The sequence below is a fragment of the Sphingomonas sp. Marseille-Q8236 genome (assembly GCF_965112005.1).
The window spans coordinates 1,715,047-1,828,727 of the sequence record NZ_CBCOPO010000001.1 but is presented as its reverse complement, the minus strand read 5'-3'; the positions used below and the strand labels follow the sequence as shown (position 1 = coordinate 1,828,727).

Here is a 113,681-nt window from a genome sequence, read left to right as displayed (position 1 = left end):
ATCGCCCGCCGATCCGCGAAACCGCACAGTGCGAGGCCGACCTTCGGCGCGAAGGGGTCGATTATCGCCGCCTGCCCGACAAGGAGCTGGGTCCCGGCTGCGGCTTGTACGGCGCGGTACAGCTGACCGATATCGGCGTCCCTGTGACCGGCGTCACGGCGATGCGATGCGGCAATGCCCGCGCCTTTGCCGGATGGGTGCGCAACGCCGTCGCGCCCGCCGCCTGGCAGATCCTGGGCTCGCCGCTCGTCAAGGTGGAAGGCATGGGCACCTATGCCTGTCGCAACATCGTCGGATCCACCCGTATCGGCGACCGGCGTTCGGGGCATGCGCTAGCCAATGCGGTGGATGTCGGCGGCTTCGTATTGAAGGACGGGCGGCGGATCACGCTGCTGAACGACTGGTATTCGACCGATCCGCAGATTCGGCAATTCTGGACCACCATCCGCGCCTCGGCCTGTCGGCGCTTCGGCACGGTGTTGAGCCCCGATTACAACGCAGCCCACCGTAACCACCTGCATCTTGAAGACGATAGAGCGCATTTTTGCCGGTAGCGCACGCCGGATCGATACCCTACATCACCCAAAATGACCGATAAGACCCAAGTACCGAACCGCGTCTTCCCCAATGCCAGCCAAGACGCCGAAAGCGCCAAGACGATCGTCTCGACGCCGCAGACCGAAAGCCCGGCCTACACGCTGGCCTTTCAGGACATGGACTTCCTGCTGCGCGAAGACCTTCGCCCCGTCCGTTTCCAGCTGGAATTGCTGAAGGCGCAGCTGCTGCTCGAAGAGGCCAAGATCGCCTCGACTTTCGTCTTCTACGGCTCGGCGCGCATTCCGGAGCCCGCCAAGGCCAAGGCGATGCTCGATCTGGCGCATGACGACAAGTCGCGCAAGATCGCCGAGAATCTCGTCGCCAAGAGCAAATATTACGACATCGCACGCGAGCTGGCACAGATCACCAGCCGCCTGCCCCGCGACGACCGTGGCATGCGGCAATTCGTGGTCTGCTCGGGCGGTGGTCCCTCGATCATGGAGGCCGCCAATCGCGGCGCGCATGACGTCGGCGCCGAGTCGGTGGGCCTGAACATCGTCCTGCCGCACGAGCAGGCGCCCAACCCCTATGTCACGCCGTCGCTGTCGCTTCAGTTCCACTATTTCGCGCTGCGCAAGATGCACTTCCTGCTGCACGCCCGCGCGCTGGCGGCGTTCCCGGGCGGCTTCGGCACGTTCGACGAGCTGTTCGAGCTACTGACCCTGATCCAGACGGGCAAGATTCAACCCATCCCCGTGCTGCTGTTCGGCCGCGCCTTTTGGGAGCGCGTCGTCAATTTCGAGGCGCTGGTCGAAGAAGGCGTGGTGTCCGAGCGCGACCTGGGCATCTTCACCTATGTCGAAACCGCCGAAGAAGCTTGGGACGTCGTGCGCAACTTCTATGAGGAACGCGCCCGCAAGGAAGCCGAGCGGGGGTAATTCGCTCCGTCGTTTAAGGCGTTTGCAAAGCCCGTCTCCCGTCGGAGGCGGGCTTTGTTTTTGGATATCTCAGTAAATATGCGGCGGGGCGACGGCTTTTGCCCAAAAGTAGATATCAAGCGGCGAAGGAGCCACTCCTCACGACGAAATGCTCATGACAGTTTATCTGCACGCCCTGTCCACATCGCACATCGCCGGGATCTGCAATTCACGGCTTTCTTATTTCGGTATTTCGAATCCTACACTCTGCGTTCGCACAACCCTGTGAGCGACCCCGTTTGGGTCACGCGCTGGAGCAAATGTATAACGCCCAGGCATCGCACGGCACGCTGCAGCGTCAAGCGATGGCACCCCGCTAGTAATATCCACTTCGCATTGAACGATCTTGCCTGCTTCATCCACAATGTAACGCAGGCGTACGCCGGCCGACCTTAGTCCGTTCGGAAGGCGGGCAACTTCAAGGGTGACGTCAGGGGGGAGAGGAGAGGAGCGGCGCTCCTGCAGACGCCATTGGGCTCGGAAGCTGTAGATGCCTGGCATGGAGCGTCCGTCCGAAGATCGTGCCGCCACAAACTTCCCCTTCTGCATCGCTGCTGCGCACGTTTGACTGTCCAAAAGGTCAGAACCGCTGCTCACAACAATGTAGCACGCCCTCTGCTTACCAAGCTCGTCGACGTAGATGTCAGCTTGAACGAGCCCCTGTTCTTCGAGGGCAAGAGATCGGGCCAAGTAGTTGTTCGAATTCAACCAGTCATTAACGTTGAGTGCCTCGACAGGCGTAAAGCTTCCCGCCGTTGCCGTCGCGAGAGCCAAAACGATAGTTGCAAACAGCATTCCTCTCCCTCGCCCCTGCCCCTATTATTTGACACTAACACGATCGTCGGCAGCGGAGATACCCCCGTCGCGACCAACCGGAGCATCCCGTTTCACTGATGGCGATACCGGTTGTGGTGGTAACGATACCCACGTCAGCTTCCGCCGGAGCAAAGTCGAAGGCCACGGACGCACCCCAAAGAAAAAGGGCCGGACGTTTCCGCCCGGCCCCTTTCCGATAGGCTAGCCTGATTACGCCGCCTTCGACCGCGCGGCGCGCTTGCGCTCGTTGGGATCGAGGAAGCGCTTGCGCAGACGGATCGACTTCGGGGTCACTTCGACCATCTCGTCGTCGTCGATATAGGCGATGGCCTGTTCCAGCGTCATCTTCTTCGGCGGGGTCAGGCGGATGGCGTCATCCTTGCCGCCCGACGCGCGGAAGTTGGTCAGCTGCTTCGCCTTCATCGGGTTGACCTCGAGGTCATCCGTCTTGGCGTTCTCGCCGATGATCATGCCTTCGTACAGCGCTTCGCCGTGCCCGACGAACAGGATGCCGCGCTCTTCGAGCGGACCCAGTGCATAGCCCTGCGCTTCGCCCGCGCCGTTCGAGATCAGGACGCCGTTCTTGCGGCCCTCGATCTTGCCCTTGTGGGGGCCGTACTTCTCGAACAGGCGGTTCATGATGCCGGTGCCGCGCGTGTCCGACAGGAACTCGCCGTGATAACCGATCATGCCGCGCGACGGCGCGGAGAAGGTGATGCGGGTCTTGCCGCCGCCCGAGGGACGCATGTCGGTCATCTCGGCCTTGCGCAGATTCATCTTCTCGACGACCGTGCCCGAATATTCCTCGTCCACGTCGATGATGACGGTTTCGTACGGCTCGGTCTTCTTGCCGTCCTCGTCCTCGCCGAACAGCACGCGCGGGCGGCTGATGCCCAGCTCGAAGCCTTCGCGGCGCATCGTCTCGATCAGAACGCCCAGCTGGAGTTCGCCGCGACCGGCAACCTCGAAGCTGTCACGATCGTCGCTCTCGGTGACCTTCACCGCGACGTTCGATTCCGCTTCGCGCATCAGGCGGTCGCGGATCATGCGGCTGGTGACCTTGGTGCCCTCACGGCCTGCCATCGGCGAGTCGTTGACCGCGAAGCGCATCGACAGCGTCGGCGGATCGATCGGCTGCGCCTGAAGCGGCTCGGACACGCTGGTGTCGGCGATGGTGTTCGCCACGGTGGCGACGGCCAGACCGGCCAGCGAGATGATGTCGCCCGCCTTGGCTTCGTCCACCGGCACGCGGTCCAGGCCGCGGAACGACAGGATCTTCGATGCGCGGCCCGTTTCGATCACATTGCCCTCGGCGTCGAGCGCGTGGATCGCCTGGTTCAGCTTGACCGTGCCCGAGTTGACGCGGCCGGTCAGGATGCGACCCAGGAAGTTGTCGCGGTCGAGCAGCGTCACCAGGAAGGTGAAGGGCACGTCCTCGACTTCCACCTTCGGGGCGGGGACGTGGTTCACGATCGTCTCGAACATCGGGATCAGCGTGCCTTCGCGCGCGTCCATGTCGGTCGAGGCATAGCCGTTGCGGCCCGAGGCGTAGAGCACGGGGAAGTCCAGCTGTTCGTCATTCGCGTCGAGCGAGACGAACAGGTCGAACACTTCGTCCAGCACTTCCTGGATACGCGCGTCGGCGCGGTCGACCTTGTTGACGACGACGATCGGCTTCAGGCCGAGCGCCAGCGCCTTGCCGGTCACGAACTTCGTCTGCGGCATCGCGCCTTCCGACGAGTCGACCAAGAGGACGACGCCGTCGACCATCGACAGGATGCGCTCCACCTCGCCGCCGAAGTCGGCATGGCCGGGGGTGTCGACGATGTTGATGCGGATCGACTCGTCGCTGCCCGGCGGAGTCCAGTCGACCGAGGTCGGCTTGGCGAGAATCGTGATCCCGCGCTCCTTTTCCAGGTCGTTGGAGTCCATCGCGCGCTCTTCGACGCGCTGGTTGTCGCGGAAGGTGCCCGACTGGCGGAACAGCTGATCGACCAGGGTCGTCTTGCCATGGTCGACGTGCGCGATGATCGCCACGTTGCGGAGGCTCATGCAAATTTCTCTTGTTCGGAGGGTATGTCGCCGCGGCCCATAGCCGAAAGCGGGGCAAAGCGAAAGGGCGGCGCGGATATTGCGGCGCACAAAGCTGGTTGGCGCAAAAAACGTGCGAGCCAATCCCTTGTTCCTCTCCCGCAAGGGAAGGGGGACCAGCGAAGCTGGTGGAGGGGTAACCCCGTTAGTGGTGACACCCCTCCGTCAGCCCTTCGGGCTGCCACCTCCCCCTCTAAGGGGAGGAGATTACTTGGCCCTTGGCACCACCTTCAGCGTCCAGTCGGTGTCCGGCCGCAGATATTTGGCCGCCACCGCCTGAATATCGGCGGGCCCGATCGAGACGAAATCCTGCGCCAGGCGCTGGGTCGCCTCGACACGTTGCGGGTCATAGGCCGCCCCCGCCAGGCGCTGCATCCAGAACTGATTGCCCGACGCCATGCGCGCCAAGCGTTGCGCCATGGGCCGCTTGATCCGTTGCAACTCGTCCGCGCCGACAGGATGGGCGGCCAGATCGGCGGCGATGGCACGGGCGGTCGTCAGGAAGAAATCGACCTTGTCGGGCGCGACCATGCCGATCGCGATCATCCGCCCGCCGCCGGGCAGCCCGACGGGCCATTGGCTGGCGACCTGAGGACTATAGCTTGCCCCCGCCTTGGAGCGGAGTTGGTCCATCAGCCGGTCCGAAAAGACCTGCGCCAGCACGTCCAGACGGTTGCGGACGCGGTCGTCCGCCGATCCGCCGCCGGTCGGCCAGACGATCACCGCCGCCGCCTGGTCGGCGGGGCCGGTATGCGTCCGCACGACCGGGGTCGCGACATGGGCGGGAAAGCGAACCGGCGGCACCGGGCCCGTCGCCGTGGGCCGCGCCGGGATCGCACCAAAGCTGTTCGCCACCGCCGCGATCGCCTCGTCCGCCTTTACGTCGCCGAAGATCGAGACTTCGATCGGCCCGCTGGCGAGCAGCGGCGCCCAGAGCGCCTTGAAGGATTCGGGTGTGGTCGCCTGGATCGCCTCGCGTGGGGGCGTGCCCCAACGTGGGTCGCCGTCGCGCAACAGCCGCTCCAGATCATGGCCCAGCACCCCGTCGGGCGAGGAATCGAACCCGTCATAGCCCGCGAGCATCGCCGCCTTGGCACGATTGACCGGCGCGGGGTCCCAGCGCGGCGCGACCAGCTTGGTCGCCATCAGCCGCAGATTGTCGGCATAGTCGCTGGGGGCACTCAGTGCGTTGAAGGCAAAGGCATCGTCGTCGATGTCGAAGTCCATCCCCATGCGACGCCCGGCGGTCAGCCGGTCCAGATCGCCCTGGTCGAACTTGCCGATGCCGCCCGCAACCAGGGCGAGGTCCGCCGGCCAGGCCGCGCTCTCCCGGTCGGCGGGCAAGGCATCATAGCCACGCCCGAACCGCACCCGCAGATAGACGCGCGCCGTCTCGCCGTCATTGGCGAGCAGCAGCAACCGGGTGCCATTGGCAAAGGTGACCTTCTCCAGCCCCAGTTCGGCGATCTTTTCACGCGAGACGACCTTGCCCGGCGGGCCCAGCCGGGGAAGCTGCGCGAAGGTCACCTCCCCCTGGCGACGGCGATGCTCGGCCAGCGGGCGGACATCGGCCTTCAGCGCAGTGGTCAGGCGCGCGACCGCATCGGGCTTCGCCGTGCGGGTATTGACCAGCGCGCGGGTCGCGGTGCCCTGGAATATCCTGCGGGTGGAGGCGAGGATCGTGTCCGGCGTGAACATCTTCTTGTCGATCGCCTGACGCAGGATCTGATAGCTCGTCTCGGGCGCGGTCACGGTTTCGCGAATGTCGAGCGCGCCGACCATGTCGTCGGCCTGCTTCGCCCCGGCCTCCACCCGCGCGGTTTCGACCTGGGTACGCAGGATCGCGTCGTAATCGGCCAGTTCGCGATCGATCTCGCCTTGTGTCGGCTTGCTCGCCATGGCGGAGGCGATGACGGCACGCACGTCCTTCAGCGCGGCCTCCCAATTGTCACCGATCGGGACGACATTGACCGTGGTGACATTGGCCGAGCGCGAGACATCGTCGAGCGCGACGCTGGATTGCAGGAAGCTGCCCCCCGCCCGCGCACGGTTTTCCAGGCGACGGCTGATCAGCCGGGCGGCGACCATGTCGACCATCCGCTTCTGGTTGAAGATCGCCGTATCGTCCTGATAATGCCAAGGGCGCAGCACCGCCATCGCGACGACCGGCGGCATGGCCGGTTCGACCAGCGCACCCGCCACCGGCGCATCCGCCCTGGGGCTGCCGAAATCGGGCGCGGGCGGCTTGGGGCCGACGCCTTGCCACGCCCCGAAATTCTTGGCGACCAGACGCGCGAACAGCAGCGGGTCGAGATCGCCCGAAATGATCACCACGGTATTTTCGGGACGATACCAGCGGTCGTGAAAGGCGCGCACCGTATCGGGCGTCGCGGCCTCCAGGGTCTTGAGCTGACCGATCGGGGAACGCTCGGCCAGTGGCTGTCCGGCGAAGAAGGTTTCGCGCAGCTTGTCCGAATAGCGGACCTGCGGCCCCGGCTGTTCGCGCCGTTCTGCCAGCACCACCGGGCGTTCGGCATTGAGCGCTTCCGCCGTCAGCGACGGAGCGGCCATCATGCCCGCCAGAATCTTCAGGCTTTCGTCCAGCCCCTGCTCGGTCGCGCCGGGCAGGTCGAGCTGATAGACGGTCTGGGTCGGGGTAGTGGACGCGTTGGAATCCGAGCCGAAGGTCGCGCCCAGCCGCTGCCAGATGCGTTTGGCCTCGCCATCGGGCACATGCTGCGATCCGCGAAAGGACAGATGCTCGATCAGATGGGCAAAGCCGCGCTCCGAATCGCGTTCGTTGAGCGACCCGGCATCGATCCGCACGCGAACCGCCACCTGCCCCGGCGGCACGCCGTTGCGCCGGACGGCATAGCGGAGACCATTGGGCAAGGTGCCGAACTTCCACGCCTTGTCCTGCGGCAGATCGGAGTCCTTGTAGAGCCATGCGCTCTGGTCCACGCCTGGAATTGGCGGCAGCGGGGCGAGCGGATCGCGGACCGCCTCCTGCGGCGCGGTCGCCACGGTGGCGGGGACCGGCATCCCCTGCGGGACCGATCGGTCGTCCGGCCTGTTGGTCTGGGGGGGCGTCCCCCCGGGGGCCTGGCCGATGACAGGAAGCGCCAGCCCGAGAAGGACCGACAGGGCAAGACAGCGCATTGCGCGGGACGGAAACGCCATCCCCCCTCTTACCCTGCGACCCGCCGCTTCGCCAGTCGCCCCTAAATCGCCCCAAATCGCCTTGATCGCGCCGCGCCGCCGGACCGAGCGCCATCATTTGGGCGCACTATGCGACTAGGCCGAGATCACCGATCCAGCGTGACAAGGGCCGCCAAATGCCCGGACGCGGGAGACGGGCCGGGGATGTGCAAAGCGTGATGACCAAGTCGATGAATGCCGGTGCCCGGCGGCGGGCGTCGAACACAATATGGCCGGAATCGGTCAAGCCGGATCATAGCGTGCCATCGCCTGCCCCCATGGCTATCCGGAGCGATTCGAGGCGAGACGGACAGGTGGCCATGCTGGTTCCCCCGCCCGCCGCCTCGCAGATTCCCGCCGCCGACACAGGCCATAGCCCCCTGCTCCACCGATTCACCCGCCTGTTCGACCCGCTGATCGCCACCCAGTCGCTGGCGTCCAACGATCCGGTGCTCGACGTTCGCGATTTCACCTGGACCGCCGCGCTGCGTCGCGAGTGGGCGGCGATCGCCCGGGAAGCGTTGGCGATTTCGCCCTTCGCCCTGATCCCGCTCTGGCAGCATGGCGAAGCGGTGGAAGAGCATCTGGGGCGATGTCCGCGTACCGCCGCGAGCCTTGGCGCGATTCCCGGCCTGTACGATGCGGCCTTCGCCACGCTGACGCCCGGAGCGCATCTGGGCGCACGGCGCGGGGCGACCAAGGGGCTGATCACCTGTCACCTCGGGCTGGCCGTGCCGCGCGACGGCGGGGCGCGGATTCGGATTCGCGATCGCATCCTTCGCTGGGCCGAGGGCGAGACGCTGATCTTCGACGACAGCTTCGATCATGAAATCTGGAACGAGGCCGGCGGGCAGCGAATCGTCCTGCGCATCCGCTTCGCCCGCCCGCTCAAGCGGCCGGGGCAGTGGGTGGCGGGCACGGTGCTGCGGCTGTTGCGCGGGCGGATCTAGGGTCAGGACTCGTTGATCACAGCCAGAAGATGACGGTGGCAGCGAGGGTGACGGCGGCAAAGAAGGCAGTGGGGCAGCGATCGTAGCGGGTAGCGACCCGACGCCAGTCTTTGAGGCGGCCGAACATGATCTCGATGCGGCTGCGGCGCCGGTAGCGGCGCTTGTCGTATTTGACCGGCTCGTTGCGTGATCGCCGGCCCGGGATGCAGGGCTGGATGCCTTTGGCCTGGAGGGCGTCCCTGAACCAGTCGGCGTCGTAGCCGCGGTCGCCGAGCAGCCACTGCGCCTTCGGCATGTCATCCAGCAGCGCTGCCGCGCCGGTGTAGTCGCTGACCTGGCCCGCGGTCATGAAAAAGCTTAAGGGGCGCCCGTTTGCATCGGCGACGGCATGTAGCTTGGTATTCATACCGCCTTTGGTGCGGCCGATCAGGCGGCCAAGATCCCCTTTTTTACCCGCAGGCTTGATGCCGTGCGGTGCGCCTTCAGATAGGTTGCGTCGATCATGACCGTCTGCGGCTCGGCGCCAGCTGCAGCCAGACCTTCCATCATTCGCGTGAACACGCCGGCCTCGCCCCAACGCTTCCACCGATTGTACAGCGTCTTGTGGGGGCCATACTCGCTAGGCGCATCTCGCCAGCGAAGCCCGTTGCGATTGACGAATACGATGCCGCTCAGCACCCGCCGGTCGTCCACCCTCGGCTTGCCATGGCTCTTGGGAAAGAAGGGCCGCAGCCGCTCCATCTGCTCGTCCGTCAGCCAAAACAGGTCACTCATCTCGGTCTCCTTGCGGAGCCTGAATCAGATCGCGACGCTCACATCAATGGGTCCTGACCCTAGGCGAGGCATCATGCCGAGAGGGATTTGCGCGCTCGCGGCCATCCCCGCAAAGGCACAGGTTGCGGCGGGGAAACGCATCCTTTCCCCGCTCGCGCTTGATCCCCGCCGCCGCCCGCGCCACATGAGGGCCATGCTGATCGAGACCGAACTGACGCCCAACCCGGCGACGCTGAAATTCCTGCCCGGCCGCAAGGTGATGGACAGCGGCACCCGCGACTTCGCCTCGCCCGAGGAAGCCGCCGCCAGCCCGCTGGCCGAGGCGATCTTCAACTTGGGCGATGTGACGGGCGTGTTCTTCGGCCGCGACTTCGTCTCGGTGACGATCGCACCGGGCACCGAATGGTCGGATGTGAAGCCCGATGTGCTGGGTATCCTGCTCGATCATTTCTCGGCGCAGATGCCGCTGTTCAAACAGGGCGCGGCCGATTTCGCGGTGCCGGGCGAGGAAGAGGCGTTTGCCGACGATCCCGAGGATGCCGACATCGTCGCGCAGATTCGCGAACTGATCGACACGCGCGTTCGGCCCGCAGTGGCGAATGACGGTGGCGACATCGTCTATCGCGGTTTCGACAAGGGCAAGGTGTTCCTCAAGATGCAGGGCGCGTGCGCCGGCTGCCCCTCCTCGACTGCGACGTTGAAGAATGGCATCGAGCAGTTGCTGCGCCATTATGTCCCTGAAGTCACCGAAGTGAGAGCCGTCTGATGGATCCGATCGACGACGCCAGCCTGGACCGGCTGTTCCGCGAGGGCCGGACCTTCAACCATTATCTCGACAAGCCGGTCGGCGAGGACGAGATCCGGGCGCTCTGGGATCTGATGAAGATGCCCCCGACTTCGACCAACCAGAGCCCCGCGCGGATGGTCTGGTGCCTGAGCCAGGAGGCGAAGGACAGGCTGGCCGATTGCGCCACCGGCAGCAATCCGGACAAGATCCGCGCCGCGCCCGCCGCCGTGGTCATCGGCATGGACGTAAATTTCCACGAAAACCTGCCGCAGCTTTTCCCGCATGTCGATGCCAAGAGCTGGTTCGACGGCAATACCGAGTTGCGCGAGGCCTCGGCCTTCCGCAACAGCTCGCTTCAGGGCGCCTATCTGATCCTGGCCGCGCGCGCGCTGGGGCTGGACACCGGCGCGATGTCGGGCTTCGATCAGGGCGCGGTGGACAAGGCGTTCTTCGCCGATCAGCCGGGCGTGCGGTCCAACTTCATCGCCACCCTGGGCTATGGCGACCGCGAGACCCTGCACCCGCGCAATCCACGCCTGGCGTTCGAACAAGCCAACCGCATCGTCTGATCCCCATCTTGCGCACGCTGGTCATCGACACCGCCACCGCCGCCTGCTCGGTCGCCCTTCTGGACGGCGCGCGGGTGATCGCCCGCGCGCATGACGTGGTCGGGCGCGGCCATGCCGAAAAGCTGGTGCCGATGATCGCCGGCCTGCCGGACGGCGGGCGGGCGGAACGCATATTGGTCGATTGCGGGCCGGGCAGCTTCACCGGCATTCGCGTCGGCATTGCCGCTGCGCGCGGGTTGGCGCTGGGATGGGGCGTCAAAGCATCGGGCTATCATTCGCTGGCGCTGGTCGCGGCGGCCTTCTTCGCGACCGCCGACGACGATGGCGTCTCGGTCGTGCTGGAAGGTGGACATGGCGAGGTGTTCGTACAGGCCTTTGCGCGCGACCTGACGCCCCTCACCCCCTTCGCGTCGATGAAGCCCGATGCGGCGCTGGCGTCGCTCGATGGGCGGGCCGCCGTCGGCAACGGCGTTCGCTGGCTGACCGCATTGCAACCCGATCTGCGAGTGACAGAGATGTTGCCCGATGCGGCGGAGGCGTGGCGTTTGCCCGATTCGCTGATCGATCTGCCCCCCCGCCCCGTCTATGGCCGTGCGCCCGACGCCAAGCTGCCCGGCGGGATCACCCCGCCGGGCCTTGCCGCCTGATGGCAAGCATCAGCCTGACACTGCGCGACGGCGATGCGCGCGATGCCGGGGTGATCGAACAGGTCATGGCCGCCGCCTTCGACCCGATCTGGGGAGAGGCCTGGACCCGCGCGCAATTGCTGGGCGTGATGACGATGCCGGGCATCCATCTGCTGATCGCGGAGGCGGGCGGCGAGGCGGCCGGTTTCGCATTGACCCGGTCGGTGATGGACGAGGCGGAGTTGCTGCTGCTCGGGGTCGCACCCGATTATCGCCGCAACGGAATCGCCAGCGCCCTGGTCGAGATGGTCGTCGCCGACTGCGCCGCGCGCGGGGTCGTCACCCTGCATCTGGAGGTCCGCGCGAACAATCCCGCCGTGCTGTTCTACACCGCGCACGGCTTTGCCAAGTGCGGGGAACGGCGCAATTATTACAAGGGCGCAGACGGGCGGCACTATGACGCCCATACCTATACCCGCGCCATCGGCTGACCCGATTACAGTTTCCGGGTTATTGCGAGTCGCTATCCCCTTTTCGCAACAAGGCTTTGCGCGTACATAGGGGACGAACACCCGGAGTTGAACGTTACCATGGCCCGCAAAATCGATCTCGAAGCGCTGTGCGCACAAAAGGGACTGCGCATCACCGAACAGCGCCGCGTGATCGCCCGCGTCCTGTCGGAGGCAGAGGACCATCCCGATGTGGAAAAGGTCTATGAGCGCGCCGCCAAGATCGATCCAGGCATTTCGATCGCGACCGTCTATCGCACCGTCCGCCTGTTCGAAGAGGCAGGCATCCTCGACCGTCACGATTTCGGCGACGGCCGTGCGCGCTACGAACCCTCGCCCGAGGCGCATCACGACCATCTGATCGATGTCGAGACGGGCCGGGTGATCGAGTTCGTCGACCCGGAACTGGAGTTGCTGCAAAAGGCGATCGCGGAGAAGCTGGGCTTCCGCCTGGTCGATCACCGGATGGAGCTTTACGGCGTCAGCCTCGACCGCAAGGGATGATGGCGGCGATCGCCTCGTCCGACGAAGTCGACAGCAAAGGCGGCCTGCGTGCAGCGGGCCGCCTTTCGTGCATTATCGGCGCGCTGCTGGTCGCACTGACATTGCACGGAATATGGCGCGCGGTCGGGCGCCGCTCGCCATGGCCGCGCCGGTTCCTGCGGCGGGTGGCGATCATCCTGGGCGCGGATATTCGGATCGTCGGCCGCCCGCTGACCCGCGATGCGGTGATCGTGGCCAACCATCTCAGCTGGTTCGACATCCTCCTGCTCGCCGGTACGGCGGGCGCGCGCTTCGTCGCGAAGGCGGAAGTGGCGGCGCTGCCGCTGATCGGCTGGCTGGCGGGGCTGAACCGCACCCTGTTCGTCGAGCGCGGCGACCGGCTGGGCGTCAGCGATCAGGTGGCGACGATCCGCGCGGCACTGGCCGAGGGACAGCCGCTGGCGATCTTTCCCGAAGGCACGACAGGGGACGACCTTAGCCTCCTGCCCTTCAAGCCCGCATTGTTCGCCGCGCTGGTTCCTCCGATCCCCGGCATCCGGGTGCAACCGGTCAGGATCGACTATGGCGCGGCGTCCGGCGATCTGGCGTGGCTCGGCACCGACCCAGGCGATGCCCATGCCAAGCGCGTGCTGCGTCGGGCGGGGCGGTTCAGGGTGACGCTCCACTATCTCGATCCGTTCGATCCCGCCGACTTTCCCGATCGCAAGGCCATGGCAGCCGAGGCGCGGGCGCGGATCGCCGCGTCCTGACATCGCTCCCCTGAATTTGGCCGTCGGCACGAATAGGATGCCGCGATAGGATCGGGTCATTCCTTCGGGGGGTGGACCATGTTCAGGACGATCGTCGTTGCCGCCAGCCTGTTCGCCGCGAGCGCGGCCGTTGCACAGACGGGCAATCCCTGCCCCGACGGCACACAACCCGCGACGATCCGCCACAGCAAGATCAAGCCCGGCCAATGGGCGACCTTCGCCAAGGCGGTCGCGGCACACAATGGCTGGTATGCCAGCCATAACGAACCGACCCGCACGGCCCTGGTCCGCGTCCTGACCAAGGGGGCCAGCGGCCCGGTGGCCAGCGATGCGGAAGCGGTGACCATCACCCGCTATGGCGCGACCAAATCCACCGCGACACGCGACGCGGCCTATTCGGCCTTTACCGATCTCTATCGCCAGAGCAGCGACATGGCGGACGAAACCCGCGTCTGCCTGCCCGCCTCCCCGTGATCCGTCATCCCGGCGAATGCGGGGATCTCTGACGAACTGGCCGGTCGCCGGAGGCCCAGAGCTTCGCCGGAGCGATGGCGTGGGGCGACAGCCGACGCTGGCGAGGGCGTGTGATTTGCGATAAGGGGCGCGTCATGCCCGCATCCCCCAAGACCTTTCACGTCAAGTCCTTCGGCTGCCAGATGAACGTCTATGATGGCGAACGCATGGCCGAGTTGATGGCCGCGCAGGGCCTATCCGCGACCGACGATGCCGCCGCCGCCGATCTGGTGGTGCTGAATACCTGCCACATCCGCGAAAAGGCGACCGAGAAAGTCTATTCGGATATCGGCCGCCTGCGAAAGGATGCGGGCGAACAGGGCCGCAAGCCGATGATCGCGGTGGCCGGTTGCGTCGCACAGGCCGAGGGGGCGGAAATCGTTCGTCGCGCCAAGGTGGACGTGGTGGTGGGCCCGCAAGCCTATCACAATCTGCCCGAACTGGTCGCCAAGGCGGCGGCGGGCGAGGCCGCGCTCGACACCGACATGCCGTTCGAGTCGAAATTCGTCCATTTGCCCGGCCGCCGCAAGGTCGGCCCATCCGCCTTTCTGACCGTGCAGGAAGGATGCGACAAATTCTGCACCTATTGCGTGGTGCCCTATACGCGCGGGGCGGAGGTCAGCCGCTCCTATTCGGCGATCATGGACGAGGCGCGCGCGCTGGTCGATGCGGGTGCGCGCGAGATCACGCTGCTGGGCCAGAACGTCAATGCCTGGAACGACGCCTACGATCGCGGCCTGCACGGCCTGATCCGCGAGATGGACCGGATTCCGGGGCTGCACCGCATCCGCTACACGACCAGCCATCCCAATGACATGACGCAGGGGCTGATCGACGCGCATCGCGACGTCGAGAGCCTGATGCCCTTCCTCCACCTGCCGGTCCAGTCGGGCAGCGACCGCATCCTGAAGGCGATGAACCGCCAGCATACGCGCGACAGCTATATGCGGGTGATCGACCGCGTGCGCGCGGCGCGGCCCGACATTGCGCTGTCCGGCGATTTCATCGTCGGCTTCCCCGGCGAGACCGAGGCCGAATTCGCCGACACGCTGAGCTTGGTCGATGCGATGGGCCATGCCCAGGCGTTCAGCTTCAAATATTCGCCCCGACCCGGCACCCCCGCCGCGACCATGGCCGATCAGGTGCCCGCCGAGGTGATGGACGACCGGCTCCAGCGTCTCCAGGCCGCGCTCAACCGCGACCAGCACGCCTTCAATGCGAATTCGGTCGGCCGCGCTTGCACCGTCCTGATCGAGCGGCGCGGCAAGCTGCCCGGCCAGATGCTGGGCAAGTCGCCCTGGCTGCAGTCGGTCCACCTGATCGGCGACCATCAGATTGGCGATCTGGTCGAGGTCGAACTGGTCGCGGCGGGCCCGAACTCCCTGACCGGACAGGCGAAGGTCAAGGCGGCGGCGTAAGCCGTCCCCCTACCTCCGTTCGGGCTGAGCGAAGTCGAAGCCCAAGATGATTGTTCGCGCGGAGGCGCGGAGATGTCTCGCCCGCTGATGCTTCACTCTGCCCTCGCGACCGGAAGACCTTTTCCACGGCGAATGGCTAACAGGCCGAGATCGCGGCTGGATGCGCACTCTCCGCGCCTCCGCGTCTCCGCGCGAACCAAATCTTCCTGATCGCGCAGAGGCGCAGAGAGCGCGGAGGAAGAAGAGGGTCTGCCGATCGCGAGGGAGCGCCCTTCTTCTCTGTGTCCTCCGCGCCTTTGCGCGCGAAAAACCGTCCCGCCGTCACACCTATGTCATGCAATTTCGCTGGCGTTCCGTGCCCCGCCATCCCATCTTGGTAGGACAACAGACGGTGAAAGGACCGCATGAGCCGCAAGCCCCTCCCCGCCCAGGCCGGTGAACGTAGCCGGGCGGAACTCAGCTTCGACAAGCCGCAAGTGCTGGCGCAGCTGTTCGGCCAATATGACCGCAATCTGGTCGCATTGGAAAATCGATTGGGCGTCTACATCACCGCGCGCGGCAACCGCGTCGGGCTGGAGGGGACCGCCGAGCAGGTCGGCTTGGCCCGCGACGTGCTGAACGACCTTTATGCCCGTATCCAGCGCGGCGAAGAGGTGGACACCGGCCTGGTCGACGCCTCGATCGCGATGGCGTCCGAGCCGACGCTCGACGGCATCCTCAGCGCCGAGCGGACGTCCGCCCCGCCGATCATGATCCGCACGCGCAAGAAGACGATCGTCCCGCGCACGCCCGCCCAGGCGCATTATATGAAGCAGCTCGTGTCCCACGACATGATCTTCGCGCTCGGCCCGGCGGGCACCGGCAAGACCTATGTCGCGGTCGCGCAGGCGGTGGCGCAGCTCATCACCGGCTCCGTCCAGCGGCTGATCCTGTCGCGCCCGGCGGTCGAGGCGGGCGAGCGGCTGGGCTTCCTGCCCGGCGACATGAAGGAGAAGGTCGATCCCTATCTCCGTCCGCTCTACGACGCGCTCTACGACTGCCTGCCCGCCGAGCAGGTGGAGCGGCGGATCGCCAGCGGCGAGATCGAGATCGCGCCCATCGCCTTCATGCGCGGCCGGACGCTGGCCGATGCCTTCGTCATCCTCGACGAGGCGCAGAACACCACTCCTGCGCAGATGAAGATGTTTCTGACCCGCTTCGGCCAGAACAGCCGGATGGTGATCTGCGGCGATCCCAATCAGGTCGACTTGCCCGGCGGCGTCGCGGCCTCGGGGCTGGCGGATGCGGTGCGGCGCCTGGAGGGCGTGGAGGGGATCGCCATGAGCCGCTTCACCGCCGCCGACGTGGTGCGCCATCCCATCGTCGGGCGGATCGTCGATGCCTATGAAGGGCCGAATGCCTAACGGCCTCGTTCCTTTCGTTGGCGTAACGCCGGAACTGTTGATAGGGGGCGGCGATTTACCGTCCGACCGCCCCCGCCGCCCCGAAAGGCCCCGATGATCGAGATTGCGCTGATCCATGAAGAGCCTTGGTCCGGCGACGAAGACCAGTGGACCGCACTCGCCACCCGCGCCGCCCGCGCCGCGATCGAGCGGACTCCGCACGGCCCCCTGCTGACCACGCCCGCGATCATCGAGATTTCGGTCCGGCTGACCAGCGATGACGAGGTCCATTCGCTGAATCGCCAGTATCGGCAAAAGGACAAGCCGACCAACGTCCTGTCCTTTCCGATGGTCCAGCCCGACCTGATCGAGACGGTTACGCAGAATTCGGACGATGGCGAGGTGCTGCTGGGCGACATCGTGCTGGCGTACGGCGTCTGCGTTGCGGAAGCCGAGGAGCGTGGCATTTCACCCGAAACGCATGCGACTCATCTTCTGGTGCATGGCGTGCTGCATCTGCTAGGCTATGACCATATGAACGATGACGATGCAGAGGCGATGGAGGCGATCGAACGCGACGCGCTGTCCAGCCTCGGCATCGACGACCCCTATCTAGTGCGCGAGGACTGACACCCCCCGATGGCCGACGGCCCCAGTAGCAGCACCGGCAACGGTGACTCCAACGAGAACAGTATCTGGCAGGGTCTCAAGACCCTGATTTTCGGCGGCGATCAGGAAGAATCGCTGCGCGACCAGTTGGAAGATGCGATCGACCGGCATGAAGGCGATCCCGGCCCCGATGCCAAGGGCGATCTGACCCCGCTGGAACGGCAGATGGTGCGCAACCTGCTCCATTTCGGTGAGCGCGATGCCGGCGATGTGGGCGTCCCCCGCGCCGACATCACCGCGATCGAGGAGCGGACGACCTTCGACCACCTTGTCCAGATCTTCGCCGAGGCGGGGCATAGCCGCCTGCCCGTCTATCGCGAGACGCTCGACCAGATCATCGGCATGGTTCACATCAAGGATGTGTTCAACATCCTGGCGACCGGTGCCGAGCATCCTGCGAGCATCGACGGGCTGATCCGCGATCCGCTCTATGTGCCCATGTCGCGCGGTGCGCTCGATCTGCTGGCCGATATGCGGCAGAAGCGGGTCCATCTGGCGGTGGTACTCGACGAATATTCCGGGACCGAGGGCTTGGTCACGATCGAGGATCTGATCGAGGAGATCGTCGGAGAGATCGAGGACGAGCATGACGACGCGCCGCAGGCGCTGCTCGTACCGCTCGACGGCGGTGCCTGGGACGCCGATGCGCGCGTCAGCCTGGAGGAAGTCGGCCGCGCGGTCGATCCGGCGCTGGAAGAGGCGGAGGACGATGTCGACACGCTGGGCGGCCTGACCGCCGTACTGGCGGGCCAGGTGCCCGAGGTCGGCACCTGCATCGACCATCCCAGCGGCTGGCGGATCGAGGTGACCGAGGCGGACGAGCGCCGCATTCACCGGCTGAGGCTGCATCCGGCGATGGCGGCGGAAGTCGAGTGACCGGAACTCAGGCGGGATGACGTCGTCCGCGCCTATGCGGCGGTGAACCAGGAGGCTGCCTCACATAGGCCCCCGCCGCCCGACTGCTCGCAATGATGAAGCGGGGGACGGTCGGCGATGGTGTGCCGATCCGACGATTGCCCGATAGGGGTGGAGGTGGCTGGCCTTATGCGGACCACCTCCAGCGAGTTTGGATCAGTCGCCCGAACCCTCGCGCCGAAAGGCCGTCATCCCGGAAAATCCGGTATAGCCCGAACCGGCGCAACGTAATGCCGTCTCTTCCTGGACGCATTCCTCATAGCTGGAATGCCGCGTATCGAGCCGAGGACGGCCCTGCACGTCATAGCCAGAGCAGCGGATTCGGATTTCCTGCTCGCAGGTCGGCATCGCCTGGGCGGGCTGCGGCGCCGTCAGCACACCAAGGACGGCGATCGTTCCGAACACGGGAATGAATGTCGGTAGCTTCCTCGTGCCATGTCTCCTTCCTGACCCGAATAGGCGAGACGCAGGATGCGCCAGCGAAGCAGGCACCAGCAATGAGGGATGGCTCCGTTTCGACACTATCGCGCCTGTGCCAAATCACGCAATCGATCACACTGGCCATCCTAATGCATTAGCGCGGCACAACGAGGCACGATATCGGCGAACGCAGGGCATGGAAGCCGCCCCGGAGCATCGCGAAGCTTTCCGGAGTGTTCCTCGCCTACAGAATTGCCAGTTTCCCGTATCGATGGCGCGAATAAACTCCCTGACATTCGCGCCATTGAAGGCCGCCGGTGCGCTCCCCTGTGGCACCGGCGGCCGCCATATTCAGGCGGCGGGAAGCAGAGAATCCACGCCGCGCACCGCCACGACCCAGCGATAAAAGGCGTCCGTCAGCGCATAACGAAAATAGAGCGGCTCGACATTGATCCGCTCGGGATTGCCCAGGCAATGTTTGGCCCGGTCGAGGATGCGATAGACATATTGGGTCTGTAGCGCCGCATCGCCGTGTGCATGGACCATCCGCGTGGTTTCGTCCGGCTCCGCACGAACCAGACATTGCGTGGCCTGCGCCCGGATTTTCTCGTCGGAATAAGCAAAGAGCAACCGCGCCTTCTCGCGTGCCTCCATACGGGCGATCGCCGCCGGATCATCGACCTCCGGCGCGGTCAGGGCCGCGTCGGGTGCGAATCGCGCAATGGCTGCCTCCAACAGCGCGCCCCGGTCATAATTGCTGCGGCACACGGGCAGGCCCGTGACGGTATAGACCTGCCAGCAGCTCGCCAGACTGGGTGGTGGCGGCAAGGGCGGTGACGGCATGTCGGGCCAGCAGGCCTGATTGGCCCGAATGAAGCTGTCCATGGCCAACAGAGTCGTCGGCCTGTTGAGCGGGCCGTCTATCGCTCGGCGCAGGATTTTTGGCGGGAAGAAAGGGGCACAGCGGATGAACATCTGCGCCTTTTCATCAAGCGTGCGGTTGACGATCCGGTCGCTCTCCACCGTGATACCCGGCGGCGGCGGTGCCTTGATGCTCGGCAGCCTATCGCCCTGGACGACGACATCCCGTCCCAGCGATCCCTTGGACGTGTCACGATCCTGTGCCTCTGCCGGATTTGTCGACGCCACCAACGAGATGATCGCGATCCGCCAGCCCCATCGGCCCGCCGTCTTCCTCATGCGCATGTCATGCCCTCCCAAGCCTTCCCAACGCACGTCGTAGAATGACGGAAATATCGTTTCGGTGCCAGAGCGGGATTTGGGCAGCCCCCCCTTCCCCCGTCGCCGCGATCCGCCTAGTTTCGCCCCATGCGCAAACATGTCCTGATCCTGCTCGGCATCTTCATCCTGGTCGGCGTGGCCGTCTTCGCCTGGCTCGCCTGGCCCGATACCGCGCGGTTGAGCGTCGATCAGGTCGCGGGCCGCCAGCCGACGATCCAGGCTCCGCGTGAGCAGGTCATCCCGACCGTCAACATCGCCAAGCCGGTGGGCTGGGCGAACGGGGCGAAGCCGACGGTGGCGCAGGGGCTGACCATCCGGTCCTTCGCCACCGGGCTCGATCATCCGCGCTGGCTGTACGAGCTGCCCAATGGCGATGTGCTGGTGGCCGAGACCAACTCGCCGCCCCGCCCCAATGCCGGGATCGTGCAACGGGTGATGAACTTCTTCCTCGGTCGGGCGGGCGCGGCGGTGCCGTCGGCCAACCGGATCACGCTGCTGCGCGACACCAATGGCGACGGGGTCGCGGATCTGAAGACCCCGTTCATGACCGGGCTCAATTCGCCGTTCGGCATGGTGTTGTTCGACGGGCAACTATACGTCGCCGATACCGATGCTCTGGTCCGTGTCCCCTATCGCGACGGCGAGACGAAGATTTCCGTGAAGCCCGAGAAGGTCGTACCGCTCAATCCGGCGGGCAATCACTGGGCGCGCAACGTCATCGCATCGGGCGATGGGCGGACGCTGTTCGTCTCGGTCGGCTCATCGAGCAATGTCGCCGAGAACGGCATGGACGCGGAGAAATACCGCGCCGCCATCCTGCAGGTCTGGCCCAAGGACAAGAATTGGCGCATCTATGCGGCGGGTCTCCGCAACCCGACCGGCATGGCGATCAATCCCGGCAACGACCGCTTGTGGACCGTCGTCAACGAGCGGGACATGCTCGGCTCCGATCTGGCGCCCGACTATCTGACCCAGGTGGAGTTCGGCGATCACTTCGGCTGGCCCTGGTACTATTGGGGCGGCTATCCCGACACGCGGGTCGAGCCTTCCAATCCCCCGCTTCAGCAATATGTGAAGCGCCCCGATTATGCGCTGGGACCGCATGTCGCGGCGCTGGGCCTGACCTTCTCGAAGGGCGCCAGGCTGGGCGACCGGTTCGCCAAGGGTGCGTTCATCGGCGAGCATGGCTCGTGGAACCGCAAGCCTGCCTCGGGCTACAAGGTGGTATTCGTGCCGTTCGGTGCGAACAACTTCCCCGTGGCCAATGCCAAGCCGGTCGAGGTGGTCGGCGGCTTTCTCAACGCCAAGGGCGAGGCGCAGGGCCGGCCGGTCGGCGTGATCGTCGACAAGACCGGCGGCCTGCTGGTCGCGGACGATGTCGGCAATGTCGTGTGGAAGGTCAGCGCGGCACGGTAATTGGGGGGCGGCCCTGCCCCCCTCTTCACCGGGTCAGGCCGGCTTGACCTTCAGAAGAGCCAGACCGAAACCCACGAAGATCGCGCCCGTCATGCGGTTGAACGCCCGCTTCACCGCCGGCTTGTTCAGATAGCGCGACAGCGAATGACCGCCGAGCGCATAGACGGCGTACCAAAAGGCCTCGATCACCGCGAAGGTGCCGACCAGGATCGCGAATTGCGGCATCTGGGCTTTGGCGGGATTGACGAACTGCGGCAGGAAAGCGACCGCGAACAGGATCAGCTTGGGATTGCTGATCCCGATCAGGAAACCGCCACGAAGGACGGCGAGGTGCGAGAGGCCGGGCGCGATCGATCCGTCACCGACATCGACCGGCGCGACATCCGCCCGCCAAGCCTTCACCCCCAGGAACAGCAGATAGGCAACGCCCGCATAGCGGATCACCTCGAACGCGCCGGGTAGCGCCAGCAGCAATGTCGTCAGACCGGCGGCGGACGCGGCAAGGACGATCACCACCGCACTCAGGCATCCGGCCATGGCGGCCATACTGCGCCGGAACCCCATATCGACCGACCGGGTCATGACGTGCAGCATATTGGGACCGGGCGTCCCCGACGCCAGAAACACCGCCCCGACGAAGAGCCACCATGTGTGAAGTGCCATATTCCCCCCTTATCGAATCGACGGGAGGACGAATCCCCCGTCACTTCAAGAGTTTCGGCGCCTCCGCGCGGATCACCGCCTCCAGCTGGCTGGAAAAGAGCGCCAGAAACCCTGGCAGATTTACCACAGCATGGACTTTGTCATCAAATATGGTCGCCTCCGCACCGATCGACTGGCCCATCGCGCCGACGGTGAAGTGCATCGTGTCGCCGTCCCAACGATGCTCCACCGTCGCGCCGCCGGGGATCAGCTTGCCGATCTTGCCGATCCCGCCGTCCAGGCGTTCGCGTACCGCCGCCTTGCCGAGCTTGTGCGGGATATCGAGCGAAATGGGGGCGCTCATGCGGTCATCTCCGTGGCAAAAAGCATCGCGTCGTCGGCAAAGGCCTTGAACTCCAGCGCATTGCCGCTGGGGTCGCGAAAGAACATCGTCGCCTGCTCGCCCGGCAGCCCCTTGAAGCGGACATAGGGCGCGATGCCGAAGGGCACGCCCGCCGCTTCCACGCGCGCGGCCAGCGCATCCCAGTCGGGCATGGTCAGCACGACGCCGAAGTGCGGCACCGGCACCTGATGGCCGTCCACCGCATTCTCGACCGCAACCGGCTTGGCGCCGGGGTCGAGATGGGCGACGATCTGATGCCCGAACAGGTCGAAGTCGATCCAGTGGTCGCTCGACCGGCCTTCGGGGCAGCCCATGACCTCACCATAGAAATGGCGGGCGGCGGCCAGATCGTGGACCGGGAAAGCGAGGTGGAAAGGGCGAAGGGTCATGAGGGGAAGCTAGGGTGGTGGGGCAGGTTTTTCCACCCAAACTTCCTCGCCTTGCAGGAGAGGAATAGCTGCGATCCCGCATTGCCCCTGTCACAGTGGCTTGCCATAGCCTGTCGCCGTGACCCGCTATCCCGCTCTTGTCGCCCTGATCGCCGGGGCCGTTGCCGCCTGCGGCTTTGCGCCGCTCGACCTCTGGCCGCTGCTCGTCGCCGGGCTGATCCTGCTGCTGGCTCTCGTCCATGACGCGCGCAACATCCGTTCGGCGCTATGGCGCGGATGGGTGTTCGGGGTCGGGCATTTCACGGTCAACAACAACTGGTTCCAGCACGCCTTCGACTTTCAGGACAAGATGCCGCCGGTGCTGGGCTATTTCGCGGCGGTGGGATTGGCGCTCTATCTCGCGGTCTTCCCGATGGCGGCGGCGGGCGTTGCATGGCGGTTGCGGGGGAAGCGGCCGGATACGCCGTACGTCCTGATCTTCGGAGCCGCCTGGATCGCGACCGAATATCTCCGCGCGCGGCTGTTCACCGGCTATGCCTGGGATCCATTGGGGGTGGCGTGGCTGCCCGTCATCGGCGTGGCGCGGATGAGCGCCTTTGTCGGCACCTATGCGCTGTCGGGGCTGACCGTGGTGCTGGCGGGGGCGATCTGGCTGGCGCTTCGGCGGCGCTGGCATCTCGCCGCAATCATGGTCCCCGCGACCGGGCTCGCCGCCCTCTCCGCCCCCCTGACCCGCGCACCCGAGCCGAGCCCGGATGCGCCCTTGGTCCGCGTCGTACAGCCCAATATCAGCCAGGATCAGCGCGGGCAGAGCGACGGGCCGCTGCTCCTCGAACGGCTGGTGCAATTGTCGGGGCGTCCCGGCCCCCGCCCCCGGCTGGTCGTCTGGCCCGAAGGCGTGGTCCGCGACATGATCGAGGACGGCTATCCCGAATGGGCCTATTTCGGGTTCAACTATGCCCCGCCCTTCTGGACCCGCCGCCAGATCGCACGCGTCCTGGGGCCGCGCGACACCGCGCTGGTCGGCGGCACCGCGCTTTATTTCTCGCCAGATCGCGCGCGCGTGACGAGTGCGACCAACAGCGTCTTTGCAATCTCGCCAACTGCGCGGATCACCGGTCGGTACGACAAGGCGCATCTGGTTCCCTATGGCGAGTATCTGCCCATGCCCTGGCTGCTCAAGCCGCTCGGCCTGGCGCGACTCGTTCCCGGCGATATGGATTTCACCCCCGGCCCCGGCCCGCGCAACTTGCGCGTCGCGGGCTTCGGCCCGGTCGGGGTGCAGCTCTGCTACGAGATCATCTTTTCCGGCCAGGTGGTCGATGAGGCGCATCGCCCGCGCCTGCTCTTCAATCCCTCCAACGACGCCTGGTTCGGCCGCTGGGGCCCGCCCCAGCATCTGGCGCAGGCGCGGATGCGCGCGATCGAGGAAGGATTGCCGATCATCCGCGCGACGCCCACCGGCATCTCCGCCATCATCGCCGCCGATGGCCGCCTGATCGCGACCGTGCCCCACGAAACGGCGGGCGCAGCCGAGGCCCCCCTGCCCGCCGCGTTGCCGCCGACGCTCTTCTCGCGGATCGGCAACATGCTGGCGCTGGCCATCGCCATGGGTCTGGCAGCGATCGGCGTTGCCATTCGCCGCCGCGCTCGCTAGAGGACATATAAAGCTATCTTTATATCGTTATGAGGACGGGAATGCGGAACTCGTACATCTTCACCTCGGAATCGGTTTCCGAAGGTCACCCCGACAAGGTCGCCGACCAGATCAGCGACGCGATCGTCGACCTGTTCCTGTCCAAGGACTCCGAAGCGCGCATCGCGTGCGAGACGCTGACCACCACCAACAAGGTCGTGCTGGCGGGCGAAATCCGCTGCAAGGGCGTGTTCGAGAACGACCAGTGGGCCGAGGGCGCACTGGAAGAGATCGAGCAGACCGTTCGCGATACCGTCAAGCGGATCGGCTATGAGCAGTCGGGCTTCCACTGGGAGAATTTCGACTTTTCGAACAATCTGCACGCCCAGTCGGCACACATCGCGATGGGCGTGGACGAGAGCGGCAACAAGGACGAAGGCGCCGGCGACCAGGGCATCATGTTCGGTTACGCGACCGACGAGACCCCGGGCCTGATGCCTGCCACCCTCTATTACAGCCACAAGATCCTGGAAAAGATGGCGGCCGACCGCCACTCGGGCGCGGCCCCCTTCCTGGAGCCCGACGCCAAGAGCCAGGTGACGCTGCAGTATGAAAACGGCGTGCCGGTCCGCGCGACCGCGATCGTCGTGTCGACCCAGCATTCGGCCGAGCTGTCGAACGAGGCGGGCCAGGCCAAGCTTCGCGACTATGTGAAGTCGGTCCTGACCGAAATCCTGCCCGAAGGCTGGCTGCCCGACGACAAGCAGATCTACGTCAACCCGACCGGCCTGTTCGAAATCGGCGGCCCGGACGGTGACGCCGGCCTGACCGGCCGCAAGATCATCGTCGACACCTATGGCGGCGCGGCTCCGCATGGCGGCGGCGCGTTCAGCGGCAAGGACCCGACCAAGGTCGACCGCTCGGCCGCCTATGTCGCGCGCTATCTCGCCAAGAACGTCGTCGCGGCGGGCCTGGCCAAGCGCTGCACCATCCAGCTGTCCTACGCGATCGGCGTCGCCGAGCCGCTGTCGGTCTATGTCGACCTGCACGGCACCGGCACCGTCGAGGAAGCCAAGCTGGAAGCCGCGCTTCCCAAGCTGGTCCGCCTGACGCCCAAGGGCATTCGCGAGCACCTGAAGCTCAATGCGCCGATCTATTCCAAGACCGCGGCCTATGGTCATTTCGGCCGCGAAGCCGAAGGCGCGCTGTTCACCTGGGAAAAGACCGATCTGGTCGACCGGATCAAGGGCGCCGTCGCCTGATCCGATCACCAAGGAATGACGCGAAAGGGGAGCTTCGGCTCCCCTTTTTCATGGCTGGTCCGGCGTCTCGCCCTGCACCTGGCCATGCGCCAGCAGCGTGAACAGCCCCGCTCCGCCGACCAGATTGCCGAGGATTGCCGGGAGCATCAGCCCGAACACGGCCTGTTCGATCGTGATCTTCCCGATGAACAGCAGCAGGAAGGTCTCGTCCGCGCCGACGATCGAATGGCTGAACCCGGCGATGGCAATGACATAGGTGATCGCCAGAATGATCCAGAAGGCCTGGTTCCGGCCATTGGGCAGGATCCAGGCAACCACCGCGATCAGGAAACCGGCGGGGATGGCGTTGATGAACGTCTGCCACCCGTTCAGGTCCAGAACGCCCGCCGACACCGCGATCATCGCCTCGCGAATCTCCGGATTTCCCAATGCCCCGCCCGCCACCATCCCGGCGGCGAGCGCGGTGCCGATCAGATTGGCGAAGAGCACGATCCCCCATAACCGCAGCGTCCGCTGCAACGCCCAGCCCGATGGCCTGGTCACCAGCGGCAGCATCGCAGTGATGGTACTTTCAGTGAACAATTGCATCCGGCCCAGGATCACCACCAGAAAGCCGACAGGATAGCCGAGCGACGCCACCAATTCGCGCCACGGTGCCTCGGGCAATCCGGCATGCAGCGCGCCCTCCGCGATCAGCGAACTGTGGATCGCGACGCCCGCTGCCAGCCCCGACCAGAACAGTGCGCCCGCGGGGCGATCGAGTTCGCTCTCCCCCGCCTCGCGCACCGCACGGTGGAGATCCTTGGCATCGGCGGCTTTCTGCGCCTTGCCCTCGGCTTTGCTGTCATCCTGATCCATTCCCAGCCAGCAACGCGCGCGCACGGTCTTGGCTCCCGCCCCCTCCCCGCGCTAAGGGCGCGCGATGAACGATCCGACGACGATCCGCCGCCTCTATGGCCGGCGACAGGGCCATAAGCTGCGCCAAGGTCAGGCCGCGCTGGTCGAGGACATGCTGCCCACCCTCAGCGTGCCCGAGGACGGCCCGCTCGATGCGATGCGGCTGTTCGGGGACGATCGACCGCTACAGGTCGAGATCGGCTTCGGCGCGGGCGAGCATCTGGCGGGTCAGGCCGAGGCGACACCCGGCACCGGCTTTATCGGCTGCGAGCCGTTCCTGAACGGTGTGGTCGGCGCGCTGGGCCATATCCGCGACCGCGACCTGTCCAATGTCCGCCTGCACATGGGCGACGCGCTGGAGGTGATCGAGCGACTGCCCGATGCCAGCCTCGACCGCGTATACTTGCTCCATCCCGATCCCTGGCCCAAGGCGCGCCATGCGAAGCGGCGGATGATGAACCACGGCCCGCTCGACACCATTGCCCGCAAGCTCAAGAGCGGCGGCGAGTTCCGGCTGGGCACCGACGACCCGACCTATTGTCACTGGTCGATGATGATCATGAACGCGAGGGCCGATTTCGAATGGCAGGCGAAAAGCCCCCGCGATTTCCTGACCCGCCCCGCCGACTGGCCCGAGACCCGATACGAACGCAAGGCGCGGCGCCAGGGGCATGAGGTGTGGTATTTCCGGTATATCCGGCAGTGATCCACGATCCCCACTGGCGGTGGCGAGGTCGTCTATAGCCGGACCGTCATGCATCGCTGGTCCGTGCGGTTTGTCGCAACGAGATCGGGTGTGACCGGCACGGGGGTCAGGTCACGCCGGGTCAATTCGTCCAGGATCGCGGTGCGATCGCCATTGTCGGGCGCGGTGCTGACCATTTGGAATGCGGCCAGCAGGGTCTCGTCGTCCATGAACTCGATCAGGTCGGGGTCTAGCATCGGGTCCATCGCTTTCCTCCCTTCTATTATTCTGCATCAATAACAAGCGGATCGCGGACAGGTTGCCAAGCGGAATATGTCGGGATGAGACGCTGGACCCGATCGCCCCTGGCCGGCAAAGGCCATGCGGCTATAGACGGCGCGACGATCCGGAGAGCGGTAAGAATGGTGGATGACAGCTGGGGCGTGACCCCGCCCAAGGGCGGTTTGCGCATCCGTACGAACGACAGTCTGGAGGATCGCGCCGCCGCGCGGGCGCGGGCTCGCGAAGCAAGAGCCGGGGATCGGGCGTCGGCAATGACGGCGCGGATCGAGGCGCGGGCCGCCTTTCGCGAGCGCGAGACGGCAGCACGCGAGGCCGATCGTACGGCACGGCGCGAAGCCGAAATGGTCGCCGCCGCGAAAGACCCGCATGCCGTTGCCGCCAAGCGCCATCGCACCTCCGGCCGCAAGGATGTGGTTCGCGAACAGCGCGATACGCGCGGCTATGCCACGGTGGTCGATGAGGGGCGGATTCGCGAACTTGCCAAGCGCGGCGCATCGCTATCCGGACTGGCCGGAGCGTTCGGCATTACCGAAGACGCGATTCAGGACATATTGGCATCGGAGGCATAGGCTCCGTCCCCCGCGCGAGAATGGTCGCGGAGATCGGCGTTCCGATCCCGTTACGCACCCCATCGAAGGTCAGGATTCAGCCAGAGCGCCGTGGAGCTATTACCGAAGCTTGCCCGACTGGATTTCCGCCTTCACCCGGATTGTGTGGGGGCAACGATCTTTGCACTAAGAGGCACCCGGCCTAACGCCTTGCTTACCGAATTGCGCTAAGCCCCCTATTCGATGGCCGATATTCCGCCCCCTTCCGTGCGCCCGTCGCGTCCCGCCTCCGCCGTCAGTGCGGGCGTCGGGCTGGCGGGGCTGGTCGGGTCGGTCGCCTGGATCGGCTTTGCCCGGTGGCGCCATCTGGACGGGCCTTATGCCGCCCTCGTCCACCTGGTGTGCGCGGGGGTGCCGATGCTGCTCTGGTCGATCCTGATCGACCGGGTCCATCGATCGCCCACGACGGGGATCGACTGGGCCCATCCACGCCCTGCCCGCGAGACGCTGGACATCAGCCTGACCAAGCTGGCCGGGCTGTGGGCGACCTTCGGATTGATCGCGCTGATCTACGCCACGGGGCGCTTCTATTGGCAGGGCATTTTTCTGTTCGCGATGAGTTGCCTGGCCTGGGCGGCGCCGGCCCTGTTCCTGCTGTCCATTCCCTATGTGCTGTGGCTCGACCGGCGGCTGGTCGAGCCCAGGGATGGCGCATGGATGCTGGGCGCGTGGTTGACCGGACAGCCCGGTGTCGAGCGCGAGGCGATCTGGGCGCATTTGCGTGCCTGGGGGGTGAAGGCCTTCTTTCTCCCCTTCATGCTGGGGGTGGTGCCCGGTGGGTTCGGGATGTTCGTGCGCGGCGACCTCGGCACCGTGCTGCACGATCCAGTGGCTTTGGCAAATTGGCTGATCACGCTGATGTTCCTGATCGACGTGGCGTTCGCGACGGTCGGCTATATGCTGACGATGCGACCGCTCGATGCGCATATCCGGTCGGCCAATCCTTATGCGGCGGCGTGGGCGGCGGCGCTGATCTGTTACCCACCGACGATTCTGATGGGCGATGGCGGCCCGCTCAACTATCGACCGGGGACTGCCGAATGGAGCTATTGGTTCGCGGGACATCCGATCATCCTTTCGGCGATCGGGACGATGCTGGTCGCGTTGACCGCCATCTATGCCTGGTCGACGGTGGCGTTCGGGATACGCTTTTCCAACCTGACGCACCGGGGCATCCTGACCCACGGGCCTTATGCGGTGTCGCGGCATCCCGCCTATCTGTCGAAGAATATCTTCTGGTGGATCGCGACCATTCCGATCCTGTCGACGGGCAGCTGGATGGATGCGGGCCGCAGCAGCTTGCTGCTCGGGGTGGTCAACGGGGTCTATTATTGGCGTGCGAAGACGGAGGAGCGGCATTTGTCCGCTGATCCGGCCTATCGGGACTATTCGGACTGGATGGCGCGCTACGGATTGGTGCCGCGGTTTTTTCGGTGGGTATCGGGGCGGGGGTAAGCCTTTGGCCTTCGACTTCGGCGCTTAGCGCATCAGTCGAAGGCCACGCCCCCGCACTTCGTCAGAAGCTGGCCTCGTCATAGACTCGCGAAATATCCCCACCCCATTCGCCATGATAATGGTCGAGCAGCACCTGGGCCGGCACCTTGCCCGACCGCACGATCTCGCGCAGCGGATCGAGGAAGCCGGTCTCGTTATCCCCGGCCCCGTTCAGCCGCGCCCGCGCCGCCAGGCCCGCATGGGCGATGTCGAGAACTTCCCCCGCAATGTCGCGCAGGCGTCCGCCGCCCGGCAGCGGGGCGTCGAGCGCCAGTTCGGGCACCGCATCGCGCAGCGCCTGCCGCTCGTCCAGCGACCAGCCCTTGACCAGATCCCAGGCGGCATCCAGCGCCGCGTCGTCATAGAGCAACCCGACCCAGAGCGCGGGCAGCGCGCAGATGCGGTTCCACGGGCCACCATCGGCGCCGCGCATTTCCAGGAAGGTCTTGAGCCGCACCTCGGGAAAGGCGGTCGACAGATGGTCGTTCCAGTCGTCGATCGTCGGCAATTCGCCCGGCAGGACCGACAATTCGCCCTTCAGGAAATCACGGAACGACAACCCGGCGGCATCAATATATTTGCCGTCGCGGTAGACAAAGTACATCGGCACATCGAGCGCATAGTCGGCGTAACGCTCATAGCCGAACCCGTCCTCGAACACGAAGGGGAGCATGCCGGTGCGCGCGGGGTCGGTGTCCGACCAGATATGGCTACGGAAGGACAGCTTGCCGTTGGGCTTCCCTTCCGTGAAGGGCGAGTTGGCGAACAGCGCAGTCGCCAGCGGCTGCAGCGCCAGGCCGACACGGAATTTCTTCACCATGTCCGCTTCCGATGCATAATCCAGGTTCACCTGGATCGTCGAGGTCCGCAGCATCATGTCGAGCCCCAGCGAGCCCACGCGCGGCATGTGCCGCAGCATGATCGCATAGCGGCCCTTGGGCATGATCGGCAGTTCGGCACGCGTCTTGTCCGGCCACATGCCCAGCCCCAGGAAACCCAGGCCCAGCTTCTCGCCCGCCGCCTTCACCTGTTGCAGGTGACGGCCCGTCTCGGCACAGGTCTGGTGCAGATTGTCGAGCGGTGCACCCGACAGCTCGAACTGCCCGGCGGGCTCCAGGCTGATCGAGCCGTCCGCTCCGTTCAGCGCGATGACGTTGCCGCCCTCTAACACCGGCGTCCAGCCATATTGCTCCAACTCGCCGAGCAGCGTGCGAATTCCCGAAGCCTCGTCATAGGAGGGCGCGTGATGATCGCCCCGCGCATAGACGAACTTCTCATGCTCGGTCCCGATCCGCCAGCGGTCGCGGGGCTTCTCCCCCTTCGCGAAGCTGGCGATCAGTTGGTCGCGCGACTCGATGATGGCGCCCTTGGCGGTGCTCGCGGTCTTGGTGCTCATGAACCGCGCCTTACGCGGGCGCGCGCGTCCGCGCCATAGGGTGAATCAACGCCAGTCGCCCGCAGCCGCCATCCAGAGCGACACCGCCGCCGCCGCTGCCGTATCCGCGCGCAGGATACGCGGGCCCAGGCCGATGCCGACCGCCTGTTCATGCGCCCGGATCGCCTCGCGCTCCTCGGTGTCGAAGCCACCCTCCGGCCCGATCAGGATCGCCGCCGGCCCCTGATGCGCGCGCATCGCGTCGAGAGCGGGCACACCGCCATTCTCGTCCGCGAAGAACAGTGCGCGCTCGGGCGGCCAGTCGCGCAGCAGCGCGGGCAGCTTCACCGGCTCGGCCACCTCCGGCAAGGCCGTCCGCCCGCATTGCTCGGCCGCCTCGATCATATGGGCACGAAGCCGATCGGTATTGGGCTTGTCCACCACGGTGCGCCGCGTAACCACCGGCACCAGCCGCGCCACGCCCAGTTCGCATGCCTTTTCCGCCAGCCAGTCGACACGGCCCTTCTTCAACGGCGCGGCGCAAAGCCACAGGTCCGGCACCGCCTCGCGCTCGCGCAGGCATTCGGTCACGTCCAGCGTCAGGTCGCGCTTGCCCACCGAGCCCGCGATGCCCAGCCATTCGCCGGTACGGTCGTCGAACAGCTTGACCGGATCGCCGACCTTGGTCCGCATCACCGAGATCAGATAATGCGCCGCCGGGCCATCGATGCGGATCGCCCCCTCCGCCAAAGGCTGATCGACGAACAGACGGGGCGTGGATTGCGGCGGCCAGGCGGGGGTAGCGGGCATGGGCTCCGCTTACACGGGTTGCGGGGCGCTTGCCACTTTTGCCGTCTCGGGTGTTTTGCCTCCCGAAAGGACGGATGATGGGCAAACATTATCAGGAAGAGCTGGAGGCGCTGCAACTGGCGCTGGTCCGCACGCAGATGGCGATGGCGGAATCGGACGAACGGGTCGTGATCCTGCTGGAAGGACGCGACGGGGCCGGCAAGGACGGGACGATCAAGCGCATCACCGAGCATCTCTCGGTCCGCGCCACCCGTGTCGTGGCGCTGCCCAAGCCCTCCGATCGCGAGCGGACGCAATGGTATTTCCAGCGCTATGCCGGCCATCTGCCCGCGGCGGGCGAGATCGTGATCTTCAACCGCAGCTGGTATAACCGGGCGGGCGTCGAGGTGGTCATGGGCTTCTCCACCGCGACCGAGCAGGAGGCGTTCCTGCGCGACGCCCCCGATTTCGAGCGAATGCTGGTCGAAAGCGGCATCCGGCTGGTCAAGATCTGGCTCGACATCGGCAAGGGCGAACAGGAAAAGCGGCTGGAGGCGCGGCGCACCGATCCGCTAAAGGCGCTCAAGGTCTCCGACATGGACAAGGTCGCGCAGGCCAAATGGGCCGATTATTCGGCGGCGCGCGACACGATGCTGACGCGCACGCATACCCCCTATGCACCGTGGCATATCGTCCGCGCCGACGACAAGAAGGACGCGCGGATCGCGATCATCCGCCACATCCTCCACCGCATCGCGCCGCCGGAAATCGCGGCGGGCGTCAAACTGCCCGATCCCGACCTGCTCTTTCCGTTCGAGCTGGCGGCGCTGGAGGATGGACGGCTGGCGAAATAGGGGCGACGTTCAGCCTTTCTTGACCATGTCCGGGCCATAGCGTCGGCGTGTCATGGCACCGGGCCATGGCCGGGATCGAAAGCATCGCCATGAAACGGGCCGCCCCCCGGATCGCCGCCACTTTGATCGTCCGGGACGAGGCGCGCTGCATCGCGCGGTGCCTGCGCAGCGTCGCGCCCTGGATCGACCGGATGGTGGTGCTCGATACCGGATCGACCGACGACACCGTCGCCATCGCGCAGGGACTGGGGGCGGAGGTCTATCACCTGCCCTGGCCCGACAGCTTCGCGGCGGCGCGCAACCATGTGCTGGAGTTGGCGGATGCCGACTGGAACCTAGTGCTCGACGCGGATGAGTGGATCATCGCGGGCGGCGAATCGCTCCGCGCCTGGTGTCAGGCACCGGACCGGCTCGGATGCCCGTGCCTGCACCACGAGATGGATGGAGCCGACACCAGTTTGCGCAGCTGGGTGACGCGGGTGATCCCACGCGGGGTCCGATATGAGGGACGGGTGCATGAACAGGTCGCATCCCCCCTGCCCCGCACACGGGTCGGCCTGGATATCGGCCATGACGGCTTTCACGCGGCGCAGATCGCGCGCAAAACCCATCGCAACCACGCCCTGCTGCTGGTCGATCTGAAGGAGCGGCCCGACGATCCGTATCTGGTCTATCAATTGGCCAAGGACGCCCAGATGCGCGGCGACGTGGCGGCAGGGTGCGATCATTATCTGCACGCGGTGGCGTTGACCGCACGAGATGCCAATTGGCGACACGAGCTGGTGATCAACGCCATTCAATTGTTGGCCAGGGCGGGCCGCCTGGACGACGCGCTGGCATTGGCCGATGCGGAATTCCCCTATTGGCCGCAGTCGCCGGACTTTTTCTTCGTGCTGGGCGACCTTTTGCTCGATCACGCTGTGGCCGATCCCGCGCGGGCGGTCGATCACTGGCTGCCACTTGCCGACGGAGCATTGGAGCGTTGTCTGGCGATCGGCGAGCGCCCCGAGCTGGAGGGAAGCGTCGCCGGACGGGGCAGCCATCTGGCGCAGCACAATCTGAACGTCATCCGGTCGCAACTGGCGGCATTGTCCGTCTAGAGCGGCTTCCGATCAGCTTGGATCATCGGCGCGGAGGTGATTTCGGTCCGGGGCAAGGCGCGCGAAGGGAGCGATGCACCAGCATCGTGACCGACAAGCCACGCCGCCCCGCGCCGAACGAGGCCGCCTCCAGGACCTATCGCGCGTCAGCGCCGCCGGATCAGCCACCATGCCACGACCAGCGCGAGCGCCGCGACCAGAACCACACCGCCGACCATCCCCGCCACGCGCAAAATGGCCCAGAACAACGCCTCGACGAAACGGCCGACCGCGACCGACAGGCCGATCATGGGATGGAGACGGAGTGGGAGGTCACAGACCGAAGATAGGTGCGATCGCTCTTGCGCGCCACGGGGGACCTCCATAGGCGCAAGCCCATGACCATCGAGATCGTACCCGATAGCGAGCATAAGGGGTTGGTCGGGCGACTGCCGCCCCGGTGGCGGGGGCTTGCGCTGCTGGCGCGATTCGACCGGCCGATCGGCTGGTGGCTGCTTTTCTGGCCGGGCGTCTGGGCGATCGCGCTGGCCGGCGGACTGCCGCAGCGCTGGCCGCTGATCCTGTGGTTCCTGCTCGGCTCGATCGCGATGCGCGGCGCGGGCTGCGTCTTCAACGATATTGTCGACCGCGATCTGGATGCCAGGGTCGCGCGGACCCGTGCGCGACCGATCCCGTCGGGGCTGGTGTCGGTCAAGCTGGCGGCGGTCTGGCTGGGTACGCTATGCCTGATCGGACTCGTCGTGCTGGTGCAGTTGCGCCCCCTCGCCGCGATCGTCGCGGTCGCCAGCCTCGCGCCGGTCGCCGCCTATCCCTTCATGAAGCGGATCACCTGGTGGCCGCAGGCCTGGCTGGGCATGGTGTTCAGTTGGGCCGCCCTGGTCGGCTGGGCGGAGGTGGCGGGCGAACTCTCCGCGCCGCTCTGGCTGCTTTACGCCGGATCGATCGCCTGGGTGATCGGATACGACACCATCTATGCGCTGCAGGACCGCGAGGACGATGCGCTGATCGGGGTGCGATCCTCGGCGCTGCGCATGGGGGCTCATGTGAAGTCGGGGGTCGGGGCCTTCTACCTCGTGGCTGTCCTTTGCTGGGCGGCGGCGATCTGGCTGGTTCGGCCGGACGTGCTGGCCATCGCGGCGCTGGCACCGGTGGCGCTGCATCTGGCGTGGCAGGTGGCGACGCTGACGCCCGATGACGGTGCCGGGGCGCTGCACCGGTTCCGGTCGAACCGCTTCGCCGGGCTGTTGATGGCGCTGGCCTGTGCGGTGGTGGGGAGCGCAGGCTGACCGTCGCCCCAGCGCAGGCTGGGGACTTTTCGAGAGGACATCCGATCATCGCCACAGATCCCGGCCTTCGCCGGGATGACGACCTTGCCTTGATCTCGCGCAACGCTTTGGCGGGTTGTCGCGTTGGGGCATTTCCGTCACATCTCAAGGTCGATGACCGTAGCCACGCCCGCCACCCGCTCGCTTGCCGAAAGCCATCGCTCGATCGCCATTCCGGAAGGGGCATCCTTCCTGCGGCGGTTGTTCGCCTTTGCGGGGCCGGGCTATCTGGTCGCGGTCGGCTATATGGACCCCGGCAACTGGGCGACCGACATTGCGGGCGGATCGGCCTATGGCTATGCGCTGCTCTCGGTCATCCTGCTGTCCAACATCATGGCGATGATCCTGCAGGCGCTATCGGCGCGGCTGGGTATCGCCGCCGGGCTGGATCTGGCCCAGGCGTGCCGGGCGGCCTATTCCAAGCCGGTCTCGCGGATCCTGTGGCTGCTCTGCGAGATCGCGATCATCGCCTGCGACCTGGCGGAGGTGCTGGGGACCGCCATCGCGCTGCAATTGCTGTTCGACCTGCCGCTGGTCTGGGGCGTCCTCATCACCGGGTTCGACGTCTTCCTGATCCTCGCGCTCCAGCGTTACGGCTTCCGCAAGGTCGAGGCGTTCATCATCGCGCTCCTCCTCATCATCGGCGGGTGCTTCCTCTACGAACTGATCGCCTCGCGCCCCGATCCGGGGTCTGTGCTGGCGGGGTTCGTACCCACGACCCGGATCGTGACCGACCCGGCGATGCTCTATATCGCGATCGGCATCCTCGGTGCGACGGTGATGCCGCACAATCTCTACCTCCACTCCTCGGTGGTGCAGACGCGCGCCTTTGGTCTGTCGACCGAGGGCAAGCGCGATGCGATCAAGATGGCGACGATCGACAGCACGGTGGCGCTCTTCTTCGCCTTCTTCATCAACGCCGCGATCCTGATCGTCGCCGCTGCGACCTTCCACGTCGCGGGGCGGACCGACGTGGCGGAGATCGACCAGGCCTACCGGTTGCTTGCCCCGATGCTGGGCGCGGGCGCGGCGAGCGTGGTGTTCGGCGTCGCCCTGCTCGCCTCGGGCCAGAATTCGACCGTCACGGGGACGCTCGCCGGGCAGATCGTGATGGAGGGCTTCCTCGACCTGCGGCTCGCGCCCTGGCTGCGGCGGCTGATCACGCGGGGGCTGGCCATCGTTCCGGCGGTGCTGGTGGTGGGGGCCAGCGGACAGGCGGGCGCGACCGGGCTGTTGGTGCTCAGCCAGGTGATCCTCAGCCTGCAACTGCCCTTCGCGGTAGTGCCGCTGGTCCGCTTCACCGCAGACAAGGGGATGATGGGGCCCTTTGCCAGTCCGATTTGGCTCCGTTTCCTGTCCTGGGTGATTGCGGCGGTGATTATCGCGCTTAACCTGACCCTGCTCTGGGGCATCGCCACCGGCTGATCCTCGTCGTCTTTTGCAAAGGAATGCCGCGTGACTTCACCCTCTGCGCGGCTAAGCTGGCGATGACCGGACCACAGGGATCGCCGAATCGATGACGACCACCATCACCACTCTCCACGTCGACGACACCGGGCCGCTGGCCGACGCCATTGTCGATACGCTGGTGCACCGGATTGGCAAGGACGCCGCCAATGCCCGCCCGCACGATTGGCTGGCCGCGACCATCCTGACCGTCCGCAACGACATTATTGAGCGCTGGATGGCGTCCACTCGCGAAGCCCATGCGGCGGGCGCCAAGCGGGTCTATTATCTCAGCCTGGAGTTCCTGATCGGCCGGCTGCTGCGTGATGCGCTGTCGAATATGGGGGTGATGGCGCAGGTGGCGGGCGCGCTCCAGGCGCTGGGCGTCGATCTTGCCGAACTGGAAGAGATCGAGCCCGACGCGGCGCTGGGCAATGGCGGCCTGGGGCGGCTGGCGGCGTGTTTCATGGAGAGCCTCGCCAGTCTCGATCTGCCCGCTTACGGCTATGGCATCCGCTATGTGAACGGCATGTTCCGCCAGCGGATCGACGATGGCTGGCAGGTCGAGCTGCCCGAAACCTGGCTGAGCCACGGCAATCCCTGGGAGTTCGAGCGTCGCGAGAGCGCCTATTTCGTCGGCTTCGGCGGCGAGGTGATCGGGACCGAGACCGGCGCGGTCCATTGGAAACCCGCCGAGGCGATCGAGGCGATCGCGGTCGACACCCCCGTGGTCGGCTGGCGGGGCAAGCGCGTCAACACGCTACGGCTATGGACCGCGCAGGCGATCGATCCCATCCGGCTCGATCGCTTCAACGCGGGCGATTATACCGGCGCACTGGCGGGGCAGTTGGCGGCGGAAACGCTGGTCCGCATCCTCTATCCCTCGGACAGCTCGCCCGCCGGGCAGGAATTGCGGCTGCGGCAGGAATATTTCTTCTCGTCGGCTTCGATCCAGGACATCGTCCGGCGGCATATCCAATATTTCCACGACATCCGAACCCTGCCCGACAAAGCGGCGATCCAGCTCAACGACACCCATCCCGCCGTGTCGGTCGCCGAGCTGATGCGGCTGCTGGTCGATCATCACGATCTGGGTTTCGAGGAAGCGTGGGACATTACCCGCCGCACCTTCGGCTATACCAACCACACGCTGCTGCCCGAGGCACTGGAAAGCTGGCCGCTGCACCTGTTCGAACGGCTGCTGCCGCGCCACATGCAGCTAATCTATGCGATCAACGCCAAGCTGTTGCGCGAGGCGCGCGGGGTCGAGGGGATTGACGACCGCGCCATCGCCGCGATCAGCCTGATCGACGAAGGCGGTGAGCGGCGGGTACGCATGGCGAACCTGGCCTTTGCGGGCAGTCACAGTGTCAACGGCGTCGCCGCGCTGCATACCGAGCTGATGAAGAAGACGGTCTTCGCCGACCTGCACCACCTCTATCCGACACGGATCAACAACAAGACCAACGGCATCACGCCGCGCCGCTGGTTGCAGCAATGCAACCCGCAGCTGACCGCCTTGATCCGCGAGGCGATTGGGCCAGGTTTCGAAGATGACGCGGAAAAACTGATAGCGCTCACGCAATTCGCGGAAGATGCGAATTTCAGGGAACGCTTTCTCAGCATCAAACGTTCCAACAAGGTGGGGCTGGCAAATTATCTCCGGGAATCGAGCGGGCTGCGTATAGACCCCGATGCGCTGTTCGACGTCCAGATCAAACGCATCCACGAATATAAGCGCCAGTTGCTCAACATCATCGAGACTGTCGCGCTCTACGACCAGATCCGCAGTCACCCCGAGCGCGATTGGACGCCACGCGTGAAGCTGTTCGCCGGCAAGGCCGCGTCGAGCTATCACAATGCCAAGCTGGTCATCAAACTGGCTAACGACGTCGCCCGCCGGGTGAATTCGGACCCCAGCGTCGGCCATCTGCTGAAGGTCGGGTTCATTCCCAACTATAATGTCAGCCTGGCCGAAAAGATCATTCCGGCCGCCGATCTGTCCGAACAGATTTCGACCGCCGGCATGGAGGCGTCGGGCACCGGCAATATGAAGTTCGCGCTCAACGGCGCACTGACCATCGGCACGCTCGACGGCGCCAATGTCGAGATCAAGGAGCATGTGGGCGACGATCATATCGTCATCTTCGGCCTGACCGCCGACGAGGTCGCCGCCAAGCGTCGTGACGGCTATAATCCGCGCGAGGTGATCGAGGGCAGCCCAGAACTGCGCCAGGCGGTTTCCGCCATCGCCTCGGGCGTGTTCTCGCCCGACGATCCCGGCCGTTATGCCGGGCTGATGGGCGGGCTGTATGACGGCGACTGGTTCATGGTTGCCGCCGATTTCGATGCCTATGCCGCCGCGCAACGCCAGGTCGATGCCCGCTGGCAGGACCAGGCGGGCTGGGCGACCTCGGCCATCCACAATGTCGCGAAAGTCGGATGGTTCTCCTCCGATCGCACCATCCGGCAATATGCCGAGGAAATCTGGAACGTGATGTGAAGCCACCCCGTGCCGCCTTGGATGCCCTGATCGAGGGCCGCAACGCCGATCCCTTCGCGTTGCTGGGACCTCATCAGGGACCGGGCGGCACGTTTCTTCGCGCCGTGGTGCCGGGGGCGGAACAGGTAACCGCCTTCGATCTGGCGGGCACCCGGCTGGGCGAACTGAAGCAGGTCGACGCGCGCGGTCTGTTCGAGGGGGCGGTGACGGGCGAGCCCCAGCCGGTCAAATATTGCGCCAGCGGACACGGCGCGGAATGGTGGATCACCGACCCCTACAGCTTCGGCCCGGTGCTGGGGCCACTCGACGATTTCCTGATGGGCGAAGGCAATCACTTTCGCCTGTACGACAAGATGGGCGCACACCTGATCGAGCATCAGGGGGTAGCGGGCGTCCACTTCGCGGTCTGGGCCCCCAATGCCGAGCGGGTGGCGGTCGTCGGCGACTTCAACGACTGGAATCCCGGCCGCCACGTCATGCGCCGCCGCCTGGATGTCGGCGTCTGGGAAATCTTCATCCCCGATATCGGCGAGGGCCGCGCCTACAAGTTCGCCATTACCGGTCCGCACGGCGCGGAACAGCCGATGAAGGCCGACCCCTTCGCCTTCGCCGCCGAGCTCCGCCCCAAGACCGCCTCGGTCACCACCGCCCCGCCCGAACATCGCTGGCAGGACAAGGAGCATCGCGAGCATTGGGCGGGCGTCGACCCGCGCCGTGTGCCGATCAGCATCTATGAAGTCCATGCGGGGTCGTGGGACCGCGACGAAAATGGCTGGTATCTCAGTTGGGATGCGCTCGCTGAACGGCTGATCCCGTACGTGGTCGAGATGGGCTTCACCCATATCGAATTCCTGCCCATCTCCGAACATCCCTACGACCCGAGCTGGGGCTATCAGACCACCGGCCTCTACGCGCCGTCCGCGCGGTTCGGGGATGTCGAGGGTTTCGCGCGGTTCGTCGATGGGGCGCACCGCGCCGGGATCGGGGTGATCCTGGACTGGGTGCCCGCCCACTTCCCCACCGATGCGCATGGCCTGTCGCATTTCGACGGCACCGCGCTCTACGAGCATGAGGACCCGCGTCAGGGCTTCCACCCCGACTGGAACACCGCCATCTATAATTTCGGGCGGCGCGAAGTGGCGAGTTTCCTCGTCAACAACGCGCTCTTCTGGCCCGAGCGCTATCATATCGACGGGCTGCGCGTCGATGCGGTCGCCTCGATGCTGTACCGCGATTACAGCCGCAAGGACGGCGAATGGGTGCCCAACGAACAGGGCGGTCGCGAGAATTGGGAAGCGGTCGAATTCCTGCGCCAGGTCAATCGACAGGTATACGGCCAGCATCGCGGCGTTTTCACCGTCGCCGAAGAGTCCACCGCCTGGCCCGGCGTCTCGGCACCTGCGCATGACGGGGGCTTGGGCTTTGGGTTCAAGTGGAACATGGGCTTCATGCACGACACGCTTCAGTACATGGCGCGCGAGCCCGTGCATCGGCGGCACCATCATGGCGAGATCCTGTTCGGCCTGCATTACGCCTTTGACGAGAATTTCGTCCTGCCGCTCAGCCATGACGAGGTGGTGCATGGCAAGGGCAGCCTGCTGACCAAGATGGCGGGCGACGACTGGCAAAAATTCGCCAATCTGCGCGCCTATTACGCCTTCATGTGGGCCTATCCGGGCAAGAAGCTGCTGTTCATGGGCCAGGAATTCGCGCAGCGCGAGGAATGGTCGGAGAGCCGCGCGCTCGACTGGCATCTGCGGTCCAGTCACGCGCATGAGGGCGTCCGCTCGCTGGTCCGCGACCTGAACCATCTCTACCGCGACACGCCCGCGCTCCACGCCCGCGATTGCGAGCGCGAGGGGTTCGAATGGCTGGTCGCCGACGACAGCGCGCATTCGGTCTTCGCCTGGCTGCGCAAGGCACCGGGTGAGAAGCCGGTGGCGGTCATCGTCAATATGACGCCGGTGGCAAGGGCACCCTATCGCCTGCCCTTGCCGCATGACGGCCGCTGGACCGAGGTGCTGAATTCGGACGCCAGCCAATATTGGGGTTCCGGCCTGGGCAATATGGGCGGTGTGGATGCGAATGATGGCGCGGCCTGGGTGACGCTGCCGCCGCTCGCGACCGTCATCCTGCGTTTCGACGGCTGATGCAGGTTTAGGCTTTTCCAAGAATATCGATGCGTTGTCAGCGCGTTACGACACCAACAAACGGATGGGGAGACGGAAAAATGGACCTGAGGCGCGGACAACCGCTGGCGCGCGATGCCATGGCCTATGTGCTGGCGGGTGGCCGCGGCAGTCGCCTGATGGAGATGACCGATACCCGCGCCAAGCCCGCCGTCTATTTCGGCGGCAAGGCGCGGATCATCGACTTCGCCTTGTCCAACGCGATCAATTCGGGCATCCGTCGCATCGGCGTCGCGACCCAGTACAAGGCGCATTCGCTGATCCGCCACCTCCAGCGCGGCTGGAACTTCCTGCGCGACGAGCGCAACGAGAGCTTCGACATCCTCCCCGCCAGCCAGCGGATCAGCGAATTCCAATGGTATGAGGGCACCGCCGACGCGGTGTTTCAAAATATCGACATCATCGAGAGCTATGCGCCCGAATTCATGGTCATCCTGGCGGGCGACCATGTCTACAAGATGGACTATGAACTGATGCTCCAGCAGCATTGCGACAGCGGCGCCGACGTCACCGTCGCCTGTCTGGAGGTCAGCCGGGCTGAGGCGAGCGCGTTCGGCGTGATGCATGTCGATGAGACCGACCGCATCGTCGATTTCGTCGAGAAACCCGCCGATCCGCCCTCCATCCCCGGCAATCCGGACATCGCGCTGGCGTCGCTGGGAATCTATGTTTTCCGCACCGCCTTCCTGTTCGAACAGTTGCGCCGCGATGCCGAAACGCCGGGATCCAGCCGCGACTTCGGCAAGGACATCATTCCCTATCTGGTCGAGCACGGCAAAGCCCAGGCGCACCGCTTCTCCGCCTCCTGCGTCCGCTCCAGCGACGAACCCGGCGCCTATTGGCGCGATGTCGGCACGGTCGACGCCTATTGGGAGGCGAGCCTCGACCTGACCGACGTGGTGCCGCAGCTCGACCTGTACGACCGCAGCTGGCCGCTCTGGACCTATGCCGAGATCACGCCCCCCGCCAAGTTCGTCCATGACATCGACGGACGGCGCGGATCGGCGGTGGCCAGCCTCGTCGCGGGCGACTGCATCGTGTCGGGATCGTCCATCCACCGCTCGCTGCTGTCGACCGGGGTGCGCACCCACAGCTTCGCGATGCTGGACGAAGCGGTGGTCCTGCCCTTCTGCCATATCGGACGCGGGGCACGGTTGCGGCGCGTGATCCTCGACCGCGGCGTCAAGATTCCCGACGGGCTGGTGGTCGGCGACGATCCGGTGCTCGACGCGCACCGTTTCCGGCGGACCGATAAGGGTATCTGCCTCATCACCCAGCCGATGATCGATCGTCTGGCCAACTGAAAGTCCCCATGACCCTCTCCGTCCTGTCGGTCGCCTCGGAGGCGTTCCCGCTCATCAAGACCGGCGGCCTTGCCGATGTGGTCGGGGCGCTGCCCGAGGCGCTCGCGCCCCATGACATCGCCGTCACCACGCTGATCCCCGGCTTTCCCAAAGTGATACGCGCAATCGGCGACAGCGCTCCCCGCGTCCATCACTGGACGCACATCATCGGTACAGAGGCCTGGCTGCGCGAGGCCCGGATCGGCGAGTATCGGCTGCTGGTGATCGAGGCGCCGCAGCTTTGGGAGCGCGACGGACTTCCCTATGTCGATACCGCCGGCAACGACTGGCACGACAATTGGCGGCGATTCGCAGTGTTGGCGCGGGCGGGGGCGGACCTGGCCTCGGGCGCGGTGCCGGGATATGACTTCGACCTGCTGCACGCGCATGACTGGCAGGCGGCGCTGGCCCCGGCCTTTCTTCATTATGCCCCCGGCCCCGGCAAGGTCGCCAAAAGCATCGTCACCATCCACAATATCGCCTTTCAGGGGTCGTTCGCGGCGCATCACTTCCCCGATCTCGGCCTGCCGCCCGAGGCATGGTCGGTCGACGGCGTCGAATATTATGGTCAGATCGGCTATCTGAAGGCGGGCCTGCGCACCGCGGACGCGATCACGACGGTCAGCCCCACCTATGCCGAGGAAATCCACCGCGCCCAATATGGCATGGGGCTGGAAGGGCTGATCGCCGCCCGCGCGGAATGCGTCAGCGGTATCGTCAACGGCATCGACCCCGCCATCTGGAGCCCAAAGGCCGACGCCGCCCTGCCCGCCCCCTTCACCGCCGAGACGCTGGACGACCGCGTCGCCAACAAGCGTGCCGTGGAAAAGGCGTTCGGCCTGGACGAGGACGACAGCCCGATCTTCACCGTTATCAGCCGCCTGACCTGGCAAAAGGGCATGGACGTGCTGGTCGAGGTGGTGGACGAACTCGTCGCGCTCGGCGGACGGCTGGTGGTGTTGGGCACGGGCGACCCGGCGTTGGAGATCGCCTTCGCCACTGCCGCGCTTCGCCATCCGGGGCGCGTCGCGGTCCGGATCGGCTATGACGAGCCCGTCTCCCACCTGCTGCAAGGCGGCTGCGACGCGATCCTGATCCCCTCGCGCTTCGAACCGTGCGGGCTGACCCAGCTTTACGGGCTCGCTTATGGCTGCGTCCCCGTGGTCGCGCGGACCGGCGGGCTGGCCGATACGATCATCGACGCCAACGAGGCCGCATTGGCCATGGGCGTGCCGACCGGCCTTCAGTTCGACAATGTCACCGCCGACAATATTATTGCCGTGCTGCGTCGCACAATGAGACTCTATGCCGACCGGGACCAATGGCGGACCATGCAGGTCAATGGCATGAATGCCGATTATAGCTGGCATCATAGCGGCCGGCACTATGCCGAACTCTACCGTTCCGTTCTGGGGGACCAATGATCAAGACCGTCGCGACGCAGCCTTATCTCGACCAGAAGCCGGGCACCTCTGGCCTGCGCAAGAAGGTGCGGGTGTTCCAGCAGCCCAATTATGCCGAGAATTTCGTCCAGTCGGTGTTCGACGCGCTGGGCGATGAGCAGACCGGCCAGACTCTGGTGATCGGTGGCGACGGCCGCTTCCTCAACCGCGAGGTGATCCAGGTCGCTATCCGCATGGCCGCAGCGAACGGTTTCGCCCGCGTCGTCGTCGGCCAGGGCGGCATCCTGTCGACCCCGGCGGCCAGCAATGTGATCCGCCAGCGCAAGGCGCTGGGCGGCCTGGTCCTGTCGGCCAGCCACAATCCCGGCGGGCCGGACGAGGATTTCGGGATCAAGTACAACATCTCCAACGGCGGCCCCGCCCCGGAGAAGGTGACGGATGCGATCCACGCCAACACCAAGGCGATCAGCCGCTGGCTGACCGTCGAGGCGGCGGACATCGACCTCGATACGCTGGGCGAAGTGACGGTCGGCGACATGACGGTCGAGGTGATCGACTCGGTCGCCGATTATGCCGCGCTGATGGAAAGCCTGTTCGACTTCGCCGCAATCAAGGAAGCTGTCGAAGGCGGCTTCACCATGTCGTTCGACGCGATGAGCGCGGTGACCGGCCCCTATGCGACCGAGATCCTGGAGAAGCGGCTCGGCTTCGCGCCCGGCACCGTGCGCAACGGCACGCCGCTGCCCGATTTCGGCGGGCATCATCCCGACCCCAATCTGGTCCATGCCAAGGAACTCTACGACCGGATGATGGCGGCGGACGCGCCCGATTTCGGCGCGGCCTCGGACGGTGACGGCGACCGCAACCTCATCATCGGGCGCGGGCGGTTCATCACGCCCTCGGACAGCCTGGCGATGCTCGCGGCGAACGCCCATCTCGCGCCCGCCTATGCCGGTGGCCTGAAGGGCATCGCCCGCTCGATGCCGACCAGCGCCGCCGCCGACCGGGTGGCCGAGAAGCTGGGCATCCCGGCCTATGAGACGCCGACCGGCTGGAAGTTCTTCGGCAACCTGCTCGACGCCGGCATGGCGACGATCTGCGGTGAGGAGAGCGCGGGCACCGGATCGGACCATGTGCGCGAGAAGGACGGGCTGTGGGCCGTGCTGCTCTGGCTCAACATCCTCGCCGCCTCGGGCAAGTCGGTCGACCAGATCGCCCGCGATCACTGGGCGACCTATGGCCGCAATTACTATGCGCGCCACGACTATGAGGGCGTCGAGAGCGAGCGCGCCGATGCGCTGATGGCCGATCTGCGCGCCAAGCTGCCGACCCTGCCGGGCGAGACGTTCGCGGGGCTGACGGTCGAGACGGCGGACGACTTCGCCTATACCGACCCGACCGACCAGTCGGTGAGCCGCAACCAGGGCATTCGCGTGCTGTTCGAGGGCGGAAGCCGCGTCGTGTTCCGCCTGTCGGGCACCGGCACCAGCGGCGCGACCTTGCGCGTTTACTTGGAGCGTTACTCGGCGGATGAACTTGACCGCGAGACGCCTGAGATGCTCGCCGACATCATCGCCGCGGCGGACGAGATCGCCGGGATCACCCAGCATACCGGGCGCACCGAACCTGATGTGGTGACGTAATTTGCGTGGGGGGGGCGTGAATTGCCCCCCTTCCACCCCGGCGAAGGCCGGGGTCCAGATGCCACCAAGCTGATGACACACCCGATAGGTCTATCCAACTGGACCCCGGCCTTCGCCGGGGTGGTCGTGGTGCGTTAGGGTGGGACCGTCATGACGAATCAGCCCTCTCCTCGCCTCGGCGCACAGCCGGTACCCCGCGGCACCCGTTTCGCCGTCCGCTCGACCGCCAAGCGGGTGGAATTGTGCCTGTTCGACGGCCCCGCCGAACGCCGCGTTGCGATGACCCGTGACGGAGAAACCTGGAGCGCCACTGTCCCCGGCACCGACCATCTTTACGGCTATCGCACACACGGCGAGTACGACCCGGCGCGCAATCTGTGGTTCGACCCCGCCAAGCTGCTGGTCGATCCTTATGCGCTCGAGCTCGACCGTCCCTTTGCGCAATCCCCTCGCCTCACCCGGTTTGGCGTGGACACCGCCGACATCGTCCCACGCGCCCGTGTCGTAGCCCCGCTGACCGCCACCCCCGCCCCGCCGAAGTTCCAGCGGGGCAGGCTGATCTACGAAGTCAATGTGCGCGGCTTCACGATGCGCCATCCCGCCATTCCGCCCGAACAGCGCGGCACCTTGGCGGCGCTCGCACATCCGGCGGTGCTGGACCATTTGCGCAAACTGGGAGTGGCGGCGGTCGAATTGATGCCGATCACCGCCGCGATCGACGAGCGCCATTTGCCGCCGCTGGGGCTGCGCAACGCCTGGGGCTATAATCCGGTGGTGCCGATGGCGCTTTGTCCGGAGCGGGTGCCGGGCGGTGTCGCCGAGCTGGTCGCCACCATCGCCGCGCTGCGCGAAGCGGGGATCGGCGTCATCCTCGACCTCGTCTTCAACCATATGGGCGAGAGCGACGTTCACGGAGGCACCCTGTCTTTCCGGGGGCTCGATCCGGATGCCTATGCGCGGGCGGCGGACGGCACGCTCATCAACGATGCGGGGACCGGCAACACGCTCGACGCCAGCCGCCCGAGCATCCGCGCGATGATTATCGACACGCTTCGCCATTTCGCACGTGCTGGAGTCGACGGCTTCCGCTTCGACCTGGCGCCGGTGCTGGCGCGCGGACCGGGATTCGCCCCGCAAGCACCGATCTTTGCGGAAATCGCCGCCGATCCCATCCTATCGACCCGCGTGATGATCGCAGAGCCCTGGGACATCGGCCCCGGCGGCTATCAGCTTGGGAATTTCCCCGAGCATTGGCTGGAATGGAACGACCGCTACCGCGACCAGGTGCGGCACTTTTGGCGCGGCGACGGGCGTAGCGGCGATCTGGCGACGCGCGTGGCGGGATCGGCGGATGTGTTCACCGGATCGTCGAGCCGTTCGGTCAATTTCGTCGCGGCACATGACGGCTTCACCCTGGCCGATCTCGTCGCCTATGCCGGGCGGCACAACCAGGCCAATGGCGAGAATAATCGCGACGGGCATGGCGACGAAGTCTCGTGGAACCACGGCACCGAGGGGCCGAGCGACGATCCCGCCATCCGCGAGGCGCGCGCGCGATCGGTCCGGTCGATGCTCGCCACATTGTTCCTGTCGCGCGGCACCCCGATGCTGACCGCCGGGGACGAGTTCGGGCGCAGCCAGTTGGGCAACAACAATGGCTATGCGCAGGATAACGAGACGACCTGGCTCGACTGGGAGAACCGCGACGGAGCGCTGGAGGATTTCGTCGCGGCGCTGAGCGCCTTTCGTCGCGACACGCCGCTCGACTGGACCAACTTGCTGGCCGATGCCGAATGGCGCACCCTATCCGGCGATCAGATGACGCCGGGGGATTGGGACGGCGACGGCTTCGCGCTGCATCTGGCCATTGGCGGGCAGAGCCTGATCCTCCGCTTCGACGCCAGGCGCGGCGTCACCGCCGTCCGGGGCACCGCCATCGCAAGCTAGGGCGTCGCCATCGGCCCCATCAGATTGTGGTTCAGATGCCCCATGATCCAGATCGAGCCGAGCAGCACCAGCGCAACGATCAACACCCCGAACAGCAGCGCCAGCACATTGTTGGTATTGTCCGGCCCGGTCGTGATGTGGAGAAAGAAGACGAGGTGCACCCCCATCTGTCCGATCGCCAGCGCCACCAGCGCGGCGGGCACGGCGGGCGCCCAGACGATGTCCGTCTGCACCAGCGCGAAGGACGCCGCCGTCAGGATCGCCGCGGCGACCAGGCCCACGACATAGCTGCGGACGCCACCGACGATCGAATCCCGTTCGGTCTGTTCGCCCGGCGCGGTTTCGTCGCGCGCCATTTCCTCGTCGGGCCGCTCGCTCATCCGCGCACTCCCATCAGATAGACCATGGTGAACAGCGCCACCCAGATGATGTCGAGCGCGTGCCAGAACAGGCTGAAGCACAGGATGCGGCGCAGCACGTCGTCACGAAATCCCTTGGCATAAGCCTGCGCCATCATCGTCGTCAGCCAGAGCAGGCCAAGCGTCACGTGCAGGCCATGGCACCCGACCAGCGCGAAAAAGGCCGACAGAAAGCCACTGCGCGCCGGGCCATGGCCTTCGCCGATCAGGTGGAGGAACTCATAGGCCTCCAGCGCCAGGAAGCCCGCGCCGAGCAACCCCGTCGCCGCCATGGCGATCTGGAACCAGCGCATGTCGCGCGCCAGCGTCGCGATTCCCGCCATCCCGCACGCGAAACTGGACAGGAGGAGGAGCAACGTCTCCGTCTCGACCAGCTTCAGCTCGAATATGTCCTTGCCCGAAGGACCACCCGCCGTCGCGTCGACCAGCACCGCATAGGCGGCAAAGAAACAGGCGAACAGGATGAAGTCCGACAGCAGGAAGATCCAGAAGCCATAGGAGACCACGACCCGCTTGGGCGCGGGTCCGTCCGGATTGGGCTCGCTTCCCCGACCCCATTTGTTGGGGTCATGCGTCTGCGCCGTCTGGCTCATGCCACCCCCTTGCTCATGACAGCGCCTCTTCCGGCAGATCGAGCAGGGTCGCCTTGCTGCGGCGGCGGGTCTGGTCCAGCCGTTCGACTTCCTCAACCGGGATTTCATACTCCGCCTTGTCGCGCCAGGCGAAGATGACGAACGTCCCCCAGGCGCCAAAGAAGCCCAGGATCACCAGCCACCAGATATGCCAGATCAGCGCGAAACCCATGACGGTGGCGAAGAAGGCGGTGACGATCCCGGTCGGCGAGTTGCGCGGCATTTCGATCGGCTCATAATCGGGGCGGTCGGACAGGCGGCGATTCTCGCGCGCCTTGGCCTTGATCCCCCAATAAGCCTCCTCGCCCTTCACATCGGGCAGCACCGCGAAGTTGAAGGCGGGCGGCGGCGAGGTGGTGATCCACTCCAGGGTGCGCCCGTCCCATGGGTCACCGCTCTCATCGACCCGGTCTTTCCGGGTCTTGATCGAGACATAGAGCATCATGACCTGACAGGCGATCCCGCCCAGGATCAGCAGCGCCCCGACGCCCGCCGCGATCAGCCAGGGATGCCAGCCGGGCACGTCATAATGCTGCATCCGCCGCGTCATGCCCATCAGGCCGAGCACATAGAGCGGCATGAAGGCGAGGTAGAAACCGCTCAGCCACAGCCAGAAGGCGCGTTTCCCCCAAGTCTCGTCCAGCGTGAAACCGAACATCTTGGGAAACCAGAAGGTGAAGCCCGCAAAGGCCCCGAACAGCACGCCGCCGATGATGACATTGTGGAAATGCGCGACCAGGAACAGCGAGTTGTGCAGCACGAAATCGGCGGGCGGCACCGCCAGCATCACCCCCGTCATGCCGCCGATCACGAAGGTCACGATGAACCCGATCGACCACAGCATCATCGACGTATAGCGGATGCGTCCGCCATACATGGTGAACAGCCAGTTGAAGACCTTCACCCCCGTCGGCACCGCGATGATCATCGTGGTGATGCCGAAAAAGCCGTTCACATCGGCCCCGGCTCCCATGGTGAAGAAATGGTGCAGCCACACCATGAAGGACAGGATGCAGATGACCATGGTCGCGATGACCATCGATCGGTAACCGAACAGCGGCTTGGACGAGAAGGTCGAGATCACTTCGGAAAAGATGCCGAAGGCGGGCAGGATCAGGATATAAACCTCCGGGTGCCCCCAGGCCCAGATGAGGTTGACGAACATCATCTGGTTGCCGCCCGCTTCCGGCGTGAAGAAGTGGAAGCCCAGATAGCGGTCGAGGATCAGCATGCCGAGGCAGGCGGTCAGCACCGGAAAGGCTGCAACGATCAGCAGGTTGGACGCCAGCGACGTCCAGGTGAACATCGGCATCCGGCTATAGCCCATGCCCGGCGCGCGCATCTTCAGGATGGTGGTGACCATGTTGACGCCCGCCAGTAGCGTCCCCATTCCCGATATTTGCAGCGCCCAGAGATAATAATCGACGCCGACGCCGGGCGAAAAGCGCAGTTCCGATAGCGGCGGATAGACCAGCCAGCCTGTCTTGGCGAACTCGCCGATGACCAGGCTCATATTGATGAGCAGCGCGCCGCTGCACGTCAGCCAGAAGCTCACCGAATTGAGCGTCGGGAACGCCACGTCGCGCACGCCGAGTTGCAGCGGGACGACGAAATTCATCAGCCCGATCATGAATGGCATCGCCACGAAGAAGATCATGATCGTGCCATGCGCCGAGAAGATCTGGTCGTAATGGTCGGGCGGCAGATAGCCCTCATTGCCATAGGCAAGCGCCTGTTGCGACCGCATCAGCAGCGCGTCGGAAAAGCCGCGCAACAGCATCACGCCCGCCAGCAGGCAATACATCACGCCGATCCGCTTATGGTCGACGCTGGTGATCCACTCGCTCCACAGATAGGGGATATGGCCACGCCGCCATACCCAGAAGAGGACGCCCAGCAGGACCGCGCCGATCACCCCCGCCGACACCAGCGGCAGCGGTTCGTGGAACGGGATCGAGTCCCAGCCGAGCTTGCCAGTGAAGCTCATTGCTCGCGCCCGTCCTTGGCTTGTTCGCCCTCTGGCGCGCCGTTGCGCATCACGATCTGGTCGTAGAGGCCGGGCTGGAGCCGGGGATAGCTGGCGGGGCGGACATTGCGGCTGGGATGCGCCATGGCGACGAACTCGGGCCAGTCGAGCGTCTTGCCCTTCCCGGCTTTGGCGGTCGCCACGAAGCGGTCGAAATCGCCCTGCGGCACCGCATCGACGAAGAAGTCCATATCGGCAAAGCCCTCCCCGCTATAATGCGCCGACAGCCCGCGATAGCGGCCCGCCTTGTCCGCGCGCAGATGGAGTGTCGAGTCCATCCCCGACATGGCATAGATCTGGCTGCCCAATTGCGGCACGAAGAAGCTGTTCATCACGCCCGCCGAGGTGATGCGGAACTTCACCGGCGTACCGACCGGCACGACCAGCCGATTGATGGTCGCGATCCCCTGCTCGGGATAGAGGAACAGCCATTTCCAGTCGGTCGCGACGACCTCCACGGTCATTGCCTTGGCCTTCGACGCGATGGGTTTCGGCGGGTCGAGATCATGGCTGCCGATCCAGGCGATGCCACCCAGGAACATGATGGCAAGTGCGGGCACCGACCAGACCAGCAGTTCCAGCCGCCCCGAATAGGCCCATTCGGGCAGATGCTTGGCCCGCGTGTTGCTGGCGCGGAACCACCAGCCGAACACGAAGGCCAGCACGATCACCGGCACCACGATTGCCAGCATCACCGCCAGCGCGTTGAAGAATATGCTTCGCTCGCCCGCCGCGATCGGCCCGGCTGGGTTCAGGATGCCGGGCTCGCACGCCGACAGAAGAGTGCATAGCGCAACGCACGCGAAACGCGCGGGAAAATGGGCTAGGCGCGGCTCACATGGCATTCAGCCGGTGAACGGCGGGGCCCCGCTTTCGTTCCGCACCGGAAACGGGAGGTCAGGCGGCGAGGCGTCGCCCATCGCTGTCGCCGGAGTCATTGGCCGGGCGGTGCGACCCGACGGCACGCCGCGCGGAACGCCGCACGATCAGGCGCTGCACCATTGGCCAACGCGCCAGCATCGAGGAGGACAGGACCGCCGCCATGGCCAGTTCGGCCACACCGCCCCATTCGATCGCAGAGGCGAGCATCACCAGATCGCCCATCGGCCCGGCCGCCGCGGCGAGCATGCGAATCTCGTCCATCTCGAACCAGACTGCAAACCCGAGCAGCGCCACCCCTAGCGCCATTATCGCCCAATGCCCCAGCCGAATGCGATTCAGCAGCCGCGCCGGTGCCTCGACCAGACACTCCGCCAGCCAGCGGCTCACCGGCAAGGTCGGACAATAGCGGAGCAGTATCGTCAGACCCAGAAGCATCATCGCAGCCGCCATTGCGATCCCCCCGTTTTGATGCCCATGCCTCCCCGCCGGATCCCGGCCATTCGCCGGAACGGAGGAGTCGGCTTGCGATCCTTACACTATGGGTACGAAACGCCCATGCCACCAGAGGCGTGACGGGGGCACTCCCTCGCGTCTATGGTCCTGCCATGACCATGCGCAGCGCCCTGTTCCTCCCAGCCTCCAACTCCCGCGCCCTCGCCAAGGCCCGCACGCTGCCCACCGATGCGGTCATTCTAGACCTGGAGGATGCGGTCGCCCCCGACGCCAAGTCGGGCGCGCGCGAGGCGGCAGTGGCGGCGGTGCGCGAAGGCGGCTTTGGTGAGCGGGTGCTGGTCGTACGGACGAACGGCCTCGACACTCCCCATGCGACGGACGATTTGGCCGCGCTGGCCAAGGCGCGTCCGGCGGCGGTGCTGATTCCGAAGGTCGACGACGTCGCAACGCTGGCCGCCGCACGGGCGGCGCTGGGGGCGGACGTGCCGCTATGGGCGATGATCGAAACATGTCGCGGTATCCTGTCGCTGGGCACGATTGCGCAGGCAGCGAAGGAGTTGGGGCTGACCGCCCTGATTGCGGGGACGAACGATCTGGCGAAGGAGATGCGCCTGCCCTCCCCCCCCGCGCCCGAGGCTTTGCTGCCCTTGCGTGTCCAGATCGTCGTCGCCGCCCGGAGCACCGGGCTGATCGTGCTGGACGGCGTCTGCAATGCCCTCGACGCACCCGATCGGCTGGCGGCGGAATGTGCCGAAGGGCGGCGTCTGGGCTTCGACGGCAAGACGCTGATCCATCCCAACCAGATTGCCGCGGCGAATGCGGGCTTCGGCCCGGACGCGGCCGAGATCGCCTGGGCGCGGAGGGTGGTGGAGGCCTTCGCCGATCCCGAGCAAGCGGTGCTGGGCGCGATCCGGCTGGATGGGCAAATGGTCGAACGCCTGCACTTGGCCGAAGCCGAGCGAATCTTAGCGCTTGTCCAGCGATCGGCCGAATAATCTGCCCTCACCCTTCCCACCCGCTATCGCGGGCGGGCCCCTTCCCTCTCCCGCCGGGGGAGGGAGGGAGGCGCAAAGCGCCAGAAGGGTGAGGGTGTGTCGGCTTATTCCAGCTCCAAGATCACCGCATCGACGGCGAGGCTGTCGCCGGTTTTGGCGGTGATGGTCTTGACGATGCCGGTCTTGGCGGCGCGCAGGATGTTTTCCATCTTCATGGCCTCGACGACGGCGAGCGGCTGTCCCGCCTCGACCTTGTCGCCCTCGGCCACGTCGAGGCGGACGAGCAGGCCCGGCATCGGCGCGATCAGGAACTTCGACAGGTCGGGCGGGACCTTCTCGATCAAATGCTGCGCATAAGCCGCGGCGCGGGCGGGCAGGACGCGGATGGTGTGGCTGGCCCCGCGGGTGGTCAGGCGGAAGCCGGTGCGGGTCTTGGCGATGCGGACGTGAAGGGTTTCGCCCGCTTCGTCCTCGACCGCGATCATCCGGTCGCCGGGCGTATAGGCGATGGCGAGGTCGAGCTCCGCGCCGTTGACGCTGAGACCCTCGGTCGAGACGTGGACCGCATGGTCCTTGCCCCCGATCCGCACCGTCCAGTCGGCCGGCGGTTGCAGCCGGTGGCCGAGCTGGCCGTCGATCCGCCGGGCCCGGTCCGCCTCGGCGGTGGCGGCGAAGGCGGCGACGGCGGCGAGCATCCGGGTCAGGTCCGCGCTTGCGGGTGCGCCGTGGAAGCCTTCGGGATATTCCTCGGCGATGAAGCCGGTGGTGAGCGCGCCCGCACGGAAGCGCGGATGCTGCATCAGTGCGGAAACGAAGTCGATGTTCGTCCCCGGTCCGACGATCTCGAACGCGTCGAGGGCTGCGATCTGCGCGTCGATCGCGGCCTCGCGGGTCGGTGCCCAGGTGACGAGCTTGGCGATCATGGGATCGTAGAACATGCTGACCTCGCCGCCCTCGGCGACGCCGTCGTCGACGCGCACGCGGACGTCGTCATCGGCATGTTCGGCGGGCGGATTGTAGCGCACCAACCGCCCGGTCGAGGGCAGGAAGCCGCGATACGGGTCCTCGGCATAGACGCGGTTCTCGATCGCCCAGCCGGTCAGCGTCACATCGTCCTGGCCGAACGCCAGCGGCTCGCCTGCCGCGACGCGGATCATCTGCTCGACCAGATCGAGCCCGGTGATCTCTTCGGTGACGGGATGCTCGACCTGGAGCCGGGTGTTCATTTCGAGGAAGTAGAAGCTCTCGCCCGTCGGGTCCGCACCCGAGACGATCAGCTCGACGGTCCCGGCCGAATAATAGCCGACCGCGCGCGCCAGCGCGACCGCCTGCTCGCCCATGGCGCGGCGCATTGCGGGGGTGACGAAGGGCGAGGGCGCTTCCTCGACCACCTTCTGGTGGCGGCGCTGGACCGAGCATTCGCGCTCGCCGAGATAGACGATATTGCCATGCTGGTCGCCCAGCACCTGGATCTCGATATGGCGGGGGCTCTCGATGAACTTCTCGATGAAGACGCGGTCGTCGCCGAAGCTGGCGAGGCCTTCGCGCTTGGTCGCCTCGAAGCCTTCGCGCACGTCCGCTTCCGACCAGGCGAGCCGCATGCCCTTGCCGCCGCCACCGGCACTCGCCTTCATCATCACCGGAAAGCCGATGTCGGTCGCGATCCGCACCGCTTCCTCGGTATCGGCGATCTCGCCCAGATAGCCGGGAACGACATTGACCCCGGCCGCCTTGGCGAGCTTCTTCGACTCGATCTTGTCGCCCATCGCGGCGATGGCGTTCGGCGGCGGGCCGATAAAGGCGACACCCGCCTCGGCACAGGCGCGCGCGAAGCTCTCCCGCTCGGACAGGAAGCCGTAACCGGGGTGGATGGCATCCGCGCCGGTCGCGTGCGCGGCGGCGAGGATCAGTTCGGCTTTGAGATAGCTTTCGGCGGCGGGCGCTGGCCCCAGACGCACCGATTCATCGGCCAGCCGGACATGGGGTGCACCCGCATCGGCATCCGAATAGACCGCGACCGTGGCGATGCCCAGGCTGCGGGCGGTACGGATCACCCGGCACGCGATTTCCCCGCGATTGGCGATCAGGATTTTCTGGAACACGGGGATACCTCTCCTTTTATGTCGTTGGTCCGTGTCGCCTGTTCCCCGGCGAAGGCCGGGGTCCAGTTTCCAAGACGCTGATGGCGCGCCGTGCCGCCTCGGGGGGCGGCCTCTGCCACGCGCCATCGATGGTTCACCGCCCCTGGGCCCCGGCCTGCGCCGGGGAACAGGGCGGTGGAAGCCTCACTCCGCCGCTTCCAATTCCACCTTGCACTCCGCCGCCATGGGGGTGAGCCCCAGCCGGGCGAAGAGTGCGGCGTCCTTGTCGTCGCCCGCATTGCCCGCGGTCAGCAGCTTGTCGCCGGTGAAGATCGAATTGGCCCCCGCCAGGAAGCACAAGGCCTGGGTCGCATCCGACATGCTTTCGCGCCCCGCCGACAGGCGGACCATCGAATGCGGCATGGTGATGCGCGCGACCGCCACGGTGCGAACGAATTCGATATCGTCGATCTTGGCGAGCGGCGTGTCGGCCAGCATATCGCCCAGCACCGTGCCCTTGACCGGCACCAGCGCATTCACCGGCACGCTGCCCGGATGCACCGGCAGGGTGGCGAGCGCATGGATGAAGCCCACCCGGTCGCCGCGCGTCTCGCCCATGCCGACGATGCCGCCGCAACACACGTTGATCCCGGCATCGCGGACATGCTCCAGCGTCTCCAACCGCTCGCCGAAGCTGCGCGTGGTGATGACGTCGCCGTAACGCTCGGGCGAGGTGTCGATATTGTGGTTGTAATAGTCCAGCCCCGCCTCGGCCAGCGTCTGCGCCTGTGCATCGGTGAGCATGCCCAGCGTCATGCAGGTTTCCATGCCCATGGCGCGCACGCCCTTCACCATCTCGACGATGGCGGGCATGTCGCGGTCCTTGGGGTTACGCCAGGCCGCGCCCATGCAGAAGCGCGTCGAGCCGTGATCCTTGGCCTGCGCCGCCGCCTGCAGCACGGCGCGCGGGTCCATCAGCTTGGTCGCCTTCAGCCCGGTATCGGCATGCGCCGACTGGCTGCAATAGCCGCAATCCTCGGGGCAGCCGCCGGTCTTGATCGACAGCAGCGTCGACAACTGAACCTGATCGGCGGCATGATGCGCGCGGTGCACCTCAGCGGCGCGGAACAGCAGCTCGGTGAAGGGCAGGTCGAACAGCGCGGCGATCTCGGCGCGGGTCCAGTCGGTGCGCGGGGTTGCCGTCTCGGCGCTCAGCGCGGTGGTCGTCGTCATCACGTGTCGTCCTGTCATTCGCCCGTCTCGGGCGGCATGTTATGGCCCAGCAGCCTCAGCACATCCTCGGCCGCTTTCACAAGATTGGTGCCGGGGCCGAAAATCGCCTGCACCCCGGCATCGTATAGCGCCTGATAATCCTGTGCCGGAATAACGCCACCCGCGATGACCTTGATATCGGCGCGGCCCGCCTCTCGCAGATGGCCGATCAGTTCGGGGATCAGCGTCTTGTGCCCGGCGGCGAGGCTGGACGCGCCGACGACATCGACATCGCGGGTGAGCGCGATCTGCGCGGCTTCCTCGGGCGTCTGGAACAGCGCGCCCGGCACCACCTCGAAACCCAGGTCACCGAACATGGACGACACGAGATTGGCACCCCGGTCATGCCCATCCTGACCCATCTTGGCGACGAACAGCCGGGGCTTGCGCCCCAGACGCCGTTCGACCGCCTCGACCCCGCGCAGCAGGCGGGCCCAGCGTTCGTCCTCGGCGTAGGCGCCGCCATAGACGCCCGACACCGGGGTCGGCTGGGTGCCATAGCGGCCGAACGCATCCTCCAGCGCGGCGGAAATCTCACCCAGCGTCGCCCGCGCCCGTGCCGCTTCGACAGCGAGCGCGAGGAGGTTGTTTCCCATTCCTCCCCCGGCGGGGGAGGTGGCGGCGGCGCCAGCCGCTGACGGAGGGGTGTCCCCCCTCTCCAGCGTCGACACCCCTCCGTCATCGCTGCGCGATGCCACCTCCCCTTGCAGGGGAGGATTTTGGGCGGCTCGGCGCAGGGCATCCAGCGCCGAGCGGCACGCCGCCTCGTCGCGCGCGGCCTTGACCGCCGCGATCCGCGCGATCTGGGCCCCGCGCACCGCATGATTGTCGATGTCGAGGATCTCCACCGGCGCTTCGTCGGCCAGCCGGTACTTGTTCACCCCGACGATCACATCCTCGCCGCGGTCGACCTTGGCGGCGCGGGCGGCGGACGCCTCCTCGATCATCGCCTTGGGCCAGCCCGAAGCGACCGCCTTGGCCATGCCGCCTTCGGCCTCGATCCGTTCGATCAGCGCCCAGGCGCCGTCGACCAGCGACTGGGTCAGGCTCTCGACATAATAGCTGCCGCCGAGCGGATCGACGACGCGCGTCATCCCCGTTTCCTCCTGCAACACGATCTGCGTGTTGCGTGCGATCCGGGCGGAGAAGTCGGTCGGCAGCGCGATCGCCTCGTCCAGCGCATTGGTGTGGAGCGACTGGGTGCCGCCGAGCATCGCCGCCATCGCCTCGATGGTCGTGCGGATGACGTTGTTATACGGGTCCTGCTCGGTCAGCGACACGCCCGACGTCTGGCAGTGCGTCCGCAGCATCTTGGAGCGCTCGTCCTTCGCGCCCAATTTGGTCATCGCCCGGTGCCACAGCACCCGCGCAGCGCGCAGCTTCGCCACCTCCATGAAGAAGTTCATGCCGATCGCAAAGAAGAAGGACAGGCGGCCCGCAAACTTGTCGATGTCGAGGCCCGAGGCCACGCCATATTTCACATATTCCATGCCATCGGCGATGGTGAAGGCCAGCTCCTGGAGCTGCGTCGCCCCGGCCTCCTGCATGTGATAGCCGCTGATCGAGATGCTGTTGAACTTGGGCATCTCGGCGGATGTGTAGGCGAAGATGTCCGAGATGATCCGCATCGAGGGTTCGGGCGGGTAGATATAGGTGTTGCGGACCATGAACTCCTTGAGGATGTCGTTCTGGATGGTCCCTTCCAGTTTCGACCGGTGAACCCCCTGTTCCTCGGCCGCGACGATGAAGAAGGCCAACACCGGGATCACCGCGCCGTTCATCGTCATGCTGACCGACATGGCATCCAAAGGAATGCCATCGAACAGGATCTTCATATCCTCGACCGTGTCGATCGCGACCCCCGCCTTGCCGACATCGCCGGTCACGCGGGGATGGTCGCTGTCATAGCCCCGGTGGGTGGCCAGATCGAAGGCGACCGACAGCCCCTTCTGCCCCGCCGCCAGATTACGCCGGTAAAAGGCGTTGGACTCCTCAGCGGTCGAGAAGCCCGCATATTGCCGGATCGTCCAAGGGCGACCCGCATACATGCTCGCCCGCACCCCACGCGTGAACGGCGCGAAGCCCGGGAGGCCGGGGTCGGCCTTCACATCATCCGCGGTGTAGAGCGGCTTGACCGTGATCCCCTCCGGCGTCTCCCATGACAGGTCGCGGCCCTTCACCTCCTTGGCGGCAAGCGCTTCCCAGTCGGACCTGTCAGGGCGTTCGGCCATCGGCCACTCCTCATTTGCTCTTATTTTGTTTCACTAGAGCGAAATCATCGTGCGCGCGCAAGAGGTGGTGCCCTATCGCCCCAGGAAGCGCGGCGGACGCCTTTCGAAAAAGGCCCGGCCGCCTTCTTCGCCATCATGCGTGGCGCGGGCGCTGCGCTGGTCCTCGGCCTCACGGGTCAGCGCGGTGGCATAGTCGCTATCGAATCCGGCATGAAGCGCGCGACGCATCAGACCCAAGGCAACGCTCGGCCCCGCCGCCAGCCGCTCGGCCAATGCGAAGGCTTCCGAATCGAGCGCATCGTCCGCGACGACTCTGTGGATCATCCCCCAGTCGAGCGCCTTGTCCGCCGGCACCCGCTCGCCCAGCATCATCATTTCGGCGGCTCGCGCCCGCCCGATCAGGCGTGGCAGCATCCAACTCGCCCCGCCATCGGGGACCATGCCGATATTGACGAAGGCGTGGAGGAAATAGGCGCTCTCGCTCGCGACGCAGAAATCGGCGGCCAGCGCCAGGCTGCATCCGATCCCTGCCGCCGCCCCGCGCACCGCGCTGACCAGCGGAATGGGCAGTTCGGCGAGCGTCAGGAACAGCGGATTGAAATGATCGACCAGTGCGCGGTGCACCGTCTCCGGGCCGATAGCGCCACCCGAAATATCCGCTCCCGAGCAGAAAGCCTTGCCCGATCCCGTCAGCAGAACGGCGCGGGCATCGCCCCGCTCCGCCAATGCCTCGCCGATCCGATCGAACAGTTCGGGGGGTGCGGCATTGAGGCGGTCGGGGCGATTGAGCGTCAGGACCAAGACGCCGCCCCGACGCTCGGCCAGCAGCATGGGCTCGGTCAATGCCCTTCCCCCGGCGTTTCCATCAGTTCGACCAGCACCCCGCCCATGTCGCGCGGGTGCAGGAACACGACCGGGGTGCCGTGCGCGCCGATGCGCGGCTGACCCAATAGGGTAGCACCCTTGGCCTGAAGATCGGCGACGGCGACGGCCATGTCAGCGACCTCGAAGCAGATGTGATGCTGTCCCCCCGCCGGGTTCTTCCTGAGGAAGTTGGCGATGGGGGAGCTTTCGTCCAGCGGCTGGATCAGCTCGATTTGCGTGTTGGGCGCATCGATGAAGCACACCCGCACGCCCTGCGCTGGCAGGTCGAACGGCGCGCCGATCGCCTCCGCGCCGAGCAGGTCGCGATAGGTTTCCACCGACCGCTCGATCGAGGGGGTGGCGATACCAATATGGTTGAGGTGGCCGAGGGTCATCGGCCACCTGCATTATTATTCGCTGAAGCTTTGGCCATCCTGCGAATCCCGTTCATTTCCATTTTTCGGCTTTTTTCCCGAAACGATGTCAATAAAATCACGCATTGTCGGCCAAAAATTCTTGATAATGTTCACGATGAAATCCTTATTATTTAACAATAAGGAAATTTACCAAACCACGGCCAACTGCTGCAATATTTATCTGCCTTCACAATGGCAGGTTGTCATGTTTCTTCCACGGATTGACGAGGTCCTTGTTGCGCAGCTTGCGCAGGCCCAGCGCGATCCGCCTGCGGGTAGAATGCGGCTGGATCACCTCGTCGACAAAGCCCTTGGACGCCGCCACGAACGGGTTGGCGAAACGCGCCTCATATTCGGCGGTGCGCTCGGCGATCTCCTGCGGCGTCTTGCCCCGAAAGATGATCTCGACCGCGCCCTTGGCTCCCATCACCGCGATCTCGGCGGTCGGCCAGGCATAGTTGAGGTCGCCGCGTAAGTGCTTGGACGCCATCACGTCGTATGCGCCGCCATAGGCTTTCCGCGTAATGACCGTGATCTTCGGCACCGTCGCCTCGGCATAGGCGAAGAGCAATTTGGCACCGTGCTTGATGATGCCGTTATGCTCTTGGCTCGTACCGGGCAGGAAGCCGGGTACGTCCACGAACGTGACGATCGGAATCTCGAACGCGTCGCAGAAGCGCACGAACCGCGCCGCTTTCCGGCTGGCATTGATGTCGAGCACGCCCGCCAGCACCATCGGCTGGTTGGCGACGAAACCGACCGTGCGCCCCTCGATCCGGCCGAAGCCGGTGATGATGTTGGCGCCGTGGGCCGGCTGCACCTCGAAGAAATCGCCTTCGTCCACGACCTTGGCGATCAACTCGTGCATGTCATAGGGCTGGTTGGCCGAAGCGGGGATCAGCGTGTCGAGGCTTTCCTCGATGCGGTCCCACGCATCCGCCGTCGGCCGCTCGGGCACGCCCTCGCGATTGTTGGCGGGCAGGAAGTCGATGAAGTCGCGCGCCGCCAGCAGCGCCTCGATATCGTCCTCGAACGCCACATCCGCGACGCCGGTCTTGGTCGTGTGGGTCACCGCACCGCCCAGCGCTTCCTGCGTCACCACCTCGTTGGTCACCGTCTTCACCACATCGGGGCCGGTGACGAACATGTAGCTCGAGTCCTTCACCATGAAGATGAAGTCGGTCATCGCCGGGCTATAGACCGCGCCGCCCGCGCACGGCCCCATGATGAGCGAAAGCTGCGGCACCACGCCGCTGGCCAGCACATTGCGCTGGAACACCTCGGCATAGCCCCCCAGCGACGCCACGCCCTCCTGGATGCGCGCGCCGCCGCTATCGTTCAGGCCGATGACGGGCGCACCGACCTTCATCGCCATGTCCATGATCTTGCAGATCTTCTGCGCATGACGTTCGGACAGCGAGCCGCCGAAGACGGTGAAGTCCTGGCTAAAGACGAAGACCAGTCGCCCGTTGATCGTGCCGCTGCCCGTCACGACGCCGTCGCCGGGCACGATCTGTTCGGTCATGCCGAAGTCGGTGCAGTTATGCTCGACGAACATGTCGAGCTCCTCGAAGCTCCCCTCATCGAGCAGCACGTCGAGCCGCTCGCGCGCGGTCAGCTTGCCCTTGGCATGCTGCGCGGCGACGCGCTTCTCACCACCTCCGGCCCGCGCCGCCGCGCGGCGGCGTTCCAGTTCGACCATCGTCGATGCCATGACCTCTCCTTGTGTCTTTGGGCGGGTTATGCCCGAGAGGCGGGACGACGGTCAAATATCGAGCGCCCAGCCGTCGCGCCCCTTGGGATCGAACGGAGCGTTGGGCACGAAACGCTCTTTGGCTGCCCGCAACCGCAACACACTCCAGTCGCCGCGCCGATCGACCGTCTCCAGCGCGCAACCGCATGCCTCATAGGCCGCAACCACATCGGCGCGCTGCGTCTCCAGCAGTCCGGCGAGCACCAGGGTCGCCCCGGGGCCGGCGATCGCCGCCAGTTCCGGCGCCATCGAGATCAACGGCCCGGCCAGGATATTGGCGATGACAAGGTCATAGGGCGATGCGGCCATGATCGGGTCGGCCAGCGCGCCGTCCGCGACAATCAGTTCCACCCCATCGACGCCGTTGATCGCGGCATTCTCGGCCGTCACGTCGATCGCGATGGGATCGATATCGGTCGCCACCACCTTCGCACTCGGCCAGAGGTGCCGCACGGCGAAGGCGAGCAACCCGGTGCCGGTGCCGACATCGATCGCATTCGCCACCGGTTCCCCGGCCATGGCATCGAGCATGGCGAGGCAGCCGCTGGTCGTCTCGTGATGTCCGGTGCCGAAGGCGCGGCCCGCCGGGATGTGGAACCCGCGCGTCCCCTGGGGCACGGCCTCGTCACCGGTATGGACGAAGAAGCGCCCGACCGACAAAGGCTCCAGCCCCGCCTGGCTCATCGTGACCCAGTCCTGCGCCGCCAAATGCTCGACGGTGGCGGGATGGTCGCCCGCGCTGGGCACCAGGGCGCGAATCGCGTCGATGGTCGCCGCATCGGGTTCCGACTCGAAATAGGCGTCGAGCCGCCAATGCTCGCGGTCGTCCTCCACCTCCTCGGTGGTCATGATGACGGCATCGATCGCTAGATCGTCGGCCGCGTCGATCGCCTCCGCCTCGTCGCGGGTGCAGGGCAGGGTCAGCTTCCAGCTGTCAGCGGACATAGCTGGCTCCATTGATGTCGAGGACCGCGCCGGTCATCGATGGCGGTGCATCGGTGCACAGGAAACGGACGGCGGCGGCGACCTCTTCTGGCGATGCCACCCGGCCGAGCGGAATATCGGCGAGCAGCTTGTCGCCGCCCCGGCTGGCCAGATAGTCGTCGGCCATGCCCGTCATGGTGAAACCCGGGCATACGGCAAAGGCGAGAATCCCCTGCGCCGCATAGCCCCTCGCGATGGTCTTGGTCATCGCAACCATGCCGCCCTTGGACGCGGCATAATGCCAGTGCGACGGGGAATCGCCACGATAGGCGGCGCGGCTGGCAATGTTGACGATGCGTCCCCCGACCCCGCGTTCCTGCCAGTGGAGCACCGCCAGGCGGCAAAGCTCCGCCGACGCGGTCAGATTGACCTGCATGGTGCGGGCCCAGCTTTCGGACCAGTCGTCCGCGTCGAGCGGACTCGCCTCGAAGATACCGGCATTGTTGACCAATATGTCGATCGCCCCGCCCGCCTGCTGCAGCGCCGCCGCCCATAGCCTGGCGGGCGCGTCCGGCTGGGACAGGTCCTCGGCGATGCCGCTGCGCGTGCCATGGCCCAGCACGCGGACGCCGGGCAGTTCGCCCAGCGCCGTGGCGGTCGCCGCGCCGATGCCGCGGCTGCTCCCCGTTACCAATATCGTCGTCATACCCCGCCCGTGCCGGGCGCGGGCGGATGCGTCAACCGGCATCCCGACTTCCTCCCCCCTGCGAGGGGAGATGTCAGGGCAAGGCTCTAACGGAGGCATGCCGCGCTATCGCAAGCCCCCAGCTCCCCCTCCCCACTTCGTGCCGGGAGAAAAGCGGAATTACGCGGCGACGCGGGCGACGAACTGGGTCGCGCTGGTCTTCAACTCGCCCAGTTGCGTGTCGAGATTGTCGAAGCCGCGCCCGACCCGGTCGATCTCCTGTGCGACATGCTCGGTATCCTGACGGATCGCGGCGATGGTGTGCGACATCGAGTCGGCGGCCAGCGCGGTTTCGTCCACGGCGGCGGTGATCGCGGTCACCGTCTGCGCCTGTGCCTCCATCGCATGGCGGATCCGCTCGGCAGAAGCCTGTACCTCATTGACCGTCGCCTTGATCGACGCGTTGGTCTCGACTGTCGAGCGGGTCGCGGCCTGGATCGCGGCAATCTTGGTGGCGATGTCGTCGGTAGCGCGGGCGGTCTGACTGGCGAGGCTCTTCACCTCCTGCGCGACCACGGCGAAGCCCCGCCCCGCATCGCCGGCGCGCGCGGCCTCGATCGTGGCGTTGAGCGCCAGCAAATTGGTCTGCCCAGCAATATCGCGGATCAGGCCCAAAATCGATTCGATCGACTTGGCATGGTCGGACAGCATCTCGGACATGCCGACCGCCTGCCCCGCCTGGTCGGCGGCGCGGTTGGCGACGTCGGCGGCCTGATCGACCTCGGTCCGCGCATCCTCGATCGCGCGGATCAGCCCGGCGGCGGTCTGCGCCGCTTCGCGCATCGCGACGGCGGACTGTTCGGCGGCGGCGGCCACCTCGCTCGACTTGCCCAGCATACCGCGGGTCGACAGCGAGGCGTCCTGCGCCTGGCGCCGCAAATCCTGTCCGCCGACCGACGCGGTTTCCACCACCGCGGCGATGCCGTTGCGGAAGTCGCCCGCCAGCCGCTCGCGCTGACGCTCGGCGCACCAGCTTGCAAAGCCCGCGAACAGCTCGACCGTCAGTTCGGTCTCCATGCCGTAAACCCGCAGCAGCGTATCGATCGCGATCAATCGACGTGGATCATCCTCGCCCATTTCCTCCAGCACGATCTTCAGCACCGCGCGGTCGCTGGCGCAGGACATGGCCAGCACCTCCATCGGCGCCACCCCGCCGGCATAGGCGGAGGCGATGGCCCGGCCCAGCGACTCGACCCATTCCCGCCCGGCGACATCGCAGAAGCGGTTGCGAAGATAGGCGCGGCCCGCGACCAGCTGGCGCTCGCGATCGAGCGGTGTCCATTCCGGGCGGCCCGGATTGGTCAGGCGCCAGTGATTCCAATAGGCGTCGGTCACCTCGTCGGCGCGCGGCTCGATCACCGGCCAGAGCTCGGCGGCGAGACGAACAAGCGAGCGGTCGCCGCCGTCAAAGGCACGGACCCGCGCGTCGAGGTCGATATTCGCCGTGATGACCGTGGGCGGTGGCAGGTCGAAGTCCAAGACGTGGTTCCCCCATTCGAAACGCTTCGAATCTTTCCCGTCTATCGTGCGCGAAAAGGGTTAAGGGGGTGTTATCCGGTCGGATTCCTTCCTCGTCGCCACCAAAATGCGTTCGGAAGCGGTTTGGAAGCCCGGGGAACGCCATTGTCGCCCGAAACTCGCTTCCCGCGAATTTTCAAACGGAGTCTCACGGCTTGCATCCTGGCGGCGTCTTCACCATAGGCATATCCGCAAACCAGCCCGACTTTTGATTGTTCGAGGATCTGCCCTTGGCCGCCCGCAACACCGCACGCCCGCTTTCCCCGCATCTCCAGATCTGGAAATGGGGTCCCAATATGCTGGTCTCCATCCTGCACCGTGCCACCGGCACGGGCATGGCGACCGTGGGCACCCTGTTGCTCGTCTGGTTCCTGGCCGCCATCGCCGCCGGGCCGGAAAGCTATGCGACCTTCCGCGACGTCTTCACCGTCGAGTCGGGCGGGCTCAACATCATCGGCTATGTCGTCGGCATCGGCCTGACCGCCTGCCTGTTCCAGCACATGGCCAACGGCATCCGCCACCTGTTCATGGATGTCGGCGCGGGCTTCGAACTGAAGTCGAACAAGCGTCAGGCGCAAGCCACCATCGTCTTCGCCGTCGTGATGACGGTGGCCTTCTGGCTCTATCTGGGGATCAAGTGATGCGTTCCGGAACCGCGATCGGCCGCGTGCGCGGCCTGGGCTCGGCCAAGTCGGGCACCCATCACTGGTTGAACCAGCGCCTGACGGCGGGCTCGAACTTCCTGCTGGTCGTCTGGCTGCTGATCTCGATCCTGCGCCAGCCCTCCTATGACTATGCCGCGATGCGGCTGTGGCTGGCCAATCCCTGGGCCGCCATTCCGATGGCGATGCTGGTCGCCTCGGTCTTCTATCACATGCGCCTGGGCCTTCAGGTCGTGATCGAGGATTATGAGCAGGACCAGAACCGGGTCGCCATGCTCGTCGTCATGAACCTGTTCGTCTTCACGACCGCCGCCGTCGCCATCTTCTCGATCCTCAAGATCGCCTTCGGAGCCGCTGCATAATGTCCGCTGCCGCCTATAAGATCATCGACCATACCTATGACGCCGTCGTCGTGGGTGCGGGCGGCTCGGGCCTGCGCGCCACCATGGGCATCGCAGAAGCCGGTCTGAAGACCGCCTGCATCACCAAGGTGTTCCCGACGCGCAGCCACACCGTGGCCGCCCAGGGCGGCATCGCCGCCAGCCTCGGCAATATGGGGCCCGATCACTGGACCTGGCACATGTACGACACCGTCAAGGGGTCGGACTGGCTGGGCGACCAGGACGCGATCGAATATCTGTGCCGCGAGGCACCCGCCGCCGTGTACGAGCTGGAGCACGCGGGCGTCCCGTTCAGCCGCACCGAAGAGGGCAAGATCTATCAGCGCCCGTTCGGCGGCATGATGCAGAATATGGGTGAAGGCCCGCCCGCGCAGCGCACTTGTGCCGCCGCCGACCGCACCGGCCACGCCATGCTGCACGCGCTGTACCAGCAGTCGCTGAAGTATGACGCGGACTTCTTCATCGAATATTTCGCGCTCGACCTGATCATGGACGATCAGGGCAATTGCCGTGGCGTCATCGCGCTGTGTATGGAAGACGGATCGATCCACCGGTTCCGCGCGCACAATGTCGTGCTGGCGACCGGCGGCTATGGCCGCTGCTATTTCTCAGCGACCTCGGCGCACACCTGCACGGGTGACGGCGGCGGCATGGTGCTGCGTGCGGGCCTGCCGCTCCAGGACATGGAGTTCGTGCAGTTCCACCCGACCGGCATCTACGGCGCAGGCGTCCTCATCACCGAGGGTGCACGCGGTGAAGGCGGCTACCTGACCAACTCCGAGGGCGAGCGCTTCATGGAGCGTTACGCGCCGTCAGCGAAGGACCTCGCCAGCCGCGACGTCGTGTCGCGCTCGATGGCGATGGAAATCCGCGAAGGGCGCGGCGTCGGCAAGGAGGGGGATCATATCTACCTCCACCTCGACCATATCGACCCGAAGGTGCTGGCCGAGCGCCTGCCCGGCATTACCGAGACCGGCAAGATCTTCGCCGGTGTCGACCTGACCCGCCAGCCGCTGCCCGTTACGCCGACCGTCCACTATAATATGGGCGGTATTCCGACGAACTATCACGGCGAAGTCGTCCGTCTGAAAGACGGCAACCCGGATTCGGTCGTCCCCGGCCTGTTCGCGGTCGGCGAAGCGGCCTGCGTGTCGGTGCACGGCGCGAACCGCCTGGGCTCCAACTCGCTGATCGACCTTGTCGTGTTCGGCCGTGCGACCGGCCTGCGCATCAAGGACACGCTGAAGCCCGGCACGCCGCATGCGCCGCTGCCCAAGGGTTCGGAAGAGTTGGCGCTGGGTCGCCTGGATCACTTCCGCAACGCCGCCGGTAGCTCGACCACCGCATCGGTGCGCAGCGAGATGCAGAAGACGATGCAGCGCCACTGCGCCGTGTTCCGCACCGACGAGCTGCTGACCGAAGGCCGCCAGATGATCCGCGCCACCTATGACCGGATGAAGGACATCGGGATCAAGGATCGCTCGCTGATCTGGAACACCGATCTGGTCGAGACGCTGGAGCTGGACAACCTCATCAGCCAGGCGGTCGTGACGATGGAGTCGGCGCTGAACCGCAAGGAAAGCCGCGGCGCGCACGTGAACGAGGACTTCCCCGATCGCGACGACGCCAACTGGATGAAGCACACGGTTGCGACGTTCGACGGCTGGGGCGGCAAGGGCGGCGATGTCGCAATCGACTATCGCCCGGTCCATGATTACACGCTGACCGACGATATCGAGTATATCAAGCCGAAGAAGCGGGTCTATTAAGGCCCGGTTTTACGGTTCGAAATGAAGGGGCTGGCGAGCGATCGCCGGCCCTTTTTCTTGTTCCTCCCCTGCAAGGGGAGGGGGGACCAGCGAAGCTGGTGGAGGGGTATCCTCGCTGATGACCGCATACCTCCTCGCACCCGGTAACACCCCTCCGTCAGGCCTGCGGCCTGCCACCTCCCCTTGCAGGGGAGGATCGGAACTGTAATCATTTCGCATGCGCAGCGGAACGTGAGCGGCGGGGATGGGTTCACTTGGCATGTCCGCATCCGCTATGCTTTCGCCCATGCTGGCCGACCTCGCCCCGCCCCCGCCCCGCCTGTCCGCCGAGGACAGCCTTTTCCTCGATTTCGACGGCACGCTAGTCGATCTCGCCGACAATCCCGAGGGGGTGCATGTCAGCACCGCGCTCGCCGATCGGCTGGACGCGCTGGCCGCGCATATGCTCGGCCGCCTCGCCATCGTCAGTGGCCGCTCGATCGCGCAGCTCGATGCGCTGTTCGGCCCGCAGGCGCAGCATTTCACGCTGGCGGGCAGCCACGGCGCCGAGCGCCGCAGCCCCGAGCACGGCCACAGCCAACCCGAAAAGCCCGATCACCTCGCTACCGCAACCGAGGAAATGCGTGCGGTGGCCGAAGCGAACGACCTATATTTCGAAACCAAGAGCTTCGGCGCAGGGTTGCATTACCGCCGCAACCCGGGCGCAGAGCCCCTCGCCCTCCGCGAAGCCACCGCGATCGCCGAACGCCATGGCCTGACCCTGCAACCCGGCAAGATGATGGTCGAGATCCGCCTGCCCGGCGACAAGGGCCAGGCGATCGAGACGCTGATGGAAAGCCCCACCATGCGCGGCACCATCCCCATCTTCTTCGGTGACGACGTGACCGACGAGGACGGCTTCGTCGCCGCCGCCGCGCTCGGTGGCGCGGGCGTGCTGGTCGGCCCGATGCGTCAGACCGCCGCGCGCTACCGCCTGCCCGATGTCGCCGCCGTCCACTCATGGCTCGCCCAAGCGCTGGAGAATGCCGAATAATGCAACAGGACATGAATCTCTGGCCGATCGGCAATTGCCAGGTCTCGGCGCTGATCGATGCGACCGGGCGTTTCGTCTGGGGCTGCGTGCCACGGGTCGATGGCGACCCGGCCTTTTGCGCGCTGCTGGGCGATGGCGATCCGGAGACGGGTTATTGGTCGATCGACTTGGAGGACCGGGTCTCGACCACGCAAGGCTATCTGCGCAACACGCCGATCCTGGTCACCACCCATATGGACGACCGAGGCAACGGCATCGAGATCACCGATTTCTGCCCGCGCTTCTCGCGCGAGGGCCGCGTCTATCGCCCGACCAGCTATGTGCGGATCGTGCGGCCGATCGGCTCGCCGCGCATCCGCATCGCGCTTCGCGTCGCGACCGACTGGGGCACCCCGACCGAGCGAACGCAAGGGTCCAACCATATCCGCTATCTGATGACGCAGCAGACGCTGCGCCTGACCACCGACGCGCCGGTCGGCCATATCGCCGCCGAACAATGGTTCCGGGCGGAACGCCCCATCCACATGTTCCTGGGCCCGGACGAGAGCTTCGCGGGTGTGCTGAGCGAGGCGAGCCGTGCCATGTTGGAGCGCACGACGCATGAATGGCATCACTGGGTGCGCGGGCTTGCGACCCCGGTCGAGTGGCAGGCCGTCGTCATCCGCGCCGCGATCACGCTGAAGCTGTGCCAGCATGAGGAAACCGGCGCGATCGTCGCCGCGCTAACCACCTCTTTGCCCGAACATGCCGATTCGGGGCGTAACTGGGATTATCGCTACTGCTGGATTCGTGACGCCTATTACACCGTGCAAGCGCTCAATCGGCTCGGCGCGCTCGACGTGCTGGAGGGGTATCTCGAATATCTCCGCAACATCGTAGACGCCGCACGCGGCGGGCATATCCAGCCGCTCTACGGCGTCGGCGGCGAGGCGACCCTGGTCGAGCGGATCGAGACCAAGCTCCCCGGCTACCGTGCCATGGGTCCGGTGCGGGTCGGCAACCAGGCCTATGAGCAGATCCAACACGACGCTTACGGCCAGATCGTGCTGTCCGATGTGCAGGCCTTCTTCGACACGCGGCTGTTCCGCATGTCGGGGGTCGAGGATTTCCACTCGCTGGAACGTGTCGGCGAGCGCGCTTGGGCCAAGTATGACCAGCCCGATGCGGGGCTGTGGGAGTTGCGTACCAAGAGCCATGTCCACACCTATTCCGCCGCCATGTGCTGGGCCGCGTGCGACCGGTTGGCCAATGCCGCACAGGCGCTGGGGCTGGAGGAGCGGCGTGCCTTTTGGCAGGAGCGCGCCGACCTGATGCGCGAGACGATCGAGCAGGCGGCGTGGCGCCCCGAAACGCAGCGCATGTCGGCGACCTTCGGCGGCGACGATCTGGACGCCAGCATCATCCAGCTGCTCGACCTGCGCTTCCTGTCGCCCGACGATCCCCGTTTCCGCTCGACTCTGGATGCGGTCGAAAAGGGCCTGCGGCGGGGCAGCCATATGCTGCGCTATGCGACCGAGGATGATTTCGGCCTGCCCCATACCGCGTTCAACGTTTGCACCTTCTGGCTGATTGAAGCGTTATATGTGACCGGGCGTCATGCCGATGCCCGCGCGCTGTTCGAGGAGATGGTGGCGCGCTGCACCCCCGCCGGGCTTCTGTCCGAGGATATCGACCCGAATACGGGCGAGCTGTGGGGGAATTATCCGCAAACCTATTCGCTGGTCGGCCTGATCAACTGCGCCGTCCTGCTGAGTAAACCATGGAGTGCCGTGCGATGAGTCGCCTGATCGTCATCTCGAACCGGGTCCAGCCGCCCACCACCGGGCCGGGCGGAAATCAGGGCGGGCTGGCGGTCGCACTTCTTGCCGCCCTGCGCGAACAGGGCGGCATCTGGTTCGGCTGGTCGGGGGAGACGACCGAGGAGTTTAGCGGCCATATCAACTTCCAGCAGGGCGGCGGCGTCACCACCGCGACCATCGACCTGGAAGAGCAGGATATCGACGAATATTATAACGGCTATGCCAACCGGACGCTCTGGCCGCTCTTCCACTATCGCATCGACCTGACCGAGTTCGAGCGCGATTTCGACTCCGGCTATGCGCGCGTCAACGAGCGTTTCGCCGATACGGTGCAGCCGCTGATCGAGCCCGACGATCTGGTCTGGGTGCATGACTATCACCTGATCCCGCTGGGCCGTGACCTGCGCAAGCGGGGGTTCAAGAACCGGATCGGCTTCTTCCTCCACATCCCCTGGCCGCCGGTGCGGCTGCTGATGTCGCTCCCCAGCCATCGCAAGCTGGTGGAATCGCTCTTCGCCTATGACGTGGTGGGTTTCCATACCGAGGACTGGCTGGACAGCTTCCGCGACTATGTGACCAAGGAGCTGGGCGGTACGCTGGGCGAGAATGGCGCGGTGACGTGGAACGGCCGCACCATCCAGGCGATCCGCGCGCCGATCGGCATCGAGACCAAGGAATTCGAGGAAGCCGCCAGCGGCCACGACGCCCGTTTCGCTCGCGAACGCATGTATATGTCGGCGACCGGCCGCAGCCTGATCGTCGGGGTCGACCGGCTGGATTATTCCAAGGGGCTGGCCGAGCGCTTCCTGGGTTACGAACGCTTCTTGGCGCAGAATCCGGAACGGCGCGCGCTGGTCTATATGCTCCAGATCGCACCGCCCAGCCGCGAGAAGGTGAACACCTATCAGGAGATCCGCGCCAATCTCGATGCGCTGTCGGGGCGGATCAACGGCGAATATGCCGATATCGACTGGGTGCCGATCCGCTACGTCAACAAGGGGTTTCCGCGGCCGGTGCTGGCGGGCATCTACCGCGCGGCGCGGATCGGGTTGGTGACTCCGTTGCGCGACGGGATGAACCTGGTCGCCAAGGAATATGTCGCGGCGCAGGACCCCGAGGATCCCGGCGTGCTGATCCTGTCGCGCTTTGCGGGCGCGGCCGAGCAGTTGAAGGACGCGGTCCTCATCAACCCCTATAGCGCCGAGGAAATGTCCGATGCGATCGTCCAGGCTCTGGCCATGCCGCGCGACGAACGCATCCGTCGCTGGGAAAGCCTGATCGACAATGTCCGGCGCGAAGACGTGTTCTGGTGGTGCGAACTGTTCCTGGCCGCGCTGCGCGGGGACGGGGCGAAGGACGAAGCCAAGGCGATCGAAGGGGCGGCGTCCTGATCCTCCCCGGCACGGGGAGGGGGACCGCCGCGAAGCGGTGGTGGAGGGGGATGGCCGTTTAAGACGTACCTAGAGGCACGCCCCCTCCACCAGCCTGCGGCTGGTCCCCCTCCCCGTGCCGGGGAGGAATATTGGATTGATGCTCCAACCGCCGCCGGGGCAGTGCCTCCGGCATTTCGCGCCGAATATATTCCAGCAGCCCCTCGCGAATCTCGCAGCGCAGATCGAACGCGATCGCCGCATCTCGCGCGGTCATCAGCCCGCGCACCTCGATCGAATCGGGCTTCACGTCGGTCACCTGCATGTTGAAGAAGCGGCGATCCCAGCGGGTACTCGCCTCGACCAGTTCGCCCATCTTCTCGCGCAGCCGGGGGATATCCGCCGCCGGGTCGAGATACCAGAAGACCGATCCCAGCAACTGGCTGGTCTCGCGCGTCCAGTTCTGGAAGCTGTTCTCCAGGAACTTGGCGACCGGCACGACCAGCCGTCGCTCGTCCCAGATGCGCACCACGACGAAGGTCAGGTGAATCTGTTCGATCCGTCCCCATTCGTTATCGATGATGACCACGTCATCGAGGCGGATCGGCTCGGTAAAGGCCATCTGCACGCCCGCGATCAGGTTTTTGAGCGCCGGCTGTGCCGCGGCACCGACGACCAGGCCCGCAATACCCGCCGAGGCCATCAGCGTGACGCCAATGGTGCGGATGCCGGGCACGCTGAGCAGCATCAGGCAGACGGTCAGGAACACGATCAGGAAGATGCCGATCCGCCCCAATATCTGCGCCCGCGTCCGCTTGCGCCGGGCGCGCAGATTGTCCTCGACGCTGATGTCGGCGCGTAGGTAGACGACACCCTGAAGCGCGCGCAGCCCCGCCACCGCCAGCCAGCCGAGCAGGGCGGGCACAGAGAAGCCCAGCACCTGCCGCCATATCTCCCGCCCGTCGCTGGACATGGGGACGAGGCGCATCGCGAAACTGACCGCTATGGCGATCGCCACCCAGCGCAAGGGCTGGCGGATATGGGCGAGGACGAGATCGTCGCTCTGGCTGGCGGTCCGCCGCGCGGCGTGTCCCGCGATCCGCATCGCGACGCTGTGGACCAGCACCGCGATCAGGATCGCGATCGCAATGATCGTCACATGTTGAAGCCACAGCCATTCGGCCGGAATGTCGAGCGATCGAAGCCAGCGCATGGGGTGCTAAAGGGTCAAGGGGGCGAAGGTTCCTTTTGGCCCCCGGATTCCCGTGGCCTTCGGCTTCGCTCAGGCTGAACGGATTGAGTGCGGAGTCCGACTCCCAACCTCCGTTCTGCCTGAGCGAAGTCGAAGGCCACGCCCCACCCTCGCCCCAAACGAAAACGCCCCCCGACCAAGGCCGGAGGGCGTCATCGTCAAACCCCGATCACCGCGCCGGGCGGACCGCGCCTGTGGGAGCAGGAGCCCCGGCGGGCGGCGGAGGCGGCGGTACGGGGGCGCCCTGCGGGGCCTGACCGTTCACCGGGGGAGGCGGCGGGGGCACCGCACCCGGTGCGCAACCACCCGGCGGCGGGGGCGGAGGAGCGCCGGGGCCACCCGGTGCGCCCGGACCACCCGGACCACCGGGGGGCGGCGGCGGCGGGCCGTCACCACGCGGGCCACCGGGGCCGCCGGGACCGCGCGGACCACCCGGCGGGGGCGGCGGGGGGCCAACCGGGGTCACCGTCCCTTGCGGGGTGACCAGATACTGGGCGTGCATCAGCCCGTCGTCATAGCGGCCCTGCACCATCACGTTGCTGCCGACGGCGGGCATCGCGTCACGGTTGCTGGCGACCATCGCGCGGCCGGTGGCGTCCTGCACCACGAAGCGGTCGCCAAAGACTTCGGCCACCCGCCCCTTGGCGGTGACAACGCCGCTGGTCGAGGCCAGCTTGGCGATCGGCGTCGGGTTGGACGGCGCCATGGTGACGGTCGGCCGGGTCATCGAGACGGCGGCGGCGCCACCGCCCGCGCCCAGTGCGATCAGCACGGCGGCGGCCGCGGCCAGCGGCGCCTTGCCCTGCAAACGGGGGGTCGGGATATGGAAACGAGACATTGTTCGATCTCCTTGGTTGATGCCCCCTTCTAGGTGATTCGGCCCGATGCCCGCTGAACCACGCGGTTCAGATTGGGTTTAAGCTGTGCGAGGATAGCGGCACGCGGGGCCATGAGGGGAAGACGAACACGTCATGCGAATTCTGCTGGTCGAAGATGATCCCGCACTGGGGCCCGCCATCGCGCGGGCGCTGCGCGCCGAACAATGCGCGGTCGATCTGTTCACCAGCGGCGTCGATGCGGGCCATGCGGGCGATACCGAACTCTATGACGCCGCCGTGCTCGACCTCGGCCTTCCCGATGGCGATGGCATGAGCGTGCTCAAGGCTTGGCGCGAGGCGGGGCGGGCACTGCCGGTGCTGATCCTGACCGCGCGCGACGGCTGGTCGGACAAGGTGGCGGGGTTCAAGGCGGGCGCCGACGATTATCTGACCAAGCCCTTCCGCGTCGAGGAACTGGTCATGCGCCTGCGTGCGCTGGTCCGCCGCGCGGCGGGCCATGCCCAGCCGCGTCTGACCTGCGGCCCCCTCTCCTTCGACAGTCAGACCGGGCAATTCGAGCTGGACGGCCTGCCGCTGAAACTCACCGCCTTCGAATGGCGGGTGCTGTCGGCGCTGATGCTGCGCAAGGAGGCGGTGATTCCCCGGCTGGAACTGCTGGAACGCGTCTATGAAGGCGACGCCGATGTCGATTCCAACAGCCTGGAAGTGATCGTCGGTCGGCTGCGCAAGAAGATCGGCGCGGACCTGATCGAAACGGTGCGGGGCATGGGCTATCGCCTGACCGCCGGGGATGCGGTGTGAGCGTCGCCCGGTTGATCCCCAAATCGATCCATGCCCGGATGATCCTGATTTCCGGAGCCGCGATCCTCGTCGCGCTCCTGATCGCCGGATGGGGACTGGCGAGCGCGCTGGAAGGGATCGTCACGCGCGGGCTCGATCAGCGGCTCGATTCGGAAATCGCGGTTCTCGCCTCGGCGGTCGATGGCAGGGGGGCCGTCGACCGGGGCCGTATTGCCGAGCGACGCGGGCTGCTGGAGCCCGAACCCGGCTGGCGCTGGCGGATCGCGGGGCCAGACGGCATGATCGGATCGGGCGACTTTCCCCCGCTCCTCCCACCGCATCCACCGGGGCCGGATGGCGGACCACCCCCGCCCTGCCACCGGGCCCCGCCCCGGTTCCCTCCCCCGTCGATCAACCCCATCCCGCCGATGGGCGCACCGAACAGGGCGTGCGCGTTCATGCCCGTCAGATTACGATTCCCTCGTTGCGTGGACCGGTGACGATCACCACAGCAGCCCCCCGCGCCGTCGTCGCGCGACCGATCCGGGCGGCGCTGGTGCCGCTGCTCGCGATGCTGGCGGGGCTGGGCGTGCTGCTTGCGGCGGCGAGCCTGATCCAGCTTCGCCTGGGCCTGCGCCCGCTGCGCCGTTTGCGCGAGGAGGTTGCCGCGATCCGCACCGGCGAACGCACCCGCGTCGATGAAGATCAGCCCGCCGAACTCCGCCCGCTCGCCACCGAATTGAACGCACTGACCGCCGACAGCGAACGCGCACTGGCGGCGGCGCGCGCCTCGGCGGCCAACCTGGCCCATGCGCTCAAGACCCCGGTGGCGACGCTGGCGCTCGATCTGGCGGGCGATCCGCCCCGCGCCGAGCAGGTGGCGCGGATCGACGCCACCATCCGTCACCACCTCGCCCGCGCACGGGTGCAGCTTGGCGCGAGCAGGTCGTCCACCGCGCTCCGTCCCGCGATGGACGACCTGGCTCATGCAATCGCGCGCATCCATGCCGACCGGGGAATCACGATCTCTGCCGAGACTACCGAGGATGTGAGCGTCGCGATGGACGCGCATGATCTGGACGAGGTGGCGGGCAATCTGGTCGACAATGCCGCGCGCCACGCCCGGTCGAAGGTATCGATCGCGGCAATCGCCGATGGGCGACAGGTCCGCCTCTGCATCACCGATGACGGCCCCGGCATTCCGGAGGCCGACCGTATTCGCGCGACCCAGGCGGGCGCACGGCTGGACGAGCGCGGCGACGGGCACGGCTTCGGCCTGGCGATCGCGCGCGAACTGGCCGAACTGCACGGCGGCGAACTGATTCTGGACGAAGCGCCAGGCGGGGGGCTGGTCGCCTGCGTGCTGCTCCCCCGCGCCGTCGCGAAAGAATAAACAGGAAAGATATGATCGCCACCCGCTTCCGCCCGCTGGTCCTGCTGCCCACCCTCGCCCTGCTGCTTCAGGGGCAGGCCATGCCCCCCTCGCCCGCCGATATTTACGGCCCGCTCTTCGGTGCGGTGCAGGAGGCGCAGGTGTTCCCCGACGGCAAGACCTTTGCCGACGCGGTTCCGCGCGAAAGGCCGGAGGCGATTCTCGCCGCCTATGCCCGCGAAAAGCCGCAGGGCAAGGCGGCGCTGACCGCATTCGTCCGCCGTCATTTCTCGGTGCGCGGCGACGATCAGGCCCGGCCACCGCTGCGCGACCGCATCCGCGAGCTCTGGCCCATTCTCGGTCGGGCGCCCTTCGTACCGGTACCGGGATCGTCCGCGCTGGGGCTGGATCATGGCTATGTCGTGCCGGGCGACCGGTTCCAGGAGATTTACTACTGGGACAGCTACTTCACCATGCTGGGGTTGAAGGCCGATGGCCAGACCCCGCTGATCGAGGCCATGCTTGCCGACTTCGTCGATCTGGTCGAGCGCTACGGCCATATCCCGAACGGCACGCGCAGCTATTATCTCAGCCGGTCGCAACCGCCCTTCCTTGCGATGATGCTGGACCTGTCGGACGATCGCGACCCCATATTGGCCGGGCGGCGGCTGAACGCGCTGATCCGCGAGCATGACTATTGGATGGCGGGCAGCCGCTGTCTGGATGGCAGCGGGGCGTGCGAACATGTGGTGAGGATGCCCGACGGCAGCCTGCTCAACCGCTATTGGGATGCGCGCGACACCCCGCGCGACGAAAGCTGGCGCGAAGACCGCGAAACCGCGCTCAAGGCAAAACCGCGCCCCGCCAGCGTGGTGCAACGCGATCTGCGCGCCGCGGCCGAGTCGGGCTGGGACTTCAGCTCGCGCTGGCTGGCCGATCCAATGCGGCTGGAGACGATCCATACGACCGACATCGTACCGGTCGATCTCAACAGCCTGTTATGGCTCAGCGAAACCCGGATCGCCGAGCGCGCCCAGGCGGCGGGGCGCGGCGAGATCGCGCAGCGCTTCGGGCGACTGGCGGCGGCGCGCAAGGCGGCGATCGACCGCTATCTCTGGGTGGCGGCCGAGCGGCGCTTCGCCGACTGGGACCGGATCGCCCGGCGGCCCACCCCGGCACGGACGGCGGTATCGCTCTTTCCGCTTTTCGTCGGCCATGCCAGCCCAGACCAGGCCAAGGCGGTCGCCGCCACGACCCGCGCGACCTTGCTCGGCGAGGGCGGCCTGCGCACCACCGGCATTCGCACCGGCCAGCAATGGGATTCGCCCAATGGCTGGGCCCCGCTGCAATGGGTCGCGGTCGAGGGGCTCGGTCGCTACGGCGAACAGGGACTGGCCAGGGACATCGCCCGCCGCTGGATTGCCACGGTCGCGCGCACCTATGCCGAAACGGGCAAGCTGCTGGAGAAATACGACGTCGAGGAGCGGCGGCCCGGCGGCGGTGGGGAATATCCGACGCAGGACGGGTTCGGCTGGACCAACGGCGTGACCGCGGCGATGCTCGACCGCTGGCCGGATTTGAAACCGGTGGAGGCAGGGGCGCAAAAAGACCCATCGGTTAAGCCATAAAAATCTCGCCTCCGTCCCCACATCGTGTAGCGGACGCGGCATGACCGACACTTCGCGCCCCGTCCTCGGTATCGACTTCGGCACCACCAACTCGGTCGTCGCACGAGCCGATGGAGGCGAGTCGCATCTGGTGCCGCTGAAAGGCCCCCAAGCCACCGACCCCGTCTTCCGCTCGGCGCTGTGCTTCTGGGAGGATGACGGCATCGAGGTCGAGGCGGGCCCTTGGGCGATCGCCGAATATCTCGACTTTCCGGGCGGCAGCCGCTTCATCCAGTCGTTCAAGTCGGTCGCCGCCTCACCCGTGTTCGAGCATGCCACCGTCTTCGACAAACGCTATCGGTTCGAGGAGCTGGGCCGCGTCTTTCTCGACCGTATGGCGGTGCGCAGCGGCGGGACACTCGATGGGAAGGCGGCGCGGATCGTCGTCGGGCGGCCGGTCGAATATGCCGGGCACCGCCCCGACGGAGCGCTCGCCCGCCAGCGTTACGATTCGATGTTCGCGCGGCTGGGGGCGGAGATCCATTATGTCTACGAACCGCTGGGCGCGGCGTTCAGCTATGCCTCGCGGATCACCGAGCCCGCGACCGTGCTGGTCGCCGATTTCGGCGGCGGTACCAGCGACTTCTCCGTTGTCCGCATCGCCGCCCCCGGCGCGGCGCGGCGTTGCGAGCCGCTGGGCCATGCCGGTGTCGGCATTGCGGGCGACCGGTTCGACCAGAGGCTGATCGATCACCTCGTCCTGCCGCTCCTAGGTGCGGGCGGACGCTATCGCTCGTTCGACAAGGTGCTGGAGATTCCGCGCGGTTACTTCGCCGATTTCGGCGATTGGTCGCGCCTCGCGCTGATGCGCAACCGCAAGACGCTCGCCGAACTGGAGAAATTGCGCCGTTCCGCGCTCGACCCGGAGGCGATTGGACGGATGATCGCGATCATCGAGGAGGAACAGGGATACCGGCTCTACGATGCTGTCGGCCGAGTGAAGCGCGACCTGTCGGCGGCGGGGGAAGCGCGGTTCCGGTTCGAAGGCGGCGGCCTGTCGATCGAGGCGGGTGTGAGCCGGAAGGATTTCGAAAGCTGGATCGCCCCCGATCTCGCGCGGATCGAACAGGCGGTCGACCGGGCGCTGACGGCAGCGGCGACCGGGCCGGAGCAGATCGATCAGGTGTTCCTGACCGGCGGCACCTCGTTGATGCCCGCGATCCGGCGGATGTTCGAGGCGCGCTTTGGGGGCGAAAAGATCGCGACCGGCGGCGAACTGACCTCGATCGCCCATGGCCTCGCGCTGATCGGCGAGCAGCCGGACATTGCGGCCTGGGCGGTGTAAAAGCCTCAACAGGCCCCTCCGCTCGGTGGGAGGGGCCTGCCTGACGGCTGGGTTCAGAACCCCTTCTTCAGCGTCACGAACCACTGGCGCGGCGCGCCCGTGAGCAGCGTCTGGTTGTCGCCGCTGGCGGTGTAGCCACCGCTACCGACGGTTGCGATGTACCGCTTGTCGGTCAGATTGGTCACGCTGCCCTCGATCGAGAGGCCGCCCCATTCCGCCGGGAAACGATAGCCGATGCTGGCATCGACCAGCACGCGCCCGTCGACCGACTGGTCGTTCAGATAGGTGAAGTAGCGCTTCGACATGTAATCCGCGCCGACCCGGCCGAAGAAGCGGCTGTCGTCATAGACCAGCTCGCCCTTGACCATGTTCTGCGGCGTGTCGACGACATAGCGGCCCTTTTCGGCCAACAGATTGCCCGAACCGTCGCGCACCGTCTGCCGATAGGTCGCATGGTTGTATGAATAGCTGGCCAGCGCCGAGAAGGCCGATGTCAGGCGGTAGAAGGCCGAGACCTCCGCGCCATAGCTTTCGACGCCGCCGACATTGTTCAGCGTCGGCGGAATGCCCTGGATCGCGGTACCGACCGAATAGGTCAGCAGCCGGTCGGAGAAGTCGATATAATAGCCGACCGCCGACAGTTGCAGCCCGCCGGTGCGATAGCGGACGCCGCCCTCGGCGGTCTTGGACTTTTCGGGGCGCACGGTGTTGGCGACCGCGTTGAACGCCGCCTGGCTGATCGAGAAGGGCGGCGCGGTCGCGGCGGCGATGAAGGCGCGCATATTCTCGGTATAGCTGGCGAAGACCTCCGCCTGGTTGCCCAGGTGCAGCACCGCGCCGATCTGCGGCAGGAACCAGTCCTGGCTCTTGATCCGGCCGCGCGCCAGCGTCCCCGCCAGCACATTGGCCTGGTTGCGCACGCGCATCCCCTTCCAGCCGCCATTGATGGTCAACTGGCCGATGTCGAGCGTGTCGCCGACCGAATATTGCAGCGTCTCGGTATCGTATTTGCCGTTCCACGTGGTCGACATCGGGTTACGCTGGTAATCCAGCGCATTGCGGTTCGGCGTCGCGGTGTCGGTCATGCCATAGAGGCGACGCGCCTGATGCAGCGTGTTGCTCTCATACCAGCCGGTCAGCTCCAGCGTGTTGGCACCGGTGGTCAGCGCCAGCTTGGCGATCGTGCCGGCACGGTCGAGGCTGTACTCGGTCGTGCGGAAGGACAGCGGCGCGGGGTTGGTGATCGGCGTGCCGTCGGCATTGGGCGCACCCAGCTGGGTCGGGCTATAGGGCGTGATCCACGATCCCTGGCCCTTGTTGTGATGATAATAGCTAGTCGAGGTGAGCGACAGCGCCTCGGTCAGCTTGGCATCGAAGGTCACGCCGCCCAGATAGTCGCGCCGCAGGCCCGCCGCGTCGTAATAGCCGTCGTCCAGCCCGATCCCGCTCGGCAGGCCGATGGCAACGCCCGCATAAGGTGCCGTGAATCCGGTCAGCGAACCGTTATTGGCCGCCGCATAGCTTGCCGCCGCCGCGCCGTTGGTCGCCTGCTTGGCATAGAGGATGGCGAGCGGATAATTGTTGGAGATGTTGTCGTTATAATAGCCGCGACGCTTGATGATATCGAGGCTCAGGTCCTGATAGTCGCTCTCACGCCGATCCGAGAAGTTGAAGAAGCCGGTGATCGAGCCGCGCGTGTCGAAATCCTTGACGATCTTGGCATTGGCCTGATGCTGACGCTGGCTGCCATAGCCCTTCCACTTGTCGGTGGTCAGATAGGCGTAGCTCAGATAGCCCTTGAGCCCGCCGCCCAGATCGCCGCTGTCCGCACGGACAAAGGCGCGGACGGTGTCATTGCTGCCATAGGTGCCCGATGCGGCAATCCCGGCGGAGTCCGACGGCGCGCGGCTGGTGAACTGGATCGTGCCCCCCAGATTGCTGGTCGAGGCGGTACCCAGCGCGCCCGCGCCCTGCGCCACGCTGGTCGAGGCGATGTTTTCGGAGATGATCGCGCGGCTGATGTGCAGGCCGTTGGTTGGGCCATAGCTCATATCGCCCAGCGGCACGCCATCGAGGGTGAAGCCGAGTTGATTCTGGTTGAACCCGCGCAAGCTGATGCGGGTCGACCATTCATAGGCGCCGAACGGATCGGCGGATTGGAAATTGACGCCCGGCAGCTTCGAAATCGCCTTGAGCGGCGAGGTGCCCGGCGTCAGCCGGTCGAGATCGGCGGCGGTGATCGTCTGCACCTGACGACTCTGGCCGAAGCCGAGCACGACGACGTCACCCGACGCGCCCGCTTGATCGGCGTCGGTCGTGATGGGGTCGGCGACCACCGGGTCGCTCGCCGTGCCGGTAACAGCGGCCTGCGCGGGCAACCCCTGCGCCGCGACGCCGGGTGCGATCAGCGCGACCGTCGCGACACCGACCAGATACTTCACCATGATGTTTCGCCCCCAAATGGCTCGTTAACCCAATGAGGCGGGCGCATGGGGCCGGTGCGTGACATCATGGCGACAGCGTAATGACCGGTTTGTGACGGCCTACCGTTGTGGCTTCGCGGTCACGTACTTTTCCTCCCCTGCAAGGGGAGGGGGAGCAGCGAAGCTGGTGGAGGGGTGTCACCACTCGCGAGGGCGGTGGAACCTCGCACAGCGGGACACCCCTCCGTCAGGGCTTCGCCCTGCCACCTCCCCTTGCAGGGGAGGAAAAAAGGGCCGGACAACCCGCGTTGCCCGGCCCCCTTTCCTACCGATCTCCGAAGATCAGCGCGCGATGCCGCCCGCCGCCAGCACCGCCAGCGTGACCAGGTCACCGGCGGTCGAAGTCATCGGCGCGATCTGCACCGGCTTTTCCATACCGATCAGCATCGGGCCGATCATGCTGTCGCCGCCGAGTTCGCGCAGCAGCTTGGCCGAGATATTGGCCGACTGGAGACCCGGCATGATGAGGACGTTCGCCGGACCCGACAGGCGCGAGAAGGGGAAGTTCGCCATCTGCTTGGGGTTCAGCGCGACGTCGGGGGCCATGTCGCCTTCATATTCGAAACCGACCTGCCGCTTGTCGAGCACCGCCACGCCGTCGCGGATATTGTCGATCCACTGGCCCTCGGGATTGCCGAAGGTCGAATAGGACAGGAAGGCCACGCGCGGCTCATGCCCCATGCGGCGCGCCACCGCCGCGGTGCGCTCGGCGATGTCGGCCAGTTCCTCGGCGGAGGGGCGTTCGTTGACCGTGGTGTCGGCGATGAAGACGGTGTGGCTCTGCCCGACGAGCAGGTGGATGCCGAACGGCACCTTGCCGTCGACCGGATCGATGACCCGGCGAATCTCGCGGAAGCTCTGCGCATAGGTGCGGGTGATGCCGGTGATCATCGCATCCGCCATGCCCAGTTGCAGCATGACCGAACCGAAGATGTTGCGGTCCTGGTTGATCAGCCGCTCGGCATCGCGCTTCAGGTAACCGCGCCGCTGGAGCCGCTCATAGAGGAAGTCGACCATCTGCGGCACCATCTCCGAGGTGCGGCTGTTATGGACTTCATATTCCTTGGGGTTGGTGACGCCCAGCGCGGCCAGACGGTCATAAACGTCGTCGCGCCCGACCAGCACCGGAATGCCATAGCCACCCTCCTTGAAGGCGATGGCGGCGCGCAGCACCACCTCTTCCTCACCCTCGGCGAACAGCACACGCTTCGGGTGCGCCTTGGCGCCCTCATAGGCCAGCGTCAGCACCGAGGTGGTCGGGTTCAGACGCGCGCGCAGCTTCTGGCGATAGGCGTCCATGTCCAGGATCGGCCGGGTCGCCACGCCCGAATCCATCGCCGCCTTGGCCACTGCCGAGGGGACCAGCTCCATCAGGCGGGGGTCGAACGGCGCGGGGATGATATATTCGGGGCCGAAGCTGTGCTGCGTGCCGTAAGCCAGCGCGACCTCTTCGGGCACGCGCTGGCGCGCCAGTTCGGCGATGGCGTTGGCGGCGGCGATCTTCATCTCGTCATTGATGCCGGTCGCGCGCACGTCGAGCGCACCGCGGAAGATGAAGGGGAAGCCGATGACGTTGTTGACCTGGTTCGGATAGTCCGACCGCCCGGTCGCGACGATCGCGTCGGGGCGCGCCGCCTTGGCGAGTTCGGGGCGGATTTCCGGTTCCGGGTTCGCCATCGCGAAGATGATCGGCGAGGGCGCCATGTCCTTGACCATTTCGGGCTTGAGCGCGCCCGCCGCCGACAGCCCCAGGAACACGTCGGCGCCGTGCAGCGCTTCGGTCAGGGTGCGGCGGTCGGTGACGGCGGCGTGCGCCGACTGCCATTGGTTGATGTCGTCGCGGCCCTGATAGATGACGCCGGTGCGGTCGCACATGATGACATTGTCGTGGCGCACGCCCATCGCCTTCATCAGCTCGGTACAGGCGATCGCCGCTGCGCCCGCGCCGTTGACGACGACCTTGATCTCGTCCAGCCGCCGCTTGGTCAGCAGACAGGCGTTGATGAGACCCGCCGCGCAGATGATCGCGGTGCCGTGCTGGTCGTCATGGAAGACCGGGATGTTCATCCGCTCGCGCAGCGTCTGCTCGATGATGAAGCATTCGGGGGCCTTGATGTCTTCCAGGTTGATGCCGCCGAAGCTCGGCTCCATCAGCTCGATCGCGTCGATGATCCGGTCGACATCCTCGGTCTTCAGCTCGATATCGATCGAGTCGACATCGGCGAAGCGCTTGAAGAGCACCGCCTTGCCCTCCATCACCGGCTTGGAAGCGAGCGCGCCCAGATTGCCCAGCCCCAGGATCGCGGTGCCGTTCGAGATGACGGCGACCAGATTGCCCTTGGCCGTATAGTCATAGGCGGTGGCGGGATCGTCGGCGATCGCCTGAACCGGAACCGCGACGCCAGGCGAATAGGCCAGCGCCAGGTCGCGCTGCGTCGCCATCGGCTTGGACGCGATGATCTCGATCTTGCCGGGCCGTCCCTCGGAATGGAACAGCAGGGCCTCGCGCTCGGAGAACTGATCGGTGGGTTCGTCGGTCATGCGCGCGGCCTTCGATGCTGTGAATAGTGATGACGTTACGGCTCTTGAAGCTTTCGGACACGGCTGACAACCCTGTCACGTGCCACTTTTGCAGCCGAAGCCATCGGGTTTGCCGAAGCTAGAAGTTAAGCTGTTGCAGGTGCTTGCAATGCCGCACTGCACCATCGACGACAGGAAATACCGGCCAGGCCCGGGGGCCCCTCGCCAGCCCTTGGCCGCCCCGCTATAGCCCGACATCCATTCCACCAGTTCGGGTCGCCGCGATCGGCCTGGCCCTCTCGATCCTGCCGTTTTGATTCTGGAACAGACGCCTCGATGACCACCCCGACCCCGATGATGGCGCAATATCTGACGCTGAAGGCCGAGGCCGAGGATTGCCTGCTCTTCTATCGCATGGGCGATTTTTTCGAGCTGTTCTTCGACGATGCGCGGATCGCCTCGGGCGTGCTCGACATCGCGCTGACCTCGCGCGGGGAGCATGGGGGTGAGAAGATCCCGATGTGCGGCGTGCCGGTCCATGCCGCGACCGCCTATCTGCAACGGCTGATCAAGGCGGGTCACCGCGTCGCCATCGCCGAGCAGACCGAGACGCCCGCCGAGGCCAAGGCGCGCGGCGGGTCCAAGGCGCTGGTCGCGCGCGGCATCGTGCGCGTTGTGACCGCAGGCACGCTGACCGAGGAAGCGCTGCTCGACGCCAAGTGCGACAATTGGTGCGTCGCGATCGGCGAGGCGGGCGGCGCGGTGGCGCTGGCCGCCGCCGACATCTCGACCGGGCGGTTCGTGGTGATCGACGTGAAGGCGGATGCGCTGGGGGCCGAACTCGCGCGCCTGTCCGCCGCCGAAGTCGTCGCAGCCGAAAATGCCGCACACGCTGATGCCGCGACGAGCCTTCGCCCGTCCTCGACCTTCGACAGCGGTCAAGGCGAGGATCGGCTCAAGCGGCTCTACGGCGTCGCGACACTGGACGGGTTCGGGCAGTTCAGCCGAGCCGGACTGGCGGCAGCGGGCGGGCTGGTCGCCTATCTCGACCATACGGCCAAGGGCGCCCTGCCCTTCCTGCGCCCGCCGGTATTGATGCAGGCGGCAGGAGCCATGGCGATCGATGCGGCGACGCGCGAGAGCCTGGAGCTGACCCAGACCGCGAACGGCCAGCGCAAGGGCTCGTTGCTCGACGCGGTGGACCGGACGGTGACGGGCGCAGGCGCGCGCGCGCTGGCCGGTGATATCGGCGCGCCGTTGATGGACCGCGACGCGATCGAGGCCCGGCTCGACCTCGTGCAGCATTTCCATGACGATACCGCGCTTCGCGAGCGGCTTCGCGCGGCGCTGCGGGCGCTGCCCGATATCGGCCGGGCGATCGGGCGCATCGCAGCGGGGCGCGGCTCTCCCCGCGATCTGGGGCAGTTGCGCGACGGGCTCGACGGGGCCTGGGCATTGTCCGAGCAGCTGATCGACGGCCCGCCTCTGCTCCGCGAGACGACACCGCGCCTGCGCGGGCATGGCGAACTGATCGACCTGCTCCGCCGCGCGCTGGTCCCCTCCCCGCCGATCGAGGCAAGCGAGGGCGGCTATATCGCGGCGGGCTATGACGTCGCGCTCGACGATCTGCGCGATGCGGGTGCAGGCGGCCGCCGCGCCATCGCCGCGCTGGAGGCCGAATTCCGCCAGAAGACGAGCATCACCGCGCTCAAGATCCGCCACAACGGCGTGCTCGGCTATCATGTCGAGGTGCCCGCACGGTCGGCGGATGCGCTGATGAAGCCGGATTCGGGCTTTACCCATCGCCAGACGCTGGCGGGCGTCGTCCGCTTCAACACGCCCGAGTTGCACGAGGTCGCCAGCAAGGTCGCGCAGGCCGGTGCCCATGCGCTCGCCGCCGAGGCCGCGCATCTGGAGGAGCTGACCGCCGCCGCGTTGACCTCGCGCGAAAGCATCGCGGCGACGGCGGACGCGCTCGCGCGGCTCGACGTGGCAAGTGGCCTGGCCGAGCGCGCGGTCGAGGGCGGCTGGGTGCGGCCCGAGCTGGTCGACCATAGCTGTTTCGAGGTGGCGGGTGGCCGCCATCCGGTGGTCGAGGCGGCGGTGGCGCGCTCGGGCGAGCGGTTCGTCGCCAATGACTGCTCGCTGTCGGAGGCTTCGCGGCTCTGGCTGGTCACCGGTCCGAACATGGGCGGCAAGTCGACCTTCCTCCGCCAGAACGCGCTGATCGCCGTCTTGGCACAGGCCGGCTCCTATGTCCCGGCCACCCAGGCGAAGATCGGGCTGGTCGACCGGCTGTTCAGCCGGGTCGGCGCGTCGGACAATCTCGCGCGCGGGCGCTCCACCTTCATGGTCGAGATGGTCGAGACCGCCGCGATCCTGGCGCAGGCGACGCCGCGCAGCTTTGTCATCCTGGACGAAGTGGGGCGCGGCACCTCCACCTATGACGGCCTCGCCATCGCCTGGGCGGTAGTCGAGGCGATCCATGAGGATAATCGCTGCCGCTGCCTGTTCGCGACCCATTATCACGAACTGACCCGGCTGGCGGAACGCTGCGAGGCGCTGTCGCTCCACCATGTCCGCGCGCGCGAGTGGAAGGGCGAGCTGGTCCTGCTGCACGAGGTGTCGGAGGGCCCGGCTGATCGTTCCTATGGCCTAGCCGTGGCACGACTGGCAGGCATGCCGCCGACGACGGTCGCGCGGGCGAAGGCGGTGCTCGCCAAGCTGGAGGCGGGCCGGGCCAAGACCGGCGGGCTGGCGGCGGGGCTGGATGACCTCCCCCTCTTCGCCGCCGCCGCTCAGGCGGAGGAGGAACAGTGCGACGCGATCCGGGCCGAGGTGGAGAAGCTGGACGTCGACAGTCTGTCGCCGCGCGAGGCGCTGGATGCGCTATACAGACTGAAGGCCTTGGCGCGGGAGGGGTAACCCGCTCCCGTCTTCCACCCCGGCGGAGGCCGGGGTCCAGTTGCGATGGACAATCGGGGTCGAAGCTTGCCTCCCCCGCACCGAATAGTGCGCCACCGGCCTGGTGAAGCCTGGGCCCCGGCCTTCGCCGGGGTCGAAGAAGATTGAGGAGCACACTCACTCACCGCCGTTCAGCCTGAGCGAAGTCGAAGGCCACGCCCCATCGCCTCGCCGCGAGCGTCGCCCGTGCCCTTCGACTTCGCTCCGTACGAACGGCCGTCAAGGCACCCCAAACATGAACAAATCTCAGGAAAGTGGGGAGCTTCTGTTGCCCGGTGCTCCCCGTACCGCTGGAATCCGATTCTGTTGCCCGGTTCGGTTCAACCGCGCTATTTTGGAGTAACTTCAGGCCGTGAGGCCCTCAGTTACGCCGCAATCGCGAGTGCTTCGTTATCGTTGGCACTTGTGTGTATGGGCCGTTGCGGTGGTCCCATTCCGAACGAAAACAGCGCTTTTCAACACACGTCGATCCTGGTTCGGCCCCGTCAGAAACGGTGTCCAGATACACCACCTTTTATGGTGGAGCCGCCGGGTACTGCCCCCGGGTCCGCTGCGTCTATTACTCGCCGCAGTTTATCGTCATAGCCGGGTGAAACCCGGCAAGGAGCGATATAGGAAGCCGAACAAGATTACGCAAACGCCTTTCGCTCGCCGCATTTTAGGTCCATGGGGGACCCATGTTGACCCAGCGGTCCCGTTATGCGCTCCGCGCGATGCTGTTCCTGGCGGAAATGCCGCCCGCCGGTCCGCCGACCTCGATGACGCGCATCGCGACCGAGGCGAATGTGCCGCGCAAATTCCTGGAACTGATCCTCGCCGATCTGAAGGGCGCGCAGTTGCTCGACAGCCAGCGGGGCAAGATGGGCGGATACCGTCTGGCACGGCCCGCCCACTTGATCTCGCTGGGCGACATCATCCGCACGATCGAGGGACCGCTCGCGCTGGTCCCCTGTGTCAGCCGCACCGCATATCGTCCTTGCAACGACTGCAAGAGCGAGGCGGACTGCGCCATTCGCCACGCGATGATGCGGGTGCGGGACGAGACGGCGCGGATTCTCGACGGCACCAGCCTCGCGGATGCGACCGCCAAGAAGCTGGCGGCGGCATAAGCCCCCCCTAACCGCGCCACCCCGGCGAAGGCCGGGGTCCAGTTAAGGTGGAATTCGCGAAGGCGGGAAGCCTTTGCCTCCCACGCACCGCAAAGCGCACCACGAACGTGGTGGCACCTGGGCCCCGGCCTCCGCCGGGGCGGCAGGTCGACTCAGGAACGCCGTGCGCGCAGTTCGTCGCGAATTTCACGAAGCAGCGCGATGTCGGTCGGCTCCGCCTTGGGCTCTGCGGCGGCCTGTGCCTTTTCCTTCTCGAAGAGCGCCGTCGCGCGATTCACCGTGCGGACCAGCAGGAAGATGATGAAGGCGACGATGACGAAATTGACCGCCTGAGTCACGAACGCGCCGTAACCCAGCAGCGGCACCCCCGCCTTCTTCAGCGCGGCATAGTCGCTCAGCGAGCCGGTATAACTGGCCGGAATCGGGCCCATGCGCAGGAAATAGCTGGAGAAATCCAGCCCGCCAAAGACCTTGCCGATGATCGGCATCAGCACGTCATCGGTCAGCGAGGTCACGATCTTGCTGAATGCCGCGCCGATGATGACGGCCACGGCCAGGTCCAGCACATTGCCTCGTGCGATGAAGGCACGAAATTCCTTGAGCATCGCCAACTCCCTCTGTTCGATGAACTTTACGCTATCGTCGCTTTTGCCCTTCGCCAAGAGACACGCGCGTCTTATATGACCGAGACAGTTGACGGAGGAATATTCGAATGCGTCGTCCCGTTCTTGCCCTGACCCCGGTCGTGATGGCCGTCGCCCTGTCCGGCTGCGGCATGAACAGCGTGCCCACGGCAGAGGAAAATGCGAAGGCGAAATGGGCGGATGTCCAGGCTGCCTATCAGCGCCGCGCCAACCTGATCCCCAACCTCGAAGCGACGGTGAAGGGCGCCGCCGCGTCGGAAAAGGCGATCCTGACCGATGTGGTCAACGCCCGCGCCAAGGCGACCTCGGTCCAGGTCAGCGCCGACGACCTGTCCGACCCCGCCAAGATGCAGCAATTCGCACAGGCCCAGGGCCAGCTCAGCGGTTCGCTCGGCCGGCTGCTCGCGAATGTCGAGGCCTATCCGAACCTGAAGAGCCAGGACAATTTCCAGACCTTCATGAGCCAGCTCGAGGGTACCGAGAACCGCATCAACATCGCGATCCGCGACTATAACGGCGCGGTGCAGGAATATAACACCCGCATCCGCACCTTCCCCGACGCGATCGGCGCGAAGGTCTTCTACGGCGCCAAGCCGATCACCCCCTATCAGGCGACGACGCCGGGGGCCGAGAATGCGCCCAAGGTGAATTTCGGCAGCTGATTGAGCACTCATGACCCGGTTCACCCGGTTGCTTCGCTCGGTCCTCGGGCTCTGGCTGATCCTCTGCGCCGTCCCCGTGATGGCGCAGAGCTTTCCCAAATTCGACGGCCTGGTCGTCGATGCGGCGAACAAGATCGACCCCGCCACCAAGGCGCAGCTCGAACAGAAGCTGGAAGCGCTGCAAAAGGATACCGGCCGCCAGCTGGTGGTCGCGACCATCCCCGATCTTCAGGGTTATCCGATCGAGGATTATGGCTATCGGCTGGGTCGGGCTTGGGGGGTGGGCCTGAAGGATGCGGATAACGGCGCGATCCTGTTCGTCGCGCCCAATGAGGGCAAGGGCCAGCGCGGCCCCCGGCTGGAGGTCGGACGCGGGCTGGAGCCGATCCTGACCGACGCCTGGTCGTCCCAGATGATCCGCACCCTGATGATCCCGCGCCTGCGTGAGTCGAGCGATATATCGGGCGCGCTGAATGCCGGCGCGGACGCGGTGATCGCGCAGCTCCGCGCCTCGCCCGAGGAAGCCCAGGCCAAGGTGGCCGAGGCGGCGAAGCAATTCGACCGGCAACACCGGCGCGGCGGCGGCGATTCCAACGGCTTTCCGATCCTGATCGTCCTGGTCATCTTCATCGGCGGCTTCGTCCTGCTGTCCATCCTGCGCCGCAAGCAGGGCCAGCGTTTCCACGATGACGATGACGACGATCGCGGCGGCGGCGGGGGGCGACGCCGCGGGGGCGGCTGGCCGATCATTCTCTGGGGTCCCGGCTGGGGCAGCGGCGGCCGATCAGGCGGCGGTTGGAGTTCGGGCGGATCGTCGGGCGGCGGCAGCGACGGATCGTGGTTCGGCGGCGGCTTTACCGGCGGCGGCGGCGGGGATTTCGGCGGCGGCGGCGCTTCGGGGGATTGGTGAGATGTTGAGCGAAGCCGATAGCGATCTGGTCACCGCCGCCGTGGCGCGCGCCGAGGCTGCGACCGACGCCGAGATCGTGACCATCGTCGCCCCCCGATCGGACGACTATCGCGACGTGGCGCTGTGGTTCGCCGCCGCCGCGATGCTGCTGGTGCCGCTGTTCGCCGCGCTGTTTCCGGGCCTGGGCCTGAAACTGCTCGCGCTGGTGCATGACGGATGGAGCGAAGCGGGCGAGGATCTGGTCCTGGGCGTGCTGATGATCGCGCAGATCCTGGTCTTCGCGGTCGTCGTCGCGGCGCTGGGGCCGGTGAAGCGCCGGATCGCGCTGGTCCCCAAAAGCGTCCGCCATGCCCGCGTCCGCGCGCGCGCCGTCCTGCTCTTCCGCGTCTCGGCCGAGCGGCGGACCGACAGCCGCTACGGCGTGCTTCTCTACCTTTCCGAGAACGAGCATATGGCGGAGATCGTCGCCGACTCCGGCCTAACCGGCAAAGTGGGACCGGAAACCTGGGGCCGCGCCATGGCGGTGATGCTGCCCCATGTCGCGAAGGGCCATGTCGGTGAGGGGCTGGGTGCGGCGGTCGAGCGGATCGGGCTTGTGCTCGCCGAGCATTTCCCCAAGACGGCGGCCGATACTAACGAACTGCCGGACAGACCGATTTCGCTATGACCGATCCCCGTATGGACGCCCCCCTCGAAACCATGGCCGAGGGACGGTTCCTGGCCCTGCGCAAGCGCGGCACATGGGAATATGCCGACCGCCCGCGTGACATTCGCGCCGCCGTCATCCTTGCGATCGACGGCGACCATATCCTGCTGGTCGAACAGTTCCGCGTCCCCCTGGGCGCCCCCTGCCTGGAAATGCCCGCCGGGCTGATCGGCGACGAGACTGCGGGCGAAGCCGTGCTGGACGGTGCGGCGCGCGAGCTGGAAGAGGAAACCGGCTATCGCCCTTCGCGGATCGAGCCGCTGGGCGAATTCTGCTCCTCGCCCGGCATGACGTCGGAACGCTTCACCTTGGTCCGCGCGACCGGCTTGGTGAGGGTCGGCGAGGGCGGCGGCGATTCGGACGAGCAGATTAGCGTGCACCGGGTGAAGCTGTCGGAGGTTCAGGCCTTCATGACCGAACGACGTGCGGCGGGCGTGGTGATGGATGCCAAGCTGCTCCTGCTGCTGGGGGGCGGCGTCCTGGGCTTTTGATTTCACGCGAAGCCGCGAAGGCGCGAAGAGAAGAAGATTGGTTCGCGCGGAGACGCCGAGACGCGGGGATGTCGTATTCGCGGCAGCGAATATTTCTTCAACCCGCTGTTTGTGGTGCGCATCCGATGCCACCGGACACGTCACCTCCGCGCTCTCTGCGCCTCTGCGCCTCTGCGCGAACCCATTCTGACAATCTTCGCGTCATCGCGGCTTCGCGGCTTCGCGGCTTCGCGACACGCGGCAACGGACGGGAAGGCGCCAAGAAACTTTTTTCGCGCAGAGGCGCGGAGGTCGCAGAGAGGGATTGCTCGCGGAAGCGACACGCCGCTCCAACAGATCGGTTGTGATGCGATCCCGATGCCGCCGGGCGCGACATCTCCGCGTCTTCGCGTCTCCGCGCGAAGCAACCTTCTCAAGCGCCGTCGCGCGAATCAAAAAGCGCCCCGGCCTTGACCGGAGCGCTCGAACCTTAACGGAAATTGTCGGCGTAGCTTTGCAGCTTGAGCGTCTTTTGCGGCGTCGGCACGACATGATGGTCGAGCCCCTCGCGCTGGCAATAGGCGATCGCCTCTTCCAGCGTCGCGAAGGTCAGGCGAACCTGCTCCCGCGTATCGCCGCTGCCGGCCCAGCCGGTCAGGGGATCGGGCTTTTTCGCCTCGGTGGATTCGAATTCGAGTTGCCAGCGATCGGTCCGGTACTTGCCGGATTGCATCGCGTTCTTGGGGCGCTGGAAGATGCGAGCAGTGGCCATAATCCACGTCCCTTATCGCGAACCGGCGGCTCTTGCATCCGCCTTTTTCGTCCGCAGCGTCGCAGAGGCCGCCGCCGGGTCGTCGGGCCAGGGATGGCGGGGGTAGCGGCCGCGCATTTCCTTAGCCACCGCGCTCCAGCTTCCCGCCCAGAAACCGGGCAGGTCGCGCGTCGTCTGGATCGGGCGACCGGCGGGCGAGGTCAGGCTGAGGACCAGAGGCACCCGCTCGGTGCCGATCACCGGGTGCTCGGCCAGGCCGAACAGCGCCTGGACGCGCAGCTCCACCCTGGGCCCACCTTCCGCCGCATAATCAATTGCATGGCTACTGCCCGCCGGGCTGGTGAACTGGGCGGGCGCCATCGAATCGATTCGCCGCTGGTCGTTCCAGTCGATCAGGTTGCGGATCGCCTCGGTCAGCGCGCCGGGGGCGATCGCATCCAGCCGCCTCTTGCCCGCCACCAGCGCGGGCAGCCAGTCGTCCAGCCGCGCGATCAGGGTCGCATCGTCCAGCGCCACCCCGGCATAGGCCGCCCGCGCGCGATAGGCCCCCGCCCCGTCGCTCCACGGCAACAGCGACAGGCCATGCGTCTGCACCCCCTCGACCAGCGCCTCGGCGATCGCCTCGGGGGAAGCACCCGAATCGGGTCCGCTCGACAGGCGCAGCCCGCCCAGCCGCCGTTCGCGCAACGCCTCGACGCCGCCGGTCGCGGGGTTGAAGGTGACGGTGCGCCTGGTCTCGATCCGATCGGCGAACAGTGCCTCGACGGTGGCGAGGTCGAGCGGCGCGGCGGACAGGATGCGCGCGCCCGACGCCGCGCCCTGCGTCTCGCCCACCGCCAGCCATTGCGCACCGGCCAGCGCCGATGCCGGATCGAGCCGGAAGCCCCGCCCGCCGACGCTCGCCCAATTCTCGCCGGTCGAATCGCGGCGACGCGCGACCCGGTCGGGATAGGCCAGCGCCAGGCAGACGCCCGCCGGATGGTCCCACGCCTCGCGCTCGACCGGCTTGGGGGCCAGGCTGGTCCAGCGTTTCGCCATCTGGCGCGCCGCCTCCGCCTTGGGACCACGCTCGGTCCGCCAGCGACGCAGGCGTTGTTCGACATCGACATCCTGCCCGCCAATGCCCCGTTCGCCCAGCAGCACCGCGACCTCGGCGGCGGTGGCGGCCAGCCCGCGCTCGCCGCTGCGGATCAGCATATGCGCCAGGCGCGGCGGCATCGGCAGCGCGGCGATCGCCTTGCCATGCGCGGTCGGACGGCCGGTGTCGTCCAGCGCCTCCAGCACGGTCAGTCGCGCGCGCGCCTCGGCAACCGCGGCCTCGGGCGGCGGGTCGAGCCAGGGGAGCGCGCGCGGGTCGCCCACCCCCCATAACGCGGTGCCGAGCAGCAGCGCCGACAGGTCCGCCTCCAGGATTTCGGGCGGATCGAAGCGCGGCAGCCCCGCCGTGGCCGCCTCTTCCCACAGGCGATAGGCGACGCCGGGCGACTGGCGCGCGGCGCGGCCTGCGCGCTGGGTGACGGCGGCCTGGCTGGCGCGCTCGGTGACCAGCCGGGTCATCCCCGCCGCGCGATCGTAGCGCGGGCGGCGGGCCAGCCCCGAATCGACCACGATGCGCACCCCGTCCAGCGTCAGGCTGGTCTCGGCAATCGACGTGGCGAGGACGATGCGCCGCCGCCCCTCCGGATCGCGCCGGATCGCCGCGCGCTGCGCCGCCGGGTCGAGCGAGCCGTGGAGTTCATGGACCGCGATTCCGGCGGGCAGGCTCGCCAGCCGCTCGGCGGTGCGAGCGATCTCGGCGGTGCCGGGCAGGAAGGCCAGGATGTCGCCCTCCGCCTCGTCCTGAAGCGCACGGCGGATGGCGGCGGCGACCGAATCCTCGATTCGCGCCTCTGCCGCACGGCCGAGATGGCGAAGCGTCAGCGGATGGCTTCGTCCTTCACTCTCGATGACGGGCGCGTCGCCCATCAGGCTGGAAAAGCGGCGGCCATCAAGCGTCGCCGACATCGCGACCAGCCGCAGGTCGGGACGCAGGCCCGCTTGTGCGTCCAGCGCCAGCGCGAGGCCGAAATCGCCGTCGAGGCTGCGTTCGTGGACCTCGTCGAACAGCACCGCCGAGACGCCCGCCAGCTCGGGATCGGCCTGGATGCGCGCGACGAAGATGCCCTCGGTCACCACGGTCACGCGGGTCGCGGCGCTGACCCTCGTATCCATGCGGGTGGCATAGCCGAAGGTGCGGCCGACCGGCTCCTCGGCCAGCGCGGCCATGCGTTCGGCGGCGGCACGGGCGGCAAGGCGGCGGGGGGAGAGGAGCAGGACCTCTCCGGTGCACCAGGGCTGGTCGAGGAGAGCGGGCGCGACGGCGGTGGTCTTGCCCGCGCCCGGCGGCGCGACAAGGACGGCGTTGGGAGCGGCCGCAAGCGCGGTCAGCAGGTCGGGCAGGACGGCGGTGACGGGTAAGGTCATGCCGCTCGCGATACGGGGTTTGCCGGGCGGGGTGAAGGACCTCGCCCCAATTCCCCTTCCCCCCGTTCAGGCTGAGCGAAGTCGAAGCCCATGCCTGGGCATTTGCCCAGCGGACAGGCTTTCCCTTGGCCTTCGACTACGCTCAGGCTGAACGGAGGTGGGGTGCCTTATCCGCAAAGCCGTTCCCCGGCGAAGGCCGGGGCCCAGGCTCCACCAAGCCGGAGGCGCGCCACGCAACGCGGGGGAGGCAAACCGCCCCGCGCCCTTAGGAATCCACCGCAACTGGGCCCCGGCCTCCGCCGGGGAACGGCCTCAATATGCCCGCGCGACCGCGAACTCGACCGCTTCGATCATCGCCGCCTTGGCGGGGCTATCGGCAAAGCCCTTGATCGCCTCGATCGCCAGCCCGCCATAATGGCGCGCGCGCGCCATCGTGTCGTCGACCGCACGGCTCTTGCGGACCAGCGCGATGGCGTGGGCGAAGTCCTCATCGGAAGTGCGCCGCCCCTCGACCGCGTCCTTCCAGAACTGGCGCTCCTCGTCATTGGCGCGCGCATAGGCCAGGATCACCGGCAGGGTCATCTTGCCCTCGCGGAAATCGTCGCCCGCATCCTTGCCCATGGTTCCCGCATCGGAGACATAGTCGATCGCATCGTCGATCAGCTGGAACGCGATGCCCAGGTTGCGGCCATAGGCCTCCAGTGCCAGCTCCTCCGCCTCGGGCCGCTCGGCGACGACCGCCGCGATGCGGCAGGCGGCGGCGAACAGCGCGGCGGTCTTGGCGTCGATGATCGAGAGGTAACGCTCTTCGGGCAGGCCCACCTGCCGCACCGCGGTCAGCTGGTTCACCTCGCCTTCGGCGATCACCGCCGAGGCGCCCGATAGGATGTTCAGCACCTTCAGGCTGCCCGCATCGACCATCAACTGGAAGGAGCGGCTGAACAGGAAGTCGCCGACCAGCACGCTCGCCGGATTGCCCCAGATGATGTTGGCGGTCCGCCGCCCGCGCCGCAGGTCGGAGCCGTCGACCACGTCGTCGTGCAGCAATGTCGCGGTGTGGATGAACTCCACCGCCGCGGCCAGCACATGGTGGCTGGTCCCCTGATAGCCGAGCAGCTGCGCGCTCGCGAGCGTCAGCATTGGGCGCATCCGCTTGCCCCCGCCCGAGATCAGATGCCCGGCCAGTTGCGGGATCAGCGGGATCTCCGACCGCATCCGGTCGATGATGACCTGGTTCACGGCGTTCATGTCGTCCGCCACCAGCCGGATCATCGTGTCCAGCGAGGGCGCGGGCTTGGCGAGGCGGGTGGCGGTTACGGTCATGGGCAGGTAAGAGCCTCTGGCGACAACGCTTGCCGAACGCAAGCCTAAGCGCGAAAGGGCCAGCGCGAATTCATGTGCCGCGCGCATGCCAGAGGGAGATATGCCAACCATGTCCGACACCGTGCTGACCGGTTATCGCCAGTCGATCGACAATATCGACGCCGCGCTGGTCTTCATGCTGGCCGAGCGGTTCAAGGTCACCCAGGCGGTGGGTCGCTACAAGGCCGAGAACGAACTCCCCCCCGCCGATCCCGGCCGAGAGGACGCCCAGATCGCCCGTCTTCGCCAATTGGCGAGCGATGCGCAGCTCGATCCGGAGTTTTCCGAGAAATTCCTGCGCTTCATCATCGATGAGGTGATCCGCCACCATGAAAAGCTGCGTGGCTGATGGCCTTTCTTCTCGCGATCGAGGGTGCCGACGGCGCAGGGAAAGCCACGGCGACCGCCGCCGTCACCGAGCGGCTGAACGCCGCCGGGCTATCGGCCGCCGCGCTGTCCTTCCCCCGCTATGCCGAGACGATCGGCGGCTGGGCGCTGGGCGAATATCTGGCGGGGCGCCTGCCCCATGCCGCTGCGCCCGAGACGGCAGCGACCCTTTATGCGCTCGACCGATTCGAATCGCGGCCACATCTGATCGCGCTGGCCGAGCGCCACGACGTCATCGTCTTCGACCGCTATATCGCGTCCAACATGGCCTATCAGGCGGCGCAGGTGCCCCCCGAACAGGCCGAGGCGCTGCTGCAATGGATCGAACGGCTGGAGACGGTGCAGTTCCGCCTGCCCGCGCCGCATCTGTCGGTCTATCTCGACACGCCGCTGACCGTCGCGCGCGACCTGATCGCCCGCAAGCGCAAGCGCAGCTACACCGACGAGACCTATGATGCCTATGAGGCCGATCTGGGGCTCCAGGCGCGGGTACGGGCCAACTATGCCGCGATGGCGGACGGCGCGATGCTGGGCGAATGGGCGACGGTGTCGACCGTGGCGCATGGGAATTTGCGCGATCCGGCGGAGATCGCCGACGAGATTACCGCGCTGGTGACGGGGCGACTGGGGTAAGCTCTCATTGCGCGCGAAGGCGCGAGGAGAAAGAGGAGGGTTCGCGCGGAGGCGCAGAGAACGCGGAGATGTCGTACCCTTTGGGCCGCACAGTCCTCTTCCTCATATGATCGAAGAAAGGATTGCGCGCTGTCGCACGCGATTCCGTCTCTGCGCCCTCCGCGCCTCTGCGCGAAATCAGCATCTTCCTTTCCGGCTTCGCGCGAACAAGATTTGTTTGGGGATGGCGCCCCTCAATTCGACGCGCGAATCGTCCCTGCCAGCGGTGCGAAGCGAGCGACCTGCTGGCCGACCAACCGCAATTGCCCCTCCACCGAGGCATCGTTGATCCGGCCATCCTCATCGAACCGCGTCTGCTGCGAATTCACCGCCGCCGCAAAGGGCGTCGGCCAGCCGCGCAGCGCATGGACGATAGAGCGCAGCGCCGCGATGGTCGAACCCGTCGCCTGCCAGCCATAGGCGGTCGCGATCAGCCCGACCGGCAGATCGGCCAGATAGGGGCGTTCGTCCTTCGCCGTCTCTTCGAGCAGGTCGAGCGCGTTCTTCACCAGCCCCGAGATGCTGCCATGATAGCCCGGACTGGCGATGATGATGGCCGAGGCCTGTCGCACGGTCTCTACAAAAACCCGCTCCGCCTCGGTCCGCTCCGCCGCGCGCGGATTGTAGAGCGGCAGGCGCGCCAGATCCTCGCCGCCGAAGACATGGGTGCGGAACCCCTCGTCGGCGGCGGCCGTCATCGCAATGCGAAGCGCACGCTCGGTCGAGGAGACGCTGCCGATCGTGCCGCCGATGCCGACGACGAGCGGGGAGGAGGAAGGACTGACCATGTCCGCCTTTCACCCCGGACCGGGCGGCTGGGCAAGGGTTAAGTTGCGACAAGCCCGCCCGATGGCGCGATGATGGGCCCGCATCAGGGGAAAGCGTCCGCGGCGCGTTACGCGATCAGTCCCACCAGAAGAACCACCAGTTCGTCGTCATCAATCCGGCGGCGAGATTGGACAGCGTGCCCGCCCCCTGCTCGATGACGTCGGGGCAATATTCATACATTTCGCGCGCCAGCCGCAGGGCCTCCACCCGATCCCGTGGTCGGGTCCTGACCCGGATGTTCATCGTGTCGCCGTTGATCCCGACCAGTTCGGCACCATAGCGCCGATTCCAGTCGTGCAGCGCCGCGACATGATATTCCGATGGCGGACAGGCATTCCAATTGCCCCAGCGCAGATAGGCGGGCGCTTCCCAAGCGTGCCGGGTCGGCAGCATCAATATGTGCACCCGGTCACGGACCTGGCCGGATGCCACGTCCTCGATGACGAACAATCCCGGCTCTTCGGGACCGTCCCCGACGTCCCTGGGCCATTCGCCGACCGGGGCCCGCAAATCCTCCCCGCCATTCTCCTTCGACCAACGGTGGAAATCCGCCGGAAAACGAAGGGCGTCGGCCGCCGCGACGATCTGGGCCGGCGTGCGCGGAGCCGGGCGATTCGCGGGCCCGCCCGACATGGCCGGGTCATCGATCGAGAACTGCTCGGCGATCCGCTCCAGATCCTCGTCCCCGCCGATCACCACCGGCCAGCCACGCCCGGCGCCTTTGAGCCGCTCCCACTCCGCCAGCGCGTTCCGGCCGGGCACGGCGATCCGCTCATAGGTCAGCGCCGCCATCATCCGCTGGTGCATCGCCTGATAGCGGGTGCGCTGTTCAGGCGTGAGGTGGGAAAGATCGTCCGTCATCTGTCCACTCCCCATCGGCCAAGACGCACCGAGCAGCGCGCTCATCGCTAGCCCACCGATCATCTACCGCCGCGTCGGTTCCATGGCGTGCAGCTTGGCATGTCGATGCGCACGCCCGCAATCGATTCCGGCGGCCCCGGCAAAAATCCCGATCGGCATATTCGGGGCTGGCACGCCCGCCCCCAGGGGGTAGAAGATCGATATAAAAGCATAACAAGAGGACCGGACGGGGCATGACGAAACACCTCCCCTGGATTGCGCTGGCGATCGTCGGAGCGGGCGCCTTGGGCGTCGTAGCGACGGTGCGCGGAGAACCGATCAATGCCTTGTGGATCGTGGCCGCCGCCGTCTCGGTCTATCTGATCGCCTATCGTTATTATGCGCTGTTCATCGCGCGGGTGATCGGCATCGACCCCAGCCGCCCCACTCCGGCGATCCGCCGCGCCGACGGCCTGGACTATGTCGCGACCGACCGGACGGTGCTGTTCGGCCACCACTTCGCCGCGATCGCAGGCGCGGGGCCGCTGGTCGGGCCGGTACTGGCGGCGCAGATGGGCTATCTGCCGGGCACGCTGTGGATTCTCGCGGGCGTCGTGCTGGCGGGGGCGGTGCAGGATTTCCTGGTGCTGTTCCTCTCGATGCGGCGCGACGGGCGCTCTCTGGGCGAACTGATCCGCATGGAGATGGGCCCCGTGGCGGGCACCATCGCGCTGTTCGGCGCCTTCATGATCATGGTCATCATCCTGGCCGTGCTGGCGCTGATCGTCGTGCGTGCGCTGGCCGATAGCCCGTGGGGGCTGTTCACCGTCGCCGCGACCGTGCCGCTCGCGATGCTGATGGGCGGCTATACCCGGTGGGTGCGACCGGGGAAGATCGGCGAGGTGTCGATCATCGGCTTTATCGGCCTGATCCTCGCCATCGTGTACGGCCAGTCGATCGCCGAGTCCGCCGTCCTCGCGCCGCTCTTCACCTTCACGCCGGTGCAGCTCTGCTTCCTGCTCATCGGGTACGGCGCGGTCGCCTCGGTGTTGCCGGTGTGGCTGCTGCTCGCGCCGCGTGACTACCTCTCGACCTTCCTCAAGATCGGCGCGATCGTGGCGCTGGCGATCGGCATCGTCATCATGGCCCCGCCGCTGAAGATGCCCGCGCTGACCCAGTTCATCGACGGCAGCGGACCGGTCTGGGCGGGGCCGCTCTTCCCCTTCCTGTTCATCACCATCGCGTGCGGCGCGGTGTCGGGCTTCCACGCGCTGATCGCCAGCGGCACCACCCCCAAGCTGATCGCCAGCGAGAAGGACGCGCCGTTCATCGGGTACGGTGCGATGCTGATGGAAAGTGCGGTGGCGATCATGGCCTTGGTTGCCGCCTCGATCCTCGATCCGGGAGTCTATTTCGCGATGAACGCGCCTGCCGCCGTGCTGGGCACCGACCCGGCCAGCGCCGCCGCCGCCGTGACCGCGATGGGCTTTCCGATCTCGGCCGACACGCTGACGCAGGTGGCCAAGGATGTGGGCGAACATACGATCATCAGCCGCGCGGGCGGTGCGCCGACGCTGGCGGTGGCGATGGCAGAGATCTTCAGCCATCTGTTCGGCGGACAGGCAATGAAGGCCTTCTGGTATCACTTCGCCATATTGTTCGAGGCGCTGTTCATCCTGACCGCCGTCGATGCAGGGACCCGCGCCGGGCGGTTCATGCTCCAGGACCTGATCGGGCTGGCCGTGCCCAGCTTCCGGGGATCGAGCAAGGTCGCGCCGGGCCTGATCGCGACGGCCCTATGCGTCGCGGCCTGGGGCTTCTTCCTCTACCAGGGCGTCACCGATCCGCTGGGCGGGGTGAACACGCTGTGGCCGCTGTTCGGTATCTCCAACCAGATGCTCGCCGCCGTCGCGCTGATGCTGGCGACGGTCGTACTGTTCCGCATGAAGAAGGACCGTTTCGCCTGGATCACGGTCGTGCCCACCGTCTGGCTGCTCGCCTGCACGTTGACCGCCGGGTGGTTGAAGATATTCTCCGCCGACCCGCGCGTCGGTTTCCTGGCCCATGCCGACAAGTTCGCCAGTGCGGCAGCGGAAGGCAAGATACTGCCCCCCGCCAAGACCATGGCGGAGATGGGGCGGATCGTCTTCAACGACCGGATCGACGCGGGGCTGTGCGCGATCTTCCTGGGCGTGGTGCTGGCGATCCTGGTCTATGCAGTGCGGACATGCCTGATCGCGCGCCGGATCGACCGGCCGAGCATCAGCGAAATCCCGTCTGAGATGGCGGCGGCCGAATGAGCTGGCTCGCCCGCCTGCGTGAGATCGGCAATGCCATGGTCGGGATGCCGAGCTATGACGCCTATGTCGCGCACATGGCGGCCAGGCATCCCGACCGTGAGCCGATGGACGAGGTGACGTTCTTCCGTGAGCGGCAACAGGCGCGCTACGGCGGCAAGAATGGCGGGCGTTGCTGCTGACCGTTCACGCGAAGCCGCGATGGCGCGAAGAGGAAAGAAGGTTGGTTCGCGCGGAGGCGCGGAGACGCGGAGAGAAAGAGGGGGGCATTACCCCCTCCGTTTAGCCTGAGCGTAGTCGAAGGCCATGGGATGATGCCCGCCACGCGGGCGGAACGCGCCAGCGTTCGTTGAGCCTGCGGCTCGAAGGTCCTTAGACGACTCCTTCCCTTGGCCTTCGACTACGCTCAGGCCGAACGGAGGTTCGAGAGAGAGGTAGTAAGAACCTGCCGCTGCCCCCTCTGCGCCTCCACGCCTCTGCGCGAACCACAAAAATCTCCGCGTCTCCGCGTCTCCGCGCGAACCAAAAACCCTCGCGCCATCGCGGCTTCGCGTGCCCCCGAAAGCCCCGATCCGCCGCTACCCTTGCCTTTTGACCAAGCCACGGCTACATCGCGTTCCCATCCGAACAGCGCGGACGGACCTTTCGTCGCAGGCCCCTTGGGTCAGCGACGGCGGACCCATGCCTCGCTGACAATATTTCAACGCAGGTGCGGGAACGGCACGAGTGGCGAAGACGACCCCCATCGAATTCTTCAACCAGGTCAAGACCGAGACCAAGAAGGTCGTCTGGCCGACGCGGCGCGAGACGGTGATGACCGGCGTGATGGTGGTCGTTATGACCACGATCCTGGCCATCTTCTTCCTGGCGGTCGACTCGTTCTTCGAGACGCTGGTCCGCACCCTGCTGTCGCTCGCGAAGTAAAAGGGTTCCCATGGCGCGCTGGTACATCATCCACGCTTATTCCGGTTTCGAGGGCAAGGTCCGCGACTCGATCATGGCCGAGGCGACCCGTCTGGGCCTTGACCATCTTGTCGACCAGATCGAGGTACCGACCGAGACCGTGACCGAGGCCCGTCGCGGCAAGAAGATCGCGGTCGAGCGCAAGTTCATGCCCGGCTACGTGCTGGCCAAGCTGGACATGACCGACCAGGTCTATCACCTCGTCAAGAACACGCCGAAGGTGACTGGATTCCTGGGCGCGATGGGCAAGCCGCAGGCGATCAGCGAAGGCGAAGCCACGCGGATGCTGAATTCGAAGGAAGAGGCCGCCGCCGCCCCGAAGCACAAGGTCAAGGTCGATTACGAGATCGGCGACGCGGTCAAGGTGCTGGAAGGTCCCTTCGCCAGCTTCAACGGCGTGGTCGAGGAACTGGATTTCGACAAGTCCAAGGTCAAGGTGTCGGTGTCGATCTTCGGTCGCGCGACCCCGGTGGAACTGGATTTCGAGCAGGTCGAACGCTCGAAGTAAGTTCGGACCATCCGACGAAAATAGGGCCGGGGCGGCAACGCCACCGGCCCTTTTTCGTGTCCGGGACCCTGCCCATCCCTTCCCAACCTCCGTTCAGGCTGAGCGAAGTCGAAGCCCACGCCGCGCGCGAATCCCGCGCACTTCGACTTCGCTCAGTGCGAACGAAGGGAGGGCGCCATCAATGGGTTACCCCCTTACAATGTCGCGCTGTCCGCCACTTGCCGGAACGCCGCTACGCCGCTGTCGAAATAATGCAGCCGTGGCGCCTCGAAGGTGATCAGATACAGCTTGCCACCGATCATCGCCCCGCGTCCCTCGCCCTTGCGCGGCAGGTCCTCGTTGGGCCGCGTGAAGCTGTAGGTGAAGCGGATGCCGGGCTTGCCGGCAAAGGCCATCGGCTCCATCCCCTCAACGGTGAACAGCGGCGTGTCGAGCGCGATGCGATAGCTGTTCTCGACCAGCGTCGGAATGTCCGTGACCAGCATCGTCGCCTTGACGCGCGGCAGCGGCTTGGTGCGCTTGCTGACCTCGCGGAACAGCGTCTGTTCGGGCTCGATGCCGCCATAGAAGGTCAGGTCGTTCAGCAGGTCGCCATCGAAGGTCCAGCTTTCCGAATTGCGGCCGGGCCGGGCGCCCAGCTTGTTCCACTCGACCGAGGGCGTCACCGTCAGCACCGACTTGGCAACCGCCACCGGCTGCCCCGCCGGGATCAGCCGATTGCCGGCAAGCGCCGGCGCCGCGACCAGCGCCAGTCCAATCGCCGCGATCTTCAAACCTCTCATTGCACGCCCCCTTCCCCGATCAACATCGCCATGGCCGCACGGTCGCTCGCCTGCGGTGCGCGTTCCAGATAGGTTTTCAGCGCCGCGCGCCCTGCCGCCTCCTGCTGCCCTCGCAGCAGCGACAGACCCAGGCCACGCCAGGCGATCGGATCGGTGCAGCCCGCATCGATCGCCTGCTGATAGAATTGCGCCGCGCTGACCAAGTCGCGCGGATTGCCCCGCTCCCGATAGAGTTCGCCGCGCGTCAGCAACAGATCGGGCGTCCACGCGTCCGCCGCCAGTTCGCCGAGCAGATATTCCGATCCGCCGAAATCGTTGAGCTTGATCTGGTCGGCCAGGAAGATCGCGCGCCATGGCTTCATCGCGGTCAGGAACGCATCGCGCGCTTCGTCGCCACGATCGGCGTCCATGCCAGCCGCCTCACGCAGATAGATCGCGCGGGAGAGTTCGGTCGGATGGTCGGCGAAGAAACCCGCGGAGTAATGATGGGTGACACGGCGCTTGCGGCCCAGGGCCGTCGCGTCCTCCTCCGCCATCAGCCGCTCCCAGATGTGCGAAGCGGCCAGTGGTCGATACCCCGCCGCCGTCAGATAGCGCAGGCCCATCAGATCGGCCTCGGTCTCCTGCGCGCGGCTATAGGCGAAGTGGAGCCGGATCAGGCTGATGGGCAAGGTGCTGTAAGGCGAAATCACGCCCGTCCAGGCGATGATGTCGCCGATCGTCCGCCCCCGGCGAAACGTCTTCAGCCCATGGCGCATCTCGAAATGCCCGAATTCGTGGCCGAGCACGGCCGCCAGTTCGGCCTCGTCACGCAAGCGGAGCAGCGCGCCGGTCCACACGACCATCATGCCGTTGGGGGCCATGAACGCGTTGAAATAGGGCGCGCGCACGACATAGATCCGCACGCCGCGACAGCGATCCTCTCCCACCGAGCGGCAAAGAACCTTGCTCACATAGGCGTTCAGGCCCTCGTCCCGGATCACGGCCGGCGAGTCGCGCAGGTCGCGCTCGGCCTCATCCGCCTGCTGCCACAGCCCGCGTTCATCGACCGTGGTCGGCGTATAGGCCGCGCCATAGGGCGGCAGCGGCGCCAGCCTGTCCGCGCCGCCCGCCCCCAGGGCCGCGCCCGCAAGCGCGGCGGCGATCATCCATCCGGCCATGCCGACCTCTCCTTCAGCGCGCGGCGGTCTTGGTCGGAACAGGGGGTGCGGCGGGCGATTCGGCCGGTTTGCCCGGGAAGCCCTCGAGCAACTGCGACACCCGCTTCGTCGCCCCCTCCGGCGTGCGGACATCGCCGCCCATGGCGAGGTCGGCGTTCAGCCAGACCAGATCGCCGGTCTTCAGGTCGATCAGCCCGGCATAGCCCTTATGCACCCCGGAACTGACACCGACACCAGCCACCCCGGCGGCGAACAACTGAAGCAGCTTGCGCCCGGTCGAGCCATAATGATCCTCGGTCGTCACGAAGAGCGCATAATCCGCCCCCTGCACGCCCGGCAGGCTGGCGACCTCGGGCCCAATCGACCACAGGAAGCTGTCGTCCCGCTTCTTGGTGGGCAGGCGATTGCCGGGAAAGAACTGATAGGTTTTGACCGAGTCGGCCAGTGCGGTGAACAGCGCGCGATATTCATGCGCCGTCGCCGCGCCCTGCCCGACCGGCTCGACATGGTTGACGACCCGGTTGCCCAGCCGGCCTTGTGCATCGGCCAGCGCCTTGCCCAGATTCTCGCGAGCCTGGTCGGTCCAGTCGGCGTTGGGTTCGTAGGAACCGCCGGTCGATTGCGCGCCGACCGCGATCTCGGGCCGCATCAGGACGATGGTCGCGGTGCCGGGTGCCAGCGTAAAACCGGGCTTGTTGCCGGTCTTCTCCTGCGCCGCCAAGGGCACGGCGACCATCGTCAGCGCCACCGCAAAGGCCAGCGCGCCCATTCCCCGTCGCATGTATCGAACCCCCGTTCAAGATGGCGGAACCGGTCGCTCCCTCGACCGAATCGTCCATCATGCGGGGACCATGACATGGCCGGATCGGCCGCGACAAGCGCATTCCCCGCCTTGCCATTCCCTCCATTTTCGGCTATCGGCCCGCGCTTCCCTAGCATTATGCGACGGAACCCTTGCGGGAGGGTGCGCTGGCGTTCGCCTTCGTGCCCGTCACGACCGCTAGACTCGAAAAGAGAGTGACATGGCAAAGAAGATTACCGGCTATATCAAGCTGCAGGTCCCTGCAGGCGCCGCCAACCCCTCGCCGCCGATCGGCCCGGCGCTGGGTCAGCGCGGTGTGAACATCATGGAATTCTGCAAGGCGTTCAACGCGCAGACCGGCGAAGTCGAGAAGGGCACGCCCCTGCCCACCGTCATCACCGTCTATGCCGACCGTTCGTTCTCGTTCGAGACGAAGACCGCGCCTGCGACCTACCTCATCAAGAAGGCGGCCAACCTGAAGTCGGGCTCGAAGGAGCCGGGCAAGGTGTCGGCGGGCAAGATCGCGCGCTCGAAGCTCGCGGAAATCGCCCAGGTCAAGATGAAGGACCTGAACGCCAACGATATCGAGGCTGCGACCAAGATCATCGAAGGCTCCGCCCGCGCGATGGGCCTCGAAGTGGTGGAGGGCTAAGATCATGGCGAAGCTGACCAAGAAGCAGAAGGCCGTCCAGATCGATTCCGAGAAGCTGCACGGCATCGACGAAGCGATCACGCTGGCTCGTACCAACGCGACCTCGAAGTTCGACGAGACGATCGAAGTCGCCGTCAACCTGGGCGTTGACCCGCGTCACGCCGACCAGATGGTCCGCGGCGTCGTCACCCTGCCCAAGGGCACCGGCAAGACCGTTCGCGTCGGCGTGTTCGCCAAGGGCGCGAAGGCCGACGAAGCACGCGCCGCTGGCGCCGACGTCGTGGGCGCCGAGGACCTGATGGAAACCATCCAGGGCGGCACCATCGACTTCGATCGCTGCATCGCGACCCCGGACATGATGGGCGTCGTCGGTCGCCTCGGTAAGGTGCTGGGCCCCAAGGGCCTGATGCCGAACCCGAAGCTGGGCACCGTGACCATGAACGTCGCCGAAGCCGTCAAGGCGGCCAAGGGCGGTCAGGTCGAGTACCGCGTCGAAAAGGCCGGCATCATCCACTCGGGCATCGGCAAGGCGTCGTTCCCGGCGGAAGATCTGCGCGCCAACTTCGACGCGCTGGTCGACGCTCTCATCAAGGCCAAGCCGTCGGGCGCGAAGGGCAAGTATGTCCGCAAGATCGCCGTCTCGTCGACGATGGGCCGCGGCATCAAGGTGAACGTCTCGGAAGTTCCGGGCGCGTAAGCCTCGCCGCAGCCGTCAGGCTGACAGGATCAGGGGGTCGGAACTTCGGTTCCGGCCCCTTTTTCGTTTTGGGGTGGCGGTGATGGCGGGATCGCCCAGGCACCCCTAAACCGGTTCAGCCTGAGCGAAGTCGAAGGCCACGCATCAGTCTCACTGCGCTCATATCCCATGCAGTTCGACCTCGCTCAGTGCGAACGTAGGGCGGGCTTGGTGGCGGACAAGGCGCACATCAATCCCAACCCTCAGGGGGGGGCTCATGGGGCCATGCCATGACCGCCCCATTGGTTTTGGTCAGTCCAAAACGTCACTCTCAACGTGGCAGGTCATCATCCCGCACCGGAATCGCGCCCGAGCGCATGACCGTCCACCCGGCCAGCCTGTGCCCACGCAGCGCCGCCTCGGCCGGGGAAAGCCCATCCAGACGCGCCGCCAGATACCCGGCATTGAACGCATCCCCCGCACCGCTGGTATCGCGCGGCGACAGGCGCTCGGGCGGCGGCACGATGCCGACATCGCTTAACAGGCAACCGTCCGCGCCCAGCTTCACCACGACCTCCCCGGCGCCGAGCCCCTGCCAATGCGCCTGCACGTCCGCCGCCGAGGTCGCACCGTTGAGCATCGCCTCATCCTCCAGCGTCGGCAGGCCAATGTCGCAGGTGGACACCGCGCGCCGACACAGATCCTGCGCCTCCTGCCGGTCCCGGAACAGGCGAGGACGGTAATTGCCGTCGAACGCCACCCGCCCACCGCGCGCGCGAAGCCGATCGGCCAAGGCGATCAGCCGGTCGCGTCCTTCATCGTCCAGTATCGCCAGCGTGATCAGCGAGAAGAGCAACAGGTCGGCCTGCTCCACCGCTGCCATCACCGCCTCCGCACCGGGCAGCGACAGGGTCCGGCGCGCCGCACTTTCCCCACGCCAATAGGCGAAGCTGCGCTCGCCGCTGGCATCGGTCGAAATGGCGTAGAGCCCGGGCATTCGCGTCGGGTCTCGCCGGATCAGCGAGGTATCGATCCCCTCCCCGGCCCAATCGCATAGCAGCCCGTCGCTGAACGGATCCTCCCCCAGCGCCGTGACGTAGCGGATATCCTGCCCGAGCCGCGCGAGATGAATGGCGGTGTTGAGCGTATCGCCACCATAGCCGAGCCGCCACAGATCGCCCTCGGCGCGCGACAGCTCGACCATCCCCTCGCCCACGATCACGATCCGCATGCTCATTCTCTCCCAAGGCCTATGCCGATGCTATTATCCGATAGTGGCAAGGCCAAAATTTGTAACTGGTCAATCAGAATAGCCGATGCTACCGCTAACGGTGAAAAATGTGGCGTACAGGACGGGGATGGCGACGTGTTGATGATCCAGTCTATGCGGTGGTTCGGGCCCGCCGACCCCATAGCCTTGTCCCATATCCGCCAAGCCGGTGCCACGGAAGTCGTGACCGCGCTGCACGAGATTCCCAACGGGATGGTCTGGCCGCGCGAGGCGATCGCGGAACGCCGTGCGACGATCGAGGCCGCCGGTCTGGGCTGGTCGACGGTCGAGAGCCTGCCTGTCCATGACGCGATCAAGCGCGGCCAGATGACCGACGACTTGGTGCAGGCCTATGGCGACAGCCTGCGCAATCTCGCGGCGGAGGGTATCCGCACCGTCACCTATAATTTCATGCCGCTGCTCGACTGGACCCGGACCGATCTGGACTGGGCATTGCCCGACGGTGCGACGGCGCTGCGCTTCGAATGGGCGGCGGTGGCGGCCTATGACATTCATATCCTGCGCCGTCCGGGGGCCGAGGCGGATTATTCGGAGGCCGTCCGCGCCGCCGCCGCCGATCGCTTTGCCGCGATGACGCCCGAGCAACGGCACCGACTGGAGCGCACGATCATCGCAGGGTTGCCGGGCAGTGAGGAGAGCTTCGACTCACCCGCCTTTCTGCGCGCGATCGACAGCTATGCCGGAATCGATGCCGAGCAGCTGCGCGCCAACCATATCGCCTTTCTGCGGGCGGTCTGTCCGATCGCCGAAGAGGTCGGCATTACGCTTGTCGTCCATCCCGACGATCCCCCCTTCCCCATTTTCGGCCTGCCGCGCGTGGTCAGCACCGCCGGCGATCTGGATCAGCTTTATGCCGCCGTCCCGTCGGCGGCGAACGGGCTGTGCTTCTGCACCGGATCGTTCGGCGCGCGGCCCGACAATGACCTGCCCGCCATGGTCCGCCGTTTCGCCGACCGGATCGACTTCCTCCACCTCCGCTCGGTCGGCTGGGAAACGGGCGAACGCAATTTCCACGAGGCGGAGCATCTGGGCGGCCACGCCCGCATGACCCAGGTGATGCAGGCGATCGTCGAAATCTCGCACGCGCAGGGCCGTGCGATCGTGATGCGTCCCGACCATGGCCACCGGATGATGGACGACCTTCATCGCACCTCCAATCCCGGCTATTCGCTGCTCGGCCGGATGCGCGGGCTGGCCGAGCTGCGCGGGCTGGAGCGCGGGATCGTCCACATGCTGGGCCTGAACGCGGCGGCGGCATCGGCCGAACTGGAGATGATCGCATGACCCGCCCGCTGGACCTGCATCCCGACCGGCTGTTTCCAGCCGACCCGACGCTGCGCGGCATCGCCCGGACGCTCTATGCCGAGGTTGCGGGCCTGCCGATCATCAGCCCGCACGGCCATACCGATCCGCGCTGGTTCGCGACCGACGAACCCTGGCGCGACGCCAGCGACCTGCTGCTCGCGCCCGATCATTACATCTTCCGCATGCTCTACAGCCAGGGCATCGCGCTGGACAATCTGGGCATCCCGCATCGCGGCGGCCGCCCCGCCACTGATCCGCGCGCGGCGTGGAAGCTGTTCGCGTCCCATTATCATCTCTTTCGCGGCACGCCGTCGCGCATGTGGCTCGACCATGTCTTTGCCGAGGTTTTCGGCATCGACGTCGCGCTGGAGGAAGCGACCGCCGACCGCTATTTCGATGCGATCGGCGAGGCGCTGGCCACTCCCGCCTTCCGCCCCCGCGCGCTGTTCGAGCGGTTCCGGATCGAATGCCTGGCGACGACCGAAGGCGCCGACGATCCGCTGGTCCATCATCAGGCGATCCGCGACTCCGGCTGGCAAGGCCGCGTCATCACCACCTATCGCCCCGACAGCGTCATCGATGTCGAGCATGAGCAGTTTACCGGCGCGATGCAGCGTTTCGCCGAGCTGACCGGTGAGGATGTGTATAGCTGGTCGGGCTATCTCGCCGCCCATGCCAAGCGCCGGGCCGCGTTCCGCGCGCTGGGCGCGACCGCGACGGATCATGGCCACCCCACGGCGGCGACCGCGAACCTGTCCACGGCCGAATGCGAGGCGCTGTTCGCGCGTATCGTCGGCGGCGGCTGGACGCCCGCCGATGCCGAACTCTTCCGCGCGCAGATGCTGACCGAGATGGCGAAGATGAGCGTCGCGGACGGCATGACGATGCAGATCCACCCCGGATCCTATCGCAACCACAATGCGGGTCTCTTCGCCAGCCATGGCCGAGACAAGGGTGCGGACATGCCGATGCGCACCGATTACGTCCATGCGTTGAAGCCCATGCTCGACGTAGTCGGCAACGAGCGCGACCTGACCATCATCCTCTTCACGCTGGACGAGAGCGTCTATGCGCGCGAACTCGCACCGCTGGCCGGCCATTATCCCTGCCTGAAGCTGGGCCCCGCCTGGTGGTTTCATGACAGCCCGGAGGGGATGCGCCGCTTCCGCGAGATGACGACCGAGACGGCGGGCTTCTACAATACGGTCGGGTTCAACGACGACACCCGCGCCTTCCTGTCGATCCCGGCACGGCATGACGTGGCGCGGCGAGTCGATTGCGCCTTCCTCGCGCGGCTCGTCGCCGAGCACCGGCTGGAGGAGGATGAAGCGGTCGAACTTGCCCTTGCGCTCACCAACGGGCTGGTTCGCGCGGCGTATAAGCTGTGAGCCGGTTGAGCGAGGCGGCCGTCGCCGCCCTACCCGGAGGCGTCGCACGGCCCGGTTACGACCGGGCAGGCCAGCGGATCGGGATCGTCCATATCGGCCTCGGTGCGTTCCACCGGGCGCATCAGGCGGTCTATACCGACGATGCGATGGCGGCAGGGGACCGCAACTGGGGCATTGCGGCCGCGTCGCTGCGCTCGTCGGGCGTGCATGACCAGATGGCGCCGCAGGACGGCCTCTATACGGTCACCGAACGGTCGAGCGAGGGCGAGGCGGTCCGGCTGATCGGTGCGATCCGCGACGTCACGGTGGCCGCGAAAACGCCGGAGCGGCTGGCGGCATGGCTCGCCTACCCCGACGCACGGGTCGTCACCCTGACCGTCACCGAAAAGGGCTATTGGCGGCGGCCCGATGGCACAACCGATCTGGCGGGCATCGTTGCGGACGGAAACAGCATTTACCACCATCTCGCCCGCGCCGTGGTCGCGCGGCGGGCGGCGGGACTGGGCCCGTTGACGCTGGTGAGCTGCGACAACCTGCCCGACAATGGCCGCGTCCTGCGGGACGGGCTGGCGGCGTTCCTCGACCATCAGGGCCATGGCGCGGACCTCGGCTGGTTCGAGCGCGAGTGGCGCTGTCCCAACACCATGGTCGACCGGATCGTCCCCGCCGTCACCGACGCCGGTCGCGCACGGGTCGAGGTCATGCTGGGCATGCGCGACGAAGCCGCCGTCTTCACCGAACCCTATCGCCAATGGGTGATCGAGGATGATTTCGCGGGCGACCGCCCCCGCTGGGACGTGGGCGGGGCGCAATTCGTCGCCGATGTCGCCCCCTATGAGACCGCGAAGCTGCGGATGCTCAACGGTGCGCATTCCGCGCTCGCCTATCTCGGGTTGGAGCGCGGGCATAGCTTCGTGCATGAGGCGGTCGCCGACCCGGCGATCCGACCGATCGTCGAGACGCTGATGCGGGTCGAGGCAGCGGGCAGCTTCGCCCCCGCCAACGGCCAAGCACTGGAACCCTATGCCGACGCGCTGTTCGCGCGCTTCGGCAACACCACGCTGGAGCATCGCCTGTCGCAGATCGCGAGCGACGGATCGCAAAAGGTGGGACCACGCTGGCTCACCTCGCTGGCGGCGCATGGCGAAAAGGGTGAGGTCGCGCCTGCGACGCTGACCGCGCTGGCGGCGTGGCTGCGCTTCATCCGGACCGGCAACGACGCCTCCCCGGATCCGCGCCGGGCGGACCTGGCCGCGCTCTGGGATCAGGGCGATGCAGCGCAGGTGGTGGAGGCCCTGTTCGGGTCCGGCGGTTCGATGGCGGGGATGTGGCAGCCGACCGAGCCGCAGCGGGCGGCACTTTTGCGGGACATTGAGGGGTAAATTCCCCCCGGGGCCGGCGGAGGGGTGGCAACGCCGGCGATGTCACGCTTCGCCGGCGTCCATGCCCCCTCCTCCACCGCTTCGCAGCAGTCCCTCCCCACCTGCGATGGGGAGGATCGGGGTTACTGGCCGTCCTTGGGTGCTTCTTCAGCGGGAGCTTCGCTGGGGGTGTCCTTGGGCGTACGCTGCACGCGGGAGGTCATGCCGGTGGCGGAGGCGTCGTCCATCATCTGCTGATCGACGGTCCGCTCGGGCGGCGGGGGCGGTGGCGTATCCTCGGCAGCGGTGTTGGTGGTCTCGACCGGTTCGGCGTCGTTGGTCATGACCGGCGCCTCGTCTTCCACCGGCACATTCTCGACCACGCCCGCGTCATTCTCCACCGGCACGGGCGGGTCTTCCGACGAGCGCGAGCACCCGGCCAACGTCGGCAGCAGCAGCCCGGCCGCGAGCAGTGCCATGGCCCGCTTGTTGGTCATCCTGATCATATCGGTCCCTTTCAATCCTTGGTCGATTGCGCACGCTCGGCGGAGCGTGCCTCGATCTTGCTGGCGAGTTGCGCGTCCCAGCTATAGGGGTCCTCGCGGAAACCCACCTGTCCGTCCGCATTGGCGAACGCGGTCCAGTAGAGCAGATAGACCGCCACCGGCTCCGCCATGGTCGCCCGCACCGTCTTGCCCGAGGCGAGCACCGCATCGACCTGCGCCGGTTGCCACTCGGGCGTGGTCTTCAGCATCAACGCGGCGAGGTCGGCGGGCTTTTCCAGCCGGACACAGCCATGGCTGGCCAGCCGGTCGAACTTCGAAAAGCCGGATTGCGCGGGCGTGTCGTGCAGATAGACGGCGAAGTCATTGGGGAAATCGAACTTGAACCGCCCCAGCGCGCTCTTCTCGGACGATTGCTGCAACCGCTTGGTGCCGTCGCCATTGTCGATCACGCGAAACCCGGCGCGCTTCAGATAGCCGGGATTGGCCCGCTCCTTGGGCCATAATTCCTTGTTCGCGATCGAACTGGGCACGTTCCATGGCGGGTTCAGCACGATGCTGCGGATGGTGGAGACCAGCATCGGCGTCTCGTTGCCCGGACGGCCCGTCACTGCCTTCATCGACATGACGGGATTGTCGCCGTCGAACACGGTCAGCACGGCGGCGGCGATGTTCACCTGAACACGCTTGGCCTCCAATTGCTGCGGCAACCAGCGCCAGCGTTCCATATTCGCCATGATCTGGCGAATCCGCTGCGACACCGGCACGTTGAGCGCGGCGACCGTCTGCGCACCCACGGTGCCGACCGGGTTCAGGCCATAGCGGCGCTGCGCCCGGCGGACGGCGGCCAGCAGATCCTCGTCGAATTTCTCGCCGGTCGGGCTGACCGCCGGGTCCTCCATCGCCAGACGCTTGCGCAACGCCACGACCTGCGGCCCGCTCGTCCCGAAATTGACGATGGTGGCGGACAGCGGCGACCAGCCCCCCGCCGCCGCCATCTCGCGGTAGCGCGCCAGCCCCTTCACCAGCGCGTCATAGCCCGCATAGGGAGGCGGCAGGGACGCGATCCAGGCCGCCAGCCGGTCGCTGCGCACCGCGTCAGCAAAGCCCGGCAACGGATCGAACGCCTGCGGCCGGATGCCCCAATCCTTGGTGAAGTCGGCGGTATCGAGCCGGCCGACATGCACGGCATGCGCATAGTCGAGCGCGACGCGGGTCAGCGCGGCGGGCGACAGGCTGGACAGGTCGCGCGGCGGCCCCTGGCGCAACCCCTGGGCCACTTCGGCCTTGGCGACCAGCGTGGCGAGCTGGCGGACCTGCGAGTCGCTCAGCTTCGGAACGGCGACAGGGGGAGCGATGGTCTGCGGCACCGGCTGGACAGTGGCGGAGGGTGATGTCTGAGGCTGGGCGGGCGTACCGGGCAGCATCACCGGGGGCGGCGCGACTTGCGCCATCAGGGGCGT

At 66.4% G+C, this 113,681-nt stretch carries 102 protein-coding genes and 1 other RNA gene (2 of these 103 only partly in view); 59 read left to right on the top strand and 44 right to left on the bottom strand.

All coding sequences use genetic code 11. From position 1 onward, the window contains the following. Together ACWPWT_RS08670 and ACWPWT_RS08665 are read left to right on the top strand one after the other, a co-directional pair. Window positions 1-554, top strand: partial view of an extensin family protein gene (locus tag ACWPWT_RS08670; protein WP_454279342.1) — the 3' portion only. The gene continues 109 nt to the left of window position 1, outside the view; only the last 554 of its 663 coding nucleotides appear in the window; its start codon lies beyond the left edge, outside the window; its stop codon occupies window positions 552-554. Between the two features lie 33 nt (window positions 555-587). Then, a complete protein-coding gene (locus ACWPWT_RS08665) occupies window positions 588-1,475 on the top strand; it encodes an LOG family protein (protein WP_454279341.1) in 888 nt (295 codons plus the stop codon). A gap of 1,065 nt (window positions 1,476-2,540) precedes the next feature. Here the strand turns inward: ACWPWT_RS08665 and typA are convergent. Then, a complete protein-coding gene (gene typA, locus ACWPWT_RS08660; RefSeq protein WP_261269314.1) occupies window positions 2,541-4,382 on the bottom strand; it encodes a translational GTPase TypA in 1,842 nt (613 codons plus the stop codon). Window positions 4,383-4,628: 246 nt separating this feature from the next. Next, window positions 4,629-7,601 carry a M16 family metallopeptidase gene (locus tag ACWPWT_RS08655; RefSeq protein ID WP_454279340.1) on the bottom strand — a complete coding sequence of 991 codons (2,973 nt, stop codon included), beginning with the start codon at window positions 7,599-7,601 and terminating at the stop codon, window positions 4,629-4,631. 338 nt (window positions 7,602-7,939) lie between these two features. On the opposite strand from ACWPWT_RS08655, the gene ACWPWT_RS08650 reads away from it, so the two are divergent. Next, window positions 7,940-8,569, top strand: a complete 630-nt coding sequence (locus ACWPWT_RS08650; RefSeq protein ID WP_454279339.1) for an aspartyl/asparaginyl beta-hydroxylase domain-containing protein — start codon at window positions 7,940-7,942, stop codon at window positions 8,567-8,569. Between the two features lie 16 nt (window positions 8,570-8,585). Here the strand turns inward: ACWPWT_RS08650 and ACWPWT_RS08645 are convergent. Further along, window positions 8,586-9,343, bottom strand: a protein-coding gene (locus tag ACWPWT_RS08645) for an IS5 family transposase (protein ID WP_454278138.1) whose coding sequence is annotated in 2 segments (ribosomal slippage) — window positions 8,586-9,010 and window positions 9,010-9,343 — 759 coding nt in all. Because the reading frame shifts where the segments join, the coding sequence is not laid out codon by codon here. A gap of 193 nt (window positions 9,344-9,536) precedes the next feature. Between ACWPWT_RS08645 and ACWPWT_RS08640 the strand changes: the two genes are divergently transcribed. From ACWPWT_RS08640 to ACWPWT_RS08590, 11 genes are all read left to right on the top strand, one after another. Then, entirely contained in the window at window positions 9,537-10,109 is a 573-nt protein-coding gene (locus tag ACWPWT_RS08640; protein WP_261269317.1) for a NifU family protein, read from the top strand. Further along, the gene (locus tag ACWPWT_RS08635) at window positions 10,109-10,699 is read left to right on the top strand and encodes a malonic semialdehyde reductase (protein WP_454279338.1); all 591 of its coding nucleotides are present in this window, start codon (window positions 10,109-10,111) and stop codon (window positions 10,697-10,699) included. Before ACWPWT_RS08640 ends, ACWPWT_RS08635 begins: the two co-directional genes overlap by 1 nt. Window positions 10,700-10,707: 8 nt before the next feature. Further along, complete coding sequence (tsaB, locus tag ACWPWT_RS08630) at window positions 10,708-11,346, top strand: tRNA (adenosine(37)-N6)-threonylcarbamoyltransferase complex dimerization subunit type 1 TsaB (RefSeq protein ID WP_454279337.1); 639 nt, start codon at window positions 10,708-10,710, stop codon at window positions 11,344-11,346. Then, on the top strand, window positions 11,346-11,816 hold the full coding sequence (locus ACWPWT_RS08625) for a GNAT family N-acetyltransferase (protein WP_261269320.1): 471 nt from the start codon (window positions 11,346-11,348) through the stop codon (window positions 11,814-11,816). Before tsaB ends, ACWPWT_RS08625 begins: the two co-directional genes overlap by 1 nt. Window positions 11,817-11,915: 99 nt before the next feature. Further along, window positions 11,916-12,338, top strand: a complete 423-nt coding sequence (locus ACWPWT_RS08620; protein ID WP_261269321.1) for a Fur family transcriptional regulator — start codon at window positions 11,916-11,918, stop codon at window positions 12,336-12,338. Next, entirely contained in the window at window positions 12,338-13,087 is a 750-nt protein-coding gene (locus ACWPWT_RS08615; protein ID WP_454279336.1) for a lysophospholipid acyltransferase family protein, read from the top strand. Before ACWPWT_RS08620 ends, ACWPWT_RS08615 begins: the two co-directional genes overlap by 1 nt. Window positions 13,088-13,165: 78 nt before the next feature. Continuing rightward, entirely contained in the window at window positions 13,166-13,561 is a 396-nt protein-coding gene (locus ACWPWT_RS08610; protein ID WP_454279335.1) for a hypothetical protein, read from the top strand. Between the two features lie 134 nt (window positions 13,562-13,695). Beyond that, window positions 13,696-15,018 (top strand): tRNA (N6-isopentenyl adenosine(37)-C2)-methylthiotransferase MiaB, encoded by a 1,323-nt coding sequence (gene miaB / locus ACWPWT_RS08605; protein ID WP_454279334.1) that lies wholly within the window; start codon window positions 13,696-13,698, stop codon window positions 15,016-15,018. A 404-nt stretch (window positions 15,019-15,422) separates the two neighbouring features. Then, entirely contained in the window at window positions 15,423-16,421 is a 999-nt protein-coding gene (locus ACWPWT_RS08600) for a PhoH family protein (RefSeq protein ID WP_454279333.1), read from the top strand. 93 nt (window positions 16,422-16,514) lie between these two features. Beyond that, entirely contained in the window at window positions 16,515-17,030 is a 516-nt protein-coding gene (gene ybeY, locus ACWPWT_RS08595) for an rRNA maturation RNase YbeY (RefSeq protein WP_454279332.1), read from the top strand. Between the two features lie 9 nt (window positions 17,031-17,039). Further along, window positions 17,040-17,945: a hemolysin family protein gene (locus ACWPWT_RS08590; RefSeq protein WP_454279331.1), complete on the top strand. Its 906-nt coding sequence runs from the start codon at window positions 17,040-17,042 to the stop codon at window positions 17,943-17,945. Window positions 17,946-18,140: 195 nt separating this feature from the next. Here ACWPWT_RS08590 and ACWPWT_RS08585 read toward each other — a convergent pair whose 3' ends face one another. Then, on the bottom strand, window positions 18,141-18,389 hold the full coding sequence (locus tag ACWPWT_RS08585) for a hypothetical protein (RefSeq protein ID WP_454279330.1): 249 nt from the start codon (window positions 18,387-18,389) through the stop codon (window positions 18,141-18,143). 366 nt (window positions 18,390-18,755) lie between these two features. Next, entirely contained in the window at window positions 18,756-19,604 is an 849-nt protein-coding gene (locus ACWPWT_RS08580) for a hypothetical protein (RefSeq protein ID WP_454279329.1), read from the bottom strand. 129 nt (window positions 19,605-19,733) lie between these two features. On the opposite strand from ACWPWT_RS08580, the gene ACWPWT_RS08575 reads away from it, so the two are divergent. After that, window positions 19,734-21,062: a PQQ-dependent sugar dehydrogenase gene (locus ACWPWT_RS08575; RefSeq protein WP_454279328.1), complete on the top strand. Its 1,329-nt coding sequence runs from the start codon at window positions 19,734-19,736 to the stop codon at window positions 21,060-21,062. Window positions 21,063-21,095: 33 nt separating this feature from the next. On the opposite strand, the gene ACWPWT_RS08570 is transcribed toward ACWPWT_RS08575, so the two are convergent. Genes ACWPWT_RS08570 through ACWPWT_RS08560 form a run of 3 tightly spaced genes read right to left on the bottom strand, consistent with a single transcriptional unit; the run spans window position 21,096 to window position 22,496 of the window. Further along, entirely contained in the window at window positions 21,096-21,725 is a 630-nt protein-coding gene (locus ACWPWT_RS08570; RefSeq protein WP_454279327.1) for a LysE family translocator, read from the bottom strand. A gap of 40 nt (window positions 21,726-21,765) precedes the next feature. Continuing rightward, window positions 21,766-22,068: a polyhydroxyalkanoic acid system family protein gene (locus ACWPWT_RS08565; protein WP_261269332.1), complete on the bottom strand. Its 303-nt coding sequence runs from the start codon at window positions 22,066-22,068 to the stop codon at window positions 21,766-21,768. After that, window positions 22,065-22,496, bottom strand: a complete 432-nt coding sequence (locus ACWPWT_RS08560) for a VOC family protein (RefSeq protein ID WP_454279326.1) — start codon at window positions 22,494-22,496, stop codon at window positions 22,065-22,067. The genes ACWPWT_RS08565 and ACWPWT_RS08560 overlap by 4 nt, the downstream gene beginning before the upstream one ends. 118 nt (window positions 22,497-22,614) lie before the next feature. On the opposite strand from ACWPWT_RS08560, the gene lnt reads away from it, so the two are divergent. Continuing rightward, window positions 22,615-24,153, top strand: a complete 1,539-nt coding sequence (gene lnt / locus ACWPWT_RS08555) for an apolipoprotein N-acyltransferase (protein WP_454279325.1) — start codon at window positions 22,615-22,617, stop codon at window positions 24,151-24,153. Between the two features lie 41 nt (window positions 24,154-24,194). Continuing rightward, a complete protein-coding gene (gene metK, locus ACWPWT_RS08550) occupies window positions 24,195-25,394 on the top strand; it encodes a methionine adenosyltransferase (protein ID WP_261269335.1) in 1,200 nt (399 codons plus the stop codon). 48 nt (window positions 25,395-25,442) lie between these two features. Here the strand turns inward: metK and ACWPWT_RS08545 are convergent, their stop codons facing one another. Next, window positions 25,443-26,252: a formate/nitrite transporter family protein gene (locus tag ACWPWT_RS08545; protein WP_454279906.1), complete on the bottom strand. Its 810-nt coding sequence runs from the start codon at window positions 26,250-26,252 to the stop codon at window positions 25,443-25,445. 64 nt (window positions 26,253-26,316) lie between these two features. Between ACWPWT_RS08545 and trmB the strand changes: the two genes are divergently transcribed. Next, window positions 26,317-26,997 carry a tRNA (guanosine(46)-N7)-methyltransferase TrmB gene (gene trmB, locus ACWPWT_RS08540; protein WP_454279324.1) on the top strand — a complete coding sequence of 227 codons (681 nt, stop codon included), beginning with the start codon at window positions 26,317-26,319 and terminating at the stop codon, window positions 26,995-26,997. A 32-nt stretch (window positions 26,998-27,029) separates the two neighbouring features. Here the strand turns inward: trmB and ACWPWT_RS08535 are convergent, their stop codons facing one another. Beyond that, on the bottom strand, window positions 27,030-27,242 hold the full coding sequence (locus ACWPWT_RS08535) for a hypothetical protein (protein WP_454279323.1): 213 nt from the start codon (window positions 27,240-27,242) through the stop codon (window positions 27,030-27,032). 156 nt (window positions 27,243-27,398) lie between these two features. Here ACWPWT_RS08535 and ACWPWT_RS08530 point away from each other — a divergent pair, with 156 nt between their 5' ends. Both ACWPWT_RS08530 and ACWPWT_RS08525 read left to right on the top strand, forming a co-directional pair. After that, window positions 27,399-27,848: a hypothetical protein gene (locus ACWPWT_RS08530; RefSeq protein ID WP_454279322.1), complete on the top strand. Its 450-nt coding sequence runs from the start codon at window positions 27,399-27,401 to the stop codon at window positions 27,846-27,848. A gap of 222 nt (window positions 27,849-28,070) precedes the next feature. Further along, on the top strand, window positions 28,071-29,342 hold the full coding sequence (locus ACWPWT_RS08525) for a methyltransferase family protein (RefSeq protein ID WP_454279321.1): 1,272 nt from the start codon (window positions 28,071-28,073) through the stop codon (window positions 29,340-29,342). 61 nt (window positions 29,343-29,403) lie between these two features. Here the strand turns inward: ACWPWT_RS08525 and ACWPWT_RS08520 are convergent, their stop codons facing one another. Together ACWPWT_RS08520 and ACWPWT_RS08515 are read right to left on the bottom strand one after the other, a co-directional pair. Continuing rightward, on the bottom strand, window positions 29,404-30,777 hold the full coding sequence (locus ACWPWT_RS08520) for a glutamate--cysteine ligase (RefSeq protein WP_454279320.1): 1,374 nt from the start codon (window positions 30,775-30,777) through the stop codon (window positions 29,404-29,406). A gap of 45 nt (window positions 30,778-30,822) precedes the next feature. Then, on the bottom strand, window positions 30,823-31,566 hold the full coding sequence (locus ACWPWT_RS08515) for a 16S rRNA (uracil(1498)-N(3))-methyltransferase (RefSeq protein WP_454279319.1): 744 nt from the start codon (window positions 31,564-31,566) through the stop codon (window positions 30,823-30,825). A gap of 77 nt (window positions 31,567-31,643) precedes the next feature. Here ACWPWT_RS08515 and ppk2 point away from each other — a divergent pair, with 77 nt between their 5' ends. Both ppk2 and ACWPWT_RS08505 read left to right on the top strand, forming a co-directional pair. Beyond that, window positions 31,644-32,399, top strand: a complete 756-nt coding sequence (gene ppk2 / locus ACWPWT_RS08510; protein WP_261269342.1) for a polyphosphate kinase 2 — start codon at window positions 31,644-31,646, stop codon at window positions 32,397-32,399. A 65-nt stretch (window positions 32,400-32,464) separates the two neighbouring features. Further along, a complete protein-coding gene (locus ACWPWT_RS08505) occupies window positions 32,465-33,499 on the top strand; it encodes a glycosyltransferase family 2 protein (RefSeq protein WP_454279318.1) in 1,035 nt (344 codons plus the stop codon). Between the two features lie 146 nt (window positions 33,500-33,645). Here the strand turns inward: ACWPWT_RS08505 and ACWPWT_RS08500 are convergent, their stop codons facing one another. Then, complete coding sequence (locus ACWPWT_RS08500) at window positions 33,646-33,789, bottom strand: hypothetical protein (protein WP_454279317.1); 144 nt, start codon at window positions 33,787-33,789, stop codon at window positions 33,646-33,648. Between the two features lie 87 nt (window positions 33,790-33,876). Here ACWPWT_RS08500 and ubiA point away from each other — a divergent pair, with 87 nt between their 5' ends. From ubiA to glgX, 8 genes are all read left to right on the top strand, one after another. After that, complete coding sequence (gene ubiA / locus ACWPWT_RS08495; protein WP_454279316.1) at window positions 33,877-34,785, top strand: 4-hydroxybenzoate octaprenyltransferase; 909 nt, start codon at window positions 33,877-33,879, stop codon at window positions 34,783-34,785. Window positions 34,786-34,938: 153 nt separating this feature from the next. Further along, on the top strand, window positions 34,939-36,249 hold the full coding sequence (locus ACWPWT_RS08490) for an Nramp family divalent metal transporter (protein WP_454279315.1): 1,311 nt from the start codon (window positions 34,939-34,941) through the stop codon (window positions 36,247-36,249). A gap of 91 nt (window positions 36,250-36,340) precedes the next feature. Further along, window positions 36,341-38,773, top strand: a complete 2,433-nt coding sequence (locus ACWPWT_RS08485; protein ID WP_454279314.1) for a glycogen/starch/alpha-glucan phosphorylase — start codon at window positions 36,341-36,343, stop codon at window positions 38,771-38,773. Continuing rightward, window positions 38,770-40,923 carry a 1,4-alpha-glucan branching protein GlgB gene (gene glgB / locus ACWPWT_RS08480; protein WP_454279313.1) on the top strand — a complete coding sequence of 718 codons (2,154 nt, stop codon included), beginning with the start codon at window positions 38,770-38,772 and terminating at the stop codon, window positions 40,921-40,923. Before ACWPWT_RS08485 ends, glgB begins: the two co-directional genes overlap by 4 nt. 80 nt (window positions 40,924-41,003) lie before the next feature. Next, window positions 41,004-42,266, top strand: a complete 1,263-nt coding sequence (gene glgC / locus ACWPWT_RS08475) for a glucose-1-phosphate adenylyltransferase (protein ID WP_261269349.1) — start codon at window positions 41,004-41,006, stop codon at window positions 42,264-42,266. Between the two features lie 8 nt (window positions 42,267-42,274). Continuing rightward, window positions 42,275-43,729 carry a glycogen synthase GlgA gene (glgA, locus tag ACWPWT_RS08470; protein WP_454279312.1) on the top strand — a complete coding sequence of 485 codons (1,455 nt, stop codon included), beginning with the start codon at window positions 42,275-42,277 and terminating at the stop codon, window positions 43,727-43,729. Then, complete coding sequence (locus ACWPWT_RS08465) at window positions 43,726-45,351, top strand: alpha-D-glucose phosphate-specific phosphoglucomutase (protein ID WP_454279311.1); 1,626 nt, start codon at window positions 43,726-43,728, stop codon at window positions 45,349-45,351. Before glgA ends, ACWPWT_RS08465 begins: the two co-directional genes overlap by 4 nt. A gap of 150 nt (window positions 45,352-45,501) precedes the next feature. After that, the gene (gene glgX, locus ACWPWT_RS08460; RefSeq protein ID WP_454279310.1) at window positions 45,502-47,298 is read left to right on the top strand and encodes a glycogen debranching protein GlgX; all 1,797 of its coding nucleotides are present in this window, start codon (window positions 45,502-45,504) and stop codon (window positions 47,296-47,298) included. Here the strand turns inward: glgX and cyoD are convergent. Genes cyoD through ACWPWT_RS08435 form a run of 5 tightly spaced genes read right to left on the bottom strand, consistent with a single transcriptional unit; the run spans window position 47,295 to window position 51,695 of the window. Next, on the bottom strand, window positions 47,295-47,678 hold the full coding sequence (cyoD, locus tag ACWPWT_RS08455; protein WP_454279309.1) for a cytochrome o ubiquinol oxidase subunit IV: 384 nt from the start codon (window positions 47,676-47,678) through the stop codon (window positions 47,295-47,297). The two genes, glgX and cyoD, sit on opposite strands and share 4 nt — an antisense overlap. Next, the gene (locus ACWPWT_RS08450; RefSeq protein ID WP_454279308.1) at window positions 47,675-48,310 is read right to left on the bottom strand and encodes a cytochrome (ubi)quinol oxidase subunit III; all 636 of its coding nucleotides are present in this window, start codon (window positions 48,308-48,310) and stop codon (window positions 47,675-47,677) included. The genes cyoD and ACWPWT_RS08450 overlap by 4 nt, the downstream gene beginning before the upstream one ends. Window positions 48,311-48,323: 13 nt before the next feature. Beyond that, complete coding sequence (cyoB, locus tag ACWPWT_RS08445; RefSeq protein ID WP_261269040.1) at window positions 48,324-50,336, bottom strand: cytochrome o ubiquinol oxidase subunit I; 2,013 nt, start codon at window positions 50,334-50,336, stop codon at window positions 48,324-48,326. Next, window positions 50,333-51,220: a ubiquinol oxidase subunit II gene (cyoA, locus tag ACWPWT_RS08440; RefSeq protein WP_261269039.1), complete on the bottom strand. Its 888-nt coding sequence runs from the start codon at window positions 51,218-51,220 to the stop codon at window positions 50,333-50,335. The genes cyoB and cyoA overlap by 4 nt, the downstream gene beginning before the upstream one ends. A 52-nt stretch (window positions 51,221-51,272) precedes the next feature. Beyond that, window positions 51,273-51,695: a hypothetical protein gene (locus ACWPWT_RS08435; RefSeq protein WP_454279307.1), complete on the bottom strand. Its 423-nt coding sequence runs from the start codon at window positions 51,693-51,695 to the stop codon at window positions 51,273-51,275. 167 nt (window positions 51,696-51,862) lie between these two features. Here ACWPWT_RS08435 and ACWPWT_RS08430 point away from each other — a divergent pair, with 167 nt between their 5' ends. Further along, window positions 51,863-52,705, top strand: a complete 843-nt coding sequence (locus ACWPWT_RS08430) for an HpcH/HpaI aldolase/citrate lyase family protein (RefSeq protein WP_261269037.1) — start codon at window positions 51,863-51,865, stop codon at window positions 52,703-52,705. 104 nt (window positions 52,706-52,809) lie between these two features. Here ACWPWT_RS08430 and ACWPWT_RS08425 read toward each other — a convergent pair whose 3' ends face one another. From ACWPWT_RS08425 to ACWPWT_RS08385, 9 genes are all read right to left on the bottom strand, one after another. Continuing rightward, a complete protein-coding gene (locus ACWPWT_RS08425) occupies window positions 52,810-54,807 on the bottom strand; it encodes an ATP-binding protein (RefSeq protein WP_454279306.1) in 1,998 nt (665 codons plus the stop codon). Between the two features lie 183 nt (window positions 54,808-54,990). Continuing rightward, window positions 54,991-56,019, bottom strand: coding sequence for a biotin synthase BioB (gene bioB / locus ACWPWT_RS08420; protein WP_261269035.1), 1,029 nt, complete (start codon window positions 56,017-56,019; stop codon window positions 54,991-54,993). Between the two features lie 14 nt (window positions 56,020-56,033). Further along, on the bottom strand, window positions 56,034-58,289 hold the full coding sequence (scpA, locus tag ACWPWT_RS08415) for a methylmalonyl-CoA mutase (protein ID WP_454279305.1): 2,256 nt from the start codon (window positions 58,287-58,289) through the stop codon (window positions 56,034-56,036). A 72-nt stretch (window positions 58,290-58,361) separates the two neighbouring features. Further along, on the bottom strand, window positions 58,362-59,120 hold the full coding sequence (locus ACWPWT_RS08410; RefSeq protein ID WP_261269055.1) for an enoyl-CoA hydratase-related protein: 759 nt from the start codon (window positions 59,118-59,120) through the stop codon (window positions 58,362-58,364). A gap of 8 nt (window positions 59,121-59,128) precedes the next feature. Continuing rightward, entirely contained in the window at window positions 59,129-59,548 is a 420-nt protein-coding gene (gene mce, locus ACWPWT_RS08405; protein WP_454279304.1) for a methylmalonyl-CoA epimerase, read from the bottom strand. A 208-nt stretch (window positions 59,549-59,756) separates the two neighbouring features. After that, window positions 59,757-61,283 carry an acyl-CoA carboxylase subunit beta gene (locus ACWPWT_RS08400; RefSeq protein WP_454279303.1) on the bottom strand — a complete coding sequence of 509 codons (1,527 nt, stop codon included), beginning with the start codon at window positions 61,281-61,283 and terminating at the stop codon, window positions 59,757-59,759. A 51-nt stretch (window positions 61,284-61,334) separates the two neighbouring features. Further along, window positions 61,335-62,267 (bottom strand): 50S ribosomal protein L11 methyltransferase, encoded by a 933-nt coding sequence (locus tag ACWPWT_RS08395; protein ID WP_454279302.1) that lies wholly within the window; start codon window positions 62,265-62,267, stop codon window positions 61,335-61,337. Next, window positions 62,257-62,952, bottom strand: coding sequence for an SDR family NAD(P)-dependent oxidoreductase (locus ACWPWT_RS08390; protein WP_454279301.1), 696 nt, complete (start codon window positions 62,950-62,952; stop codon window positions 62,257-62,259). Before ACWPWT_RS08390 ends, ACWPWT_RS08395 begins: the two co-directional genes overlap by 11 nt. A 159-nt stretch (window positions 62,953-63,111) precedes the next feature. Next, complete coding sequence (locus ACWPWT_RS08385) at window positions 63,112-64,470, bottom strand: methyl-accepting chemotaxis protein (RefSeq protein WP_261269028.1); 1,359 nt, start codon at window positions 64,468-64,470, stop codon at window positions 63,112-63,114. A gap of 269 nt (window positions 64,471-64,739) precedes the next feature. Between ACWPWT_RS08385 and sdhC the strand changes: the two genes are divergently transcribed. The 6 genes from sdhC to ACWPWT_RS08355 all read left to right on the top strand — a co-directional run bounded on the left by sdhC (window position 64,740) and on the right by ACWPWT_RS08355 (window position 71,564). Further along, on the top strand, window positions 64,740-65,150 hold the full coding sequence (gene sdhC / locus ACWPWT_RS08380) for a succinate dehydrogenase, cytochrome b556 subunit (RefSeq protein WP_454279300.1): 411 nt from the start codon (window positions 64,740-64,742) through the stop codon (window positions 65,148-65,150). Beyond that, a complete protein-coding gene (gene sdhD / locus ACWPWT_RS08375; RefSeq protein WP_261269026.1) occupies window positions 65,150-65,533 on the top strand; it encodes a succinate dehydrogenase, hydrophobic membrane anchor protein in 384 nt (127 codons plus the stop codon). The genes sdhC and sdhD overlap by 1 nt, the downstream gene beginning before the upstream one ends. Next, complete coding sequence (sdhA, locus tag ACWPWT_RS08370) at window positions 65,533-67,341, top strand: succinate dehydrogenase flavoprotein subunit (RefSeq protein WP_454279299.1); 1,809 nt, start codon at window positions 65,533-65,535, stop codon at window positions 67,339-67,341. The genes sdhD and sdhA overlap by 1 nt, the downstream gene beginning before the upstream one ends. Before the next feature lie 259 nt (window positions 67,342-67,600). Then, window positions 67,601-68,374: a trehalose-phosphatase gene (gene otsB, locus ACWPWT_RS08365; protein WP_454279298.1), complete on the top strand. Its 774-nt coding sequence runs from the start codon at window positions 67,601-67,603 to the stop codon at window positions 68,372-68,374. An 11-nt stretch (window positions 68,375-68,385) separates the two neighbouring features. Next, window positions 68,386-70,152 (top strand): glycoside hydrolase family 15 protein, encoded by a 1,767-nt coding sequence (locus ACWPWT_RS08360; RefSeq protein WP_454279297.1) that lies wholly within the window; start codon window positions 68,386-68,388, stop codon window positions 70,150-70,152. Next, entirely contained in the window at window positions 70,149-71,564 is a 1,416-nt protein-coding gene (locus ACWPWT_RS08355; protein WP_454279296.1) for an alpha,alpha-trehalose-phosphate synthase (UDP-forming), read from the top strand. The genes ACWPWT_RS08360 and ACWPWT_RS08355 overlap by 4 nt, the downstream gene beginning before the upstream one ends. A 58-nt stretch (window positions 71,565-71,622) precedes the next feature. On the opposite strand, the gene ACWPWT_RS08350 is transcribed toward ACWPWT_RS08355, so the two are convergent. Both ACWPWT_RS08350 and ACWPWT_RS08345 read right to left on the bottom strand, forming a co-directional pair. Continuing rightward, a complete protein-coding gene (locus tag ACWPWT_RS08350) occupies window positions 71,623-72,756 on the bottom strand; it encodes a mechanosensitive ion channel family protein (protein WP_454279295.1) in 1,134 nt (377 codons plus the stop codon). 208 nt (window positions 72,757-72,964) lie between these two features. Continuing rightward, window positions 72,965-73,633, bottom strand: a complete 669-nt coding sequence (locus ACWPWT_RS08345) for a hypothetical protein (protein WP_454279294.1) — start codon at window positions 73,631-73,633, stop codon at window positions 72,965-72,967. A 133-nt stretch (window positions 73,634-73,766) separates the two neighbouring features. Between ACWPWT_RS08345 and ACWPWT_RS08340 the strand changes: the two genes are divergently transcribed. Genes ACWPWT_RS08340 through ACWPWT_RS08320 form a run of 5 tightly spaced genes read left to right on the top strand, consistent with a single transcriptional unit; the run spans window position 73,767 to window position 78,738 of the window. After that, the gene (locus ACWPWT_RS08340) at window positions 73,767-74,435 is read left to right on the top strand and encodes a response regulator transcription factor (protein WP_261269019.1); all 669 of its coding nucleotides are present in this window, start codon (window positions 73,767-73,769) and stop codon (window positions 74,433-74,435) included. Beyond that, window positions 74,432-74,914 carry a hypothetical protein gene (locus ACWPWT_RS08335; RefSeq protein ID WP_454279293.1) on the top strand — a complete coding sequence of 161 codons (483 nt, stop codon included), beginning with the start codon at window positions 74,432-74,434 and terminating at the stop codon, window positions 74,912-74,914. Before ACWPWT_RS08340 ends, ACWPWT_RS08335 begins: the two co-directional genes overlap by 4 nt. Then, window positions 74,911-75,807 (top strand): ATP-binding protein, encoded by an 897-nt coding sequence (locus ACWPWT_RS08330; RefSeq protein ID WP_454279292.1) that lies wholly within the window; start codon window positions 74,911-74,913, stop codon window positions 75,805-75,807. The genes ACWPWT_RS08335 and ACWPWT_RS08330 overlap by 4 nt, the downstream gene beginning before the upstream one ends. Window positions 75,808-75,818: 11 nt before the next feature. After that, entirely contained in the window at window positions 75,819-77,414 is a 1,596-nt protein-coding gene (gene treF / locus ACWPWT_RS08325) for an alpha,alpha-trehalase TreF (RefSeq protein ID WP_454279291.1), read from the top strand. Between the two features lie 40 nt (window positions 77,415-77,454). Continuing rightward, window positions 77,455-78,738 carry an Hsp70 family protein gene (locus ACWPWT_RS08320; RefSeq protein ID WP_454279290.1) on the top strand — a complete coding sequence of 428 codons (1,284 nt, stop codon included), beginning with the start codon at window positions 77,455-77,457 and terminating at the stop codon, window positions 78,736-78,738. Window positions 78,739-78,791: 53 nt separating this feature from the next. Here the strand turns inward: ACWPWT_RS08320 and ACWPWT_RS08315 are convergent, their stop codons facing one another. Beyond that, on the bottom strand, window positions 78,792-81,182 hold the full coding sequence (locus tag ACWPWT_RS08315; protein ID WP_454279289.1) for a TonB-dependent receptor: 2,391 nt from the start codon (window positions 81,180-81,182) through the stop codon (window positions 78,792-78,794). Between the two features lie 321 nt (window positions 81,183-81,503). Beyond that, on the bottom strand, window positions 81,504-83,762 hold the full coding sequence (locus ACWPWT_RS08310) for an NADP-dependent malic enzyme (RefSeq protein WP_261269014.1): 2,259 nt from the start codon (window positions 83,760-83,762) through the stop codon (window positions 81,504-81,506). Window positions 83,763-84,095: 333 nt separating this feature from the next. Between ACWPWT_RS08310 and mutS the strand changes: the two genes are divergently transcribed. Then, window positions 84,096-86,666, top strand: coding sequence for a DNA mismatch repair protein MutS (mutS, locus tag ACWPWT_RS08305; protein WP_454279905.1), 2,571 nt, complete (start codon window positions 84,096-84,098; stop codon window positions 86,664-86,666). Between the two features lie 331 nt (window positions 86,667-86,997). On the opposite strand, the gene ssrA is transcribed toward mutS, so the two are convergent. Continuing rightward, window positions 86,998-87,346, bottom strand: a transfer-messenger RNA (tmRNA) gene (gene ssrA, locus ACWPWT_RS08300). A gap of 36 nt (window positions 87,347-87,382) precedes the next feature. Between ssrA and ACWPWT_RS08295 the strand changes: the two genes are divergently transcribed. Continuing rightward, window positions 87,383-87,814 carry an RrF2 family transcriptional regulator gene (locus ACWPWT_RS08295; protein ID WP_261269013.1) on the top strand — a complete coding sequence of 144 codons (432 nt, stop codon included), beginning with the start codon at window positions 87,383-87,385 and terminating at the stop codon, window positions 87,812-87,814. A gap of 152 nt (window positions 87,815-87,966) precedes the next feature. Here the strand turns inward: ACWPWT_RS08295 and mscL are convergent, their stop codons facing one another. Further along, a complete protein-coding gene (gene mscL / locus ACWPWT_RS08290; protein ID WP_454279288.1) occupies window positions 87,967-88,419 on the bottom strand; it encodes a large conductance mechanosensitive channel protein MscL in 453 nt (150 codons plus the stop codon). A 107-nt stretch (window positions 88,420-88,526) separates the two neighbouring features. Here mscL and ACWPWT_RS08285 point away from each other — a divergent pair, with 107 nt between their 5' ends. From ACWPWT_RS08285 to ACWPWT_RS08270, 4 genes are read left to right on the top strand one after another with little or no spacing between them, the layout of a single operon-like run. Then, the gene (locus ACWPWT_RS08285) at window positions 88,527-89,120 is read left to right on the top strand and encodes a LemA family protein (RefSeq protein WP_307100835.1); all 594 of its coding nucleotides are present in this window, start codon (window positions 88,527-88,529) and stop codon (window positions 89,118-89,120) included. Window positions 89,121-89,130: 10 nt separating this feature from the next. Next, on the top strand, window positions 89,131-90,030 hold the full coding sequence (locus ACWPWT_RS08280) for a TPM domain-containing protein (protein WP_454279287.1): 900 nt from the start codon (window positions 89,131-89,133) through the stop codon (window positions 90,028-90,030). A gap of 1 nt (window position 90,031) precedes the next feature. Next, window positions 90,032-90,697, top strand: coding sequence for a TPM domain-containing protein (locus tag ACWPWT_RS08275; protein ID WP_454279286.1), 666 nt, complete (start codon window positions 90,032-90,034; stop codon window positions 90,695-90,697). Beyond that, window positions 90,694-91,227: an NUDIX hydrolase gene (locus ACWPWT_RS08270; protein ID WP_454279285.1), complete on the top strand. Its 534-nt coding sequence runs from the start codon at window positions 90,694-90,696 to the stop codon at window positions 91,225-91,227. The genes ACWPWT_RS08275 and ACWPWT_RS08270 overlap by 4 nt, the downstream gene beginning before the upstream one ends. Window positions 91,228-91,696: 469 nt before the next feature. Here the strand turns inward: ACWPWT_RS08270 and ACWPWT_RS08265 are convergent, their stop codons facing one another. The 3 genes from ACWPWT_RS08265 to ACWPWT_RS08255 form a co-directional block, all read right to left on the bottom strand. Beyond that, on the bottom strand, window positions 91,697-91,978 hold the full coding sequence (locus ACWPWT_RS08265; RefSeq protein ID WP_261269007.1) for an ETC complex I subunit: 282 nt from the start codon (window positions 91,976-91,978) through the stop codon (window positions 91,697-91,699). 12 nt (window positions 91,979-91,990) lie between these two features. Beyond that, a complete protein-coding gene (gene hrpB / locus ACWPWT_RS08260) occupies window positions 91,991-94,441 on the bottom strand; it encodes an ATP-dependent helicase HrpB (protein ID WP_454279284.1) in 2,451 nt (816 codons plus the stop codon). A 312-nt stretch (window positions 94,442-94,753) separates the two neighbouring features. Further along, window positions 94,754-95,764: a polyprenyl synthetase family protein gene (locus ACWPWT_RS08255; protein ID WP_454279283.1), complete on the bottom strand. Its 1,011-nt coding sequence runs from the start codon at window positions 95,762-95,764 to the stop codon at window positions 94,754-94,756. Between the two features lie 109 nt (window positions 95,765-95,873). Here ACWPWT_RS08255 and ACWPWT_RS08250 point away from each other — a divergent pair, with 109 nt between their 5' ends. Both ACWPWT_RS08250 and ACWPWT_RS08245 read left to right on the top strand, forming a co-directional pair. Continuing rightward, entirely contained in the window at window positions 95,874-96,152 is a 279-nt protein-coding gene (locus ACWPWT_RS08250; RefSeq protein ID WP_261269004.1) for a chorismate mutase, read from the top strand. Beyond that, window positions 96,152-96,823, top strand: a complete 672-nt coding sequence (locus ACWPWT_RS08245; RefSeq protein WP_454279282.1) for a thymidylate kinase — start codon at window positions 96,152-96,154, stop codon at window positions 96,821-96,823. The genes ACWPWT_RS08250 and ACWPWT_RS08245 overlap by 1 nt, the downstream gene beginning before the upstream one ends. A gap of 233 nt (window positions 96,824-97,056) precedes the next feature. On the opposite strand, the gene ACWPWT_RS08240 is transcribed toward ACWPWT_RS08245, so the two are convergent. After that, on the bottom strand, window positions 97,057-97,650 hold the full coding sequence (locus ACWPWT_RS08240) for an NADPH-dependent FMN reductase (RefSeq protein WP_307100851.1): 594 nt from the start codon (window positions 97,648-97,650) through the stop codon (window positions 97,057-97,059). 115 nt (window positions 97,651-97,765) lie between these two features. Then, window positions 97,766-98,596 carry a DUF4253 domain-containing protein gene (locus ACWPWT_RS08235; RefSeq protein WP_454279281.1) on the bottom strand — a complete coding sequence of 277 codons (831 nt, stop codon included), beginning with the start codon at window positions 98,594-98,596 and terminating at the stop codon, window positions 97,766-97,768. Window positions 98,597-98,784: 188 nt separating this feature from the next. Here ACWPWT_RS08235 and ACWPWT_RS08230 point away from each other — a divergent pair, with 188 nt between their 5' ends. The 4 genes from ACWPWT_RS08230 (at window position 98,785) to nusG (ending at window position 102,298) form a co-directional block, all read left to right on the top strand. Beyond that, complete coding sequence (locus tag ACWPWT_RS08230) at window positions 98,785-100,830, top strand: carbon starvation CstA family protein (RefSeq protein WP_454279280.1); 2,046 nt, start codon at window positions 98,785-98,787, stop codon at window positions 100,828-100,830. Continuing rightward, the gene (locus ACWPWT_RS08225; RefSeq protein ID WP_076711492.1) at window positions 100,827-101,009 is read left to right on the top strand and encodes a YbdD/YjiX family protein; all 183 of its coding nucleotides are present in this window, start codon (window positions 100,827-100,829) and stop codon (window positions 101,007-101,009) included. The genes ACWPWT_RS08230 and ACWPWT_RS08225 overlap by 4 nt, the downstream gene beginning before the upstream one ends. 544 nt (window positions 101,010-101,553) lie before the next feature. After that, window positions 101,554-101,751, top strand: coding sequence for a preprotein translocase subunit SecE (gene secE, locus ACWPWT_RS08220; protein WP_007407051.1), 198 nt, complete (start codon window positions 101,554-101,556; stop codon window positions 101,749-101,751). Window positions 101,752-101,761: 10 nt separating this feature from the next. Continuing rightward, complete coding sequence (gene nusG / locus ACWPWT_RS08215) at window positions 101,762-102,298, top strand: transcription termination/antitermination protein NusG (RefSeq protein ID WP_261268998.1); 537 nt, start codon at window positions 101,762-101,764, stop codon at window positions 102,296-102,298. Window positions 102,299-102,492: 194 nt separating this feature from the next. On the opposite strand, the gene ACWPWT_RS08210 is transcribed toward nusG, so the two are convergent. From ACWPWT_RS08210 to ACWPWT_RS08200, 3 genes are read right to left on the bottom strand one after another with little or no spacing between them, the layout of a single operon-like run. Further along, window positions 102,493-103,080, bottom strand: coding sequence for a hypothetical protein (locus ACWPWT_RS08210; protein WP_454279279.1), 588 nt, complete (start codon window positions 103,078-103,080; stop codon window positions 102,493-102,495). After that, window positions 103,077-104,240, bottom strand: coding sequence for a M48 family metalloprotease (locus ACWPWT_RS08205; protein ID WP_454279278.1), 1,164 nt, complete (start codon window positions 104,238-104,240; stop codon window positions 103,077-103,079). The genes ACWPWT_RS08210 and ACWPWT_RS08205 overlap by 4 nt, the downstream gene beginning before the upstream one ends. A 13-nt stretch (window positions 104,241-104,253) precedes the next feature. Beyond that, the gene (locus ACWPWT_RS08200; protein ID WP_454279277.1) at window positions 104,254-105,021 is read right to left on the bottom strand and encodes a hypothetical protein; all 768 of its coding nucleotides are present in this window, start codon (window positions 105,019-105,021) and stop codon (window positions 104,254-104,256) included. A 241-nt stretch (window positions 105,022-105,262) separates the two neighbouring features. Here ACWPWT_RS08200 and rplK point away from each other — a divergent pair, with 241 nt between their 5' ends. Beyond that, window positions 105,263-105,694 carry a 50S ribosomal protein L11 gene (rplK, locus tag ACWPWT_RS08195; protein WP_007407063.1) on the top strand — a complete coding sequence of 144 codons (432 nt, stop codon included), beginning with the start codon at window positions 105,263-105,265 and terminating at the stop codon, window positions 105,692-105,694. Window positions 105,695-105,698: 4 nt separating this feature from the next. Then, complete coding sequence (gene rplA, locus ACWPWT_RS08190) at window positions 105,699-106,391, top strand: 50S ribosomal protein L1 (protein ID WP_261268994.1); 693 nt, start codon at window positions 105,699-105,701, stop codon at window positions 106,389-106,391. 310 nt (window positions 106,392-106,701) lie between these two features. Here rplA and ACWPWT_RS08185 read toward each other — a convergent pair whose 3' ends face one another. Next, a complete protein-coding gene (locus tag ACWPWT_RS08185; RefSeq protein ID WP_454279276.1) occupies window positions 106,702-107,601 on the bottom strand; it encodes a sugar kinase in 900 nt (299 codons plus the stop codon). A gap of 141 nt (window positions 107,602-107,742) precedes the next feature. Here ACWPWT_RS08185 and uxuA point away from each other — a divergent pair, with 141 nt between their 5' ends. The 3 genes from uxuA to ACWPWT_RS08170 are packed head-to-tail and all read left to right on the top strand — an operon-like array spanning window position 107,743 to window position 111,736. Next, complete coding sequence (gene uxuA, locus ACWPWT_RS08180; protein ID WP_454279275.1) at window positions 107,743-108,945, top strand: mannonate dehydratase; 1,203 nt, start codon at window positions 107,743-107,745, stop codon at window positions 108,943-108,945. Continuing rightward, a complete protein-coding gene (gene uxaC / locus ACWPWT_RS08175) occupies window positions 108,942-110,354 on the top strand; it encodes a glucuronate isomerase (RefSeq protein ID WP_454279274.1) in 1,413 nt (470 codons plus the stop codon). The genes uxuA and uxaC overlap by 4 nt, the downstream gene beginning before the upstream one ends. Beyond that, window positions 110,351-111,736, top strand: coding sequence for a mannitol dehydrogenase family protein (locus tag ACWPWT_RS08170; protein ID WP_454279273.1), 1,386 nt, complete (start codon window positions 110,351-110,353; stop codon window positions 111,734-111,736). Before uxaC ends, ACWPWT_RS08170 begins: the two co-directional genes overlap by 4 nt. Before the next feature lie 122 nt (window positions 111,737-111,858). Here the strand turns inward: ACWPWT_RS08170 and ACWPWT_RS08165 are convergent, their stop codons facing one another. Then, window positions 111,859-112,221, bottom strand: coding sequence for a hypothetical protein (locus tag ACWPWT_RS08165; protein ID WP_454279272.1), 363 nt, complete (start codon window positions 112,219-112,221; stop codon window positions 111,859-111,861). Window positions 112,222-112,232: 11 nt separating this feature from the next. Next, a protein-coding gene (locus ACWPWT_RS08160; RefSeq protein WP_454279271.1) for a L,D-transpeptidase family protein crosses the window boundary here: on the bottom strand, window positions 112,233-113,681 show its 3' portion. Its footprint extends 81 nt past the window's final position; the window shows 1,449 of its 1,530 coding nt (coding positions 82-1,530); its start codon lies off the right edge, out of view; it ends in the stop codon at window positions 112,233-112,235.

Coding starts and splice junctions, on each gene's coding strand:
- ACWPWT_RS08665 (WP_454279341.1), top strand. CDS start 588: ATGACCGATAAGACCCAAGTACCGAACCGCGTCTTCCCCAATGCCAGC.
- typA (WP_261269314.1), bottom strand. CDS start 4,382: ATGAGCCTCCGCAACGTGGCGATCATCGCGCACGTCGACCATGGCAAG.
- ACWPWT_RS08655 (WP_454279340.1), bottom strand. CDS start 7,601: ATGGCGTTTCCGTCCCGCGCAATGCGCTGTCTTGCCCTGTCGGTCCTT.
- ACWPWT_RS08650 (WP_454279339.1), top strand. CDS start 7,940: ATGCTGGTTCCCCCGCCCGCCGCCTCGCAGATTCCCGCCGCCGACACA.
- ACWPWT_RS08640 (WP_261269317.1), top strand. CDS start 9,537: ATGCTGATCGAGACCGAACTGACGCCCAACCCGGCGACGCTGAAATTC.
- ACWPWT_RS08635 (WP_454279338.1), top strand. CDS start 10,109: ATGGATCCGATCGACGACGCCAGCCTGGACCGGCTGTTCCGCGAGGGC.
- ACWPWT_RS08625 (WP_261269320.1), top strand. CDS start 11,346: ATGGCAAGCATCAGCCTGACACTGCGCGACGGCGATGCGCGCGATGCC.
- ACWPWT_RS08620 (WP_261269321.1), top strand. CDS start 11,916: ATGGCCCGCAAAATCGATCTCGAAGCGCTGTGCGCACAAAAGGGACTG.
- ACWPWT_RS08615 (WP_454279336.1), top strand. CDS start 12,338: ATGGCGGCGATCGCCTCGTCCGACGAAGTCGACAGCAAAGGCGGCCTG.
- ACWPWT_RS08610 (WP_454279335.1), top strand. CDS start 13,166: ATGTTCAGGACGATCGTCGTTGCCGCCAGCCTGTTCGCCGCGAGCGCG.
- miaB (WP_454279334.1), top strand. CDS start 13,696: ATGCCCGCATCCCCCAAGACCTTTCACGTCAAGTCCTTCGGCTGCCAG.
- ACWPWT_RS08600 (WP_454279333.1), top strand. CDS start 15,423: ATGAGCCGCAAGCCCCTCCCCGCCCAGGCCGGTGAACGTAGCCGGGCG.
- ybeY (WP_454279332.1), top strand. CDS start 16,515: ATGATCGAGATTGCGCTGATCCATGAAGAGCCTTGGTCCGGCGACGAA.
- ACWPWT_RS08590 (WP_454279331.1), top strand. CDS start 17,040: ATGGCCGACGGCCCCAGTAGCAGCACCGGCAACGGTGACTCCAACGAG.
- ACWPWT_RS08580 (WP_454279329.1), bottom strand. CDS start 19,604: ATGAGGAAGACGGCGGGCCGATGGGGCTGGCGGATCGCGATCATCTCG.
- ACWPWT_RS08575 (WP_454279328.1), top strand. CDS start 19,734: ATGCGCAAACATGTCCTGATCCTGCTCGGCATCTTCATCCTGGTCGGC.
- ACWPWT_RS08570 (WP_454279327.1), bottom strand. CDS start 21,725: ATGGCACTTCACACATGGTGGCTCTTCGTCGGGGCGGTGTTTCTGGCG.
- ACWPWT_RS08565 (WP_261269332.1), bottom strand. CDS start 22,068: ATGAGCGCCCCCATTTCGCTCGATATCCCGCACAAGCTCGGCAAGGCG.
- ACWPWT_RS08560 (WP_454279326.1), bottom strand. CDS start 22,496: ATGACCCTTCGCCCTTTCCACCTCGCTTTCCCGGTCCACGATCTGGCC.
- metK (WP_261269335.1), top strand. CDS start 24,195: ATGCGGAACTCGTACATCTTCACCTCGGAATCGGTTTCCGAAGGTCAC.
- ACWPWT_RS08545 (WP_454279906.1), bottom strand. CDS start 26,252: ATGGATCAGGATGACAGCAAAGCCGAGGGCAAGGCGCAGAAAGCCGCC.
- trmB (WP_454279324.1), top strand. CDS start 26,317: ATGAACGATCCGACGACGATCCGCCGCCTCTATGGCCGGCGACAGGGC.
- ACWPWT_RS08535 (WP_454279323.1), bottom strand. CDS start 27,242: ATGGACCCGATGCTAGACCCCGACCTGATCGAGTTCATGGACGACGAG.
- ACWPWT_RS08530 (WP_454279322.1), top strand. CDS start 27,399: ATGGTGGATGACAGCTGGGGCGTGACCCCGCCCAAGGGCGGTTTGCGC.
- ACWPWT_RS08525 (WP_454279321.1), top strand. CDS start 28,071: ATGGCCGATATTCCGCCCCCTTCCGTGCGCCCGTCGCGTCCCGCCTCC.
- ACWPWT_RS08520 (WP_454279320.1), bottom strand. CDS start 30,777: ATGAGCACCAAGACCGCGAGCACCGCCAAGGGCGCCATCATCGAGTCG.
- ACWPWT_RS08515 (WP_454279319.1), bottom strand. CDS start 31,566: ATGCCCGCTACCCCCGCCTGGCCGCCGCAATCCACGCCCCGTCTGTTC.
- ppk2 (WP_261269342.1), top strand. CDS start 31,644: ATGGGCAAACATTATCAGGAAGAGCTGGAGGCGCTGCAACTGGCGCTG.
- ACWPWT_RS08505 (WP_454279318.1), top strand. CDS start 32,465: ATGGCCGGGATCGAAAGCATCGCCATGAAACGGGCCGCCCCCCGGATC.
- ACWPWT_RS08500 (WP_454279317.1), bottom strand. CDS start 33,789: ATGATCGGCCTGTCGGTCGCGGTCGGCCGTTTCGTCGAGGCGTTGTTC.
- ubiA (WP_454279316.1), top strand. CDS start 33,877: ATGACCATCGAGATCGTACCCGATAGCGAGCATAAGGGGTTGGTCGGG.
- ACWPWT_RS08490 (WP_454279315.1), top strand. CDS start 34,939: ATGACCGTAGCCACGCCCGCCACCCGCTCGCTTGCCGAAAGCCATCGC.
- ACWPWT_RS08485 (WP_454279314.1), top strand. CDS start 36,341: ATGACGACCACCATCACCACTCTCCACGTCGACGACACCGGGCCGCTG.
- glgC (WP_261269349.1), top strand. CDS start 41,004: ATGGACCTGAGGCGCGGACAACCGCTGGCGCGCGATGCCATGGCCTAT.
- glgA (WP_454279312.1), top strand. CDS start 42,275: ATGACCCTCTCCGTCCTGTCGGTCGCCTCGGAGGCGTTCCCGCTCATC.
- ACWPWT_RS08465 (WP_454279311.1), top strand. CDS start 43,726: ATGATCAAGACCGTCGCGACGCAGCCTTATCTCGACCAGAAGCCGGGC.
- glgX (WP_454279310.1), top strand. CDS start 45,502: ATGACGAATCAGCCCTCTCCTCGCCTCGGCGCACAGCCGGTACCCCGC.
- cyoD (WP_454279309.1), bottom strand. CDS start 47,678: ATGAGCGAGCGGCCCGACGAGGAAATGGCGCGCGACGAAACCGCGCCG.
- ACWPWT_RS08450 (WP_454279308.1), bottom strand. CDS start 48,310: ATGAGCCAGACGGCGCAGACGCATGACCCCAACAAATGGGGTCGGGGA.
- cyoB (WP_261269040.1), bottom strand. CDS start 50,336: ATGAGCTTCACTGGCAAGCTCGGCTGGGACTCGATCCCGTTCCACGAA.
- cyoA (WP_261269039.1), bottom strand. CDS start 51,220: ATGCCATGTGAGCCGCGCCTAGCCCATTTTCCCGCGCGTTTCGCGTGC.
- ACWPWT_RS08435 (WP_454279307.1), bottom strand. CDS start 51,695: ATGATGCTTCTGGGTCTGACGATACTGCTCCGCTATTGTCCGACCTTG.
- ACWPWT_RS08430 (WP_261269037.1), top strand. CDS start 51,863: ATGACCATGCGCAGCGCCCTGTTCCTCCCAGCCTCCAACTCCCGCGCC.
- bioB (WP_261269035.1), bottom strand. CDS start 56,019: ATGACGACGACCACCGCGCTGAGCGCCGAGACGGCAACCCCGCGCACC.
- scpA (WP_454279305.1), bottom strand. CDS start 58,289: ATGGCCGAACGCCCTGACAGGTCCGACTGGGAAGCGCTTGCCGCCAAG.
- ACWPWT_RS08410 (WP_261269055.1), bottom strand. CDS start 59,120: ATGCTGCTGGCCGAGCGTCGGGGCGGCGTCTTGGTCCTGACGCTCAAT.
- mce (WP_454279304.1), bottom strand. CDS start 59,548: ATGACCCTCGGCCACCTCAACCATATTGGTATCGCCACCCCCTCGATC.
- ACWPWT_RS08400 (WP_454279303.1), bottom strand. CDS start 61,283: ATGGCATCGACGATGGTCGAACTGGAACGCCGCCGCGCGGCGGCGCGG.
- ACWPWT_RS08395 (WP_454279302.1), bottom strand. CDS start 62,267: ATGTCCGCTGACAGCTGGAAGCTGACCCTGCCCTGCACCCGCGACGAG.
- ACWPWT_RS08390 (WP_454279301.1), bottom strand. CDS start 62,952: ATGACGACGATATTGGTAACGGGGAGCAGCCGCGGCATCGGCGCGGCG.
- sdhD (WP_261269026.1), top strand. CDS start 65,150: ATGCGTTCCGGAACCGCGATCGGCCGCGTGCGCGGCCTGGGCTCGGCC.
- sdhA (WP_454279299.1), top strand. CDS start 65,533: ATGTCCGCTGCCGCCTATAAGATCATCGACCATACCTATGACGCCGTC.
- otsB (WP_454279298.1), top strand. CDS start 67,601: ATGTCCGCATCCGCTATGCTTTCGCCCATGCTGGCCGACCTCGCCCCG.
- ACWPWT_RS08360 (WP_454279297.1), top strand. CDS start 68,386: ATGAATCTCTGGCCGATCGGCAATTGCCAGGTCTCGGCGCTGATCGAT.
- ACWPWT_RS08355 (WP_454279296.1), top strand. CDS start 70,149: ATGAGTCGCCTGATCGTCATCTCGAACCGGGTCCAGCCGCCCACCACC.
- ACWPWT_RS08350 (WP_454279295.1), bottom strand. CDS start 72,756: ATGCGCTGGCTTCGATCGCTCGACATTCCGGCCGAATGGCTGTGGCTT.
- ACWPWT_RS08345 (WP_454279294.1), bottom strand. CDS start 73,633: ATGTCTCGTTTCCATATCCCGACCCCCCGTTTGCAGGGCAAGGCGCCG.
- ACWPWT_RS08340 (WP_261269019.1), top strand. CDS start 73,767: ATGCGAATTCTGCTGGTCGAAGATGATCCCGCACTGGGGCCCGCCATC.
- treF (WP_454279291.1), top strand. CDS start 75,819: ATGATCGCCACCCGCTTCCGCCCGCTGGTCCTGCTGCCCACCCTCGCC.
- ACWPWT_RS08320 (WP_454279290.1), top strand. CDS start 77,455: ATGACCGACACTTCGCGCCCCGTCCTCGGTATCGACTTCGGCACCACC.
- ACWPWT_RS08315 (WP_454279289.1), bottom strand. CDS start 81,182: ATGGTGAAGTATCTGGTCGGTGTCGCGACGGTCGCGCTGATCGCACCC.
- ACWPWT_RS08310 (WP_261269014.1), bottom strand. CDS start 83,762: ATGACCGACGAACCCACCGATCAGTTCTCCGAGCGCGAGGCCCTGCTG.
- mutS (WP_454279905.1), top strand. CDS start 84,096: ATGATGGCGCAATATCTGACGCTGAAGGCCGAGGCCGAGGATTGCCTG.
- ACWPWT_RS08295 (WP_261269013.1), top strand. CDS start 87,383: ATGTTGACCCAGCGGTCCCGTTATGCGCTCCGCGCGATGCTGTTCCTG.
- mscL (WP_454279288.1), bottom strand. CDS start 88,419: ATGCTCAAGGAATTTCGTGCCTTCATCGCACGAGGCAATGTGCTGGAC.
- ACWPWT_RS08285 (WP_307100835.1), top strand. CDS start 88,527: ATGCGTCGTCCCGTTCTTGCCCTGACCCCGGTCGTGATGGCCGTCGCC.
- ACWPWT_RS08280 (WP_454279287.1), top strand. CDS start 89,131: ATGACCCGGTTCACCCGGTTGCTTCGCTCGGTCCTCGGGCTCTGGCTG.
- ACWPWT_RS08275 (WP_454279286.1), top strand. CDS start 90,032: ATGTTGAGCGAAGCCGATAGCGATCTGGTCACCGCCGCCGTGGCGCGC.
- ACWPWT_RS08270 (WP_454279285.1), top strand. CDS start 90,694: ATGACCGATCCCCGTATGGACGCCCCCCTCGAAACCATGGCCGAGGGA.
- ACWPWT_RS08265 (WP_261269007.1), bottom strand. CDS start 91,978: ATGGCCACTGCTCGCATCTTCCAGCGCCCCAAGAACGCGATGCAATCC.
- hrpB (WP_454279284.1), bottom strand. CDS start 94,441: ATGACCTTACCCGTCACCGCCGTCCTGCCCGACCTGCTGACCGCGCTT.
- ACWPWT_RS08255 (WP_454279283.1), bottom strand. CDS start 95,764: ATGACCGTAACCGCCACCCGCCTCGCCAAGCCCGCGCCCTCGCTGGAC.
- ACWPWT_RS08250 (WP_261269004.1), top strand. CDS start 95,874: ATGTCCGACACCGTGCTGACCGGTTATCGCCAGTCGATCGACAATATC.
- ACWPWT_RS08245 (WP_454279282.1), top strand. CDS start 96,152: ATGGCCTTTCTTCTCGCGATCGAGGGTGCCGACGGCGCAGGGAAAGCC.
- ACWPWT_RS08240 (WP_307100851.1), bottom strand. CDS start 97,650: ATGGTCAGTCCTTCCTCCTCCCCGCTCGTCGTCGGCATCGGCGGCACG.
- ACWPWT_RS08235 (WP_454279281.1), bottom strand. CDS start 98,596: ATGAGCGCGCTGCTCGGTGCGTCTTGGCCGATGGGGAGTGGACAGATG.
- ACWPWT_RS08230 (WP_454279280.1), top strand. CDS start 98,785: ATGACGAAACACCTCCCCTGGATTGCGCTGGCGATCGTCGGAGCGGGC.
- ACWPWT_RS08225 (WP_076711492.1), top strand. CDS start 100,827: ATGAGCTGGCTCGCCCGCCTGCGTGAGATCGGCAATGCCATGGTCGGG.
- nusG (WP_261268998.1), top strand. CDS start 101,762: ATGGCGCGCTGGTACATCATCCACGCTTATTCCGGTTTCGAGGGCAAG.
- ACWPWT_RS08210 (WP_454279279.1), bottom strand. CDS start 103,080: ATGAGAGGTTTGAAGATCGCGGCGATTGGACTGGCGCTGGTCGCGGCG.
- ACWPWT_RS08205 (WP_454279278.1), bottom strand. CDS start 104,240: ATGGCCGGATGGATGATCGCCGCCGCGCTTGCGGGCGCGGCCCTGGGG.
- ACWPWT_RS08200 (WP_454279277.1), bottom strand. CDS start 105,021: ATGCGACGGGGAATGGGCGCGCTGGCCTTTGCGGTGGCGCTGACGATG.
- rplK (WP_007407063.1), top strand. CDS start 105,263: ATGGCAAAGAAGATTACCGGCTATATCAAGCTGCAGGTCCCTGCAGGC.
- rplA (WP_261268994.1), top strand. CDS start 105,699: ATGGCGAAGCTGACCAAGAAGCAGAAGGCCGTCCAGATCGATTCCGAG.
- ACWPWT_RS08185 (WP_454279276.1), bottom strand. CDS start 107,601: ATGCGGATCGTGATCGTGGGCGAGGGGATGGTCGAGCTGTCGCGCGCC.
- uxuA (WP_454279275.1), top strand. CDS start 107,743: ATGATCCAGTCTATGCGGTGGTTCGGGCCCGCCGACCCCATAGCCTTG.
- uxaC (WP_454279274.1), top strand. CDS start 108,942: ATGACCCGCCCGCTGGACCTGCATCCCGACCGGCTGTTTCCAGCCGAC.
- ACWPWT_RS08165 (WP_454279272.1), bottom strand. CDS start 112,221: ATGATCAGGATGACCAACAAGCGGGCCATGGCACTGCTCGCGGCCGGG.